This is a genomic window from Chitinophaga japonensis, assembly GCF_007830125.1.
Lineage (GTDB): Bacteria > Bacteroidota > Bacteroidia > Chitinophagales > Chitinophagaceae > Chitinophaga > Chitinophaga japonensis.
This window is the reverse complement of the sequence record NZ_VLLG01000002.1, coordinates 196,985-312,327: the sequence shown is the minus strand read 5'-3', so window position 1 is coordinate 312,327 and position 115,343 is coordinate 196,985. Positions and strand designations below refer to the sequence as shown.

The 115,343-nt window shown below is 52.8% G+C and carries 97 protein-coding genes (1 of these 97 cut by a window edge); 66 read left to right on the top strand and 31 right to left on the bottom strand.

Going from position 1 to position 115,343, the window contains the following annotated elements; translation table 11 throughout:
* On the top strand, positions 1-663 hold the end of the coding sequence (locus tag LX66_RS01195; RefSeq protein WP_145710066.1) for an elongation factor G. It extends 1,467 nt beyond the left edge of the window; only the last 663 of its 2,130 coding nucleotides appear in the window; its start codon lies beyond the left edge, outside the window; it ends in the stop codon at positions 661-663.
* Here LX66_RS01195 and LX66_RS01190 read toward each other — a convergent pair.
* From LX66_RS01190 to ubiE, 6 genes are all read right to left on the bottom strand, one after another.
* On the bottom strand, positions 660-2,201 hold the full coding sequence (locus LX66_RS01190) for a YifB family Mg chelatase-like AAA ATPase (RefSeq protein ID WP_145710065.1): 1,542 nt from the start codon (positions 2,199-2,201) through the stop codon (positions 660-662). The two genes, LX66_RS01195 and LX66_RS01190, sit on opposite strands and share 4 nt — an antisense overlap.
* Positions 2,202-2,257: 56 nt before the next feature.
* The gene (locus tag LX66_RS01185; RefSeq protein WP_145710064.1) at positions 2,258-3,241 is read right to left on the bottom strand and encodes a helix-turn-helix transcriptional regulator; all 984 of its coding nucleotides are present in this window, start codon (positions 3,239-3,241) and stop codon (positions 2,258-2,260) included.
* A gap of 190 nt (positions 3,242-3,431) precedes the next feature.
* Positions 3,432-4,760 carry a MutS-related protein gene (locus LX66_RS01180; protein WP_145710063.1) on the bottom strand — a complete coding sequence of 443 codons (1,329 nt, stop codon included), beginning with the start codon at positions 4,758-4,760 and terminating at the stop codon, positions 3,432-3,434.
* Positions 4,761-4,861: 101 nt separating this feature from the next.
* Complete coding sequence (locus LX66_RS01175) at positions 4,862-6,208, bottom strand: dihydroorotase (RefSeq protein ID WP_145710062.1); 1,347 nt, start codon at positions 6,206-6,208, stop codon at positions 4,862-4,864.
* A 30-nt stretch (positions 6,209-6,238) separates the two neighbouring features.
* Complete coding sequence (porT, locus tag LX66_RS01170) at positions 6,239-6,952, bottom strand: type IX secretion/gliding motility protein PorT/SprT (RefSeq protein WP_145710061.1); 714 nt, start codon at positions 6,950-6,952, stop codon at positions 6,239-6,241.
* A complete protein-coding gene (ubiE, locus tag LX66_RS01165) occupies positions 6,925-7,671 on the bottom strand; it encodes a bifunctional demethylmenaquinone methyltransferase/2-methoxy-6-polyprenyl-1,4-benzoquinol methylase UbiE (protein WP_145710060.1) in 747 nt (248 codons plus the stop codon). Before ubiE ends, porT begins: the two co-directional genes overlap by 28 nt.
* A 63-nt stretch (positions 7,672-7,734) precedes the next feature.
* On the opposite strand from ubiE, the gene yihA reads away from it, so the two are divergent.
* The gene (gene yihA / locus LX66_RS01160) at positions 7,735-8,343 is read left to right on the top strand and encodes a ribosome biogenesis GTP-binding protein YihA/YsxC (protein WP_145710059.1); all 609 of its coding nucleotides are present in this window, start codon (positions 7,735-7,737) and stop codon (positions 8,341-8,343) included.
* 17 nt (positions 8,344-8,360) lie between these two features.
* On the opposite strand, the gene LX66_RS01155 is transcribed toward yihA, so the two are convergent.
* From LX66_RS01155 to LX66_RS01110, 10 genes are all read right to left on the bottom strand, one after another.
* Positions 8,361-8,840, bottom strand: a complete 480-nt coding sequence (locus tag LX66_RS01155) for a hypothetical protein (protein ID WP_145710058.1) — start codon at positions 8,838-8,840, stop codon at positions 8,361-8,363.
* 30 nt (positions 8,841-8,870) lie between these two features.
* A complete protein-coding gene (locus tag LX66_RS01150) occupies positions 8,871-9,287 on the bottom strand; it encodes a hypothetical protein (RefSeq protein WP_145710057.1) in 417 nt (138 codons plus the stop codon).
* A 154-nt stretch (positions 9,288-9,441) separates the two neighbouring features.
* Entirely contained in the window at positions 9,442-9,918 is a 477-nt protein-coding gene (locus tag LX66_RS01145; protein WP_145710056.1) for a ribonuclease H-like YkuK family protein, read from the bottom strand.
* A 225-nt stretch (positions 9,919-10,143) separates the two neighbouring features.
* Entirely contained in the window at positions 10,144-10,527 is a 384-nt protein-coding gene (locus tag LX66_RS01140; RefSeq protein WP_145710055.1) for a CoA-binding protein, read from the bottom strand.
* Between the two features lie 75 nt (positions 10,528-10,602).
* Positions 10,603-11,544 carry a TIGR01777 family oxidoreductase gene (locus LX66_RS01135; RefSeq protein WP_145710054.1) on the bottom strand — a complete coding sequence of 314 codons (942 nt, stop codon included), beginning with the start codon at positions 11,542-11,544 and terminating at the stop codon, positions 10,603-10,605.
* A 55-nt stretch (positions 11,545-11,599) separates the two neighbouring features.
* Entirely contained in the window at positions 11,600-12,106 is a 507-nt protein-coding gene (locus LX66_RS01130; RefSeq protein ID WP_145710053.1) for a GbsR/MarR family transcriptional regulator, read from the bottom strand.
* A gap of 224 nt (positions 12,107-12,330) precedes the next feature.
* On the bottom strand, positions 12,331-12,717 hold the full coding sequence (locus tag LX66_RS01125; RefSeq protein WP_145710052.1) for a VOC family protein: 387 nt from the start codon (positions 12,715-12,717) through the stop codon (positions 12,331-12,333).
* Positions 12,718-12,988: 271 nt separating this feature from the next.
* Positions 12,989-14,638, bottom strand: a complete 1,650-nt coding sequence (locus LX66_RS01120; RefSeq protein ID WP_145710051.1) for a pyruvate dehydrogenase complex dihydrolipoamide acetyltransferase — start codon at positions 14,636-14,638, stop codon at positions 12,989-12,991.
* Between the two features lie 149 nt (positions 14,639-14,787).
* Entirely contained in the window at positions 14,788-16,671 is a 1,884-nt protein-coding gene (locus LX66_RS01115; protein WP_145710050.1) for a DNA polymerase III subunit gamma/tau, read from the bottom strand.
* A 49-nt stretch (positions 16,672-16,720) separates the two neighbouring features.
* Positions 16,721-18,865: a M48 family metallopeptidase gene (locus tag LX66_RS01110; protein WP_145710049.1), complete on the bottom strand. Its 2,145-nt coding sequence runs from the start codon at positions 18,863-18,865 to the stop codon at positions 16,721-16,723.
* A 254-nt stretch (positions 18,866-19,119) separates the two neighbouring features.
* Here LX66_RS01110 and LX66_RS01105 point away from each other — a divergent pair, with 254 nt between their 5' ends.
* Positions 19,120-21,285 (top strand): ATP-binding protein, encoded by a 2,166-nt coding sequence (locus LX66_RS01105; RefSeq protein WP_145710048.1) that lies wholly within the window; start codon positions 19,120-19,122, stop codon positions 21,283-21,285.
* Here the strand turns inward: LX66_RS01105 and LX66_RS01100 are convergent.
* A complete protein-coding gene (locus LX66_RS01100; RefSeq protein ID WP_145710047.1) occupies positions 21,282-22,442 on the bottom strand; it encodes a hypothetical protein in 1,161 nt (386 codons plus the stop codon). The two genes, LX66_RS01105 and LX66_RS01100, sit on opposite strands and share 4 nt — an antisense overlap.
* 201 nt (positions 22,443-22,643) lie before the next feature.
* Between LX66_RS01100 and LX66_RS01095 the strand changes: the two genes are divergently transcribed.
* A complete protein-coding gene (locus tag LX66_RS01095; RefSeq protein ID WP_145710046.1) occupies positions 22,644-23,246 on the top strand; it encodes a hypothetical protein in 603 nt (200 codons plus the stop codon).
* Between the two features lie 126 nt (positions 23,247-23,372).
* On the opposite strand, the gene LX66_RS01090 is transcribed toward LX66_RS01095, so the two are convergent.
* The gene (locus tag LX66_RS01090; protein WP_145710045.1) at positions 23,373-24,692 is read right to left on the bottom strand and encodes a DUF6600 domain-containing protein; all 1,320 of its coding nucleotides are present in this window, start codon (positions 24,690-24,692) and stop codon (positions 23,373-23,375) included.
* A 398-nt stretch (positions 24,693-25,090) separates the two neighbouring features.
* Between LX66_RS01090 and atpD the strand changes: the two genes are divergently transcribed.
* The 3 genes from atpD to LX66_RS01075 all read left to right on the top strand — a co-directional run bounded on the left by atpD (position 25,091) and on the right by LX66_RS01075 (position 28,001).
* Complete coding sequence (gene atpD / locus LX66_RS01085) at positions 25,091-26,593, top strand: F0F1 ATP synthase subunit beta (RefSeq protein WP_145710044.1); 1,503 nt, start codon at positions 25,091-25,093, stop codon at positions 26,591-26,593.
* Between the two features lie 23 nt (positions 26,594-26,616).
* A complete protein-coding gene (atpC, locus tag LX66_RS01080; protein WP_145710043.1) occupies positions 26,617-26,871 on the top strand; it encodes an ATP synthase F1 subunit epsilon in 255 nt (84 codons plus the stop codon).
* Positions 26,872-27,680: 809 nt separating this feature from the next.
* Positions 27,681-28,001, top strand: a complete 321-nt coding sequence (locus LX66_RS01075; RefSeq protein WP_145710042.1) for a helix-turn-helix domain-containing protein — start codon at positions 27,681-27,683, stop codon at positions 27,999-28,001.
* 133 nt (positions 28,002-28,134) lie between these two features.
* Here LX66_RS01075 and LX66_RS01070 read toward each other — a convergent pair whose 3' ends face one another.
* Positions 28,135-28,686 carry a YqgE/AlgH family protein gene (locus tag LX66_RS01070; RefSeq protein ID WP_145710041.1) on the bottom strand — a complete coding sequence of 184 codons (552 nt, stop codon included), beginning with the start codon at positions 28,684-28,686 and terminating at the stop codon, positions 28,135-28,137.
* 472 nt (positions 28,687-29,158) lie between these two features.
* On the opposite strand from LX66_RS01070, the gene LX66_RS01065 reads away from it, so the two are divergent.
* Positions 29,159-30,520 (top strand): sensor histidine kinase, encoded by a 1,362-nt coding sequence (locus LX66_RS01065; RefSeq protein WP_145710040.1) that lies wholly within the window; start codon positions 29,159-29,161, stop codon positions 30,518-30,520.
* A 20-nt stretch (positions 30,521-30,540) separates the two neighbouring features.
* The gene (locus LX66_RS01060; protein ID WP_145710039.1) at positions 30,541-31,353 is read left to right on the top strand and encodes a HesA/MoeB/ThiF family protein; all 813 of its coding nucleotides are present in this window, start codon (positions 30,541-30,543) and stop codon (positions 31,351-31,353) included.
* Here the strand turns inward: LX66_RS01060 and LX66_RS01055 are convergent.
* Positions 31,350-32,264: a S66 peptidase family protein gene (locus tag LX66_RS01055; protein ID WP_244620252.1), complete on the bottom strand. Its 915-nt coding sequence runs from the start codon at positions 32,262-32,264 to the stop codon at positions 31,350-31,352. The genes LX66_RS01060 and LX66_RS01055 overlap by 4 nt on opposite strands.
* A 109-nt stretch (positions 32,265-32,373) precedes the next feature.
* Here LX66_RS01055 and metG point away from each other — a divergent pair, with 109 nt between their 5' ends.
* From metG to lpxB, 9 genes are all read left to right on the top strand, one after another.
* A complete protein-coding gene (gene metG, locus LX66_RS01050; protein WP_145710038.1) occupies positions 32,374-34,464 on the top strand; it encodes a methionine--tRNA ligase in 2,091 nt (696 codons plus the stop codon).
* Between the two features lie 173 nt (positions 34,465-34,637).
* Positions 34,638-34,799 carry a hypothetical protein gene (locus tag LX66_RS28120; RefSeq protein ID WP_158642500.1) on the top strand — a complete coding sequence of 54 codons (162 nt, stop codon included), beginning with the start codon at positions 34,638-34,640 and terminating at the stop codon, positions 34,797-34,799.
* A gap of 87 nt (positions 34,800-34,886) precedes the next feature.
* Positions 34,887-35,087 carry a type II toxin-antitoxin system RelE/ParE family toxin gene (locus tag LX66_RS28590; RefSeq protein WP_145710037.1) on the top strand — a complete coding sequence of 67 codons (201 nt, stop codon included), beginning with the start codon at positions 34,887-34,889 and terminating at the stop codon, positions 35,085-35,087.
* Positions 35,088-35,295: 208 nt separating this feature from the next.
* Positions 35,296-37,695 (top strand): 3-hydroxyacyl-CoA dehydrogenase/enoyl-CoA hydratase family protein, encoded by a 2,400-nt coding sequence (locus LX66_RS01040; RefSeq protein ID WP_145710036.1) that lies wholly within the window; start codon positions 35,296-35,298, stop codon positions 37,693-37,695.
* Positions 37,696-37,783: 88 nt separating this feature from the next.
* Positions 37,784-38,671 (top strand): ABC transporter ATP-binding protein, encoded by an 888-nt coding sequence (locus LX66_RS01035; protein WP_244620251.1) that lies wholly within the window; start codon positions 37,784-37,786, stop codon positions 38,669-38,671.
* 5 nt (positions 38,672-38,676) lie between these two features.
* A complete protein-coding gene (locus LX66_RS01030; RefSeq protein WP_145710034.1) occupies positions 38,677-39,456 on the top strand; it encodes an ABC transporter permease in 780 nt (259 codons plus the stop codon).
* 185 nt (positions 39,457-39,641) lie between these two features.
* Positions 39,642-40,415: a 5'/3'-nucleotidase SurE gene (gene surE / locus LX66_RS01025; RefSeq protein WP_145710033.1), complete on the top strand. Its 774-nt coding sequence runs from the start codon at positions 39,642-39,644 to the stop codon at positions 40,413-40,415.
* 35 nt (positions 40,416-40,450) lie between these two features.
* A complete protein-coding gene (locus LX66_RS01020; protein WP_145710032.1) occupies positions 40,451-40,753 on the top strand; it encodes a hypothetical protein in 303 nt (100 codons plus the stop codon).
* A 103-nt stretch (positions 40,754-40,856) separates the two neighbouring features.
* On the top strand, positions 40,857-41,957 hold the full coding sequence (gene lpxB, locus LX66_RS01015; protein WP_145710031.1) for a lipid-A-disaccharide synthase: 1,101 nt from the start codon (positions 40,857-40,859) through the stop codon (positions 41,955-41,957).
* Here the strand turns inward: lpxB and LX66_RS28255 are convergent.
* Positions 41,954-42,118, bottom strand: a complete 165-nt coding sequence (locus LX66_RS28255) for a DUF6728 family protein (RefSeq protein ID WP_170232332.1) — start codon at positions 42,116-42,118, stop codon at positions 41,954-41,956. The two genes, lpxB and LX66_RS28255, sit on opposite strands and share 4 nt — an antisense overlap.
* 129 nt (positions 42,119-42,247) lie before the next feature.
* On the opposite strand from LX66_RS28255, the gene LX66_RS01010 reads away from it, so the two are divergent.
* The 12 genes from LX66_RS01010 (at position 42,248) to LX66_RS00960 (ending at position 59,137) form a co-directional block, all read left to right on the top strand.
* Positions 42,248-43,681, top strand: coding sequence for an alpha-L-fucosidase (locus LX66_RS01010; protein WP_145710030.1), 1,434 nt, complete (start codon positions 42,248-42,250; stop codon positions 43,679-43,681).
* Between the two features lie 308 nt (positions 43,682-43,989).
* On the top strand, positions 43,990-44,721 hold the full coding sequence (locus tag LX66_RS01005; RefSeq protein ID WP_145710029.1) for a response regulator transcription factor: 732 nt from the start codon (positions 43,990-43,992) through the stop codon (positions 44,719-44,721).
* Positions 44,722-44,771: 50 nt separating this feature from the next.
* Positions 44,772-45,494, top strand: a complete 723-nt coding sequence (locus LX66_RS01000) for a 2'-5' RNA ligase family protein (RefSeq protein ID WP_145710028.1) — start codon at positions 44,772-44,774, stop codon at positions 45,492-45,494.
* Positions 45,495-45,554: 60 nt separating this feature from the next.
* Positions 45,555-47,801 carry a RelA/SpoT family protein gene (locus tag LX66_RS00995; RefSeq protein WP_145710027.1) on the top strand — a complete coding sequence of 749 codons (2,247 nt, stop codon included), beginning with the start codon at positions 45,555-45,557 and terminating at the stop codon, positions 47,799-47,801.
* Between the two features lie 126 nt (positions 47,802-47,927).
* Positions 47,928-49,193, top strand: a complete 1,266-nt coding sequence (locus LX66_RS00990) for an adenylosuccinate synthase (protein ID WP_145710026.1) — start codon at positions 47,928-47,930, stop codon at positions 49,191-49,193.
* A gap of 172 nt (positions 49,194-49,365) precedes the next feature.
* The gene (locus LX66_RS28115) at positions 49,366-49,815 is read left to right on the top strand and encodes a hypothetical protein (protein WP_158642499.1); all 450 of its coding nucleotides are present in this window, start codon (positions 49,366-49,368) and stop codon (positions 49,813-49,815) included.
* 111 nt (positions 49,816-49,926) lie between these two features.
* A complete protein-coding gene (locus LX66_RS00985; RefSeq protein WP_244620250.1) occupies positions 49,927-51,150 on the top strand; it encodes an anthranilate synthase component I family protein in 1,224 nt (407 codons plus the stop codon).
* Positions 51,151-51,246: 96 nt separating this feature from the next.
* The gene (locus LX66_RS00980) at positions 51,247-51,870 is read left to right on the top strand and encodes an RNA polymerase sigma-70 factor (protein WP_145710024.1); all 624 of its coding nucleotides are present in this window, start codon (positions 51,247-51,249) and stop codon (positions 51,868-51,870) included.
* 91 nt (positions 51,871-51,961) lie between these two features.
* Positions 51,962-52,930, top strand: coding sequence for a FecR family protein (locus LX66_RS00975; RefSeq protein WP_145710023.1), 969 nt, complete (start codon positions 51,962-51,964; stop codon positions 52,928-52,930).
* A 44-nt stretch (positions 52,931-52,974) separates the two neighbouring features.
* The gene (locus LX66_RS00970) at positions 52,975-56,391 is read left to right on the top strand and encodes a SusC/RagA family TonB-linked outer membrane protein (protein ID WP_145710022.1); all 3,417 of its coding nucleotides are present in this window, start codon (positions 52,975-52,977) and stop codon (positions 56,389-56,391) included.
* A 22-nt stretch (positions 56,392-56,413) separates the two neighbouring features.
* Positions 56,414-57,874, top strand: a complete 1,461-nt coding sequence (locus tag LX66_RS00965; protein ID WP_145710021.1) for a SusD/RagB family nutrient-binding outer membrane lipoprotein — start codon at positions 56,414-56,416, stop codon at positions 57,872-57,874.
* A 24-nt stretch (positions 57,875-57,898) separates the two neighbouring features.
* Complete coding sequence (locus LX66_RS00960) at positions 57,899-59,137, top strand: alkaline phosphatase family protein (protein ID WP_145710020.1); 1,239 nt, start codon at positions 57,899-57,901, stop codon at positions 59,135-59,137.
* Here LX66_RS00960 and LX66_RS00955 read toward each other — a convergent pair.
* Positions 59,127-60,056, bottom strand: a complete 930-nt coding sequence (locus tag LX66_RS00955; RefSeq protein ID WP_145710019.1) for a TIGR01777 family oxidoreductase — start codon at positions 60,054-60,056, stop codon at positions 59,127-59,129. The genes LX66_RS00960 and LX66_RS00955 overlap by 11 nt on opposite strands.
* 179 nt (positions 60,057-60,235) lie before the next feature.
* Here LX66_RS00955 and LX66_RS00950 point away from each other — a divergent pair, with 179 nt between their 5' ends.
* The 5 genes from LX66_RS00950 (at position 60,236) to LX66_RS00930 (ending at position 66,300) form a co-directional block, all read left to right on the top strand.
* Positions 60,236-61,744, top strand: a complete 1,509-nt coding sequence (locus LX66_RS00950) for a hypothetical protein (RefSeq protein WP_145710018.1) — start codon at positions 60,236-60,238, stop codon at positions 61,742-61,744.
* Positions 61,745-61,759: 15 nt separating this feature from the next.
* Complete coding sequence (locus tag LX66_RS00945) at positions 61,760-62,737, top strand: hypothetical protein (RefSeq protein ID WP_145710017.1); 978 nt, start codon at positions 61,760-61,762, stop codon at positions 62,735-62,737.
* Positions 62,738-62,910: 173 nt separating this feature from the next.
* The gene (gene purQ / locus LX66_RS00940; protein WP_145710016.1) at positions 62,911-63,603 is read left to right on the top strand and encodes a phosphoribosylformylglycinamidine synthase I; all 693 of its coding nucleotides are present in this window, start codon (positions 62,911-62,913) and stop codon (positions 63,601-63,603) included.
* Between the two features lie 135 nt (positions 63,604-63,738).
* On the top strand, positions 63,739-64,194 hold the full coding sequence (locus tag LX66_RS00935) for a protein-disulfide reductase DsbD domain-containing protein (RefSeq protein WP_145710015.1): 456 nt from the start codon (positions 63,739-63,741) through the stop codon (positions 64,192-64,194).
* A gap of 108 nt (positions 64,195-64,302) precedes the next feature.
* Positions 64,303-66,300 carry a protein-disulfide reductase DsbD family protein gene (locus LX66_RS00930; protein ID WP_145710014.1) on the top strand — a complete coding sequence of 666 codons (1,998 nt, stop codon included), beginning with the start codon at positions 64,303-64,305 and terminating at the stop codon, positions 66,298-66,300.
* Between the two features lie 55 nt (positions 66,301-66,355).
* Here LX66_RS00930 and hisS read toward each other — a convergent pair whose 3' ends face one another.
* Together hisS and LX66_RS00920 are read right to left on the bottom strand one after the other, a co-directional pair.
* Positions 66,356-67,708: a histidine--tRNA ligase gene (gene hisS, locus LX66_RS00925; protein WP_145710013.1), complete on the bottom strand. Its 1,353-nt coding sequence runs from the start codon at positions 67,706-67,708 to the stop codon at positions 66,356-66,358.
* A 13-nt stretch (positions 67,709-67,721) separates the two neighbouring features.
* Positions 67,722-68,159, bottom strand: coding sequence for a low molecular weight protein-tyrosine-phosphatase (locus tag LX66_RS00920; protein WP_145710012.1), 438 nt, complete (start codon positions 68,157-68,159; stop codon positions 67,722-67,724).
* A 582-nt stretch (positions 68,160-68,741) separates the two neighbouring features.
* On the opposite strand from LX66_RS00920, the gene LX66_RS00915 reads away from it, so the two are divergent.
* The 23 genes from LX66_RS00915 to LX66_RS00805 all read left to right on the top strand — a co-directional run bounded on the left by LX66_RS00915 (position 68,742) and on the right by LX66_RS00805 (position 92,525).
* A complete protein-coding gene (locus tag LX66_RS00915) occupies positions 68,742-69,653 on the top strand; it encodes a substrate-binding domain-containing protein (protein WP_145710011.1) in 912 nt (303 codons plus the stop codon).
* Between the two features lie 46 nt (positions 69,654-69,699).
* A complete protein-coding gene (locus LX66_RS00910) occupies positions 69,700-71,427 on the top strand; it encodes a tetratricopeptide repeat protein (RefSeq protein ID WP_145710010.1) in 1,728 nt (575 codons plus the stop codon).
* Between the two features lie 156 nt (positions 71,428-71,583).
* A complete protein-coding gene (locus tag LX66_RS00905) occupies positions 71,584-73,320 on the top strand; it encodes a tetratricopeptide repeat protein (protein ID WP_145710009.1) in 1,737 nt (578 codons plus the stop codon).
* A 191-nt stretch (positions 73,321-73,511) separates the two neighbouring features.
* Positions 73,512-73,886: an NADH-quinone oxidoreductase subunit A gene (locus LX66_RS00900; RefSeq protein WP_244620249.1), complete on the top strand. Its 375-nt coding sequence runs from the start codon at positions 73,512-73,514 to the stop codon at positions 73,884-73,886.
* A gap of 18 nt (positions 73,887-73,904) precedes the next feature.
* The gene (locus LX66_RS00895) at positions 73,905-74,468 is read left to right on the top strand and encodes an NADH-quinone oxidoreductase subunit B (protein WP_145710007.1); all 564 of its coding nucleotides are present in this window, start codon (positions 73,905-73,907) and stop codon (positions 74,466-74,468) included.
* A gap of 41 nt (positions 74,469-74,509) precedes the next feature.
* The gene (locus LX66_RS00890; RefSeq protein ID WP_145710006.1) at positions 74,510-75,013 is read left to right on the top strand and encodes an NADH-quinone oxidoreductase subunit C; all 504 of its coding nucleotides are present in this window, start codon (positions 74,510-74,512) and stop codon (positions 75,011-75,013) included.
* 9 nt (positions 75,014-75,022) lie between these two features.
* Positions 75,023-76,237: an NADH-quinone oxidoreductase subunit D gene (locus tag LX66_RS00885; RefSeq protein WP_145710005.1), complete on the top strand. Its 1,215-nt coding sequence runs from the start codon at positions 75,023-75,025 to the stop codon at positions 76,235-76,237.
* Between the two features lie 122 nt (positions 76,238-76,359).
* A complete protein-coding gene (locus tag LX66_RS00880) occupies positions 76,360-76,845 on the top strand; it encodes an NADH-quinone oxidoreductase subunit NuoE family protein (protein ID WP_145710004.1) in 486 nt (161 codons plus the stop codon).
* A gap of 28 nt (positions 76,846-76,873) precedes the next feature.
* Entirely contained in the window at positions 76,874-78,235 is a 1,362-nt protein-coding gene (nuoF, locus tag LX66_RS00875; RefSeq protein WP_145710003.1) for an NADH-quinone oxidoreductase subunit NuoF, read from the top strand.
* 55 nt (positions 78,236-78,290) lie between these two features.
* Entirely contained in the window at positions 78,291-78,680 is a 390-nt protein-coding gene (locus LX66_RS00870; RefSeq protein ID WP_145710002.1) for a GxxExxY protein, read from the top strand.
* 66 nt (positions 78,681-78,746) lie between these two features.
* On the top strand, positions 78,747-79,832 hold the full coding sequence (locus LX66_RS00865) for a 2Fe-2S iron-sulfur cluster-binding protein (RefSeq protein WP_145710001.1): 1,086 nt from the start codon (positions 78,747-78,749) through the stop codon (positions 79,830-79,832).
* Between the two features lie 9 nt (positions 79,833-79,841).
* Positions 79,842-80,876, top strand: a complete 1,035-nt coding sequence (gene nuoH, locus LX66_RS00860; protein WP_211365919.1) for an NADH-quinone oxidoreductase subunit NuoH — start codon at positions 79,842-79,844, stop codon at positions 80,874-80,876.
* Between the two features lie 23 nt (positions 80,877-80,899).
* Positions 80,900-81,409, top strand: a complete 510-nt coding sequence (nuoI, locus tag LX66_RS00855) for an NADH-quinone oxidoreductase subunit NuoI (RefSeq protein ID WP_145710000.1) — start codon at positions 80,900-80,902, stop codon at positions 81,407-81,409.
* Positions 81,410-81,416: 7 nt separating this feature from the next.
* Complete coding sequence (locus LX66_RS00850; RefSeq protein ID WP_145709999.1) at positions 81,417-81,914, top strand: NADH-quinone oxidoreductase subunit J family protein; 498 nt, start codon at positions 81,417-81,419, stop codon at positions 81,912-81,914.
* Positions 81,915-81,973: 59 nt separating this feature from the next.
* Positions 81,974-82,291, top strand: a complete 318-nt coding sequence (gene nuoK, locus LX66_RS00845; protein ID WP_145709998.1) for an NADH-quinone oxidoreductase subunit NuoK — start codon at positions 81,974-81,976, stop codon at positions 82,289-82,291.
* Between the two features lie 102 nt (positions 82,292-82,393).
* The gene (gene nuoL / locus LX66_RS00840; protein WP_145709997.1) at positions 82,394-84,292 is read left to right on the top strand and encodes an NADH-quinone oxidoreductase subunit L; all 1,899 of its coding nucleotides are present in this window, start codon (positions 82,394-82,396) and stop codon (positions 84,290-84,292) included.
* Positions 84,293-84,313: 21 nt separating this feature from the next.
* Positions 84,314-85,750 carry a complex I subunit 4 family protein gene (locus LX66_RS00835; RefSeq protein ID WP_145709996.1) on the top strand — a complete coding sequence of 479 codons (1,437 nt, stop codon included), beginning with the start codon at positions 84,314-84,316 and terminating at the stop codon, positions 85,748-85,750.
* Positions 85,751-85,879: 129 nt separating this feature from the next.
* The gene (locus LX66_RS00830; RefSeq protein ID WP_145709995.1) at positions 85,880-87,253 is read left to right on the top strand and encodes an NADH-quinone oxidoreductase subunit N; all 1,374 of its coding nucleotides are present in this window, start codon (positions 85,880-85,882) and stop codon (positions 87,251-87,253) included.
* A gap of 49 nt (positions 87,254-87,302) precedes the next feature.
* Positions 87,303-88,574 (top strand): ABC transporter permease, encoded by a 1,272-nt coding sequence (locus LX66_RS00825; RefSeq protein WP_145709994.1) that lies wholly within the window; start codon positions 87,303-87,305, stop codon positions 88,572-88,574.
* A 157-nt stretch (positions 88,575-88,731) separates the two neighbouring features.
* Positions 88,732-89,214 carry a RidA family protein gene (locus LX66_RS00820; RefSeq protein ID WP_145709993.1) on the top strand — a complete coding sequence of 161 codons (483 nt, stop codon included), beginning with the start codon at positions 88,732-88,734 and terminating at the stop codon, positions 89,212-89,214.
* A gap of 91 nt (positions 89,215-89,305) precedes the next feature.
* A complete protein-coding gene (locus tag LX66_RS00815; protein ID WP_145709992.1) occupies positions 89,306-90,409 on the top strand; it encodes a D-TA family PLP-dependent enzyme in 1,104 nt (367 codons plus the stop codon).
* An 82-nt stretch (positions 90,410-90,491) separates the two neighbouring features.
* Entirely contained in the window at positions 90,492-91,568 is a 1,077-nt protein-coding gene (locus LX66_RS00810) for a dipeptidase (RefSeq protein ID WP_145709991.1), read from the top strand.
* Between the two features lie 51 nt (positions 91,569-91,619).
* Positions 91,620-92,525, top strand: coding sequence for an alpha/beta hydrolase (locus LX66_RS00805; RefSeq protein WP_145709990.1), 906 nt, complete (start codon positions 91,620-91,622; stop codon positions 92,523-92,525).
* Between the two features lie 58 nt (positions 92,526-92,583).
* Here the strand turns inward: LX66_RS00805 and rplI are convergent, their stop codons facing one another.
* The 4 genes from rplI to LX66_RS00785 form a co-directional block, all read right to left on the bottom strand.
* A complete protein-coding gene (gene rplI, locus LX66_RS00800; RefSeq protein ID WP_145709989.1) occupies positions 92,584-93,030 on the bottom strand; it encodes a 50S ribosomal protein L9 in 447 nt (148 codons plus the stop codon).
* Positions 93,031-93,038: 8 nt separating this feature from the next.
* A complete protein-coding gene (rpsR, locus tag LX66_RS00795) occupies positions 93,039-93,305 on the bottom strand; it encodes a 30S ribosomal protein S18 (protein WP_145709988.1) in 267 nt (88 codons plus the stop codon).
* Between the two features lie 4 nt (positions 93,306-93,309).
* Positions 93,310-93,663 (bottom strand): 30S ribosomal protein S6, encoded by a 354-nt coding sequence (gene rpsF, locus LX66_RS00790; RefSeq protein ID WP_145709987.1) that lies wholly within the window; start codon positions 93,661-93,663, stop codon positions 93,310-93,312.
* Between the two features lie 279 nt (positions 93,664-93,942).
* Positions 93,943-97,236, bottom strand: coding sequence for a choice-of-anchor J domain-containing protein (locus LX66_RS00785; RefSeq protein ID WP_145709986.1), 3,294 nt, complete (start codon positions 97,234-97,236; stop codon positions 93,943-93,945).
* 219 nt (positions 97,237-97,455) lie between these two features.
* Between LX66_RS00785 and htpG the strand changes: the two genes are divergently transcribed.
* Together htpG and LX66_RS00775 are read left to right on the top strand one after the other, a co-directional pair.
* On the top strand, positions 97,456-99,306 hold the full coding sequence (gene htpG, locus LX66_RS00780) for a molecular chaperone HtpG (RefSeq protein ID WP_145709985.1): 1,851 nt from the start codon (positions 97,456-97,458) through the stop codon (positions 99,304-99,306).
* 110 nt (positions 99,307-99,416) lie between these two features.
* Positions 99,417-100,241 carry a carboxylesterase family protein gene (locus tag LX66_RS00775; protein ID WP_145709984.1) on the top strand — a complete coding sequence of 275 codons (825 nt, stop codon included), beginning with the start codon at positions 99,417-99,419 and terminating at the stop codon, positions 100,239-100,241.
* Here the strand turns inward: LX66_RS00775 and recJ are convergent, their stop codons facing one another.
* Positions 100,242-101,954: a single-stranded-DNA-specific exonuclease RecJ gene (recJ, locus tag LX66_RS00770; protein ID WP_145709983.1), complete on the bottom strand. Its 1,713-nt coding sequence runs from the start codon at positions 101,952-101,954 to the stop codon at positions 100,242-100,244.
* Positions 101,955-102,002: 48 nt separating this feature from the next.
* The gene (locus tag LX66_RS00765; protein WP_145709982.1) at positions 102,003-102,968 is read right to left on the bottom strand and encodes a polyprenyl synthetase family protein; all 966 of its coding nucleotides are present in this window, start codon (positions 102,966-102,968) and stop codon (positions 102,003-102,005) included.
* Positions 102,969-103,492: 524 nt separating this feature from the next.
* Between LX66_RS00765 and LX66_RS00760 the strand changes: the two genes are divergently transcribed.
* The 5 genes from LX66_RS00760 to LX66_RS00740 all read left to right on the top strand — a co-directional run bounded on the left by LX66_RS00760 (position 103,493) and on the right by LX66_RS00740 (position 111,276).
* Positions 103,493-104,806, top strand: a complete 1,314-nt coding sequence (locus LX66_RS00760) for an OmpA family protein (RefSeq protein WP_158642498.1) — start codon at positions 103,493-103,495, stop codon at positions 104,804-104,806.
* 149 nt (positions 104,807-104,955) lie between these two features.
* A complete protein-coding gene (locus LX66_RS00755) occupies positions 104,956-106,911 on the top strand; it encodes a KUP/HAK/KT family potassium transporter (RefSeq protein ID WP_145709980.1) in 1,956 nt (651 codons plus the stop codon).
* Positions 106,912-107,018: 107 nt separating this feature from the next.
* Positions 107,019-109,466: a T9SS type A sorting domain-containing protein gene (locus LX66_RS00750; protein WP_145709979.1), complete on the top strand. Its 2,448-nt coding sequence runs from the start codon at positions 107,019-107,021 to the stop codon at positions 109,464-109,466.
* A gap of 12 nt (positions 109,467-109,478) precedes the next feature.
* Positions 109,479-110,066 (top strand): Crp/Fnr family transcriptional regulator, encoded by a 588-nt coding sequence (locus LX66_RS00745; protein WP_145709978.1) that lies wholly within the window; start codon positions 109,479-109,481, stop codon positions 110,064-110,066.
* A gap of 85 nt (positions 110,067-110,151) precedes the next feature.
* A complete protein-coding gene (locus LX66_RS00740) occupies positions 110,152-111,276 on the top strand; it encodes an oxidoreductase (RefSeq protein WP_145709977.1) in 1,125 nt (374 codons plus the stop codon).
* Here the strand turns inward: LX66_RS00740 and LX66_RS00735 are convergent.
* Positions 111,271-112,446: an acyltransferase family protein gene (locus LX66_RS00735; RefSeq protein WP_145709976.1), complete on the bottom strand. Its 1,176-nt coding sequence runs from the start codon at positions 112,444-112,446 to the stop codon at positions 111,271-111,273. The genes LX66_RS00740 and LX66_RS00735 overlap by 6 nt on opposite strands.
* 175 nt (positions 112,447-112,621) lie before the next feature.
* Here LX66_RS00735 and LX66_RS00730 point away from each other — a divergent pair, with 175 nt between their 5' ends.
* Complete coding sequence (locus tag LX66_RS00730) at positions 112,622-115,009, top strand: ABC transporter permease (protein ID WP_145709975.1); 2,388 nt, start codon at positions 112,622-112,624, stop codon at positions 115,007-115,009.
* Positions 115,010-115,343 lie beyond the last annotated feature (334 nt).

The following is a 115,343-nucleotide window of genomic DNA, read 5'->3' as shown; positions in this document are numbered from 1 at the left end:
AAACAATCCGGTGGCGCCGGCCAGTTCGGGGAGGTGTATATGAAAATAGAGCCTTATTATGAAGGTATGCCGCCCCTGAAGGATTTCCCCGTAAGGGATTCGGAAGAAATTGAGCTGAGCTGGGGCGGCAAGCTGGTATTCAATAACTGTATTGTAGGTGGCGCTATTGATGCCCGTTTCCTGCCTTCCATCCTGAAAGGCGTGATGGAGAAAATGCAGGAAGGGCCCCTCACCGGTTCTTACGTACGCGATGTACGGGTAAGCGTTTACGATGGGAAAATGCACCCGGTGGACAGCAACGATATCTCCTTTAAGATAGCGGGTATGATGGCTTTCCGCGAAGCCTTCCACCAGGCCGCTCCCCAGTTGCTGGAGCCGGTGTACGATATAGAGACCACCGCTCCCGATTACATGAGCGGCGATATTATGAGCGAGCTGCAGAGCCGGCGCAGCATTATAACGGGAATGGACACACTGAATGGTAACCAGGTGATCAAGGCGCGCACGCCCCAGGCTGAGCTGGACAAGCTGTATGCCGCCCTCCGGAACACTACCCAGGGCAAGGCCAAGATAAAGGCCCTTTTCGCGGAATATGCCCCCGTGCCCATGGATGTGCAACGGAAACTGAGTGAGGAATATAATAAAGTAGCCGTTAGCAGTTAGCTGCCCCAGCTTTCCCTGTCCAGGCTCCTGTACTGTATGGCTTCCGCCAGGTGGTTGACCTGTATCCCGGCGCTGCCTTCCAGGTCTGCAATGGTGCGGCTTACCTTCAGGATACGGTCATACGCGCGGGCCGACAGCTTTAGCTTGCTCATAGCGTTTTTGAGCAGGGTGCTCTCTTCCCGCCCCAGTTGGCAGATATCCTTCAGTTGCCTGCTGCTCATTTGCGCATTGCAGTAAATACCGTTCTCCGCTTCAAAACGCCGGGTTTGTATTTCCCTGGCCCGCAATACCCGTTCCCGTATATGCCGGCTGGGCTCCGCCTGCTCCTCCGCATGCAGGGCGGTAAAGGGCACCGGCGTTACCTGCAGATGCAGGTCTATACGGTCCAGCAGCGGCCCTGATATGCGGTTCAGGTACTTTTGCACCTGGCCCGGAGGACAGGTGCAGTCCCGGTCCGGGTGCCCGTAAAAGCCGCACTGGCACGGGTTGCATGCCGCCAGTAATATGTAGCTGGCCGGGTAGCTGACGGAGGTACGGGCCCTGGAAATGGTGATCTGTCTTTCTTCCAAAGGCTGCCGCATTACTTCCAGCACTTTGCGTTTGAACTCCGGCAGCTCGTCCAGGAACAGCACGCCGTTGTGCGCCAGGGATATTTCCCCCGGCTGGGGAACGGAGCCGCCGCCTACCAGGGCGGTATCGCTGATGGTATGATGCGGGGCCCGGAAGGGGCGGCGGGTGACCAGCGATGCATGTTCCGGCAGCTTGCCGGCCACGGAATGGATCTTGGTGGTTTCCAGCGCTTCGTTTAACGTCAGTGGCGGCAGGATGGTGGAAAGCCTTTTGGCCAGCATCGTTTTGCCTGATCCGGGCGGCCCTATCATCAGCGCATTGTGCCCGCCGGCGGCCGCAATTTCCAGCGCGCGTTTTACGCCGTACTGTCCTTTTACATCGCTGAAGTCCACATCAAAACCGGCCTGCGCCGCCAGGAATTCCTCCCGGGCGTCTGCCTGCACCGGCGCCAGTGACTGCGGGTGGTGCAGGAACTGTATCACTTCCCGGACATGCGATACGCCGTACACCTTCAAACCGCTTACCATGGCGGCTTCCCGTGCATTCTGCAACGGTACTATCAGCCCGCTGAAGCCCGCTTCCCTGGCCTGCAGGGCAATGGGCAATGCGCCTTTAATGGGCTGAATGGTGCCGTCCAGCGAAAGCTCGCCCATAATGGTGTACGTATGCAGGGTATCGGCCGGCATTTGCCCGGATGCGGCAATGATGCCCAGGGTGATGGGCAGGTCGTAGGCGGCGCCGGCTTTCCTGATGGCGGCAGGCGCCATGTTCACTACGGTGCGGAACCGTGGGAAACGGTAACCCAGGCTGATGATAGTGGATTCAATGCGTTTCTCGCTTTCTTTTACCGCGTTGTCCGGCAGGCCCACAATAAAGAATTTCGTACCTCTCGGGAAAACATTCACTTCTATGGTGATGGGAATGGCGGTAACGCCCTGTACCGCGCTGCCAAAGGTTTTAACAATCATTGGATGTGATATGGTTGGTGGAGGGCGAAAATAAGGGAAAACGCAGAAACGACCAATTACGGGTTAAATGCTCCCACGTAGCCCACACCGTTATGCCGGTGCGCCCGCGGCGGGTACCCGAAGAACTTCTTGAAATCCCGTGTAAAGTTCGTAGGCATGTACCCCAGCTCCGCTGCAATGTCCGCAATGCTTTTGCTGCTTTGCAGCAGCAGTTGCATGCTCTTTTCCATCCGCTGTTTGTGATGGTAGTGCCATACGGTGGTATTGTAATATTTCCTGAAGCCCTGCTTCAGCTTGGACTGGCTGATACAGAAATTGCGGGCCAGTTGCGCCAGGTCAGGGCGGGAGTGCAGGTGGTAGCACAGGTAGGAGCGGATGGTTTCAAACAGCCGGGTATTGGCATCCGGGAGTGGCGCACCGGCCGCATTGTCCAGGTCTTCCAGTACCATACCCTGTATCTCCAGTAGTTTGCCATATAGCTGTACTTCCGTTATCTTCCTGGTGGGGGCGCTGTGATTGATCTCGCTGATCAACTGGTAGAGCTGGTTCCAGATAATGCCGGACAGGGGGGCTGCGAGGCTGCCGCCTTTGGCGAGTAGCTTCTTTGCGGTGGGAGAATCCAGCGCCAGTTCCTCCAGCAGCGTATGGCAGCAGTCAATTTCCCAGGAGGCATACAGGCCGGGATTCAGGTATATTATGTGCGGGCCGCCGTGCAGTTGCAGCAGGTTATACTGGCCCTGGTATAAGCGGAATTTTTGCGATCCGGCTGCCCGGCAGTCTGCGCTGCCCTGCATCATACAATGCAGGGTAGGCCCCGTTTCATCGGGGGTCAGCAGTAGCTTGACAGGGCCTTTCACAAATATACAGTGGTGGGATACCATGCAGCCTTTGACCGGCATTTGCTGCTCCAGGATCACGGCCATAGGTGCAGTGGATAACAGGCTTTCCGCAAAAGGATATTGGTAATTTTTGTATTGCACCGGTATTTCGCGGGTTACACTTACCAAATGTGCCGGCACATCGGGAAACGAATATTTCATTGACAGGTTTTTTTGGTTAACATACAGTAACGGTATAGTGGTCGGGCATCAGGTTTTCGCAAGAAAGCATAATATGGTCTCATTTAATGGGTTACGAAAAAAAGCAAATGAGGCAGGCTAAAGATAGGGACTGCTACTGCGCCTGTATTGCAGTAGCAGAAAATTTCCAGGGGTAAAAAGTGGCGGCGCGTTACTTCATTTCCTTTAACAGGTCCAGCACCTTTTCGCGTTTTAATATGAGGTAGCCGATCTTTTCCCTGGCAATGCCGTCTTTCAGCAGGTAGGTAAAATGCAGGTTGTCCTCAATCACTTCGGACTCAAAGTATTTGAACAGGATGTTCGGCTCATCCTGCAGCGATTCCGCCAGTTCATATAAGTGGGTGGAGAGGATGAACAGGCAGTTGGTGCTGCGCAGCAGGCCCTGTATCACTGCCAGGGAACAGTTCTTGGCGTCTTCCACGTTGGTGCCTTTGAACATTTCATCTATCAGCACCAGCCAGTGCTTGCCGTTGCTGATCTTGATGATGGTATTCTTGATACGCTGCACTTCACTGTAGAAGTAGCTCTCGCCTTTAAAGATATTATCCTGCACCTGTATGTTGCTGAAGATACCATGGAAGAAGCTGAGCCGCATCTGCTGCGCGGGCACACCCATGCCTACATGCGCCAGGAACACGGCCACGCCTACTGCTTTAATGAAGGTGGTTTTGCCGGCCATGTTGGCGCCGGTAAGGAACAGGAAATGGCTGTGCGGGTCCAGCCCGATATCGTAGGACACCGGTTCATGCAGGATCATGTGATACAGTTGCTTTGCGGCAATGAACGGGTGCGGGGTGTCTTCAAACGTGGGAAACTGCAGTTTGTAGTGCCTTACCGCCTTGGCCATGGCATAAAAAGCGTCCAGCCTTTTGTAGAGGTCCAGCAGCTCCCACAGGTGTTTTTTCTGCCGGGAGCGTATCAGGTTGTCATATCGCAGTATCTGTATAAAAGATAGCTGCTCGCCGTTCCCGATATGCAGCAGCTCATTGAACTCCCGCTGCAGCAGGAGGTGATGCGCCCTGTCCAGCAGTTGTTTAAGGATCAGCGGCGTGTCATCGGTATTGAATGCCTGCACCAGCGAACGGAAACCTTTCACCAGGTTGAGCACCTGCATGAAGGAGAATTTGATGAAGCCGTAATCCGGCGCATAAATGGTTTTGGTGATCACGGCGTTCAGCAGCAGTCCCGGCCCGCCGGTGCTGGAAACCGTGGATATCTGGGCTTCCAGGTAATTTTCCACCACCACTATGGTGCCGTTGGTGATGATCTCCGGCCAGTAGCTTTCCTGTGCTAATATATACTGTAATACTTTTTGCCGCTGCTCGATGGCGTTAATGTTCTGCAGGGGAGCGCTGAACAACTGCCGCAGGTATTCCCGGCCGCCGGAGGTAGTGGTGAAGTCCAGCCGGTGAAACAAAGAAAATTCTTCCTCCCGGTTAAAAATAGAAAGATCATAGTAGGTAGTCTTGTCCAGCTCCATGCAGCCCGTATTTTTAGTGAATATACGTTTTAATGCAAAAAATTGCCAGTGTTTGTATATAGATGCATTGACCGGAAAAATCCATAGTTTTCAGCAGCCGGCTAGTGGCTGAACAGCAATCGTTGCCCCATTTTGCTTTCATTGAACAGCCCGTTCTGCCAGGCCAGGTGGCCGTTTACAAAGGTGTGGGTAATGGCTGCGGGAAAAGTATGCTCTTCAAAAGGGCTCCAGTTGCATTTGTAATAGACATTCTCCTTTGCCACAGTAGTGGCCTGCTGCAGGTCTGCGATCACGCAATCCGCGTAGTAGCCTTCGCGCAGGTAGCCCCTTTCCCTAATACGGAAACAAACAGCGGGCGCATGGCACATTTTCTCTACCATTTTTTCCAGGGTAAGGTTACCCTTGCTCACATGCTCCAGCATCATCAGCAGGCTATGCTGCACCAAAGGCACGCCGGCGGGCGCCTGCAGGTAGGGCTGCTGTTTTTCTTCCCAGGTGTGCGGGGCATGATCCGTGGCAATAATATCCAGGCGGTCGTCCAGCAGGCCCTGCCACAGCGCATGTTTGTTATGCTCCGCTTTAATGGCGGGATTGCACTTGATCAGGTTGCCGTAGCGTACATAATCATCTGCCGTAAAGTACAGGTGGTGCACGCATACTTCGGCGGTTATACGTTTTTCTGCCAGGGGCAGCATGTTGCTGAACAGTTGCAGCTCTTTTTCAGTGGAAATATGCAGGATATGCAGGCGGGAGCGATGCTTCTGAGCAAACTGCACGGCCACCAGCGAGGATTCAAAACAGGCTTCCTCGTTGCGGATCAGCGGGTGGTCCGCCGCGGTCAGGTGCGCTTCTCCCTTTTCTTCCAGGATGTGGGCCATGTTATTGCGGATGATCTTTTCATCTTCACAGTGCGTGGCGATGAGCAGCTCGCTTTCGGAAAACAGTTTTTCCAGGGTCAGGTAATTGTCTACCAGCATATTGCCGGTAGAGGAGCCCATGAATATCTTGATGCCGCATACACGGTCTTTTTTGGCGTTGGTCTGCAGTACTTCCTCCACGTTGTCATTGGCTACTCCCATAAAAAAGGAGTAATTAGCAAGCGAATGCTGCCGGCCGATATCGTATTTCTCTTCCAGCTTTTGCTGGGTAATGGCGGGCGGTTTGGTATTGGGCATTTCCATAAAGCTGGTCACGCCGCCAGCCACGGCCGCGCGCGCTTCCGTGTAAATGCTGGCCTTGTGGGTAAGGCCCGGTTCCCGGAAATGCACCTGGTCGTCGATCACGCCGGGCAGCAGGTGCTTGCCTTCGCCGTTTATCTCGGTATAATTACCATCAATACTGATCTGCGGCGCTATCTTTTCGATGCGCTCGTTCCTGATCCAAACGTCCTGTACAGTGGTTTGTCCTTCGTTTACAACGGTTATATTCCGGATGAGATAATGCTGCATGGGACAAAAATAGGAAATGCCTTCTACATCCTACCCCTCCAGATGTATGGAAAATACGATCATGCGGGAGTGCAGCTTCTCGATCACGTTGGAGTGGCGCAGGTTCGGATCTTTTACGTGCACGTTGCCGATGCCGTTGCTGATCTTGAATTCAGGCGAGAATATGAAGCTCTGGAAGTAAAATTCAAAACCGGCGCCCACTTCGTAACCGTAATCCGTGGTTTTCACCTTTACCAGGTCGTCATCGCGGCGGGCACGGGCATTGGCGGCCAGGTCATAGTCATATTTAAGGCCGGCAATGGTATATACCCGCATATTGCCGATGCGGTCCGATTTGAACTTGATCTGCAGCGGAAAGCTCAGCAGGATGGACTCGATCTTTTTTTCGGTATCGGTATCCGGCTTGGGATAGTTTTCGCGGTAATACAGGTTTTTGGAAGCAAATACCAGTTGCGGGTTGAAGCGGAGGTCAAAATACCGGCTCAGGCGCGCATTGGCCAGCAGGCCCAGGTTAAAGCCCATGGTCTTTAAGGGCTCCACTACCATGATAGAATCTTCCTGCAGGAACACCGGCGCCTGGTACAGGCGGAAATTGGACTGGTTGGCGGCCAGCGTGATACCAAAGTAATAAGGCTTGGCGTCATGTTCCTCCATGTTAATGATCTGCTGGGCGCAAACGGTGGCAGGCTTCCATAAGAATATGAATAGGGATAGGATCAGCGCGTAGCGCAGTAAATTGAACATATGCCGAATGTGAGCGTTTTGCATGTAACCGACTGGAAACCAGTATTAGTTAAAATATTGCACATCACTTGTCCCTGCGGAAAGGCTTTCACGGAGTCTGGCAGGTAGCTGTAGGCCGCCTGGCTTTTAGCGATCCATTTTCCCAGCAGGGGAGTGATATAACGAAAGTACAAATTATATAATTGTTTAATGGGAAAAACTGTCGGATTGGAAAATTCCAGGATCACCAGTTTCCCTCCCGGTTTCAGCACCCGCCGCATTTCAGACAGCCCTTTTTCCAGGTTCTCAAAGTTCCGGACGCCGAAGGCAACCGTTATGGCATCAAACGCTTGTTCGGGAAAACTTATTGTCTCACTGTCGCCTACCTGCAGGGTTATTTTGTGCTCCAGCCCCAGCCTGGCTATTTTTTTCCGCCCGATGGCCAGCATGCCTTCGGATATATCTATGCCTGTAATGCTTTCCGGCTCCAGCATCCGCTGCGCCATAATGGCAAAGTCGCCGGTGCCGGTGGCTACATCCAGCATCTTTTTGGGCTGCAGGGACCGCAGCATCCGTAATGCCTTTTTGCGCCAGATCACGTCTATTCCCAGCGACATAAAATGGTTCAGGAAGTCGTAGCGGAAGGCAATATCATTGAACATGGCCGCTATTTGCTCCTTCTTGCTTAATTTTGATCCCGCATAGGGAACTACCTTCTCAACATTAGCATTATCTGACATAAGGGGCAAAGTTAGCAAATGTGCGGATATGCAGGTGTCCGGATATGCAAATACAAAAGCGCTATGATCATTAAATCAGCAGAATACCTTATCAGTAACGTGGACTGGCAGAAATGCCCCAGGCCCAATTTGCCGGAATATGCTTTCATCGGGCGCTCCAATGTAGGCAAGTCATCCTTGATAAATATGCTGGCCAACAAGGAAAAGCTGGCCAAGACCTCCGGCACGCCGGGGAAAACCCAGTTGATCAACCATTTCCTGATCAACCAGGCCTGGTACCTGGTGGACCTGCCGGGCTACGGCTTTGCCAAAGTAAGCCAGTCCCAGCGCCGGCAATGGGAGCAGATGATAGAGAACTACCTCCGCAAACGGGAGAACCTGGTGAATGTATTTGTGCTGATAGACAGCCGGCATACCCCGCAGAAACTGGACCTGGAATTCATTAACCAACTGGGAGAGTGGCAGGTGCCTTTTAACCTGGTGTTTACCAAGGCGGATAAGAACACCCAGGTGGAAACCAGCCGTAATGTAAAAGCTTTCCTGAACAAACTGCGCGAGGAATGGGAGTTCCTGCCGGCTCATTTTATTACCTCCACCGTGAAGAAAACCGGCCGCGACGCCATACTGACTTTTATAGAGGAGCTGAACGCGCAGTTCAGGGCAATAGCCTGAACTGCGCTACAGGATTGTCATTCCATCGTCCTTGTTACCCGGTAGAGCGCTTCCAGGTAAGATTGCAGGTAAGCAGGAACAGCGCCGTAGTCTATGTGCCACTCCCGTAATGCTTCGCCCGGTGCTTTATAGCCCAGCAGCCAGGCCGGTCCGTCAGCACAACCGGGGCAACCAAACACCTTCACATTGCTGGCTTCCAGGGAATCTACCGGCAGGGTAAAAAGAAAGTTTTTCAGGCTGTCATGCTGCGCCGCGGTGAGCGGTGTAAAATCCAGGTCTTTTCCTTCAAAGGAACTGCCCTGGTCCATAGTGGCCCGGTAACTGCCTTCGGCGCTGATCTTATACACCGTTATGCGGAAATCGGATAGCATGGAGGTGGTATTGGGCGCTACCAGTAAATATTCGCCGGTGCCCGGTTGGTCATTATCCTTGCCGCAGGCCGTAAACAGGGTGGTGATGGCTGCCAGGGCCAGTAAAAGGAAGTGGTGACGTTGCATGGTAAAAAGGTTTGGTAGCTGTCGTTTATTTTATTGTAATAAAGTAGTTTCCGCTGTTGTAGCCCGCACATATGTGAAACTGTAGCCGCAGGCATAGTTGTTACCCGTCATGGAAAGCGTATCTCCCCGCCGGGTAATGATATCCTCAAAGGTGCTGTTCTCAAACCGGATGGCCGGCTTTTTCTTCTCTGACCACCATTCAGTCACGGTCATTAATGTATAAGTGCCGCGCGATGTAACCGTATCATGCCTGTAGCGGGTATAATGGCCGTTCTCAAAACGGATATAGCTTTTATCGCGTTCGGGGTCCCAGTTTTCCGAGCCTTCACCAGACCAGCGGATCTTTCTCCAGGTGCCTTCCAGGGATACAGACAGCTCTTCTTTTTTCTTACAACTGCCCAGTACTAATAACAATAAAACGGGTAACAGGTAAATGGTTTGTTTCATCACTCATAGGGGATTGATCTGCCTGTAAAAGGCAGCATGGGGGGGAATTGTTACAGGAACAGGAAAAATTAACAGTGGAAACAATAGGGGAGACAAACCTACCGGATGTGCTTACACATCCAAAAAAGGGGAAATAAGCAGTGGTGCCAGGGTTTTAATTCACCACCTTGTTGGCGCAGCTACTGCTGGCAAACGCTTCCGGTTTGGCCTTGAAGGCAAAGCCCATGCCCAGTATGTAGCCCATGGCCTCGCGCAGCGCCTGGTTGCTTTTGAACTGGGGGTTGGTGTTGATGTCTGCATGTACTTCCATGTCCACGTCGTACTCGGTGAACAGGTCGCAGAGCTCATAGGCGATCTCAATGCTCTTGGCTACTTCTATGAGCATGCGCTCCTTGATGGAATAGCAATCCCGCGTTTTTTCATTGTGAATGAACATGAAACCGCCATGTCCTTCGCGCAGGAAAACGATCACCGTGGCAAATTCCGTTTCTGCCCCTTTTACCTGTGAGTCCGTGCCAATGCAAACCTTCAGTTTAAAACCGCGCGCCGTTTCCCGGACAATAGCGTCACGTACCTCATCTTTGATGGGTAGCTGGATCGGGTCGCCGTTGAATCTTCTCCATTTTAGCATGTGTATATAATTAAGCGTGAATAGGCGTCCAAGTTATACGCTAACAACCTGTCGGAGAAAGCCAGTCTGTGTCTGTTGCCAGTCGGGTATTGGGGTGGATGACCGGGAAAAAATTTACCGAATATACGAAACGGCGGGCCAATCGCCTAATTTTTGTACGCAGGGGAAAGTATGAAGCAGGAAGGATGAAGTATGAAGCAGGAGCAAAGAGTGCAGGGAGGAAGCTTAGTATTGCCCGGTGCTCAGCATTACGAGCGTGCAGGCCTCGATAGGCTGTATCCCCTGCTGCAGCGCCAACTGCCGCAGTTCTTCATTTTCTGTGCCCGGGTTAAAGATCAGGCGCTTGGGGTGCAATTGCAGGATGTAGTCATAATATTCCCGCTGCCTTTGCGGGTTCAGGTACAGCGTTACCGTATCCACGTTGCTAAGTGCCGGGTGCTCTTTGACCACCGGCGTATCTGCGATCAGCGCTTCTCTTTTACCAATAGCTATTACCGGGTGCCCGTGCGCTTTCAGCCGGGACACGGCCAGGAAGCTGTAGCGCTGCGGGTTGGGGGAAGCGCCCAGCACGACCGTTAATTTTTTGTTACCATTCAGTGCCGTCTCCATACAGGATGAAGGTAGGCAATTTTTCAGTAGGAAGCTCGAAGCAGGAAATAGGAAGTAAGATGGGTTTCGTATTTCCTACCTCTCGCTTCTTACTTCCTGCCTCCTGCTTCTTATTTCCTCCAGGGCTTCCTGCAGGTGCGGATACCGGAAGGTAAAACCGGCCTGTGTAATGCGGGTGGGCAGCACCCAGCGGCTTTTTAGCAGCAGCTCGGTCTCCGTGCCGATGACACACGCGCCCAGGGCCAGCAGCCAGGCCGGCGCCGGCAGCCCGAATACATGGCCGCTTGCCTGCCGGAGTGTGCGCATAAAGGTGCGGTTGTTAACCGGGTGCGGTGCGCTGCAGTTAAAAACGCCTTCCAGTTGCGGTTGCTCGTACAGCCATGCTATCATACGGCACAGGTCGGTAATGTGCACCCAGCTAAACATCTGCCGCCCATGGCCCTGGCGCCCGCCCAGCCCGTATTTTACCAGGTTCAGGTAGGGGCCCATAACACCGCCGCGGGCGCCCAGGGTGACGGCTATACGTAGTATGACCTTGCGTGTATGCGGCAGGGTGATCGCGTTAAAGGTTTGTTCCCAGCGTTTGCATACCTGTACGGAAAAGTCGTTCTCTATTTCCCCATTGAATTCATCCATGGGCCGGTCTTCTGCATGCCGGTAAATGGTGGCGGATGCGGCATTTATCCACAGGCGGGGCGGGCGCGCCAGTGTAAGGATGGCCTGCCCCAGCACAGCGGTGGCGTTGGTGCGGCTGTCGAATATCTCCTTTTTATTCCGGTCATTGTACCGGCAGTTCACGCTTTTGCCGGCCAGGTTGATGAGGAGGTCTGCGCCTTCCAGGAGTGTTTCCCAGCCGTGCAGGGTTTCCGCATCCCAGTACACGTAGCGGGTACGGCCGCTGTTGCGCTGCGGATGGCGGGTAAGGATCACCAGGTCGTTCCGGCTGCCGAAGTGAGCGATCATTTCCTGGCCTATAAAACCTGTGCCCCCGGCGATAACAATTTTTTTGTGTTGCATAGGAATAATATTTCAGAACTTTCAATAAAAAATGAAATATAAGATCAAAAAAATATTACTTGAATATTTTCATCAGGGTGCCATAGAACCAGCTTTCTTCAGACCGGATGAAAGAGGTGATGGTCTTGTCAGTCTGGTGCGCAAACTTGTTGATGTTGTGGATGGAATCCCGGAATGCTTTTACGTGCTTGTCCTTCTGCTCGCCTTCCACTTCCTGCAACTGGTTGAGCACTTTCATAATGGGGTCCAGCTCACGCTTCTTTCTTTCCCGGGCGATGCAGGTAGCCACTTTCCAGATGTCCTTTTCCGCGGTAAAGAATTCCCGTCTTTCTCCCGGCACCAGCACCTTTTCCACCAGTCCCCAGTTGATCAGCTCCCGCACGTTCATATTGGTATTGCCCCGGGAAATGTTCAGCTCCTGCATGATCTCGTCTGCGCTCAGCGGATCGGGCATTACCAGCAGCAGCGCATGTATCTGCGCCATGGTGCGGTTTATGCCCCATTGTGCGCCCAGCGATCCCCAGGTCTGGATAAATTGTGCTTTTGCTTCTGCCAGTTTCATCTGCTAATATTTATTTCGCAGTCTTATGTCTTTTAATTGCCTCAATGGATCTCCTTCGTCGATCTGTCTTTTTATCGGTCAGATGGAACCTCGCGTTAACATGCCCCCTGTGTGGGTAGCGTTTATCATGCTCGGTTTCATGGGTCCTGATGTAAGTGCTTTTACTCTCCGAAGATAGGCATTGTTTTCGAACTTTCAAAATATAATGAAAGAATAAGTCGCTGCTACATGGCATGCAGCGCCACCCGGTTGCCTTCGGGATCGCGGATAATGGCGTAGAAGCCCAGCGCCTGCTCTTCGGAAACCGGGGTTTTCTCCTGCACAATATGGGCGCCGGCATCTGCTGCGCGTTCCAGCATCCCATCCAGGTCGTTGCCGGCATTCAGGTACACCAGGCAGCCCCGCTGGCTGGGGATGTAGTCCGGCCCATGAACAATGGCGCCGCCAATGCCGCCGGACTGCGGGTCATGGGGTAAAAAGCCCCTGCGGTTAGGACCGTTCAGGGTTTCCTGCATTTCGTAATCAAATAACCGGTTGTAGAATGATCGGGCCCTGTCAAAGTCATTCACCGGGATCTCAAACCAGTTGAGGGCGCTTGCGGGAAGTTTCATCTGTTAATGTTTATTTCGTGGGGGTCATATTTTTCATTTGCTTCAATGGATATTTTTCGTCGATCTGTCTTTTCATCTGCCGGATGGTACCTTTCTGCCGGTTGGGGGGATTGGTTTCATAGCGTGAAAATTATTGGGGAATAACTCAATTTAACGAATTTACCAGAACCGTGCAAAGGGTTTTCCGGGATACATATCTAGTAGTGTTGTAACAAAGAAAAAGGCTGCGCCGGTTTTACCGGCGCAGCCTTGCTTATGTCTTTTGCGTTATTTATACCAGCATCGTTACCGGGTTTTCCAGGAACCCTTTCAGGGTAGCCAGGAACCGGGCCCCTACGGCTCCGTCCACAATCCGGTGGTCGCAACTGAGGGTCAGTTTCATGATGTTGACTACTTTGAACTGACCTTTCTCGGACACCACGGTTTCCTTGATATTGCCAACGGCCAGTATCGCGGAATCGGGCGGGTTGATGATGGCGGTAAACTCGTCAATACCGAGCATACCCAGGTTGGATACACTGAAGGTATTGCCGCTGAACTCCTGCGGTTGCAGCTTTTTGTTCTTGGCCTTGTCATACAGCTCCTTGGCTTCGCCGGCTATCTGGCTCAGCGTTTTCTGGTCGGCAAAGCGGATTACCGGCACTATCAGCCCTTCCTCGATGGCCACGGCGGAGCCTACATGAATATGTTGGTGCTGGCGGATAAAATCGCCCATCCAGCTACTGTTCACATCCGGATGCTGGCGCAGGGCCATGGCGGCGGCTTTTATCACCATGTCATTGAATGAGACCTTTACGGGAGATACCTCGTTGATGGCTTTGCGCGCTTCTATGGCCTTGTCCATGTTCACATCTATCTTCAGGTAGAAGTGCGGTGCGGTAAACTTGCTTTCGCTGAGGCGGCGGGCTATCACCTTACGCATCTGGCTCAGCGGGGTATCAGTATAGCCTTCCTGTCCGGCAGGTACGAACGCCGGAGCCGCGGCCTTGGCAGCAGCCGGTGCAGCGGCGGGTTTGGCGCCGGGCACAAAGCTGTCAATATCTCTTTTTACGATCCTGCCGCCATCGCCGGTACCGGGTACCTGGCTGATGTCGATACCTTTTTCCTCTGCCAGCTTCTTGGCCAGGGGGGAGGCTTTTACGCGTCCGCCGTTGGCAGCGGCAGCAGGCGCTGCTTCAGGAGCAGCAGCGGGTGCGCTCCCGGCTGCAGGTTTTTGTTCGGCTGCGGGTGTTTCCGCTGCGGCGCCGCCGGATTGTTCCGCCGCCAGGATGGCGTCTATATTGGTGCCTTTCTTGCCTACAATGGCAATAATATCGTTCACTTTGGCCGCGTCTCCTTCTTTTACGCCTACATACAGCAGCTCGCCGTCTGCATAGCCGATCACTTCCATGGTGGCCTTGTCGGTTTCCACCTCTGCCAGCACATCGTCGCTCTTAACGGTATCGCCTACCTTTTTATTCCAGGCTACTATCTTGCCCTCGGTCATGGTATCGCTCAGCAGCGGCATGCGGATCACGGTTGCATCTTTCAGGGCGGCTTCCGCGGCGGCTTTTACCTCGCCATTGGCGGCTGCGGGTTGTGCCGGTGTGGCTGCCGGGGCTTTATCCTGTTTGGCAGGAGCGGTATCGGCCTGGCCATTGGCGGGAGCAGATCCGCCTTCCAGCAAGGGCTTGTAGTCTTCTCCGGGTTTACCCACAATGGCGATAATATCATTTACTTTGGCAGCTTTACCTTTTTCCACACCTACATATAATAGTGTGCCTTCTACGTATCCTATTACTTCCATGGTGGCCTTGTCGGTCTCCACTTCTGCAATTACATCATCTGATTTTACGGTATCGCCCACCTTTTTATGCCATTCCGCAATCACCCCTTCTGTCATCGTATCGCTTAGAAGGGGCATTCTGATAACTTCTGCCATGTGTTTACTCAAAATTTTGCCCAAACCTACAAAAGAAAGACGAAAAAATTAATAATGAATAATGAATAATTAATAATACCCGCTACACAGGAGTTCCCTGTAACACTGGTCACTTTATTATTAATTATTCATTGTTAATTCTTAATTGATTAAAAGTCCAATTCCATATTCAGTTTATCCTTCAGCTCTTTCACCAGGGGGTATTGCTCCACCATTAGCTGGAACTGTTCACGGCTGCTCAGGGGGGCCGGGCCTATGTCCTGGGACTGCTGGCTCTCGTCCAGTTGCAGGGTAAGGATAATGGAGGGGTTGTTGAACTTTCGCTTGAAGAAGTCCGAGATGGCCAGCTTTTCTTCTTCCATAAAACGGAACTGAACAATGTTCCGGCTTACGATGCCGATCTCTTCGGCTGCCAGCAGCACTACATTGGCCAGTTGCAGGTTGCTCACCACGGTCATTTTGTTGGCCTGCCGGAAGGTATCGATGAACTCTTCCCAGTACACAGCCAGCGCGCCCTGGGTAATGGCAATGCTTTCGCGGACGGTGGTCTGCTGCTGTTTGGCGGCCAGGGCTTCCTTCATGGCGGCCAGGCCGGTCAGCTTGCTACCGGCAGCAGCTTTGCCGGCTGGCTGGGTAGCGGCGGGCCGGGGCGCTGGTGGGACGGTACTGGCAGGCGCCGGTGGTGGAGGCGCCGGAGCAGGAGCTGCCACCGGTGCTGCCTGGGTGGCAGGCGGGGCAGTGGCTTTCGCTGCCGGTGGTGTTTCTATGGTAAGCCTGGCTTCCTGTTGCGCAATGCTTGCCGTGGTGGCTGGCTTGCCTCCGCTGCGGGGGGCCGTAGCCTGGGCAAAGGGCGCCCGTAACTGCTGCGGGGCCGCGCCGTCAGGCACTAACTTTTTTTTTACCACTTCACCGGACTGGTCATCGCCCGCCAGGGTAACCGCCTGCTGCAGGTAGCATAGCTTGATCAGCGCCATTTCTACGTGCAGGCGCTTGTTGCGGGCCATGCGGTAGTTGATCTCCGTATCATTCAGCAGGTGCAGGGCCGTGATGAGGTAGGCCGGGCTGATCCTGCCGGATAATTGCTTGTAACGGTCCTTCAGGTTGCCGGACACTTCCAGCAGGTGCATGACCTTTTCTTCCTTGCACATGAGCAGGTTGCGCAGGAACTCCGCCCATCCGCTCAGGAAGTTGTCGCCTTCAAATCCTTTTTGCAGGATCTCGTCAAATATCAGCAATGCGCCGGCTACGTCCTGTTGCAGCACGGCTTCCATTACCCGGAAAAAGTAATCGTAGTCCAGTATGTTCAGGTGCTCCAGCGTATTCTGGTAGGTAAGATGCCCACCGGTAAAGCTCACGATCTTGTCCAGCGTGCTCAGGGAGTCGCGCATGCAGCCGTCGGTTTTCTGTGCCACCAGGTGCAGGGCGTCCGGCTCTGCCTGTATCTGCTCTTTTGTGCAGATCTCCTGCAGGTGGTCTACGGTATCCTGTATGGTAATACGCTTGAAATCGAATATCTGGCAACGGCTCAGGATAGTAGGCAGTATTTTATGCTTCTCCGTGGTGGCCAGTATAAAGATGGCGTAGGAGGGCGGTTCTTCCAGCGTTTTCAGGAAAGCGTTGAACGCGGAGGAGCTGAGCATGTGCACCTCATCTATAATATAGATCTTGTACTTGCCGGCCTGGGGTGCAAAACGCACCTGTTCCACCAGGGTGCGGATATCGTCTACCGAGTTGTTGGACGCCGCATCCAGCTCATGTATGTTAAAGGAGCTGCCTTCGTTGAACGATTTGCAGGAATGACACTGGTTGCAGGCCTCTCCGTCGGGCTGTAGTTGCTCACAGTTAATGGTTTTGGCCAGTATACGGGCACAGGTGGTTTTTCCCACTCCCCGCGGGCCGCAGAACAGGAAGGCGTGTGCCAACTGGTTGTTACGGATCGCGTTTTTGAGGGTGGTGGTAATATGGGATTGTCCCACTACGGTAGAAAAGTTCTGAGGACGGTATTTACGGGCCGAAACGATAAAATTCTCCATAATACTACATTCGCAAAGGTCGAAAGTACATAAATTTTTCGCAAGTCCGTTACCTGCCCGGGGCTGCGCCATGCGCCGTGGTTTGAAGGCCCGGGACCTCCAGGGCCAGCGCTGCTGCCAGGTATTGCTGCTGCAGCCGGGTAATATAATGATGGTAGTGCTCGGGCACTGTCACGCATATTTCATGCAGCAGTTGGATGGCTGTCACCAGGGGGATGCCGCTGTCCAGGTAACTGGCGGGCTGCTGCAGGAAGCGCCCTGTTTTCTGCCGCAGCTCCGGCTCCCAGGCATTTGCCAGCTCCGGGTTTTGCCAGAGCTCCTGCAGCAACTGCCTGAACCGGGCGCTTTCTGCTTCCAGTATATCAAAGTAGGGGCGTGCCTGCTCCATGGTAATGCCGGTAGCGCCAAACAGGTCGCCGGTGCAGTGAATGATCCGGGATACCTGCGTTTCCAGCAGTTGCGCTTTTTCCTGGTGCTGCAGTACGCGCCGGTACTTTTGCAGCAGGTCCTCCGCCTGCCCCCGTCCCTGGTGCAGGGCGCGGGAATAATGCACCCGGAAGGCGAGGTGGTCCTGCGCCTCCAGCCAGGCTTCCTGCTGCGCGATGTCGGCCTGCAGGATATCCAGCAAGTGGCCGGCGCTGGCAGCAGGGTAGGGCTGCCCCCTGAATTCAAAAGCCCCTGCCCTTATCTCGCCGGCAGCGATGGCCTGCAGTGTGGCCGCATCCTGCCGGTTGCGGAACAGTTGCCGGATCTGCCGGGCGTAGGCGGGCGCATACAGGCTGGCCATGCTGTGGCGCGACAGCTCCGCCTCTGCCAGCGGTTGCTGGCAGGCGGCCGTGAGCGCCGTAAAGGGGCGGTTGTCATAATATTGATGAAATGCACCTGGAAAGGCCAGTTGCCGGTACTGCTGTTCCAGCTCCGTCAGCAGTTCCTGGGGCGTGTACCAGTGATAGCTTCCGTGAGCGGGCAGCCCCCGGTCATAGATCATGGCCGTCATGGTTTCCTGCAGGCCGGCCGGGTTATGGAACAGTTCCCAGGCGCTGCCGGTAGCGGTTTCCTGCACCACTGCGGCGGCCTGGCATCGCTGTTCCCTTTCCTCACGGTCCGGCTGGGCGGCGCCCTGCTGCCGGAACTGTACCTGGCTTTTGATAAATGACTCGAGGTAGGCATCAGTTACCACCGGCAGCCGGGCAGCGTCCAGCGCCAGCCCGTTTTGCAGGGCATAATGATGCAGGTAGGTACGGTGGGCTGCGTACAGGTTACGGAACCGCAATTGCTTTTCCGCCAGCAGGGGCAGTTTGTGCAGGCAGTGCTCAAAGCAGGCGCCGCCCACTTCGGCCCGGCGCAAAGCGGAAATGGCCGCCTCGCTGCCGGCGATGCTGCATCCGATGGCGTCTGCATGAAGCTCCATTTCCCGGCTTAGCGGGATATAGGCCTGGTGAATAAGCTGATACAGCTTTCGTAGCAGGAACTGCATACCGCCGGCTATACCGGTAGCGATGCGGCCCAGCGGGTGCAGCAACAGGTGTTGCATGGCCCGGGACACCAGGTGGTTATGCCAGGTACCGCTTTCATACAACATATAATAGATGCGTTGGTGCTGTGCGCCAATAAAGCTGCCCAACTGCACGCTGCGCTGTGAACAGTGCCCCAGCGTGCGGGCCAGCATCATCCGGAATTCGCCCCGGTTAAGGCTGTTCACCAGTCCCAGTCCTATTTCCAGCCGGGCGCCGGCCAGGCGCAGCAAGCTGCCAGGCGGAAGCAGGGTGGCCTGCATACCGGGTACGGCAAATATCTTTTCAGGACAGGTAGTGCGGGTAATGGCTGCCAACTGTGCCACGAATGCAAACAGTTGCGGGTGCTCCGAGCGTTGCAGTAAAGCCCGGTAGGCATAGGGCCGCTTTTTACGGCCAAACACGAACCTGGACGGAAAGGCCAGCAGCATGGCTCCCAGCAGCACCATGGGCAATGCTGTGATAATGGCCAGCACCCGGTGCATGGCAGTGGCCAGCATAATGCCGCCGGTAATAAAAGCGGCGCCCAGGCCCGCCATGCCTAGCAGCAGCAGGACATACACCAGGAAGAACAGCGCAATGAAACTGGTTACTTTTAACAGTTGCCGCTGCAACAGGGGCGCAGGGGATGGTAATACCGGATCCGCCGGCGTCGGGTTGGCCTGGTAGGAGTTGGACATAGTCTGTTCAGGTTAGCGCTTAGTTTGGTTGATGCAAGCAGGAATAAATTTAAATTAAAATGATGTAACTTAAAATTTCAATTATAAAATGCGGCATTTCTGTAAATTTCTTTAACTTCCCGCTGCAGATACCCTATTGTTAATTAAGAAGGTATCCCCCGTTTGTCAGTGAAAAAAGTTTTACCCAGGTTGAATAACCCTAGTTATCCAGTACACGACACAACCCTGTTATTTTAAACTACAATTATACCTGAATGAACCGGTCCCTCATTTTACGTATCGTTGTGCCGATACTGTTCGTACTGGCCGCAGTGCTCGGTATTAAAGCCTGTAACGAGCACCGTACCAGCTCACAGCGCCTGGCCAGGGCTGTGGATACCCTGAAAACAGGTCATCCCGGGTTACGGCTGATCGACTCCGCCCTGGTGATACTGAACGCGGCGGAAAGCAACTTCCGGCTGTATACCGTTGTGTATGAGCAGCAATACCTGCAAACCTTCAGTACCCAACTGGATACGGTATCCGTCCTGCTGGACTCCGTGGGCAAACCGGCTGCGGCCGGCGGCAACAGCGAGCAACTGCTCCACCTGATCCGCGAAAAGGAGCAGATGTCCGGCAAAATAGCCAGCATCAAGCGCTCCACCGATGAGCTGCTGAGCCGCTCCCTCAAGGATGAGATGATCGACAAAATGCTGAACGCTATTCCCCCTTATTCCGCCAGCAGGATCAAAAAGGAGGAGGTAACCATCGATACCGTGGGTAATGAACAGACCCAACTGGCGAAGAAAGGCTTGTTCAAACGCCTGGGCCAGGCCATCGCCAACAAGAACGATACCGTGAAGTCCAAACAAACTATTTTGATCAGGACCAAGGACGGTAAAGTAATGCCCAAGGAGGAATATGAAGCGGAGCGCATGCGCAAAATACTGGCGGATGTGAACGGCTATTACAAAAGCGTACTGCGCCAACAGTTGGAAGGCCGTACAAAGATAGACGTGGCGGAACACACCCTGGCTGTTACCAACCTCCATTTACTGGGCGACCTGAAAAAAGTGATCCAGACTTTAAAAGAACAGGCACTGCAGGATGCAGCAGCCCGAAAATTCCGCGCCGGTGCAGACAGCCATACAAGCATCCGCAGGATGACCGGCACCATGACCTGGATGCTGATCGTGCTGCTGCTGGCTATTGCGGGTGCAGTAGTGCTGTACCTGGACAACCGTCGCAAAGCCAGGCTGCTGGCCATTGAAAAGCAGAAAGCGCTGGATGAGGCCCGTTCCCGCTCCGTGTTCCTGGCCAATATGAGCCATGAGATACGCACCCCTTTAAATTCCATTGTAGGTTTTGCCGAACAACTGGGGCATACCCCCCTGAAAGAAGACCAGCGGGAGCTGCTGCACGCGGTGGAAGTCTCCGCCGACATGCTGATGGAGGTGGTGAATGATGTGCTGGACTTCTCCAAGCTGGACAGCGATTATATCTCCATCCGGAAGGAGCCTTTCACCTTATACCAGGCCGTGTCCGATGTGGTGAGCACCATGCGGGTACAGGCGGCGCGCAAACAACTGGACCTCTTGTTTTCATTTGAGGGCGGCCTACAGCAGCATGTGCAGGGCGATATGTTCCGCCTGAAGCAGATATTGATAAACCTGATCGGCAACGCCATCAAGTATACGGAGACAGGAAGCGTTACAGTTACCGGCAAGCTGGAAAACCAGGATGCACAGCATGCCCGGTTCACCCTTTCTGTGGCAGATACCGGCCCTGGTATGCCGCCGGAGGCCCTGCCCCAGATATTCGAGCGTTTCTACCAGGCCAGGTCGCCCCGGGTAGAAGTAAAAGGCACCGGCCTGGGGCTGGCCATTACCCAGCGCCTGGTGAAGCTGCATGGCGGCGACATTACGGTGGAAAGCGAGGTAGGAAAAGGATCTGAATTTACCTTCTTTATTCCTTATGAGCTGGCCAGCCCGCCCAGGACGGTAGTGGTGACGCAGGAGGACGTAGAGAAGCTGAACGGCAATCAACTGGAAGGGCTGTACGTACTGATCGCAGACGACCAGGAAATGAACCTGCTGCTGCTGAAAATGATCCTGACCCGCTGGAAATGCCGCTTTGATATGGCGAAGGACGGTGCCACCGCTTACGAGCTGTTTAAGACCAACCGATATGACCTGGTGCTGCTGGACCTGCAGATGCCGCAGATGAGCGGCGTGGACGTGGTGAGCCGCATCCGCACCGACGTGGATTCCCGCAAAGCCAAAGTGCCGGTGCTGGTGCTCACGGCAGACATTACCCGGCAGGACGAGGAGTCTTTCCGTAAAGCCGGTTTTAATGACTGGATGCTGAAACCCTTCAGGGAAAAGGATATCTATAAAGTGATCGTTAAAAACCTGTCGAAGGCCAGGGCGGAAGCGAATTAAACAACCGGGTGCCGTTTAAACTCCTGGTTCCTGTCAAACAGGTACCGGTAAGTGGTTAACTGGCGGCTGCGGTAAGTGCCCAGGCTTTCGGCAATGTTGATCATCTTGGGATTAAAGTCGCCTATCCACTGCATTTCATAATCATCATACAGGTGCTGGCCCTGTATGATCCTGGCCCCTTCCACGATCATGTAAGCGTCTGCTCCCTTTTGCTGGAATTCCGGTATAATGCCGAACACGATACCGGTAAACTTGCGGCAGCGGCCTGTGTACTTCAGCCAGAGGAACAGCAGCTTTTCCCATAGCCCGAAGCGGCCGTTCATATGTTTGAAGAACTGGTTCAGCTCCGGCAGGTTTAGCCAGCAGCCGATCGGCTCATTGTTGTAATAGATAAACCATACGATCCTTTCATCCATCACCGGCTTCATTTGCCTGAAGATGCGCAGCGCCTGCGCCTTGCTCAGCTCCTTGCCCCCGTCATGTCCTGCCCAGGCCTTGTTGTAGATAATGGAGAAATCTTCCGCAAATTTTTCCAGCTTGTTTTTTCGTAAATGCCTGGCCGTAAACCCGGGATCTTTTGCAAGCTGGTCATGGCGGGTGAAGAACTTTTCCTGCAGGGGGTCTTTCACCTTCAGCGCAAAGCATACCTGGTGAAAGAAAGGCTGGAAACCGTACTGCTCAAACAGGTCTTTATAGTAGGGGGGATTATGGTTCATACAATAGAGCGGCTCATGAAAGCCTTCGGTGAGCAGGCCCCACCAGCGGTCGCGCTCCCCGAAATTAATGGGCCCGTCCATGGCTTCCATGCCTCTTTCCTGCAGCCACTGTTTGGCCGTATCCAGCAGCAGGTTAGCCGCTGCCTGGTCATTGATGCAATCAAAAAAGCCGATGCCTCCCGTGCGCTGCGTATCACCTTTGGTCTTGTATTTTTTATTTACAAAAGCGGCAATACGCCCTATCCAGGTCCCGTCATCGCTGCGCAGCAGCCAGCGTACACACTCGCCGTGTTTAAAGGTCTTGTTCTTTTCCGGATCAAATACGGCAGCTATATCTTTGTCCAGTGGCCGCACCCACCCGGGGTTGTTTTTATTTAGATCTGCGTGTACTTGTATGAACAGCCGGGCTGTTTGTGCGTTATCTACTTTGACGAGCTCCATGGGGGGCAAAAATAGTGAAATAGGATGTATGAAGTATGAGGCATGATTTATGAAGTAGGAGATAGGATGTATGAAGTAGGATGTAGGATGATAGTTATATGTTATTAATACATTTTCTACGTCCTACTTCATACCTCCTACTTCATACTTCATATTTTACGAGCAGACAAAGGGACAGTTACCATTTATAAATTAATACGAATGAAGCGATCATCACCGATCTATACCATCATCTTTTTTTTCCTTGCCCTGATGCTGGGTATCGCCTATTTCCGCCAGCAGCAGCGGGTACGGAAGATACTGGTGCAGAATGAGCGCCTGCTGAACGAGAACCGGGACCTGCAGCAAAGCCTGCGGTCCGTAAGTGGTACGGCTCAGCAGATAGCGGAACGAAAGGAGCAGCAGCAGCGCCAGCAGGGCAAGTTTGTAGAGCGGCGCGCCTATTACCGCCGCAACTGGCAGCAGTTTATAGCCGTGAGCACCAATGATTACCGCACCGGTTTCCTGGGCGGTATCAAAAACCTGGAGCTGACCGTGCGTAACCAGACGGAATACCCGCTGGACAATGTAGTAGTGACCGTGCAATACCTCCGCAGCAACGGGGAGGTATTTAAAACGGAAAGATATACCATCAGTGAAGTGCCGGCCAAAGGCACCCGCAGCATAGAGGCGGCCGCCAGCCGCAAAGGCATGAAGGTGCAGTTGAAGCTGATCAGCATTACCAGCCAGGCCATGAACTTCTGCTGGGCTTACGATAAGCCCGTACCGGCAGGCGCCCCTGATCCGTATGAGTGTGTGAAGTAGGAGGTAGGAAGTAGGAGGTAGGATGTAAGAAGCAGGAGGTAAAAGAAAGAAGCGTTAAGATGAAAAATAAAGTAAAAAGGAAGCTGGCAACGAGCCAGCTTCCTTTTTCTTACTTCTTACCTCCTACTATCCCCGCTGTACGCGGCCGCTCCTGCCATTGTTGTTGTCATTACTGCGCTGGGGCGCGGGTTGCGGACGGGGAGCGGACTGCCGCTGTATGCGCGGTGACGGCGCCGGGGAGGAAGGCCTTGGGCTGACCCGTTGCTGCGGGGCCGGGTTACTCCTGGGCTGCGGTGCCGGTGCGGTTCTTTGCGGTGCAGGATTGCTCCTGGGTTGCGGCGCCCGGTTTATCCGCGGCTGCGGCGCGGGATTCACGTTGCGCGGCTGGGAGGGAGCCGGTGCAGGCCGGTTCTCATTCCGGTTGTCAAATACCCGCCTGGGAGGATTATTGTTCCTTTCAGGTGCCGGCGCCGGGCGCGTGTTGGGCGTTGTCCGGTTGGGCGCCGGTGTTACCCGGCGGTTATCGGGCGCATTGTTATTATTGTTGTCAAATACACGCCGGGGCGGTGTAGCCCGGTCGTTGTTATTGTTGTTGTCATTATCGGTACTGCGCCGGATGGTCCTGCCCGGGGCGCCCGGTGTGCTCACGTTATTGTTCCGGTTATCCCGGTTGATACGGGTGGGCCGGTTGTTGTCCGACAGGGGACGGCGCAGCTCATTCCCCTGGGGCCTGAATATCCGCAGCCGGTTATTGGCCAGGGACGAACCCGGACGGTCGCTGTTGACCACCCGTACCGGCCTTACCGGTGTGCGGGTGATACGGGATACGTCCCGCGCTTCCGGGCCGCGGTAGTAGCGGGTGTTCCGGTTTACCACCCTCGTATTGTTGATGATGGTGGTATTGTTAATAATGGTCACGTTACGCCTTCTGTCCACGTAATACCGGTGTATATACGGGCTGTTGATATAGCGGCAGGGCACGAAGGACCAATAAGTGACCGGTATATTGAAGTTTACGTTCACACCCACGCTCATGCCTGGTCCCAGCGGCGCCCAGCCATAATAGTCAGGGCTGTTTCTCCAGCTTACCCAGGCAGGGCCCCACTGGTCGCCCGGTATCCATATCCATCCATAATAATTGTCATATGTCCAGCGTCCGTAATGGAAGGGCGCCCATCCCCAGTCATAATCGGACACCCAGGTCCAGCCGTAATCGGTGTATACCCAGTGCCCGTTGGTATAATAAGGCCTGAAATCCCTCCCCGCATCCGGCACCCATACCTGCCCGTAGCTGCCATAGCTCATCCACTGTCCGTAGGGGCTCAGGGCATCATAAAACATGGAGAATGATACGCCTGCCTGCTGGGGCCTGGCTGTAGCGCAGCCAGTGGTAAGGGAAAGCCAGGTGATCAATACGCTCGCATAAAGGATTATCTTACTTTTCATAACACTTGCTTTTAAAGTATCAGGAAATCCACTCACTCATTTCCTTTGTTAATTTTTCATCATAAATATTGCTATTATCGTACCAGAGGTCTGTTGGATGCTGTCCTGTTAACGTTATTTAACGGTTGAGAGCGTTTTACCCCCTGTTTTTAACTGTTTTTAACATTTAATATGGATAAACACGCCGTTGAGCGATAAATATTGTGCAACCGGCGACAAAATGGCGTCTTGCAGCAATTGAAGCGTGAAGCAGGAAGTATGAGGTATGATATTGATGCGATTCAGGCTTCCTACTTCATATTTCATACTTCATATTTCATATTTCCCCCGGCAAACCTTACCTTTGCGGCAAATTTTACAAACCGCTCATTTTAAGTATTTATAAACTGCTATACAATATGCCTAACACAGGTAAGATCAAGCAAATTATCGGTCCCGTAGTGGACGTGCATTTTGAAGGAAAACTACCCGAAATCTACAACGCCCTGGAAATAACCCGTGAAAATGGTCAGAAAGTAGTGCTGGAAGTACAGCAGCACCTGGGAGAAGATAGCGTTCGTTGCGTGGCGATGGACTCTACCGACGGCTTTGTAAGGGGCATGGCTGTAGAAGATAAGGGTGCTCCCATTAAAATGCCTATTGGCGACCAGATAAAAGGACGCTTGTTCAACGTGGTAGGCGACGCTATTGACGGTCTGGGCAATATCGACAGCGCTAACGGTTATCCCATTCACCGCCAGCCGCCCCGCTTTGAAGACCTGGCTACAGATACCGAAGTACTGTACACCGGTATTAAGGTGATCGACCTGATCGAGCCTTATGCAAAAGGTGGTAAGATCGGCCTGTTTGGCGGTGCAGGGGTAGGTAAGACCGTATTGATCCAGGAGCTGATCAATAACATTGCGAAAGGCTACGAAGGCCTGTCCGTATTTGCCGGGGTGGGAGAGCGTACCCGTGAAGGGAACGACCTGATGCGTGAAATGATCGAAGCCGGTATCGTGAAATATGGCGAGAAATTTAAAGAATCCATGGAACATGGCGGCTGGGAGCTCAGCGCCGTGGATATGCAGGAGCTGAAACAGTCCCAGGCTACCTTCATCTTCGGCCAGATGAACGAGCCCCCCGGCGCCCGTGCGCGTGTGGCCCTGTCCGGTCTGACCATTGCCGAATACTTCCGTGACGGCGACGGCTCCGCTGCCGGCGGCCGCGACATCCTGTTCTTCGTGGACAATATCTTCCGTTTTACCCAGGCTGGCTCCGAGGTGTCCGCCCTGCTGGGACGTATGCCTTCTGCCGTGGGTTACCAGCCTACGCTGGCTACTGAAATGGGATTGATGCAGGAGCGTATCACCTCTACCAAGAACGGTTCCATCACCTCCGTACAGGCGGTGTACGTACCTGCGGATGACCTGACCGACCCTGCTCCGGCTACTACCTTTGCCCACCTGGATGCTACCACTGTACTGGACCGTAAGATCTCCGACCTGGGTATCTATCCTGCCGTGAGCCCGCTGGACTCTACTTCCCGTATCCTGACGCCCGCTATCGTAGGCGAGGCCCACTATAACTGCGCCCAAAGGGTGAAAATGATCCTGCAGCGTTACAAGGAGCTACAGGACATCATCGCCATCCTGGGTATGGATGAGCTGAGCGATGAGGACAAGCTGACCGTATCACGCGCCCGCCGCGTACAGCGCTTCCTGTCCCAGCCCTTCCACGTAGCAGAGCAGTTCACCGGCCTGAAAGGCGTGCTGGTGCCCATCGAAGAAACCATCCGTGGCTTTAACATGATCATGGACGGCGAAGTGGATGAATACCCGGAAGCGGCCTTTAACCTGGTAGGTACGATCGATGATGCGATAGAAAAAGGCAAGAAGCTGCTGGAAGCTGCGAAAAATTAACTATTAATTCTTAATTCCCAAGAATGCAATTAGAAGTATTGACACCTGAAAGAAAATTGTATGCCGGCGAAGTGTATGGCGTACAGTTGCCTGGCGTAGACGGCTCGTTTGAGGTGCTGGATAAGCACGCGCCTTTAATAGCAGCCCTGGGCAAAGGCAAAATGAAGGTGCTGAAAGATAAGGTGCAGGCGGAGTTTTACCAGATAGAAGGCGGCTTTGTGGAAGTATTGCGCAACAAGGCTACCGTACTGGTGGAAGGAGCGGCTGTAATCAAGTAAATAGCGTATTAAAATAATAGGCCGGGTATGAATACCCGGCCTTTTTTTTGTCCTAACTATTCCAATCTAAGAAGACCCCGTTGCATGCGCAGTAAGATTACTGGCCGGGTTATTCTACGAGCAGGTTATTGCCATTATGATAATGAAACATTATCATGCAGCAGGCATATAACCCTATTCCTATGAAAATGAATATATTTTAAGCGCCCCTGAATGGTGACCGCCGCTTCAGGAGAGCAAAGGGTGTTACAAATAAGTTTCAGGGTTTTAGCATTAAATGCCGGTTCATTATATCAGCTCAAAAGGAGCTTATTATATCGTTCTCATAGGTCTGGTCTTCATTTTGGTGTTGTCTCATTGCTCCTGCTCTCCACAAGTCGAAAATGGGTTAATACAAGGCACTCTTTATTGATCTCAGCGTTCCATTTTACATTAGCAAGATATTTAAATTGTTTCGAAAAACCTTACTCCGTTTAGTCATTTTTGTTAGGAAAAGTATATGGTGGCGCATTAGTCATTGGACTTCAAAGCATAGGGCAGAAAAAATTTTTTTGCACTTTTTGGCCCCTTTTTCTGTTAACAACTCATTAACATCTTATTAAGAATTCAGGGCTGCGGAAAGCACTAACTTGACCTGCGTAATCCCCGGGAACTGAATCATGTAAAGCCACATCCAGCTTAATGAATTCGCATGCCATGTCCACCAGACTATCCATACCCTGCCAAAGAGAAGCGGCCGCTTACCGGCTATGGGTGCGCCGCTGCAACACCTGGTCAAATCGTTGTTTACTGCAAATCGTTTTGTAATTATGGATCAGAAAACCGTCTCAGTTTCATATCATCACATATTGCGCGTAACGGAAAAGCTGCGGTCCCTGCGCCGGAAACAGGAATATTCCCAGGAATATATGGCCATTATGCTCAATATATCCCAGAATGCGTACAGCCGCCTGGAAAACGGGAAAACTCCGCTTACCATTAACCGCCTGTTCGAGATATGCGCCCTGCTGAAAGTGGATCCGGGAGAGCTGTTGCAGGCCGATACAGATGCGCTGGGTGAAGACAAGACAAAGACCGGGAACCCGGCCTTTGTCCATGCATCACTGAGTGGCAGAAATGGTGCCTTGTAATCGGATATTTTGGGGGAGGGAGCAATATTTTTCAGGCCCCATAAAATTGGCCCTTATTATCGCTTTTGCCTAACCACCAGGTGGATAAATTATTCGTGCAGGTTGTAAATGAGGAAGTGATGGAGTTGCTACCTTAGTTCAGGGAAGGGTCTATCGGGAAATTCGCCATTATGGCGAAATTGTTCCCCAGGTTCTTCAACGATTGCTGCCAGATGTTCTGCTCTTTTTCATCAAAGATCAGCGCGGCATCCGTGTCCGATAATATCCAGGATTTTTCATTGAACTCATTCTCCAATTGCCCGCTGCTCCAGCCGCTGTAGCCAATGAAGAACTTGATCTTGCCGAGGTCCAGCCTGCCTTCATTGATCAGCGTTACCACGCTTTCAAACCTGCCGCCCCAGTAAATTCCCGCGTTGATCTCGAAACCGCCTTCTATCAGGTCGGGCTGCTGGTGCACAAAATGGATGGTATCCATCTGTACCGGGCCGCCAAAAAACACGGGAATATTGTTCACCAGTATCTCCGGCACCAGTTCATCCAGGGACTGGTCAAACGGTTTGTTGATCACAAAACCGAAACTCCCTTTTTCCTGGTGTTCACAAAGCAGTACCACCGTGCGCGCAAAATTCGGGTCTTTCAGAAAAGGATCAGCAATAAGTAATATACCGGGAGCAAGGGAAACCATACGCAAACGTTTTGATCACGTAACCAAATTTAACCAATTTTGATTGTGATTTCCGGATTAAATGCCGGATTAAATGCAAAGCGGTTAAAAGAGCATAAAAAAAGGAGGCTAGACAGCCCCCTTACCATTTTATCAACCAAAATCTAAATCGCTTATGGAACGAAATCCACGTCGATGTATGTAGAAAGTTTAATTGCTTCGTCGTTAAGTACTGGTAGCTATCTATCAAAATTAGTACCAGTTTCTATAGCAAAGGTAAGTAAAGTAGCGATATAAAAATCAGCGCACCCCCGTTAAAATTACGTTAAAGTGATATTCTTTTGTTAAAATTAGGCTGGTAAAAGGTTTGCGCAGCCTAATTTTGTATCATTGTTGCTATAGCAAGAATCGAATTTGACAGTTTTTAAAGCACAGAATATTATCTTAGAAGGTTATAACCAGATGCCCGTTTTTTTTAAGATTTTTACAATACATGTTACCGCTAAAGAAAACATTCCCGATAATCGTTGTACTGATCACTTTATCCCTGTTGGGCATCATTGCCATCCAGGTGAGCTGGATACGTAATGCGGCCATCCTCCGGAAGGAGCAATTAGAGCAGAACTTTGTGAGCGTGGTAAATAACGTGCGCGATGAAATGGTACGCCGCCAGGCCCCTCCCATCCGCTTCAAAATGGGCGGCACCACTCTCAGCAAAGGTGCGGATAACAGTATTACCCTGGAAAGATATGAGCTGAACAATATTACCGTGGGCGTCAGCGACCGGTTTACCACAGACGAGGTGCAGCAGTTGATCGCCAATGCGCTGCGCAAGCAGAAGCTGGATACTTCTTACGAATTCGCTATTATCGGCAAAAGCGCCTTCAGCAACGATAATATGATCAAGATGCAGTCCCCGCGGTTTACCAACCTGCTGGAAACGGCCACAACGGACACGCTTGATTATTCCATACAGACCGCCCCGCTGGTAAGCAGCCTGGAGCTGATGAACGACCGTACCGAAGTGCTGTACATTATCCTGCCCAACAATAATTCCCTGCTGCTGCGCTGGCTGGGATGGGTGATTGCCGGCTGCGTGATGTTCACCATCATCATCGTTACCGCTTTTGCGCTGACCATCCGCACCTTGCTGAACCAGAAGAAACTGTCGGAGATAAAGTCGGACTTCATCAATAACATGACCCACGAGTTGAAAACGCCGCTGGCCACTATTTCCCTGGCCATTGACGCGATCGGCAACCAGAAGGTGATGGACAACCGGGAGAAGATCCGGTATTTTTCCGGCATCATCAAGGAGGAGAACAAGCGTATGAACAAGCAGGTGGAAAGCATCCTGCAGTCCGCCCTGCTGGAAAAGAATGAAATAGGGCTGAACCTCCAGGTGATAGATGTGCACCAGGTGATCCAGCATACGGTAGACAACCTGCAGTTGCAACTGGCCTCCCGCGACGGCCGCGTGGAGCTGCGCCTGGATGCCATTAATCCCATTATCAAAGCGGATGATGTGCATTTCTCCAACGTGGTCTTTAACCTGCTGGACAACGCCATCAAGTATTCCAAGCAGCACCTGGAAGTGATCATCACTACCTATAACACCCGCAAGAGCCTGGTCATTACTATTTCAGATAATGGCATCGGCATGAGCCGTGATACGATTTCCCGTATCTTTGAAAAATTCTACCGCGCCCATACCGGCAATGTACACAATGTAAAAGGGTTCGGCCTCGGCCTCAGCTATGTAAAGGCCATAGTGGAGGCGCATAAAGGCAGGATCAAGGTGGACAGCGCCCTGGGCAGGGGTAGTAAATTTACATTGGAGTTTCCGCAGGAATAAAAGCAGCAGCACATCAGATTATGGCATTAACGGAAAAAGAATTACAGCGCTTCCATCTTCCCATATCCGTACCCGGTATGGGAGTGGCTATGCAGGAAAAGCTCAGGGAAACAAGATTACTGGTAGTAGGCGCCGGCGGCCTGGGCTGCCCGGTGATACAATACCTCAGCGCCAGTGGCATCGGCGTGATCGCCATTGCCGACTACGGCGTGATATCGGATGAAGATATGCCCCGCCAGCCGCTTTACCAGATGCAGGACCTGCGCAAGCACAAGGCTAAAATGGCATCCAGCCGTTTGTGGGCCAGCAATCCTTTTACCAAACATTATCCCCTGCTGGTGCAGGTAAAACCGGAGAACATAGCGCAACTGATCGCGGAAATAGACCTGGTGATAGACTGTTCCCAGCACGGGCCCACGCACCTGGTGATCAACGATGCCTGCCTGGTGCATAACAAGCCCTTTGTAACAGGCGAGGTGCATAACTGGGTATCCTGGTGGGGCGGGTTCAATATGCCGCAGGCAGATGGGGCGGTATCCGCTTCCTACCGCTGCAGCGCCGCCCTGGCAGAAGAGTACCGCAATTTTGACGGCGGCGCCATGGGCGTTACGCACGGCGCTACCGGGCTGCTGATGGTGAACGAGATACTGAAATACCTGGCAGCGGTGCCCGACGGGCTGGTCAACAAATTTTACAGCATGGATTACCTGCATAACAAGTTCGAGGTGCATACCCTGAGCCCCGATCCTGCCGTGATCGCACAAACGAAAGCAGATGGCATACTGACGGCAGCCGACTACGGGCTGGAAATAGTGCCGGACGTAGAGGATTAATCCTTCTCCTCCGCCAGCATGCCCCCTTTGGGACCTATTTTCAGCTTGTGTTGTACGCCCAGCTTCAGCGCATAGTTCTCCACCTGGTGGCCCGAAGGGAAGTTATAGCATACCGGGTAGTCATAGTCCTTTACAATATTGGCAATGATCTCGTATTCATTTTGCCCGAAGGGGGTGGTGGTTTCCCGGCTGTCCACGAAGGCGCCTACCACCAGCCCGGCCAGTTTGTCCAGCCAGCCGGCGCGTTTCAGGTTGTACATCATGCGGTCCACGTTGTACCGGTATTCCCCGATATCTTCCAGCAGCAGTATTTTACCGCGGGTATCCGGCTGGGAGCGGGTGCCGGACAGGTTGGCCAGCAGGGAGAGGTTGCCGCCCACCAGTACGCCGCTGGCCTGTCCCGGCCGGTTCAGCGCATGGGGAGCAAATGCATAGCGGGAGGCTTTGCCCCGGAGCGCCTGCCGCAGGCTGTTCACATAGGCGTTGTCCGCCGTTTCCGGCGTAATGCCGCTACACATCAGCGAGTGCAGGGTGGCAATGCCCAGGCGTTGCTGTACGTGGGTGTGCAGGGTGGTCACATCGCTGTAACCGCATAGCCATTTAGGGTTTTTGCGGAAGCGGGAAAAATCGAGCTGGTCCAGCAGGCATACCATGCCGTAGCCGCCGCGGCCAAACACAATGGCCTTTATATCGGGATCGTCCAGCATGTCCTGCAGCTCTTCCAGCCGCAGCTCGTCGGGCGCCGAAAAGTTATGGAAGCTGGTGCCCACAGTAATGCCCATGTGCACGTGGTATCCCCAGGAGCTGAGCACCCCGGCCGCGTATTCGGCCGTGGCCAGTTCCATTTTGCTGCTGCTGCAGGTGATACCTACCAGGTCGCCTTTTTTCAGGTAGGGCGGAATTTTTATCATTCTAGTGCGCTTTATTTACCTTTGCGATCAGTTCATCGGTTTTAAAAATAAACCAATATACCCAGCAAACTAACAAACCCTTGAACATTTAAGTATTGTTTAAACGGATATGGCAAAATTTAATAGATATTTAATAACGGCTGCTTTACCCTACGCCAACGGGCCGGTGCATATCGGTCACCTGGCCGGCTGTTATTTACCGGCAGATATATACGTGCGTTACCTGCGCGCAAAAAAGGCGGATGTAAAGTTCATTGGCGGTACGGATGAGCATGGGGTGCCCATTACCATCAAGGCTATGCAGGAAAACATTTCCCCCCAGGATATCGTTGACAAGTACTATAACATTATCAACGAGAGCTTTGCGGAAATGGGCATATCGTTCGATATATTTTCCCGCACCTCCCGTCCCGTTCATCATGAAACCGCTGCGGATTTCTTCCTGAAAATGTATAACGACGGCCGCTTCGAGGAAAAGGAGAGCGAGCAGTACTTTGATGAAGTAAAGCAGGTGTTCCTGGCGGACCGCTACATTATCGGCACCTGTCCCAATTGCGGCAATGAAAAGGCCTACGGCGACCAGTGCGAGCGCTGCGGCAGCTCGCTCAGCCCCGAGGAGCTGATCAACCCGCGTTCCGCCCTCAGCGACGCGGTGCCGGTAAAGCGCAAGACCAAACACTGGTACATGCCCCTGCAGCAGTACGAGCCCTGGCTCCGTGAATGGCTGCTGGAAGGACACAAGGAGTGGAAGAACAACGTGTACGGGCAGTGCAAAAGCTGGCTGGACAACGGCCTGCAAAGCCGCGCCATGACACGCGACAGCAACTGGGGCGTAAAAGTGCCCCTGCCCAATGCGGAGGGTAAGGTGCTGTATGTATGGTTTGATGCGCCCATCGGCTACATATCCGCCACCAAGGAGTTGACGCCCGACTGGGCTGATTACTGGTGCCGGGAGGATACCAAGCTGGTGCACTTTATCGGGAAGGATAACATCGTGTTCCACTGCATCATCTTCCCCGCCATGCTGAAGGCGCACGGTGGCTTTGTGCTGCCGGAGAATGTGCCTGCCAACGAGTTCCTGAACATTGAAGGGGAGAAGGTATCCACCTCCCGCAACTGGGCCGTGTGGGTGCATGAATATGTAAAGGACTTCCCGGACCAGCAGGACGTGCTGCGCTACGTGCTGTGCAGCACCGCCCCGGAAACCAAGGACAATGACTTTACCTGGAAGGATTTCCAGGACCGGAATAATAACGAGCTGGTAGCTATTTTGGGCAACTTCGTGAACCGCACCATGGTGCTGATGCACAAGCTGTGCAAAGGCAAGGTGCCGCCTTTCCATACCGATGTAAAGGACGACAAGGATGATGCCGTGCTGGCCGTACTGCAAAACGCCAAACAGGAAATAGAAGATGCGCTGGAAAATTTCCGTTTCCGCGATGCGCTGCAGGCCATGATGAACGTAGCCCGCGAAGGCAACCGCTACCTGCAGGAAAAGCAGCCCTGGATACTGGCCAAAACGCCTGAGCTGCAGGAGCAGCACCAGGCGCTGATAGACAACTGCCTGCACCTGTGCCTGCAGTTGACCGCCAACCTGGCTATTTTCTGCAATCCCTTCCTGCCCTTTACCGCCAGGAAGATCTGCCACATGCTGAAGGTGGTGGACCGCATGCTGGAATGGGAGAACGCCGGTAGCCTGAAGCTGGTGAGCGTAGGCTATTCTCTGCGTCCGCCGGAGCTGCTGTTCAAAAAGATAGAGGATGAGCAGGTAGCTGCGCAGGTGGAAAAGCTGCGCGCCGGCCTGAAGCCGTCATCCACCGCGAATGCCGAACCCGCTGCGCCGGCCGCTGCATCGGCGCCGGCCGCACCGCAGAAACCGGAGATACAGTTTGATGACTTCGCCAAACTGGACCTGCGTGTAGGCACCATCCTGCAGGCGGAGAAGGTGGAAAAGGCGGACAAACTGCTCAAGCTGCTGGTGGACATCGGTACCGAAAAACGTACAGTCGTATCCGGTATAGCTATGCATTTCAGGCCCGAGGAGATCGTGGGCAAACAGGTGACCCTGGTAGCCAACCTGGCGCCCCGCAAAATGCGCGGTATTGAAAGCCAGGGCATGATCCTGATGGCAGAAGATAATGGTAAGCTGGTGTTTGTAAACCCGGCGGAAGCGGTAAGCCCGGGAAGCGGGGTGAGCTGAGTATGAGATAAGTGGAAGGGAATGCACAGTGCTGGTATGCTATGCGCTGTGCATTCGCTTTTTTAGTGTAAATTCGTACAAAGTGTTATACTATGGGCGCACCGTCATTGGATAGTGAATTTATGCAGTATTGGCTGCGATTGACAAGTGTTGAAAAAGAATCCCTCTTAAGCGTGGCCAAACATTATGTTGCATTAAAGGACGAAGTTGGCCGCATCAGCATAAAGCAATATAACCAGGAAATAGAAGCGGCCATGGAACGTATAGATGCCGGCGAATTTTATACGCATGAGCAGGTAGTGGAAATGTCAAAAAACTGGTTAAGTGGCAGGTAGAAAAGTTGCCTGGGGCAAAGTCGCCTTGCAACAGTTTAATACAGCCATTGAATATATAAGTGAGATTCTGTTCAAAATGCAGAAAAGGTGAGGGTTGAGATATTGGAAAAGATAGAGCCGTTAATGGATCATCCTGAAATATACCCTCCAGACAAATATAAATTGAACAATGATGGCAATTACAGGGCTTTTGAATGCCAACGCCTGAGAGTGGCCTATTATGTATCAGATGCTGCCATCAGGATATTGCGGGTACGTCATACCGGCCGCGAACCTTTAACCTACTGATATACCTGGCATATAATATAAAGTCCTCTCTCCAAACATAAAATCCCCTCCCTTTGTACGCCGAACCTCAAAAAGTCCTAAATTCATTGATCGAAAGACTGAAACAAAATTTTTATCGCTAAAGGCTACCAGCGCTATGAAACCGAGCAGCGATGCAAGGTTCCATCCGGCCGCCCGATCAATTGAAAACTTTATTAACGGATAACGGATGAAAAGACACATCAACAAAATAGCCGTCCTCGGCTCCGGGGTTATGGGCTCCCGCATCGCCTGCCACTTTGCAGGTATCGGCGTGCAGGTGTTACTGTTGGATATTGCCCCTAAAGAACTGAATGACGCGGAAAAAGCAAAGCAGCTATCTTTAGACAGCCCTGCTGTAAAGAATCGCATCGTTAATGATGCCCTGCAGGCAGCCCTCAAATCCAACCCCTCTCCCGTATTTACAAAAGATGTGGTCAAACGCATACAGACCGGCAACTTTACGGACGATATGCACCGTATTGCAGACTGCGACTGGATCATAGAGGTAGTGGTGGAGAACCTGGATATCAAGCGCTCCGTGTTTGACCAGGTGGAAAAATACCGCAGGCCCGGCAGCTTTATTACTTCCAATACTTCCGGCATCCCCATTCACCTGATGACGGAAGGCCGCAGCGACGACTTTAAAAAATATTTCTGCGGCACCCACTTCTTCAACCCGCCCCGTTACCTGCGCCTGCTGGAGATCATTCCTACCCCGCATACCGATCCGGAGGTGGTGGATTTCCTCATGCACTACGGCGACCTGTACCTGGGCAAAACCACCGTGCTGTGCAAGGATACGCCGGCCTTTATCGCCAACAGGATAGGCGTGTTCTCCATCATGGCCATCTTCCATATCATGCAGGAAATGGGGCTGAACATAGATGAAATAGACGCGCTCACGGGGCCTGTAATAGGCCGCCCGAAATCAGCCACCTTCCGTACCGCCGATGTAGTAGGGATTGATACGCTGGTGAAAGTGGCGAAGGGCGTGGCGGAGAACTGCCCGCAGGATGAGGCCCGCAACATATTTGAGATACCGCCCTTCCTGCAGAAAGTGGTGGAGAACAAGTGGCTGGGCGACAAGACCGGCAGCGGCTTTTACAAAAAGACCAAAGGAGAGGGCGGCAAGGAGATACTGACGCTGAACCTGCAGACCATGGAGTATGGTCCCCGGCAGAAGCCTAAATTTGCCAGCATAGACGCTGCCAAACAGGTGGAGGACCTGAAGCAGCGCATACGCATGCTGTCCGCAGCCGGCGATAAGGCCGGGCAGTTCTACCAGTTATTCCATGCCCACCTGTTTTCGTATATCTCTCACCGTATTCCCGAAATAGCGGACGACATTTATAAAGTGGACGACGCCATGAAAGCCGGTTTTGGCTGGGAAATAGGCGCCTTTGAAACCTGGGACCTGCTGGGTGTGGAAGCCACGGTAAAGGCGATGGAAGAGAAGGGCTTTAAAGCGGCCGCCTGGGTAAAGGATATGCTGGGCAAGGGCATCCAACAGTTCTATAAAGTAGAGAACGGGAAAAAGCATTACTATGATGTAGCCAGCGGCGGATACAAGCTGGTGCCCGGCGCAGATACTTTTATTATACTGGAGAATCTTAGCAATAATGTCGTCTGGAAGAACAGCGCCTGCAACCTCTACGACCTGGGCGACGGCGTAGTTTGCATAGACTGGAAAACCAAGATGAACACCATTGGCGGGGAAGTGCTGGAAGGGGTGAACAAAGCCATAGACCGCGCGGAGAAAGACTTCCGTGGGCTGGTGATCGGGAACGACGGCGCCAACTTTTCTGCCGGCGCCAACGTGGGCATGATCTTCATGCTGGCCGCGGAGCAGGAGTACGACGAGCTGGATATGGCCGTGCGCCTGTTCCAGAAAACCACTATGCGTCTCCGTTATTCCTCCATCCCGGTGGTGGTGGCGCCGCACGCGCTGACCCTGGGCGGCGGTTGCGAGATGTGCCTGCATGCGGATAAGGTACAGGCCGCAGCGGAAACCTACATCGGGCTGGTGGAGCTGGGCGTGGGGCTGATACCCGGCGGCGGCGGCACCAAGGAAATGACCGTGCGCGCCAGCGATGAGTTTAAGGAAGGCCGCATCGAGGAGGAGCCGCTGAAAGACCGGTTTATGACCGTAGCCATGGCCAAAGTAGCTACCTCCGGGCAGGAAGCCTATGACCTCGGCATTCTCCGCCCGGGCCACGATGAGATCACAATGAACCAAAGCCGCCTGATTGCCGATGCCAAGCGCAGCGTGATCATGATGGCGGACGAAGGATATACCCGCCCCGTGGAAAGAAGGGACGTTAAAGTGCTGGGCCGTACCGCCCTGGGCGCGCTCCTGGCGGGCATCAACAGCATGTTGTTTGGCCGTTACGTCTCCGGGCACGACGCCAAAATAGCCGGCAAGCTGGCCTATGTGATGTGCGGGGGCGACCTGAGCGAGGCTACGCTGGTAAGCGAGCAGTACCTGCTGGACCTGGAGCGGGAAGCTTTCCTGAGCCTTACCGGCGAGCGCAAAACGCTGGAACGCCTGCAAAGCGTGCTTAAAACCGGCAAACCGATAAGAAATTAGCAAATGTGCAGATGTGCGAATGTGCAAATGAATGGCTTCGCTCCATACATCAGCACATCAGCATATCCGCATATCAAAAAATCAATCTGTGTCCATTCTTTCCCTACACAACATTTCCAAGCGCTATGGCGCTATCCAGGCGCTTTCGGGCGTTAGCTTCGAGGTGCCGCCCGGCTCCGTTTTCGGTATACTGGGTCCTAATGGCAGCGGCAAAACCACGCTGCTGGGCATTGTAACCGATGTGCTGAAGGCCGATGAAGGTACTTACAGCCTTTTTGATGCCCCGCCTGCGGGCCGGCTCCGCCGGCAGATCGGCACCCTGCTGGAAACGCCCAACTTCTACCATTACCTTACCGCCTGCCAGAACCTGCAGGTAGCTGCCGCCATCAAGCAAAAGCCGGAGCAGGACATCAGCCGGGTGCTGGAAATAGCCGGGCTTACTGCCCGCCAGCACTCCCGCTTCAAGACCTACTCCCTGGGCATGAAGCAGCGCCTGGCCATCGCTTCTGCGCTGCTGGGCGATCCCGGTGTGCTGATCCTGGATGAGCCCACTAACGGGCTGGACCCCGCCGGCATTGCCGAAGTGCGGGAACTGGTGCTGCGGCTGGCGGAAACCGGCAAGACCATTATCCTGGCCAGCCACCTGCTGGACGAAGTGGAGAAGGTATGCAGCCATGTGGCCATCCTGCAGAAGGGGAAGTTGCTGCTGTCCGGGCCGGTGAACGAAGTGCTGGCGCGGGAAGATTACGTAGAGCTGTCCGGCCCCGACAACACCGTACTGGAAGCTGTGCTGGCCCGGCATCCCGCATTCAGCCACATCCTGAGTCGTAACGGGCACCTGCAGGTGGTATTCAGCCAGCCGGTGGACCTGGCCGCGCTGAACGCCTACTGTGCAGAGCAGGGCGTATGGCTTAACCACCTGCATATACGAAAACAAAGCCTGGAAAAAGCGTTCCTGCAATTAACCAACAACTGATACCTATGCTGCAGATCATACGGATAGAATGGCTGAAAGTAAAGTCCTACCGCACCTTTTGGATATTGCTGCTGCTGGCTGTGGCCATCATCCCGGCCGCCAATTACATCGGCGCGGAGATCAACAGCGAGATCAGGGACAAGGCCAAAGACCTGATCCCCCTGTCCACCTACGATTTCCCGCTCATCTGGCAAACCATGGCCAGCGTAAACAGTTATATGACCGCCCTGTTCGGCTTCCCGCTGCTGATACTGGTCACCAATGAATTTACCTACAAGACCCACCGGCAGAATGTTATTGACGGCTGGGAACGCCGGGAGTTTGTTCTCGCCAAGCTTTTCTGGTGGCTGGCCCTGGGCGTGCTGGCCCTGCTCATCTCCATGCTGTTTGCCGTGATACTGGGCCTGGCTTACGGTACGCACGCCTTCAGCCTGGAAGACTCCAGGTACATGTTCTATTATTTCCTGCAGGTGGAGGTATCCCTTGCCATTGCCCTGCTGATTGCCATGCTGGTAAGGCGGGCCGGCCTGGCCATTGTACTGTACCTGGCCTATACCATGATGATAGAGCAGGTGCTGGTGGTGACCATTAAACGGTATGTGGGCGAGGTAGGGGGGCTGCTGCCCCTGCAGGCCGGCGATGAGCTGCTGCCTTTCCCCATTGTTGGTAAGCTCATGAGCAGCGCGAACAGGTTCGATGATGGGGTGTATCTTCTCATGTTACTGGTATACATTGCGTTAATGATCTTCCTGGTGTTCCGCAGAATGCTGAAAACGGATTATTGATAAAATCCCAAATCCCAAGACCCAAATTCCAAAATACGACGACAGACGATCAATAATGGAAGCTATGACCGATTGTTAAGTGTTTGCTATCATTTTGGAATTTGGGGTTTGGAAACCGGAATTTTTGGATTTTGGGATTTGGATTTTGGAATTTTTATATTTGTAACAAGTAAAAGTGGAATGTGATGGCAGATGAAAGGACCATATTAGTTACCAATGACGACGGAATAACGGCGCCGGGTATACGATCCCTGATAGAGGCGGTGAGCCACCTGGGCAGGATAGTGGTGGTAGCCCCGGACAGTCCCCAGTCGGGCAAAGGGCATGCTATTACCATCGGCGTGCCCCTGCGGCTGGACCGGGTGGATATTTTCGGGGATATTGAGGCCTGGCAATGCTCCGGTACCCCCGTGGACTGCGTAAAGCTGGCCCGCGACAAGATACTCCACCGCAAACCGGATATCTGTGTCAGCGGTATCAATCATGGCGCCAATCACTCCATCAATATCATCTATTCCGGCACCATGTCTGCCGCCATGGAAGCGGCGATCGAAGGCATTCCCTCCATAGGCTTCTCTTACCTGGACTATAGCTTTGCAGCGGATTTCACCCTGCCCAAACAGGTGGCTGCGGAGGTAACGCAGAAAGTACTGGAGAGCGATCTGCCTCCGGGCACCCTGTTCAATGTAAACATTCCCCTGCTGGGCAGCAGGGATGATTTCCGGGGCATTAAGATATGCCGGCAGGCCAATGCCAAATGGGTGGAGGAATTTGATGAGCGCAGGGACCCCCGCGGCAAAAAGTATTTCTGGCTGACCGGCGAGTTCAAGAATATGGATCACGGGGAGGATACGGATGTATGGGCGCTGGAAAATGACTATGCTTCCCTGGTGCCGGTACAGTTTGACCTGACGCACTATAAGCTGAAAGAACGGCTGGAAGCAGAGTGGAAATTATAAATTAAATGTGCGCACATCCGCACATCCATACTATTATGTTCAAAAAAGACAATCTCCCCTTTGGTATCCTGCTGGGGCTGCTTACGCCTGTTGTTGGTTTCTTTTTATACTATTTGCTGGTATTTTTGCCGCGCCGGATAGGACTGGGCGAGTTCATGGATGTGCTGCTGTCCAACCGGCAGATGTTGCCCAAGGTGATCAGCATCTGCCTGGTGCTGAACGGCGTGGTCTTTTACCTGTACACCCAGAAAAGACGGGACATCACAGCCAAAGGCATTTTCCTCGTCACCATGCTGTATGCCATCACCATCTTACTGTTAAAACTCATACATGGATAGCAATTAATAATGAATAATTAGAATTAATAAACGTGGCGCAGGTGTTTCACAACAGCATGCATGTCCGTAATTATTAATTATTCATTCTTAATTATTAATTAAGATGAAATATTACCTTATAGCAGGAGAAGCGTCAGGAGACCTGCACGGCAGCAACCTGGTCCGGCAGTTGAAGCAACTGGATACCGCTGCGGACATCCGCTGCTGGGGCGGCGACCTGATGCAGCAGGCGGGCGGCCAGGTGGTGAAGCATTACCGCGACCTGGCTTTTATGGGATTTGCGGAAGTAGTGATGAACCTGCGCACCATCCTGCGCAACATGGAGTTTTGTAAACAGGATATCCTGGCCTACCGGCCGGATGTGCTGGTGCTGATAGACTATCCCGGCTTTAACCTGCGTATTGCAGAATGGGCGAAGGCACAGGGGCTTAAGATCGTGTACTATATTTCGCCGCAGGTTTGGGCCTGGAAAGAGAGCCGGGTAAAGAAAATAAAGGCCTGCGTGGACCGTATGGTGTGTATCCTGCCTTTTGAGGAGGATTTCTATAAAAAGTGGGAGTACCCGGTGGAGTACGTAGGCCATCCTTTGGTGGAGGTGATCCGCGCCGCAAAGGAAAGACCCGCCGATCCGCCCTTTTCAGACAAGCCCATCGTGGCGGTGTTGCCCGGTAGCCGGCGGCAGGAGGTAAGCGTAAAGCTGCCGATCATGCTTTCGATGGCCAGACATTTTCCTGGCTACCAGTTCATTGTGGCGCAGGCCCCCAGCCTGGACGATGCCTTTATGGAGGCGCTTACCGGCGCGCACCCCAATGTATCTACTGTAAAAGAGCAGACCTATGCCCTGCTGCGCCAGGCTACGGCAGCGCTGGTCACTTCGGGCACCGCTACCCTGGAGACCGCCCTGTTTGGCGTGCCGGAAGTGGTGTGCTACAAGGGCAGCGCCGTTTCTTATTTCTTTGCCAGGCGCCTGATCAAGGTAAAATATATTTCCCTTGTCAACCTGGTGATGGACAAACCGGTGGTAAAAGAGCTGATCCAGCATGAGCTGACGGAAGAGAACCTCCTGCGGGAGCTGACCCTCCTGCTGAAGGACGAAACTACCCGCCAGCGCATGAAAGCAGACTATGCGGCGCTCTGGAGCCGCCTCGGAGAACGGGATGCTTCCCGCCTGGCGGCGGAAATCATTTATAATTATGCGGGCTAACGCAGCAGCCTTATCAGCATGATGATCAACGCCACCAGGAACAGGATGATGGAGATCCGGTTCATGCCGTGCATCATATATACATAGCGGGTTTTGGGCGCATCAGGATCCTTCTTGCCTATATACAGGTACCGCAATATTTGCTGCCAGATACTTTTCATCCGTTAATATTTCTTACTGCAAAGATAGCACGGACGGTAATTTCCTACGCAAAACTGTTAAAGAACAATAAGCCCGGGAACGATAATATTTATTATTTTGACCATAACAAACTCATATAAACATTGAACATGCGAAAATTTTGGATGATGGCAGCCGCCTTACTGGCGCTGCATACCGCCTATGCCCAGGAAAAAGAGGAGCAGCCTTATGTGCCGGAAAAGGATCCGCAGGTGCTACAGCAACTCGATGAATGGCAGGACTGGAAGTTCGGGATGATCATCCACTGGGGGCCATACTCCCAGTGGGGCGTAGTGGAATCCTGGAGCATTTGCCCGGAAGATGAAGGCTGGACACAGCGCAAGCCTTATGGCATTCCCTACTATGAGTATCTTAAAAAATACGAAGCGCTGGGTAATACCTTTAATCCCGTGAAATTCGACCCCTCCAAATGGGCGAAAGCGGCAAAAGCTGCCGGTATGAAATACATGGTGTTCACTACCAAGCACCACGATGGCTTCTGTATGTTCGATACAAAGCAGACGGATTACCGGGTAACCGCCCCGCAATGCGCATTCAGCAAAGATCCCCGTGCCAACATCGCCAAGGAGGTGTTTGATGCTTTCCGTAATGAAGGCATACATGCCGGCGCCTATTTCTCAAAACCCGACTGGCATACGGAATATTACTGGTGGCCTTACTTCCCGCCTAAGGACCGGAATGTGAACTACGATGTGAAGAAGTATGCGGACCGCTGGCAAAAGTTCAGGCAATTCACCTATAACCAGATCGAAGAGCTGATGACCGGTTATGGCAAAATAGACATATTATGGCTGGACGGCGGATGGGTGCGTCCCCGGAAAACCCAGACCAAGGAATCCCTTTCCTGGAGCAAAACCCCGCCGCAGGACCAGGATATTGACATGGCCGGTATTACCGCCATGGCCCGCAGGCACCAGCCTGGCCTGATAGTGGTGGACCGCAGCGTGCACGGACCTTTCGAGAACTACCGTACCCCCGAGCAGCAGATACCCGACAAGCCGCTGAGCTATCCCTGGGAAACCTGCATGACCATGGGCGGTTCCTGGTCCTATGTACCGGATGATCAGTACAAGCCCGTGATAAAGATTGTCCACAACCTGGTAGACATTGTGGCGAAGGGCGGCAACTACCTGTTGAATGTAGGCCCCGGTCCGGATGGTCAGTTGCATGAAGCGGCCTATACCACCATGCATGAGATCGGCAACTGGATGCAGGTGAATGGCGACGCCATTTATGGCACGCGCGCCGTAGCGCCCTACAAGGATGGCAAAGTATGCTTTACCCGCAAAAAAGATGGCAGCGTATATGCTATATATTTACTGGACAAGGATGAGCAACTGCCTGCCACGATTTCCTTTAGCGGCATTACACCGGCAAAGGGCGCCCGTGTATCCCTGCTGGGCGCAAAGGAAAAACTGGGCTGGAAGAAAACGGATGGTGCAGTGGAAATAAAGATACCCGCCAGCCTGCAGCGTAAGCCCTGGCAATATGCAGTAGCGATTAAGATAGACAAGGTTTCATAATGAAGTAAAGAGTTAAAAAGTAAAAATTAAAAGCACGGGGAGATGATCACGTGCTTTTAATTTTTTACTTGCCAGGTAGTTAATCAGGATTAAACAGGCCCTAAAAAAAAGTTCCCAATAACGAATTATTAACTCGAAGAATACGATAATTTAGCAATATTGCATTAGTTACTGTTCCTGTATTATATCCTGTTGTTTTATTCGCTTTTCTGTCCGAGGGTTCCACGAAGCCTGTTAAAAAACAGATATTATTAACGTTACGCAAATGAAAAACCAACAGAAAGGATTTAACCATATCCATTGTTAAGATGAATCGTAAAACGAAAATATTACTGGTTGACGATGACTATTATTTCGGGGGGGTCGTTAAGAAGCAACTGGAAGCGAAAGGCTATGATGTAGTGCTTTGCTTTGACGGGGAAATTGCCTGGAAAAGATTCCAGAAAGAAGATTTTGATATTATCCTGCTGGATGTAATGATGCCGAAGAAAGACGGATTTACGCTGGCGCAGGAGATCCGCAGGAAGAACGGGCTGATACCTATCCTTTTTATTACTTCACGCAAACTGGACGAAGACCGGCTGGAAGGGTTCCGGCAGGGAGGAGACGATTACATTACCAAACCATTCAGCATGGCCGAGCTGGAAGCAAGGATCAGGGTGTTCCTGAAACGCACATTGCCCCGGCAGCATGATAATAAGAATGAATTTAAACTGGGTAAGCTGACCTTTAGTGCAGAATATCTCCATGTAAAAGACGCAAATGGTACGATCATTGGCGCCATTACCCCGAGAGAGGTACAACTGATACGGTACTTTAAGGATAATGCCAACCAGATATTGAAACGGGAGGAAATTCTGCTGAACGTCTGGGGCAAGGATGGTTTTTTCAGCGGCCGGAGCATGGACGTTTTCATTACCCGGATGCGTAAACACTTTAAAGCCGATCCCCAGATACAGTTGGAAACCCTGCATAACGTAGGTTTCCGTTTGAATATCCCTGAAGAGGCCGGTCCCGGAGAGGCGGCAGATACCGAATAATAGTTATACCTCATAAAAGTAGTGTTAAACCCATAGTTAATTACTTTGTCATGAACATTGAAAGACGAGAACAGCCCCACCGTCCCCGGGTGGGCAGCAACCGGCCCCCGGCGCCGGGCAGATATGCCGGTAACCAGGAAAACAGGAACAGGTTCAACCCCGGCAACCGGTCCCAGCCCGCAAAAAAAAGCAGGAAGCCCCCCAAACCGCCCCGGCGGGAAAACAAGATCTACTTTATTGCCCTGCTGCCTACCGCGGAAGCCGGCAAGGAGATCATCCGCCTGAAGCAGGAGTTTGCAGAACGTTATGGCGCCCGTTACGCCCTGAAGGTGCTCCCGCATATTACCCTGCAGGTGCCTTTCACGGCAGACCCCCTGCTGGAGCGGGCCATTACTGCGGAGCTGACGGAGTTTGCGGCCAGCCTGTCGCCTTTTGAGGTGAGCCTGAACGGCTTTGGCACCTATCCGTACAAGGAGCAGAAAATATTATATATCCAGGTGGAAAAAGAGCCGGCCATTATGGACACCCACCGCAAGCTCATGAGCTTCCTGCGAAAGGAGTTCGGCTTCAGCAACATGCTGGCCCGGGATATCTTTAATCCGCATATTACGGTCGCTTTCAGGGACCTGACCCCCGAGCAGTTTGAAGCCGCCTGGCCCGAGTACGAGCACCGGCCTTTCAGGATCTCCTTTAAGGTCAACAACCTCTATTTCCTCCGCCATAACGGTACCTCCTGGGAGGTATTGCACAAGTGCAGGCTGGGGGGGCAGTAGCCGCCGGCGCAGGCAGTACGGTGCTCCCTCGTATTGCATTAAATCGTAACTTTAGGGCCGATGGAAACAGTGGCAGTTCAAAAATATAATTTAGACGAAGAACAGGAGAAGAAGGAGATCGTTCGCCAATACCGCGCATTATTAAGGGCCCTGAAACCCCGTCTCAAAAAAGGAGACCGCGAGCTGGTACGTACTGCCTTTGAAATGGCCGCCGATGCGCACAAGGAAATGCGCCGCAAGTCGGGAGAGCCCTATATCCTGCATCCCCTTGCCGTAGCACAGATCTGTGTGGAGGAGATAGGGCTGGGCGTTCGCTCCGCCCTTTGCGCCCTGCTGCACGATACCGTGGAAGATACGGAAGTGACCCTGGAAGACGTGGAACGCGAATTTGGCAGCGAGATCGCCCACATCGTGGACGGCCTCACCAAAATATCCACCGTTATTGATTCCAGCACCAGCACCGCCCAGGCGGAAAACTTCAAGAAAATACTGCTTACCCTGGCCGATGACCCCCGGGTGATCCTGATAAAACTGGCCGACCGCCTGCACAATATGCGCACGCTGGACAGCATGAGCCGGGAAAAGCAGTTGAAAATAGCGTCGGAAACGGTGTTCATCTACGCCCCCCTGGCCCACCGCCTGGGCTTGTACAATATCAAGTCCGAGATGGAGGACCTGGCCATGAAGTACACCGAGCAGCAAACCTACCGGGATATCGCCAAAAAGCTCAAGGAAACCAAGCGGGAGCGTACCCGTTATATCAATGAGTTCATTAAGCCCATTAAGGAAGTGCTGCAGGAGGAGGGGTATAACTTCGAGATCTACGGCCGTCCCAAATCCATTCACTCTATCTATAATAAGATAAAGACCAAGGGCGTCACCTTTGAGGAGGTGTACGACCTGTTTGCCATCCGCATTATCCTGAACACCCCGCTGGAAAAGGAAAAGGCGGACTGCTGGAAGGTGTATTCCATTATCACGGACTTCTACCACCCCAGCCCGGAGCGTACCCGTGACTGGCTCAGCAACCCCAAGTCCAACGGCTATGAAGCCCTGCACGTTACCGTAATGGGCCCCCAGGGCAAATGGGTGGAGGTGCAGATACGCTCCAAGCGCATGAACGACTATGCCGAGAAAGGCCTGGCCGCCCACTGGCGCTACAAGGAAGGCAACCAGGTTTCCTCCAGCCAGGAGTCCAAGTTTGACCAGTGGTTTACCCAGATCCGGGAAATACTGAACAATCCTGATTCCAACACCCTGGACTTCCTGGCCGACTTCAAGAGCAACCTCTTTACCGAGGAGATCTATGTATATACTCCCAAAGGCGACCTGAAAATACTGCCCATCGGCTCCACGGCCCTGGATTTCGCGTATTCCATCCACAGCGCCATCGGCAACAAGTGTATCGGCGCCAAGGTGAACTATAAGCTGGTGCCCCTGAGCCATAAGCTCCGCAGCGGCGACCAGGTGGAGATCATTACCTCCAACAAGCAGAAACCTTCCGAGGACTGGCTCAATTTTGTGCTCACCGCCAAGGCCAAATCCAAGATCAAGGACGCCCTCAAGGAAGAGAAACGGAAGATAGCCATGGATGGAAAGGCCGCGCTGGAGCGCAAGCTGGACCACCTGAAGATATCCGCCAGCCAGCACAACATTAACGAGCTGGTGCAGTTTTACAAGCAGCCGTCCCCCCTGGACCTCTACTACCAGATCGCCATCCGGAACATTGATCTGAAAGAGCTGAAGCAGTTCAACGTACTGGGCGACAAGCTGGAGCCGCCCAAACCGGTAAAACAGCCGGAGCACGCGCCCGAAGACCACGGGAAGCACCACCAGTTGCCCAACAAGAAGGAGGCGGAGCTGATCATTTTCGGGGAAAGCTCGGACAAGATCGCCTACAAACTGGCCAACTGCTGCCGCCCCATTCCCGGCGACGACGTGTTTGGCTTCGTTACCGCCAGCGAAGGGCTGAAGATACACCGTACCAACTGTCCCAATGCCGCCCAGTTGCTGGCCAACTACGGCCACCGGGTGGTAAAGACCAAATGGGTGAAGAACCGGGAGATCTCCTTCCTCACGGGCCTCCGCATTGTCGGTATGGACGATGTGGGCGTTATTCACAAGATCACCAACATTATTTCAGGAGAGCTGAAGATCAATATCGCCGCCCTTACCATCGAATCCCGGGAGGGGCTGTTCGAAGGCCTCATCAAGGTGTATGTGCACGACAAGGAGGAGCTGGACGAGCTGGTGGAGCGCCTGAACAGGCTGGAGGGCATCCAGTCGGTCAACCGGCTGGAAGAATAAATAATAAATAAAAAAGTAAAAAGCAAAAGTTATTTTCGTGAATATCCATAGGGTAACGGGTTTTTTGCCTTTTTACTTTTTAGTTTTTACTTAATTTCGCCCTTCTTTTCTAAACTTACACAAATTATGGTAGATGTTTTGTTAGGCCTGCAATGGGGCGATGAGGGCAAGGGAAAGATCGTGGATTACTTTGCAGGTAAATATGACGTGATAGCCCGCTTCCAGGGTGGGCCTAACGCAGGGCACACTTTGTATATCAACGACCAGAAGGTGGTGCTGCATACCATTCCTTCCGGGGTGTTCCACAAAAATACGGTGAACCTCATCGGCAACGGTGTGGTGCTGGACCCCGTTACCTTCCGCCACGAGTGCGATGAGGTGACGGCCCTGGGAGTGGACCTGAAAAAGAACCTGTTCATTGCCGAAAGGACCCACATTATTGTGCCCACCCACCGCGCGCTGGACAAGGCATCTGAAATGGCCAAAGGCCATGAGAAGATCGGCTCCACCCTCAAAGGCATTGGTCCCGCTTATATGGACAAGACCGGCCGCAACGGCCTGCGTGTAGGCGATGTGCTGCAGCCGGACTTTAAGGAGAGGTATGAGAAGCTGAAACAGAAGCACCTGCATTTGCTGGCAGGCTACGATTTCCAGGAAGACATCAGCGAATGGGAGAGCGCCTTCTTCGCCGCCGTGGATTTCCTGCGGCAGATGAATATCGTGAACGGGGAGTATTTCCTGAACGAGAAGCTGAAAGCCGGTCAGCAGGTGCTGGCGGAAGGCGCGCAGGGCAGCATGCTGGATGTGGACTTCGGCACCTATCCCTTTGTTACTTCTTCCAGTACTATTTCCGCCGGCGTGTGCACAGGGCTGGGCATAGCGCCCAAATGGATACGGGAAGTGATAGGCGTTACCAAGGCATATTGCACCCGTGTAGGCAGCGGACCGTTCCCTACGGAGCTGCACGACGCCACCGGCGAAAAGCTGCGCGAAATAGGAAGGGAGTTTGGCGCCACCACCGGCCGGCCGCGCCGTTGTGGCTGGATAGACCTGGTAGCCCTGGATTACACCTGTATGCTCAGCGGCGTTACCCAGTTGGTAATGACCAAAAGCGACGTGCTGGACGCATTTGACGAAGTGTACGCCTGTACCGCCTACCAGGTGAACGGGCAGCAAACCCGGCAAATGCCCTTCCAGCTCACGAACGGAGATATAAAACCGGTATGGGAAAAGTACAAGGGCTGGAGCGATGAAGCAGCCGCCAAAAGCAAGCAATACAATGAGTTACCCGCAGAAATGAAAACATTTGTGACCGCCGTGGAAGCTTACCTGAACGTACCTGTGAAATACGTTTCCAACGGGCCTGGGAGAGATCAGATACTCGAAAAATAAACTCAAAAAATTACAAAAAAAAAGAGAGAAAAAAAATTTGGCGAATAAAAAAAACTGTTAAAACTTTACGCTCAAGAAACCGGGCACGCATAAGAGAACTATGCTATTGCGAGGTTCCCTGAGGCCCTTCAAAAAGGTCAAATATTTAACGAATGAAATAAGTGAACCTATTATGAAATCGAAATCTGATAAAGAAAAAGAGACAAAAAAAACTACTTCTCCAAAGTCAACCAAAGGCGCTACCCCCAAATCTGAAAGCAAGCCCAAAAAAGAAGTAGAAGAAGAGGATGAGGAAGATGATGAGGAGGAAACTCCCCGTAAATCTGGTGTTTCTAAAAAATCAGATAAATCAGCCTCAAAAAACAGCCGCAGGGGTGATGATGATGACGATGACCTGGATGATGACGATGACCTGGATGAGGAAGACGACGCCTGGGAGAAAGGGGAGGATGAAGATTACGATCCTGACTTTGAAGAATTTGATATGCCCAAGCCGAAAGCAAGGCGCGGCCGTCCCGGCAAGAAAGCTGCCGACGACGACGACGACCTGGGTTTTGATGATGAGTTCAAAGACATGGACCTGTTCAATGATAGGTTCGATGACGATGATGATGATTTCTAAGCTTTAAAACAAAGCATTATCAGGATATTTCACGATTTCCCAGTAACGGATCATAAAGTTTTTAAACAGCAAATGTTGAATTGGTCAAACCGGTTCAACATTTGTTGTTTTTTGGACAATAACGGCTATACTTCCCCTTATCACCGTTATGAAGCGTTGCTGGCCACGGAGGCGCTGGAGCACGTGGTATGCCCCGCCGGCGCTGCCTTTCCCGCGCTGCAGCAATTCCACAATGGCTGCCGGGACTGGCTGTTCGGCCACCTGGCTTATGACCTGTACCATGAAACTGCCGGGTTGCCGCAGGATGCACTTCCTTCTTCCCTTACAGACGGTATCGCCTTCCCGGACCTCTTTTTCTTCAGGCCGCGGGTAGTCATGCTGTTGCAGCAGCACCAGGTGAGCATAGGAGGCGAAGATTTCTCCCCGGAGCAGTCCCGTGCCGTATATGAAGCCTGCCGGCAGATGCCGGAACAGGTAGCGCAGCAGGGCGCCGGCGGCAGCCCGGTGAGCGCGCCGCTGGGCCGTATAGACCGCGCTGCTTACCTGGAAGCAGTGAAGGCGCTGCAGGAGCACATTCACCGCGGCGACTGCTATGAAGTGAATTTCTGCCGGGAAAATTATATCCCGGATATTCGCGTATATCCGTTAACGTTATTCGACAAGTTGAACCGGTTATCGCCGGCCCCCTTTGCCGCCTACTACCGGCTGGATGACAAATACCTGCTCTGCGCCAGCCCCGAGCGCTTTCTGCAGCAGCAGGGCCGTGCCGTGATCTCGCAGCCCATTAAAGGCACGGCCCGGCGCATGCGCAACGCCGCGCAGGATGAGCAGGCCCGTGCCGCGCTTTATGAAAGTGCCAAGGAGCGGGCGGAGAATGTAATGGTAGTGGACCTGGTACGGAACGATCTTTCGCATACCGCTGCTCCCGGCAGCGTGGAAGTGGCGGAGCTGTTCGGCATTTACTCCTTTGCGCAGGTGCATCACATGATATCCACTGTAAAGGCGGAGCGCGCGCCGGGGGCTTCTTTCACCGATGTGTTGCGGCATGCCTTTCCCATGGGGTCCATGACCGGCGCGCCCAAAATAAAAGTGATGCAACTGATCGCGCAGTACGAGCAAACCCGCCGCGGGCTGTTCTCCGGCGCCCTGGGCTATATTACCCCCGAAGGGGATGTTGATTTTAACGTAGTGATCAGGAGCATCCTGTACAATGCCGCCAGCCGCTATCTCTCTTTTCCCACCGGCTCGGCCATTACCTTTTACAGCGATCCCGAAAAAGAATGGGAGGAGTGCCTGCTGAAAGCGGAGGTCATGATGCAGGTGTTGCAAGCCTAATGCCACGGTATTTTGTATTTCACAGAACTTTACTTTAATTTAATACTTGTTTAATGATGGGGTAAGAATGATTCCTGACCTTCGCCTTTATAACTTATGGATCCACGTCTACAGGAATACATACCAAAAATCAGGGAAGGGAACGCCGCCGCTTTCAGGGATCTTTTTTATGCTGCAAAGGATCCGCTGTTCGGCTATGCCTGTAAACTATGCCGCTCCCGGGAGCTGGCGGAAGAGGTGGTGCAGGAAGTGTTCATGAAATTGTGGATCAACCGGCAGCACCTGGACGAAACCCTGTCTATTAAATCCTACCTGTATACCGCTACCAAACACTGTGTTTTTAACCTGCTGAAAAAGGCCGCCCTGGATGAAACGCTCCGGCAGGCCGTATTCCATCGCCAGCCCGTAGCCGTGAACACTACGGAGGAAGATATCTCTCTCGCAGAATTGCAGCAATGGAAGGCAAAAGTGCTGGAACAGCTACCTCCCCAGCGCCGGCTTATCTATTCCATGAGCCGTATTGAAGGGCTTTCACATGAAGAAATAGCCGCAAAATTAGGCCTGTCCAAAAATACGGTCAAAGACCAGATCGTAAAAGCCGGCCGCTTTCTCCGCACCCAGTTCCATACCCATTACGATGTGCACGATGTGATCATACCGCTGCTGATCTTTACCAGTTACCAACTGGCAGTGAGTGGTTGCCAGCCGGTATGCGGCTAAGCCGTCAACACCCACCTCCCTCAATTGCCCGGAAAAAAATTTTCCCTCCCGATCGTCCTGTTTGTTATCCGGATTGTATTAGTAGTATAAGATGGATGTCAGGCAATTATTTATCAAACACGCGCAAGGCGCCTGCACGGCTGAAGAAAAAGCCCTGCTGATCGCTTATTTGCAGCAGGGAGGCTCGCCCGGCGACCTGCCGGACCCGGAGGAGCTGGGCCAGGTGACACCCCCGGCCCCCATGGGCGCAGCCGCATCAGAACGGGTGCTGGAAAACGTGCTGGCCATACCGGATGCCCCTGAGCGGGGCCGGTACCGGAAACTGGTTATACAATGGACAGCGGCAGCGGCGGTTATAGCTGCAGTGATCCTGCTGGCTTTCCTTTGGCAGCGGGGGCATCGTCCCGCCTGGGTATCCCGGCATACCGGTTATGGAGAGATCAGCAAGATCACCTTGCCGGATGGCAGCATAATTACATTGAACGCCAATTCAATATTGAAATACGACAGCGCTATGCCGCGCCATGCCGCAAGGGAGGTATGGCTGCAGGGAGAGGCCTTTTTTGATGTAGCGCCGGATGCTTCCGGCAAATTTGCGGTACATGCCGGGGAGGCCTTGAAGATCGCGGTGCTGGGCACCCAGTTCAACGTGCGCAGCGGCGACAGCACTGTACAGGTCGTGCTGAACAGCGGCCGCGTGAAAATAAGTGCAGAGAACAGTGAACATACCGGTAATACCCTGCTGCTGCAGCCGGGTGAAATGGCGGTATACCACCGCTCCGGGCTGCTGAATAAGCAGGCGGCCGATACGGTAGCGCTGACCGGCTGGAAAGACAACCGCCTCACCTTTCACGGGACCAGCCTGGAGGAGATTGCCGCCCTGGTGCACCGGCAGTTTGGCGTAGAAGTGATGTTTGAAGAGGCGCAACTGCGCACCCTGCCGTTTACCGGCACGGCTCCGGCCAATGACCTGGAGCTGCTGCTATCCATTCTCGAAAGATCGCTTGATATCAGGATCGATAAATCAGGCGGGCAAATAGTGATCCGGCCGGCTCACTGATCTTATTTGCCTGTGCCATTATTCAACGGATTAAAAAAAAGTTTATGCACACAAAGCTACTTATCCAAAGAGTAGTAGGCATCCTTATTTTCTATGTAATAACAGGGCAATGTGCAGGCGCCGCCTATGCGCAGAACATGCTGGCAAAAGCCGCCACCGGCAATGTGTGGCACGCACGCCCCCTGGAAGAAGTGCTGTTGCAACTGGAAAGCATGCACCATGTAAAATTCAGCTACAACAGCAGCATCCTGCATGGCAAAACAGTGAACGAATCCACCGGCCGCAAAATAGAAAAGGCCAGCCTGCAGACGGAACTGCCGCAGCTACTGCAGCCCCTGGGCCTTACCTGCGAGCAGGTGTATGGCAATTATTATGTGATCCGCAACATAGCGCCGGCGGGAGCGCAGCAGCAGGTAACCGTCAGCGGTACTGTGACAGATGCCGCCAATGGTACGCCGCTGCCGGGTGTGACCGTAATGGTAAAAGGTAAAACAAAAGGCACTACTACCGATGCCACCGGGCATTTTATCCTGCGGGAACTGGCCCCGGCAGAGGTGCTTGTATTTTCACTCGTTGGCTATAAGCCCATGGAAATGGCAGTGACCGGCCAGACGACCATTAATGTGGCTTTGCAACTGGACGTATCAGGCCTGAATGAAGTGGTGGTGACGGCACTGGGCATCACCAAAGAGAAAAAATCACTGGGTTATGCCGTGCAGGAAGTAAAAGGCGGGGACCTCACCCAGGCGCGGGAGCCTAACCTTATAGGCTCGCTCACCGGCAGGGTAGCCGGCCTGACCATTAAAAGCTCCACCGATCTGTTCCAGGACGCGCAGATATCCCTGAGAGGACAAAAACCGCTCATTGTAATAGATGGGGTGCCGGACCAGCAGGCGGATATGTGGAAGATCAACCCGGACGATGTGGAAAGCATCAACGTGCTGAAAGGCCCCACCGCCTCCGCCCTGTATGGCTCCATCGGTCAGTATGGCGCTATCATGATCACCACCAAGCGTGGAAAAGGTAAGGAGCTGGCGGTGGAGTTCAATTCCTCTACCATGTTCCAGCCTTCTTTTATCCGGATACCCGAAGTACAGACCACTTACGGCAACGGCTATAAGGGTAAATACGCCTATGTGGACGGCTCCGGTGGCGGCACAGAAGGCTCCGGCTGGATCTGGGGCCCCAAACTGGACCAGCCCGACGCCTCCACGCCCAGCGGCTATTGGGAAACACCGCAATACAACAGCCCCATTGATCCCGCTACCGGGGAGCGGCTGCCGCTGCCCTGGATATCCCGCGGAAAGGATAACGTGCCCAACTTTTTCCGTACCGGCATTATCTCCACCAATAATATCAGCGTTACCAAAGGCAGCGATAAAGGCAATTTCCGCGCATCCGCCTCGCATATCTTCCAGCAGGGCGTGGTGCCCAATACAGGGCTGAACAACAGCTCCTTCAGCCTGGCCGGCAACTACAACCTCTCCGACCGGCTGAACGTGGATGCCCGCATTACCTACAACCGCCAGTATACGGACAATTATCCGGAGGTAGGCTATGGCCCGGCCAATTACCTCTATAACCTGGTGCTGTGGACCGGCGCGGATGTTGACATCCGTGACCTGCGCAACTACTGGCAGCCGGGGCAGGAAGGCCTGCAGCAAAAACACTATAACCAGTCCTGGTACAATAACCCCTACTTCCAGGCATATGAGCTGAAAACCGGTTACTATAAAGACAATACCTTTGGCTCCATGGCGCTGCAATACCAGTTCAACCAGGACTTCAGCGCCAAGTTCCGTACCGGTATCAACACCTACGGCCTTACCAAAAATACCCGGGAGCCGAAAAGCTACATCCGCTACAGCGATAAATCCCGGGGTAACTTTTATGTGAACAGCGAAAATTATTTTGACATCGTATCGGACCTGCTGCTGCGCTATGAGCATACCTTCACCAAGGATTTCTCCGTGCATGCGGAGTTGGGCGGCTCCAACTATTACCGCAATAACAGGTACCAGGCTTCCAATACAGACGGCCTTACCATTCCCGGTTTTTATAACCTGGGCAACTCTACCAACCCGGTACAGGGCACCAATGGACTGGAGGAAAGGCGCACCAGCAGTGTATACGGCTTCGTGGACATGGAGTTCCTGGGCGCGTTCTACCTGTCGCTTACCGGCCGTAACGACAAAATATCCACGCTGCCGGTCAGCAATAATTCCTTTTTCTATCCTTCAGTATCCGGCTCCGTGCTGGTGTCTGAGCTGGCCAGGATGCCGCAATGGTTGTCCTACCTGAAGTTGCGCGGCTCCTGGTCCAAAGTGTCCAGCGGGCTGCTGGATAATGATGATCCGTACACTTACAACTACCTGGCCGCCTACGACAGGGGCATTAAGTGGAACGGTACGCCTTCCCTCACATTTGGCGGCACGCTGCAAAACCCGGACCTGCAGCCCAGAACATCCAACTCCTGGGAAGCCGGCCTGGAGCTGCGCCTGTTCGGCAACCGGGTAGGTTTTGACGCTACCTATTACCGTATACGGGACTATAACAATATTGTGAATATATCGGTATCCGGCGCCAGCGGCTATACCTCCCGCAAGGAGAATGGCAATGAATACCTGCGCAAGGGGATGGAATTTGTACTTACGGCGTCGCCTGTACGTAACAGTAAGTTCAGTTGGGATGTGCTGGTCAACTTCAGTTCCTACCGCCGTTACCTGGAAGCCATCTTCAACAATGAGGACCGCCTGGGCAAGCTGAAAGCAGGCGATCGCATGGACCGGATATTTACATCCGTATATGAAAAGGACCCGGAGGGTAACATCGTATACCAGAGCAACGGTTTCCCAAAACCCGATCCTTTTTCCCGCTTTATAGGCAATGATGACCCGGACTGGGTGTACGGGGTGGAGAATACTTTCCGCTACGGCAACTTTTCCCTGCGCTTCCTGGTAGATGGCCGTATCGGCGGGCTGATCTACTCCACTACCAACCAGAAAATGTGGTGGGGCGGTACGCATCCCGGCACGGTCAACCAGTTCCGCGATGACGCCAATGCAGGCCAGGCCACTTATGTGGGCCAGGGAGTGATGGTGACCGGCGGCGATATCCAGTACGACGGGGAAGGCAACATTATTGCGGACAGCCGGAAGTTTGCGCCTAATACGCAGGCCGTGAATTATATAGATTACATGGTAAATACCAGCAACGCTGCTTATACCAACTATAACTACTATTCCGAAACTTTTCTGAAGCTGCGCGAGGTGAACCTTAGCTGGCAGTTACCGAAAAAATGGATGGAGCGCAGCTTTTTCCGTTCCGCGTCTGTAGCGCTGATAGGGCGTAACCTGCTGCTGTTTGCCAAACTGCCCAACGTGGACCCCGATCCCGGTGTGGACAACCTGCAAACGCCTTCCATGCGCAGCATGGGTGTGAACATGAACCTGAAATTCTGACCATCTACAAAGCCAAAAATGTATGCGAAAGATATTTGTAATAATAAGTGTGCTGGCGGTTGCCGGGCTGGCCGGCTGCAAGCGCTTCGAAGCTTTTCAGACAGACCCGAACAGGACCACGCAGGCTACGCCGGACCTGCTGCTCACCAATATAGCAGTAAAAGCCTTTAACGAAGTAAGCCTGTCATGCCCGCTGGCCTCCCGTCAACTGGTGTATACAGACGGTGTGAACAACAACCAGTATTACGGCTGGCAAAGGGCCGGCTACGGTGACTACGATAACCTGCGCCAGGTACTGCAGATGGAAGCGGAGGCGCAGCGGGTGGAAAAGCCCGTTTACCTGGCCCTGGCCAAATTCTTCAGGGCCTACTTCATCATGCGCTTAACGCTCACCTTCGGCGATGTGCCTTACAGCCAGGCCTTGCTGGGCAACGACAAGCAGTTTGCACCCGCATATGATACACAGGAAGACATTTTCCTGCAGGTACTAGACCAGTTGAAAGCGGCTAACAGTGAGCTGGACGCGAATGCCGGCACCATACAGGGCGATGTGATATATGACGGGAACATTACGCAATGGAAACAGTTGATCAACTCCTTCAGCCTGCGGGTGCTCATGAGCCTTTCACAGAAAGAGAACAACACGAAACTGGATATTAAACAGCGCTTCAGCGAGATCGTTAATAACCCGGCACAGTACCCGCTGTTTACCGGCAATGCAGATAATGCGGAGCTGCCGTTCTATGACCTGCAGGACAACCGTTATCCGTATTTTAATGATAACAACCTGCAGACCGCCTACTACATGGAGGAAACTTTTGTGAACCTGCTGAAGGGACTGCAGGACCCGCGCCTGTTCCGCATGGCAGATAAAGCGCCGCAGCATGCAGCGCTCCCGGATAATGATTTTAATGCCTATGGCGGTGTGATGGGCAGCGCTACCATTAACGAGAATTCTACAAGGGTAGCTTCCGGCGAAGCCTCCAAAATAGACGAACGTTATTACCATGACCCGGTAAATGAGCCCGGCATTGCATTGGGATATGCCGAACTGCAGTTCATACTGGCAGAGGGCGTGGTACGTGGCTGGACCAGCGGCAATGCAGACGAATATTATAAGAAAGGCATCCAGGCGTCTATGGAATTTTTTAAAGTGCCGCAGGCCGCTATTGATGCCTATCTTGCCCAACCGGCCGTGCAATTGCCCGCTGGGCAGGAGCTGGCGGCTATCATTACACAGAAGTATATTGCCAGCTTTATGAACTCCGGCTGGCAGCCTTTTTACGAGCAGCGCCGTACCGGCATCCCGGCCTTTGACGTATCCGGCGGCGGTGTGCTGAATAATGGCAAAATACCCAAACGCTGGATGTACCCGGAGAGTGAATTTGACCTGAACGGCCAGCATGTAACAGATGCCATCGGCCGCCAGTACCCCGGCGGGGATGATATCAACGGGGAAATGTGGTTATTGATAAAGGAGTAGTGAAATTTATTTCAAATTTGCATCATGAAACAACTGAAACGCTTTTTTTGCTTAACGCTATATATACTATTACACTTATCAACCTACGCCCAGCAGGGTGCGCGTAAAGCCGTGTTCATTATTGTGGATGGCATCCCTGCCGACGTAGTGGAGAAAGTAGCCACTCCTCACCTGGACAGTATTGCAGCAGTGGGGGGCTACACCCGCGCTTATGTAGGCGGGGAAAAAGGCGCGTACTCCCAAACCCCTACCATATCCGCAGTAGGGTATAACAGCCTGCTCACCGGCACCTGGGTAAACAAGCATAATGTATGGGACAATGATATTGCCGCGCAGAACTATCATTACTGGAGCCTGTTCCGTTACTTTAAACAGGCCCACCCGCAGAAAAAGACCGCCATCTTTTCTACCTGGCTGGACAACCGCACCAAGCTGGTGGGCCACGGCCTGCCGCAAACCGGTTACCTGCACATTGACCATCATGTGGACGGGCTGGAAAAGGATACCGCCCGCTACCCGCATGACCGGAATAGCTGGTACATCCATCTCATAGACGAAGAAGTGGTTAACCAGGCCGCTGCGTATATACGGGACAGTGCCCCGGACCTTTCCTGGGTGTACCTGGAATACACCGACGATATGGGGCACCGTTACGGTGACAGCGATAAAATGTACGGCGCCGTGAAAATGGCGGACGACCAGGTGGGCCGCATCTGGAATGCCGTGCAGCACCGCATGCGGCAATACGGGGAAGACTGGCAGATCTTCATTACCACAGATCACGGGCGGGACAGCAGTTCCGGCCGGCATCACGGCGGCCAGTCAGACCGGGAGCGCACTACCTGGATAGTGACCAATGCCCGGGACCTGAATGCCCGCTTTACAAAAGGGCAGCCCGGGGTAGTGGACATTATGCCCGGCATAGCCCGTTTCCTGCAGGTGCCCCTGCCCCTGGAAAATGCCCGGGAAGTGGATGGTGTGCCCCTTACAGGCCCGGTGTCATTGGCGGAGCCCGGTGCCCGGTATGAGAACGGTGAACTGCTGCTGCAATGGAAAGCCCTGTCAAAGCAGGGGATGGTGAGGGTGTGGATAGCGGATACCAATCATTTTAAAGCAGGGGGAACGGACCAGTACCGCCTGCTTACGGAAGTGCCGCTGCAGCAGGAACAGGCGGCTGTAAAGATCGCCCGGCCATCCTCCGGCTTTTACAAGGTGGTGCTGGAAGGGCCGGATAACATGGTGAACCGCTGGGTCACTTTTTAATGAACAACTGCTCCATGGCAGCATGGATGTTCGGATAGGAAAATAAAAAACCGGTATCCTGTATTTTCAGGGAGGATACCTGGCAGCTTTTGAGCACTTCGGTGCTCATTTCGCCCAGGGCCAGCTTTAAGGCAAAAGCCGGCACGTACGCAGGTATGAAGCTTTTGCCTTTGGCGGCCCTGGCCATAGCCAGCACCAGCTCTTTATGGTGCACCGGCTGCGGGGCTACGGCATTGAAAATGCCCTGTAGCTGCGGGTTCACGATCGCGTTAAAGTAAAGCCGTATCAGGTCCTGCAGGTGTATCCAGCTTACCCATTGTTCACCGTTGCCCAGTATGGTCGCAAACCCGAATTGCAGGGGCTTGTAAAATTCCTTCAGGGCCCCGCCCTTCCTGCTTAAGGCAATACCGGTACGGAAAATCACCACCTGTTTACCCAGGTCTTCCATTTGCAGCACGCTTTGCTCCCAGGCGGCGCAGGTGGCGCCCAGGAAATCCGTGGCCGGCGGGTTACTTTCTGTAAAAGGTGCCTGGTCAGGGCCATTCTCCCCGTAATAGCCCGTGGCAGAAGCACTGATCACCTTTTTTACTTTGTTGGGATGTGTTTGTAACGCATTGAATAACAGTTGACTGCTATGAGTGCGGCTCTCCAGTATCTCCTTTTTGTAGGCGGCCGTCCAGCGGTGGGCGCTTACGTTGGCCCCTGCCAGGTGCACAATATGGTCGGCGGCTGCTATCGCATCTGTATCGATCTGCTGACGGCGTATATCCCAATGCGCATAGGTAATCAGGCTTTTTTCGGAGGTCTTCCCATGTGGTTGCCGGCTAAGGATGATCACATGATAACCGTGGTCTGTAAGCAATTGGGTAAGGGCTTGTCCAATGAGCCCTGTGCCCCCGGTTATTAACACTGTTTCCATCTGGCTAAAAACGGTTCAGTAGAAAATTTTCTTAAAAGTACAGAATAAAAACCTAAACAGGACAGGGTCTTTAGAGACCCGGCGGGTTGATCTTTGTGAAAAGCAAATTTTCGTGTAGGTTTGGCTGTACAACAATATAGAACGAATTTACGTTACCACATTATTTAAAACATATACCGATGCTATACCGAATTTCTCTCCTGGCCTTCCTGCTGTTTTGTAGTGGAACCCTGCTGGCGCAAAAGGTGGTGTATTCTGAACCGGAACGGGATGATTATAAAAGCACTGAATTTGAGATCATTGGCCGGGTAGGCGGCAATATACTGGTATATAAAAGCGACCGCGGCGATAATGCCGTTTCCGTGTACGATAACGACATGCAGCTAAAACAGCGTGTAAAGCTGGATTTCCTGCCCCGGAAAGTGATCAGCGTAGACTTTGTGTCCTACCCCGATAAAGTTTTCATGCTCTACCAGTTCCAGCGGAAGGACGCCGTGTTCAGCGTATGCGCCATCATGAACCCGGAAGGGAAATTTGACCAGGCGCCCATCGTGATCGACTCTACCCGTATAGGCTTCTACTCCAAGGAGAACAAGGTGTATTCCGTGGAATATTCGGAGGACAAAGGCCGCATCCTGGTATACAAGATCAACCAGGACCGGGAGGATAACAACGTGTTCTATACCTTCCAGTACGACAGCGCCTTCAATTTTGTGAACAACAGCCGGCTTTCGCTTCCCATGGGGAAAAAGGCCTTTCTCAGCAATTTCAGCCTCACCAATACCGGCGACCTGGTATTCACCCGGCTGGAGCGCACCAGCAACCGGGACTACATTGTAAAAGCCGACCTGGTGATCAAACGCTCCGCGGTAGACTCTTTCGAGGTTACCCCGCTAAAGCTGCAGCAGCAACTGCTGGATGAGGTGAAGTTGAAGCTGGACAACAATACCAACCGGGCCCTGATCACCGCCTTTTATTACAAGCAGAAAAGGGGCAACGTGGAAGGCATGTATATCTGCAAATACGACTATGCGCAGAACCAGACCGTGTACGAAAGGATTACCCCCTTTACCAATGAGCTGAAGATGAATGCACGGGGAGAGTCCTCTACCAACGCTGCGTTCAATGACTACTTTATCCGCAGGATCATTACCACCGCGGATGGCGGCTTCCTGATCACGGCGGAATCGTTCTACACCACTTCCCGGTACCAGCCCTGGAACCGCTGGAATTATATGTACGGGCCTTATGGCATGTCCTACCCGTACTACTATTCTCCCTACTCCCCCTGGTATTACAATCCCTGGGGCTGGAACAATTCCCAGGGCACCCGGTACCATTATGACAACGTGGCCATTATTTCCTTTGACGATGCCGGGGAGCTGAACTGGAGCAACTTTGTGCGCAAAAGCCAGTTTGACGACGGCGCTGACCTTTACCTTTCCTACATGATGGTGAATATCGGCAGTGAGCTGCGCTTCCTGTACAATGAGTTGGACAGGAGAAGCTATATTATGACGGATAACAGCATTGAGCCGGATGGGAAGATCAGCCGCATGCCAACCCTCCGTAACCTGGACAAGGGCTTTACCTGGATGCCCCGCTACGGGAAGCAGATCAGCAGCCGTTCGGTATTAATTCCCTGCATTTACAGGAATTATATTTGCTTTGCAAAAGTTGACTTTTAATCACACCTTTGCACCGTGGTAAAATTTTTCCGCTCGGGCAATCCGCTAACGGTATTGCTGCTGTTATTATATACCTTACTGGTTAAGTTTTATTACCTGCTGCATCCGTCCACTTTTATAGCCGACGGGTCGGAAGGATTGTTATACGAGCTGCTGGTAAAGTGGCTGCAATTGCTGGTAGGCAACAGCCCTTTCTTTTTTACCGCCCTGGCCGTCCTGCTGCTGTTCCTGCAAACCCTGCTGCTGACCAGGATCGCCAATTATCACCGGCTGTTCCCCCGGGCTACCTACCTCCCGGCCATGAGCTACCTGCTGTTCACCTCCTTATGGCATGGCTGGAACGTTTTCTCCCCGGCCTTGCTGGTAAACCTGATCATGCTGTGGGTGTTTGCCAACATTACCGAACTATACACCCGTACCTCTGCCCGCGACATCGTGTTCAATATCGGTTTTGCGCTGGGCATTGCCGGGCTTTTTTACTTTCCGGCCATTGTATTCTGCCTGCTGCTGCTGTTAAGCCTGCTCATCATGCGGGCCTTCCGGCTGGCGGAGTGGATCATTGCGCTGCTGGGGCTCATATGCCCCCTGTACCTGCTGGGCACTTACCTGTTCCTCACAGACCAGTGGGAGCAGATCGTTAAAATACCGCGTATCAGCCTCAGCCTGCCCGTAATAGACCATTACAAGGTATGGGGCGCGCTGATTGCCAGTGTGTTCTTCTTTTTACTGGGCTGGCTGCTGTTACAGCGCCCGCTGAAGAAAATGCTGATACAGGTGCGCAAGACCTGGGCGGTGCTGATCGTGTACGTGATCGTAGCCATGGTGGTGCCTTTCTTCGGCACGCATTTTTCACCGGATTACTGGGCGGTGGCCATCCTGCCCATTTCCATGTTCGTGGCAAATGTGTACTGGACCGTAACGAACGAAACGGTGGCCAATATTATTCACCTGCTCACCCTCGGGTACGTGATCGTGATGCAGTACTTTAGCTAATGTGTTAAATAATTTATGTATAACTTATTTATAATCAATTATTAGCACATCGGCATGCCAGCCTGTTCCCACATTGGGATAAGCGGCGATGGAAATATGCGGCTGTCTCGGTAATTTTGCAGTTCACAAAGAACTATTGAAAAGTTTATATAGGACAAATAAAATATTGACGAATGAAATTTGGGGTTGTCACCTTTCCGGGCTCTAACTGTGATCATGATATGATCGATTCCCTGCGCTATGACCTGGGGCAGGAGGTAATTGAACTTTGGCATAAAGACAAGGATCTGAGCGCTTTCAGCACAGCAGATTGCATTATCCTGCCGGGCGGTTTCTCCTACGGGGATTACCTGCGCTGCGGCGCCATTGCCCGCTTCAGCCCCATGATGCAGAGCGTGATCGAATTTGCCAACAAAGGCGGACGGGTAATGGGCGTGTGTAACGGTTTCCAGATACTTTGCGAGGCCGGCCTGCTGCCGGGCATCCTGCTGCGCAACGAGCAGCAGCAGTTTGTGTGCAGGAATGTGTACCTGAAAAGTGAGAACACGGTGGCCGCGCTCACCAAAGGGTTAACCGGCAGTCCGCTGATGATACCGGTGGCCCACGGGGAAGGCCGCTACTACGCAGATGAGGCTACGCTGGACGGCCTGTTCAAAAATAACCAGGTGCTGTTCCGCTATTGCGATGAATTTGGCAACATTGTTGAATCTGCTAACCCGAACGGGGCCATCCGCAATATTGCCGGCATCTGCAATAAGGAAAAGAATGTTTTTGGCATGATGCCGCACCCGGAGCGCGCCACCAGCCAGGCTTTACGTAATACCGATGGTCAGCTCATATTCCAGAGCCTGATCACTAATAATTAATACCGGCACTAGCCGGAAAAACCAACCAACCATTTAAAAAAAAATTAATTGCGAATGAAACCGAGCATCACACTTCTTGTACAGGGACATTTAAAGCGAGGTTCCATGAGACCGCTAACAAAAAATCATCTGCGAATGAAAAAGCTGTTAACTGCACTGTTGTTATTTGCCCTGCCGGTACTGGCCAGCGCGCAGATAGAGAACCCGGTCAAATGGAGCTTTGCTTCCAAAAAGATCAATGACAAGACCTATGAACTGCATATCACCGCTACCATAGAGCCGGGCTGGCACCTGTATGCGCAGGACGCCGGTGAAGGGCCGGTGCCCACTTCCTTCAAGTTCAGCAAGAACCCCCTGGTGGCTACCACCGGCAGCCCCAAGGAAGACGGCAAGTTGCACAAGGCATTTGACAAGAACTTTGATTCCGAGCTGAAATATTACGAAAACAAGGTAAACTTCGTTCAGACCGTCACCGTTAGAGGAAAGGCGGCCACGAAAGTAAAAGGCTCCGTAGAATATATGGTATGCGATGACCATCAGTGCCTGCCGCCCAAAGAGGTGGAATTTTCCATCGGGGTGGGAGGAAAGTAGGTAACCCCGTGTACCATTACCGTATTCATTTGTAGTTGGCAGTTTGCAGTACACCCGTACTGTCAACTGCCAACTGCCGTTTCTGACCTAAAGCGTACTATTTACACTATGAAGCATTGGCTTACGTTTTTTATATCGGCTATACTCCTGGCAGCCACTACTGCCCGGGCACAGGAAACTACCGGGCAGGTAGTAAAATGGCAATACTCCGCAGAAAAGAAAAGTGATGGTGAATATGTGCTGCATTTCAAAGGTGACATTAATAAAGGCTGGCTGCTGTTCTCCTCTTCCATGAGCGAGGACGAGCCTAATACTCATATTACGCTGGATACCGCCGCTGCGGCCACCCTGGTGAGCGTACAGGAAAAGGAGGCGCCTGCCAGCCGGAAGGAGCCGCTGTTTGATAACCTGGAGATCCGGTACTTTGAAGGAACAGTAGAGCTGCTGGCTACCGTAAAGCTCCGGCCGGGCGCCGATAAGGTGACCGGTATCCTCAGTTACATGGCATTGAAAGGAGAGGAGGTAGCCGGCCCGGAAGAAGTGCCGTTCCGCTTCAATGTAGATGCCAGCGGCAACCTGGTAAGCGCTGCGGCCGGCCTGCAGGAATCCGCTGATGCGGCCCAGGCCCTGAAACGCAGTGATATTATACTGGACGATCCTGCCAGGAACTGCGGCGGCATCGGGCATGAAGGCAAGAAAAGCCTGTGGGGCATCTTTATTTTAGGTTTGCTGGGCGGGTTTATTGCCTTGTTGACCCCCTGCGTGTTCCCCATGATCCCGCTCACGGTTTCTTTCTTTACCAAGAAGTCGGGGGAAAGGAGCAAGGGGATCATGAACGCATCATTGTATGGGTTCTTTATTTTCCTGATCTACATATTGTTAAGCCTGCCTTTCCATTTTCTTACCTCGCTGAACCCGGAGATACTGAACAACATCTCCACCAACGTGTGGCTGAACCTGTTCTTCTTCGTGGTGTTCATCGTATTTGCCATTTCCTTCTTCGGTTATTTTGAGATCACCCTGCCCAGCGGGCTGGCCAGCAAGGTAGACGCCAAAACCGGTGTGGGTGGCATCGTGGGTATTTTCTTCATGGCCCTTACCCTGGCCCTGGTGTCTTTTTCCTGTACAGGTCCTATCCTGGGCTCTCTGCTGGCTGGCTCCCTTTCTACGGACGGGGGCGCCATGCAGCTCACCATGGGCATGGCCGGTTTTGGACTGGCACTGGCGCTGCCTTTCGCCATATTCGCCTTGTTCCCGGGCTGGCTGAATTCCCTGCCGCGGTCCGGCGGCTGGCTCACTACCGTGAAGGTAGTGCTGGGCTTCCTGGAAGTGGCCATGGCCATCAAGTTCCTGTCCAATGCGGACCTGGTGATGCACTGGGGCATCCTGAAGCGGGAGGTGTTCTTCGCCATCTGGATCATCATCGGTATCTGCATCGTGCTGTACCTGCTGGGAAAGATCCGTTTCCCGCATGATGCGCCGCTGAAAAAGGTCAGCGTGCCCCGCCTGGTGATCGCCCTTGTTTTCCTGGCCTTCACCCTGTACCTGGTGCCGGGTGTTACCAATACAAAGTACGCCAACCGTGCGCTGATCAGCGGCTTTCCGCCCCCGCTCACCTACAGCATTTACGGGGAGGAAGCGGCCAAAGGAAAAGGCGTGGAGCCGGATGTGCTGAACGATTACGAGAAAGCCCTGGCGCTGGCCAGGGAGCAGAACAAGCCCATACTGGTGGACTTTACCGGCTGGGCCTGTGTGAACTGCCGCAAGATGGAGGAGAATGTGTGGCCCAAACAGGAGGTGAAAACCCTGATCACGGAAGATTATATACTGGTATCGCTTTACGTGGATGACCGGCAGCAACTGCCGGAAGATGCCCAGTTCCTGTTCACCACTGCCAATGGTCGTAAAAAAGAGATCAAAACGATAGGCGACAAGTTTGCTACCATGCAAACCGAGAACTTCAGCAATAATTCCCAGCCTTTCTACGTGCTGTTAAGCCCGGACGAAAAGCTGCTGACCCGCCCCGTTGGCTACACGCCGGATGCAAAAGCATATGCCAACTGGCTGAAATGCGGGCTGGATGCGTTTGAGCAGTTAAAAAATTAAAAGTAAAGAATAAAAAAAGCGCGGATGCTCTCCGCGCTTTTTTATTTTTTACTTTTTATTTAAAATCGAAGCCTGCCAGCTCTTCCACTTTGATCTTCTGCTGCTGGCCGGTTTGCAGGTTTTTGATGCTAAGGCTGTTTTCCTGCAGCTCGTTCTCACCAATGATCACTACATACGGAATGCCCCGCTTGTCTGCATATTTCATCTGCTTATCCATTTTGGCCGGTTCATGGAACAGCTCTGCCGCAACGCCTTTTTCCCGCAACTGCATCAGGTATTGAAAGGCCGCGGGCAGGCTTTGCTCGCCCATGTGCAGGAACAGCACCCGGGTGCCTTGCTGGGCCGTTGCCGGGAACAGTTGCAGCTCTTCCAGCACATCGTAAATACGGTCTACCCCGAAGGAAATACCCACGCCGGAAAGGCCGGGCAGGCCAAACAGGCCGGTAAGGTCGTCATAGCGGCCGCCACCGCCAATGCTGCCCATTTTTACCGAGGGGGGCGCCTTGGCTTCCACGATCAGGCCGGTGTAGTAGTTCAGCCCCCGCGCCAGCGTTACGTCCAGGATGGGAGGCGACTGGAATTTGGCCAGCCCGCTGTTCAGCACAAATGATAATTCCGCAATGCCTTTTTGCGCGGTTGTTGACGACTGCAATAATACCTGCAACTGCTCCAGTTTTTCATCGTTGTTGCCGTCTATCCGGAGAAAGTTGTTGATGATGTCCACATCCTGCTGGCTAAGTCCCCTGTCCAGCAATTCTTTTTCCACGCCCTGGATACCGATTTTATCCAGTTTGTCGATCGCGATGGTAATATCCATGAGCTGCTCCGGCTTGCCGATCAGCTCTGCCAGGCCGCTGAGTATTTTGCGGTTATTGATGCGCACTTCATAACCCTGCATGCCCAGCCTGGAGAATACGCGATCATAGATCAGCAGCAGCTCCACTTCGTTCAGCAGGGAGTGGCTGCCCACCACATCCGCATCGCACTGGTAAAACTCGCGGTAGCGGCCTCTTTGCGGGTTATCTGCCCGCCATACCGGCTGCATCTGGTAGCGTTTGAAGGGGAGGGCCAGCTCATGTTGCCGCATCACCACGTACCGGGCAAATGGGATGGTCAGGTCGTAGCGCAGCGCCTTTTCACATAGCAGGGTGGCCAGTTCCCGGCTATCCTTCGCCATTTGTGCCTGTCCCAGTATGTCGCCGTTGTTGAGTATCTTGAAGATCAGTTTGTCGCCTTCTTCCCCGTATTTACCGGTCAGCGTGCTCAGGTTCTCCATGGCCGGCGTTTCCAGCGGCTGGAAACCGAACAGTTCGAAGGTTTCACGGATGGTCTGGAAAATGTAATGCCGTTTCCTGACCACTGCCGGCCCGAAATCGCGCGTACCTTTGGGAATGCTGGGTTTTATCATTAGTAGTTAATAATTAATAGTTATTAATTATAAGGCGCTCGCATGCTTTGTATATCATATTATATACCGGTTCAAACAGCGCATCGTCGTACCAGGGGTCCGGTACCTCGGTCTGTCCCTCCAGCAGGAGCTGTACTTTCAGCCGGTCGGCCTCGCTGCGGGCTTTTCGCAGCACATCCCGGTAATTGTCCAGGTCCATGACAAATATCCTGTCAAAATCACTGAAATCAGCCGTGGAGAACTGCCGGCCCCGCAGGTGGGAAATATCTATCCCATGGTGGCGGGCTACTTTCACAGAGCGGTGATCCGGCGGGTCGCCCACATGCCAGTTGCCGGTGCCGGCCGAATCAATTTCCCAGTGCAGGCCCTTTTCGGCTGCCAGGTGCCTTAGAATGCCTTCTGCCAGCGGAGAGCGGCAGATGTTGCCCAGGCACACCATTAGTACTTTCATTTTATAAGTGTCCTTTTTCCCGCGCAAACCTACAAGATTTTATGGGAAGTGCATATATGGAAAACCGGGGCGCCTGCATCTATATATACAAACGGCGTAAAGCGAAGCCGCTTCATTAACAGTACTTTAACAACTCCGCGTAACAATTGATAAAACGTATTATCAATAATTATTACGGTAGGTCCATGGCTGGAAATGCAGCAGCACAGGCCGTTTTCGCGAATTCCACGTCCGGATTTTAACATTTTCAGGGCGCCGGATATGCAAGATTAAAAAATATTTTTTTGTATACTTGTAGCTTACTAACAATGCCAATGCAACAGGAAAGGTCTAGTAAAAAGCGGATACAGGTAGCTTACCGGCCGCTGGGGGAATTGATAAGAGGAGTATTTTTTCTTCTCTTCGGCCTCTTTGCATTCTTTGCTGAAAAACTGGGATTGGGTAATTTTCGCCTGTCACCCACAGTGATGAATATTTTTGGCACTATACTGGTGTTGTACGGATTGTTTCGTATATATAGGGGCGTTAAACAACTTTTTTTTGACAAGGGAACAGAGCACTAACCGGAGAAGCAACACGACTATGTTTCTGAAACTCGTAAAATATAAAGCGCTGGGACTGGTGATGATCGCAGGATTGCTGTTTGCGTGCAACAGCGGGGGGAATCAGCCAACGGACACGCCTACTTCAGGCACCATCCGTATCAGCGTGGATCAAACCTATGAACCGCTGATGGAAGCGGAAATAAAGGTATTTGAATCCCTGTATCCCAAAGCCCATATTGTAGCGGAGTACAAACCGGAAGCAGAATGCTTTAAGGATCTGCTGAATGACAGCGTGCGCATGGTGATCGTAACGCGCGATTTCAACGAGCAGGAGAAACAGTACTTTAAAGAGCTGAAGATCTCCCCGCAAAGCATGCTGCTGGCCTGGGACGCATTGGCGCTGATCACCAATCCCGCCAATCCTGATTCCATCTTTACTATGGACCAGGTGCGCAGTATCATGGACGGGACCGACAAAGAACGTAACTGGCAACTGGTGTTCGACCACGAGAACTCCAGCACCGTACGGTATATACGTGATTCCATCAACAAGGGAAAGCCCCTGCCACCCAATACCATGGCGGCAAAAACCAACCCTGAAGTGGTAAATTACGTAAGTAAGAACAAGAACGCCCTTGGTGTGATTGGCGTGAACTGGATATCAGACCCGAATGATTCCACCACTATCGAATTTACCAACCAGGTAACGGTAGCAAAAGTACGTGCGGACTATGGGTCTGAATTTGTAAAGCCTTACCAGGCATATATAGCCACCGGTTCCTACCCGCTGAAACGGGGTTGCTTCTTTTGCCTCCGGGAACCCTACAGGGGCCTGGGTGCAGGATTTGCCTCCTTCCTGGGCAGCTACGAAGGCCAACTGATCATCAAGAATTTCCGGCTGTTCCCCGCCAGGATCAACGCCGTATTCAGGGAGGCGAAAATTCAGTAAGACAAAAAACAACACAACACATAACACAACTAAAACCAGATTGCACATGAACAGACGGAAAAGCTTAATTGTAGCATTGCTGTGCGTCGCGAATGGCGTTATGGCCCAATCTGTAGAGGATGGAGTAAAAGAGATTTACTACGGTAAGTATCAATCCGCCAAGCAAACACTAGAGAAAGTAGTGGCTGCCAAACCCGATGACAAAGCATACTATTACCTGGGCATGGCTGAGCTGGGCCTCGAAAATAAAGATGCTGCTGCCGCTGCCTGGCAGAAAGGTTTGCAGGCAGTGCCTAACTCTCCCCTGCTGCAGGTGGCCATGGGCCGTGTAGACCTGATGAACGGGAACGCGGCGGCTGCCAAGCAGAAATTCGAAGCCGCCAGCACCGCTACCGAAGGCCGTGACGGCGACGTGGCCCGCGCTATTGCCGATGCCAATACAGAAGTAAAGGGTGGTGACCGCGGATACGCGCTCAGCATCATGGAAAAACTGCTGAACAACGAAGGCCGTAAAAGAAAAGAGCAGTATACAGCCGTTGCAGCCGACTATATTGAAATGGGCGACGCTTACCGCGCACTGGGTGGCGAAAATGGCGGTAAAGCCATTACCACCTACGAAAAAGCCCTGGAGCTGGAGCCCAACAACGCGGAAGCAGTGATGAAGCAAGGCCTGGTGAACTACAACGCCAAGCTGTTGCAGGATGCCGTAAACGACTGGACCAAGGCTACCAACCTCGATCCTAAATACGGCCCCGCTTATTTCGAGCTGTTCCAGTTCTACATCACGCCGAAAAAGAACCAGCTCTCCTGGGACAATGCGGCGCAATACCTGCAGAAGTACATGGAAGTAGCCGATCCTGCAGACAAAATGAAGAATGAGTATTACCTGGCTGCCATCGCTTTCTACAAGAAAGACTACGATGCCGCCATCAATAAAGCTAAGAGCGTACTGCCGCAGGCCGACGAAACCAACAAAGGCAAATTCACCCGTTTGCTGGCAGATGCCTACCTGCAGAAAGGCGACTCGCTGTCTTCCAAACAAACCATGGACCAGTATGTAAGCGCCGTTGGCGAAAGCAAACTGGAGCCCAATGACTACAAACTGCTGAGCGAAATCTACGGCCGCCTGCGTACCCAGGATTCCCTGCAGTCTGTTATCAACGACTCCCTGGCTTCTACCTACCTGGAAAAGTATGCTATGGCAGACACTTCCAAGGACGTGGACCTGTACCGCGAAGTAGCAGAGAAATTCAAATCCCTGCGCGACTATGGGCGTTCTGCAGAGTGGTACGGTAAACTGACCACCGACTTCAGCGACGAAGAGAATACCAGCAAGATCCAGGACTACTTCTGGAAAGGCACCATGGAGATCTATGCCAACAAGCCTGAAGCCGCAGACTCCACTTTTGGCGCATTTATTGAAAAGTATCCTAACCAGCAGGTATTGGGCCTGTACTGGAGGGGACGTGCCAACATGTTGCGCGATACCGAGGCAAAAGAAGGCGTTGCAGTACCTTATTTCCAGAAGTTCTTTGAAGTAGGCGGCGAAGAAAAGATGAAGCCGAACCAGTTAATGTATCCATATCAATATATGATGATATATTACTATAACAAGGACGACAAGGCGAACCTGCAGACCTGGATGGACAAAGTGCTGGCCGTGAATCCGAATGATCCTGCCGCAAAGGCGATCCAGGAGAACCTGGCCGCCACCGCCAAGGCCGCCAAAGCAGCCGCCGCCAAGTCCGCAGGACAGGCAACGAACAAAAAATAGGTTCAACCGGAATAAATAATTACCTGTGAAGGGGAGTGCTCTTGCGGCGCTCCCCTTTTTAACGTTTTAATAGTTCCGGTTCAGCCTAATTTTCGGTATATTACAAATAGGGTCGAAGAAAGGAACCTATTGGGTTATTAAAAAAACAGGTAGCTCATGCGACAGAAATTAATGATTGCAGCATTGCTGTTAATGGTAAACAGCGTAATGGCACAGACCATCGAAGATGGCCTGAAGGATTTGTACTACAATAAATATCAGTCCGCCAAGCAAACATTCGAAAAGATCATTGCGTCCAAACCGCAGGACGACAAAGCCTACTATTACCTGGGCATCGCGCAACTGGGCATGGAAGATCAGCAGGCGGCTGCCGCTACCTTCCAGAAAGGATTGCAGGCCGTGCCTAATGCTCCCTTGCTGCAGGTGGGCATGGGCCGTATAGACCTGCTCAACGGTGATTCCACGGCTGCCCGGCAGAAATTTGAAGCCGCCAGCCAGGCAACGGAAGGCCGGGACGGGTATGTGGCCCGCGCTATCGCAGATGCCAACACGTCCATAAAGGGAGGCGATAAAGGATATGCGCTCAGCGTAATGGAGCGCCTCCTGAATAACGAGGACCGCAAGAAAAGAGACCAGTATACGCCCACGGCGGCGGATTATATTGAGCTGGGTGATGCCTACCGCGCATTGGGCGGTGAGCACGGCGGCCGCGCTATCACCACCTACGAAAAGGCGCTGGAGCTGGAGCCCAACCGGGCAGAAGCGGTCATGAAGCAGGGGATGGTGAACTATAACGCCAAGCTGCTGCAGGAGGCCGTAAATGACTGGACCAAGGCTACCACCATGGACCCCAATTACGGGCCTGCCTATTATGAGCTGTACCAGTTCTATATTACGCCTACCAAAAACCAGTTGTCGCTGGAGAATGCCGCCCAGTATCTGCAGAAATATATTGATGTGGTAGGGTCCGGCGCCAGCAAGCTGGAAAACGAGTATAACCTGGCCGCCATCTCGTTCTACAAAAAGGACTATGATGCCGCCATCAACAAGGCCAAAAGCATTTTGCCCGAGGCCAATGAAGCCTACAAGGGCAAATTTACCCGCCTGATAGCGGACGCCTACCTGCAGAAAGGCGATTCCATGAACGCCAGGCAAACCATGGATGCCTATATCGCCAGCGTGCCGGAGGACAAACGGGAAATCAACGACTACAAGCTGCTGAGCGCTATTTACAGCCGCCTGGAGTCCCCCGACTCTGCGCAGCAGGCCACCCTGAAACAGCAGGCGCTGAAGTACCTGGAGGAATATGCAGAAGCCGATACGACCAAAGACCCGGCCCGCTACGAAGAAGTGGCAAAGGCCTATGTAGAGGCAGGAGCCTACGAAAAGGCGGCCGACTGGTACAAGCGGCTGATTGCCCTGAAACTTGAAATGAAGGAAACACCTTCTGCACTGGACTACTACAATGTAGGGCAGGATTATTTCCGGGCAGCCGGTACTAAAACCCCCATGGATACTACGCTGCTCAATAAGGCAGACTCCGCGTTTGCCATATTGGCGGAAAAATACCCGGATATTACCACCGGCCACTACTGGCGGGGCTATGTGAATGCCGCCAAAGACGAAATGGCCGAGACCGGGGTGGCCGTGCCGTATTTTCAAAAATACCTGTCCATGGCGGAAGGAGACCCGCAGCGAAACAAGGTAGGCCTGATCCGGGCGTATACCTACATCATGGTTTACTACTACAACAAGGACGACAAGGCCAACCTGCAGACCTATATGAACAAACTGCTGGCGGTGGACCCGGATAATGAAACGGTGAAGCAGATCAAGGAGAACATGGCCAACAGCAACAAGCAGCCGGCCGGATCATCCTCTCCTCGACGATAAACAAATAAACGTATGGCCTTTTACAGGCGGAAAAACCCCGGTGTACTGCCGGGGTTTTTTCATTCCGCCGTTTGGTAAAAAAAGATAATATTTTAGCCATTCATAGATTTGTAATTTGCCGTTTGTTGCAGTATTTTTGCACATTCGGAGAACGTTTTATTGGGAAGCTTATGTTTTTAGACACTGAACTTTTGTCAGCAACCACCACCCCCTTTAGTTATTTTCCTATTGTATTGCAGTTGATTGCGGCTGTAGGATTTGTAGGCGTTACGATGGTAGCCACACATTACCTGGGGCCAAAACGCAAAACCAGCGACAAACTCGTTACCTTTGAAAGTGGGATAGAACAGATCGGGAATGCAAGGCAGCCGGTGGCCATCAAATATTTCCTGACTGCCATTCTGTTCGTATTATTCGACGTAGAGGTGATCTTCTTTTACCCGTACGCTGTTAATTTCAGGGAGCTGGGATGGGAAGGGTTCCTGGCTATGTTAATGTTCGTAACGTTCTTCATGGGTGGTTTCTTCTATATCATCAGAAAAGGCGCCCTTAAGTGGGAAGACTAACAAAATAAATAAAGAGTTATGGCACGTCCGGTTCAACATAATACAAAGGTGAAGATGGTGGAAATGCCGAAAGGCTATTCCGGTGAGGGGTTCTTTGCCACTTCTTTTGACAGGGTGATTGGTTTGGCGCGTAAAAACTCCATCTGGCCGTTGCCTTTTGCTACCTCCTGCTGCGGTATTGAGTTTATGGCTACCGCCGCTTCGCATTATGACCTGGCCAGGTTTGGTGCGGAACGTATGGCCTTTACGCCCCGCCAGTGCGACCTGCTGATGGTAATGGGCACCATTGCCAAAAAGATGGGCCCGGTGCTGCGCCAGGTATACCTGCAAATGGCCGAGCCCCGCTGGGTGATAGCCGTAGGCGCCTGCGCTTCCAGCGGAGGGGTGTTTGATACTTATTCCGTATTGCAGGGCATAGACCAGGTGATACCCGTGGATGTGTATGTGCCCGGATGCCCGCCCAGGCCGGAAGCCATCCTGGACGGCTTTATGAAGATACAGGAGCTGGTAGGCCAGGAAAGCCTCCGCCGCCGTCACTCCGAAAAGTACAAGGAGCTGCTGAACGGGTATGGGATACAGTAATTCGTAGGACGCTTGTAATTAAACCAGATAAATAAAATCGAATGTCTTTGACAAACGACTACATAAAGCAAAGATTGGTTGAAAAGTTTGGAGAGGCATTGACCAGTTTCGAAGAATCATTTGATGTACTGACCTTTACCGCACCGGCCGCCCTCAACCTGAAAGTGATGCAGTTCCTGTATGATGAAGAGGAACTGCAATTCCGTTTTTTAACAGACCTGACCGCCGTGCACTATCCGCACCTGCCTGACGCAGAGCTGGCAGTAGTATACCACCTTTATAACTTCCGCGAAAAAGTGCGGCTGCGCATGAAAGTATTTGTTCCCGTTGCAGCCCCGCAGGTATTTACAGCCACCAAGCTGTTTGAGTCCGCTAACTGGATGGAAAGGGAAACCTATGATTTCTTTGGCGTTGATTTCGTAGGGCATCCCAACCTGAAACGTATCCTGAATGTGGATGAAATGACCTACTTCCCGATGCGCAAGGAATTCCCGCTGGAAGACCAGAGCCGCATTGATAAGGACGATGAGATGTTTGGACGCTAAATAATGAACATGGAGCAGCAACATATAAAACTGCCGCAAGGCGCTATAGAAAAGCAAACCAACACGCTGAACCTGGGCCCTACGCACCCGGCTACGCATGGCGTATTCCAGAATATCCTGGAAATGGACGGGGAGCGGGTGGTGAACACAGAATCTACGGTAGGATATATTCACCGTGCTTTCGAGAAAATAGCCGAGCGCCGTCCCTACTACCAGGTCACGCCTTTAACAGACCGCCTGAACTATTGTTCTGCTCCCATCAATAACATGGGCTGGCACCTGACCGTAGAAAAGCTGCTGGGCATTCAAACGCCCAAGCGTGTAGACTACCTGCGCGTGATCATCATGGAGCTGGCCCGTATCACTGACCACCTGATCTGTAACGGTGTGGTGGGGGTAGATACCGGCGCTTTTACCGGCTTCCTGTACCTGATGCAGTACCGCGAGCTGGTGTACGAGATCTATGAAGAAGTGTGCGGTTCCCGCCTTACTACCAACATTGGCCGTATCGGCGGTTTTGAAAGGAACTTTACACCGGTCGCTTTCCAGAAAATAGAGAAATTCCTCGCAGAATATCCCAAGGCCCTGAAGGAGTTTGAAGCGCTGATGACCCGCAACCGCATTTTCGTGGAGCGTACCACCGGCGTAGGTCCTATCAGCGCCGAAAGGGCCATGAGCTATGGCTTTACCGGACCTAACCTGCGGGCCGCCGGCCTGGATTACGATGTAAGGGTGGCGCATCCCTACAGCTCCTACGAGGATTTTGATTTCAACATCCCGGTAGGCAGCACCGGCGATTGCTACGACCGTTTCCTGGTGCGCAACGCTGAAATGTGGGAAAGCCTTAGCATTATCCGCCAGGCTATGGACAAGCTGAAAGACCTGCCGGAGGATGTATACCATGCAGAGGTGCCCGCCTATTACCTGCCGGAAAAACAGGACGTATACACGAAAATGGAAGCCCTGATCTACCACTTCAAGATCATTATGGGTGAGTCTGATATATTGCCGGGTGAGCTGTACAACGCTGTGGAAGGCGCTAACGGCGAGCTGGGTTTCTACCTGATCAGCGACGGCGGGCGCAGCCCGTACCGCCTGCATTTCCGGCGGCCCTGCTTCATCTATTACCAGGCCTATCCCGAGCTGGTAAAAGGCGCCATGCTGAGCGACGCCATTATTTGCCTGAGTAGCCTGAACCTGATAGCAGGAGAGCTGGATGCTTAGACAGGGAATGTAAAATGTAAAATGCCAAATGTAAAATGTAAAAGGATGAAAACATTTTACAGGCGCACATCAGGTAACTTTTACATTTTACATTTAACATTTATGATTTTACATTTTATGCTATGTTTTCAGAAGAGAAGCTGAATAAAGTAAAAGAGATCATTGCACGCTACCCGGAGGGGAAACAGAAAAGCGCGCTGATACCGTTGCTGCACCTGGCCCAGGAGGAATTTGGCGGCTGGCTCAGCCCGGAAACAATGGACTACGTGGCCTCCCTGCTGCAGATCACGCCGATAGAAGTGTACGAGGTAGCCACCTTTTACAGCATGTTCAACCTGAAGCCGGTAGGCAAATACCTCTTTGAAGTATGCCAGACCGGTCCCTGCATGCTGAACGGCTCCGACAACATGATCGAATATATCAAGAACAAGCTGGGCATAGGTGTGGGAGAAACCACGGCCGACGGCCTCTTTACCCTTAAAACGGTAGAGTGCCTGGGCGCCTGCGGCTATGCGCCCATGATGCAGTTGGGCAAGCATTACCGCGAGCACCTCACCCCGCAGAAGGTGGACGAGATCATCGAGGAGTGCAGGGCTAAAGCAAACTAAGCAAAGAGAAAAACAGAGACCACAACAAATGGGACGCAAACTACTTTTAGACAAAGCACATATTGAAGGCATCCGGTATTACGATGTATACCGGAAGAACGGGGGCTATGCGGCGGCGGAGAAAGTGCTCAAAGGCATGAGCCCCGAGCAGGTGGTGGAAGAAGTGAAGAAGAGCGGTCTTCGCGGCCGTGGCGGCGCAGGCTTTCCTACCGGTTTGAAATGGAGCTTCCTGGCCAAGCCCGAAGGCGTGCCCCGCTATCTGGTATGCAACGCGGATGAATCCGAGCCCGGCACCTTTAAGGACCGGTACCTGATGGAGTTTATCCCGCACCTGCTGATTGAAGGACTGCTGATCTCCAGCTTTGCGCTGGGTTCCAACCGCACCTACATCTACATCCGCGGTGAATACGCCTGGATACCCGATATACTGGAACAGGCCATTGCCGAAGCTAAACAGAACGGCTGGCTGGGCAAGAACATCCAGGGCACCGGCTTTGACCTGGAAATATACGTGCAGCGCGGCGCCGGCGCTTATATCTGCGGGGAAGAGACCGCGTTGATAGAATCGCTGGAAGGCAAGCGCGGCAACCCGCGCATCAAGCCACCCTTCCCGGCGGTAAAGGGCCTCTGGCAAAGCCCCACGGTGGTGAACAACGTGGAAACGCTGGCCGCCGTAGTGCCCATCATCAACATCGGCGGGGAGGAATACGCTACCTACGGTATCGGCAAATCCACCGGTACCAAGCTGATCTCCGCCTGCGGCAATATCAACAAGCCCGGGGTGTATGAAATTGAAATGAACATTTCCGTAGAGGAATTTCTTTATTCTGACGAATATTGCGGGGGCATTGCCAACGGTAAAAGACTGAAGGCCTGCATACCCGGCGGCTCCTCCGTGCCCATCCTGCCGGCCAACCTGCTGCTGAAAACAGCCAAGGGAGAAGCCCGCATGATGACGTACGAAAGCCTGAACGACGGCGGCTTTGCCAGCGGCTCCATGATGGGTTCCGGCGGTTTCATCGTGCTGGATGAAGACCAGTGCGTGGTGCGGCATACGCTTACGCTGGCCCGCTTCTACCACCACGAAAGCTGCGGACAGTGCAGCCCCTGCCGCGAAGGCACCGGCTGGATGAAGCGCGTGCTGCTGAACATAGAGAACGGAAAAGGTAAGATGAGTGATATAGACCTGCTGTGGGATATACAACGCAAAATTGAAGGCAACACCATTTGCCCGCTGGGCGATGCTGCCGCATGGCCGGTAGCGGCCGCCATCCGTCACTTCCGTGACGAGTTTGAATGGCATGTGCTGAACCCGGAAGAATGTGTGAAACGTAACTATGGATTAGCCCATTATGCTGATCCTTTACCAGCTCCTGCTACTGCTGTATAATTGCTTAGCGACCTTTGCGCTTCTTAGCGCTCTTTGCGTCCTTAAAGCAAACTAAATGAGTGTTGTATTAACAGAAAATGATCTTTCAAATATTGTAATTCGTGAAGCAATCCATATTCATAAAACATTAGGGCCGGGCTTGCTGGGAAATGTTTACAAGGAATGTTTACATTACCGCCTGGTCAAAAGTGGTTTGCAGGTGCAAAAAGAACGGGTTATACCTGTTACATTTGAAGAAATAAGACTGGAATGCGGATATAGAGCGGATTTGATAGTGGAAGATAAACTGGTCATAGAAGTGAAGGCAATAGAGGCAATTGCAGATGTGCATATTGCACAAACATTGACATATTTAAAATTTGCCTGTTGCAAATTAGGACTATTGATAAATTTTAATGTGTCGCTATTAAAGAATGGAATAAGACGTGTGGTGAATCAATTGTAAGGCATTACTATTTTTTAGGACGCAAAGAGCGCGAAGAAGCGCTAAGGGCACAAAGTTTTTTAGAAAATGTCAGAAGAAAAAAAGTTATTCAAAGTCAAGATCGATAATATCTCCGTGGAAGTGGAGCCGGGCACTACTATCCTCAATGCTGCCCGCAGGATTGGAGGAGATATCGTGCCGCCGGCAATGTGCTATTACTCCAAGCTGGAAGGCAGCGGCGGCAAATGCCGTACCTGCCTGGTGAAAGTGACCAAAGGCTCAGATGCCGACCCGCGCCCTATACCCAAGCTGGTAGCCAGTTGCCGTACCAACGTAATGGACGGTATGGAAGTAGCCAACATCACTTCCCCGGAAGTGCAGGAGGCCCGCAAAGGCGTAGTGGAATTCCTGCTGCTGAACCATCCGCTGGACTGTCCCATTTGCGACCAGGCCGGCGAATGCCACCTGCAGGACCTGGGCTACGAGCACGGTGCAGATGGCACCCGCTACGAGTTCAAGCGCAGGACCTTTGAACAGGTAGACATCGGCGACAAGATAAAGCTGCACATGACGCGCTGCATACTCTGCTACCGTTGTGTGTTCACCGCCGACCAGCTCACCAACCGCCGCGAGCACGGGGTGCTGGGCCGTGGCGAAGCTGCGGAAATAGGTACCTACATCCACAAGGCGCTGGATAATGATTTTATCGGCAACGTGATAGATGTATGCCCCGTAGGCGCCCTCACGGATAAAACCTTCCGTTTCAAGAACCGCGTATGGTTCCTGAAACCGGTGGATGCCCACCGTAACTGCGACAAATGCTGCGGTAAGACCGTATTGTGGATGCGCGGTGATGAAGTGTTCCGCGTAACCGCCCGCAAGGACCAGTATGGCGAGGTAGAGGAGTTCATCTGCGACACCTGCCGTTTTGAGACCAAGGACGCCAAGGCATGGACCATTGAAGGCCCCCGCCGGATAGACCGCCACAGCGTAATATCCCAGAGCCACTATGTAGGCACGGTAAAACCGAAGGAAACGATCACGGACGTAATGGACGGCCGCTCGCCCCGCCTGCTGATGGACATTCACAGCGTGAGCCAGGTAAACCGCCCGGAAATAGACCTGTCCAAAATAGAAGGCCCGGCGCATTCGGATGATTTCAAAAAACAATAATCGGAGAACATGACTATAGACTGGTATTTCATACTGGAAAAACTGATCCTTATCTCAGGCGTGCTGGCCCTTTCCCTGATAGTGGCCATGTATTCCACCTGGGGAGAAAGAAAAGTGGCCGCCGTTATCCAGGACAGGCGCGGCCCTAACCGGGCAGGTCCGCTGGGGCTTTTACAACCCCTGGCAGACGGTGGCAAGCTGTTTTTCAAGGAAGAGATCATACCGGCCAGTTCTCACCGGTTCCTTTTTATTTTAGGCCCTTCGCTGGCTATGCTGGTGGCCTGTATGACCAGCGCCGTCATCCCCTGGGGCGATACCCTGGTCATTGCCGGCCAGGAAATTTCCCTGCAGGTAGCGGATATCAACATCGGTATCCTGTACATTTTCGGGGTGGTGAGCCTGGGCGTGTACGGCATTATGCTCGGTGGATGGGCATCCAACAATAAGTATTCACTGCTGGCCTCTGTACGCGCCGCTTCCCAGATCATTTCCTACGAGCTGGCCATGGGCCTGTCGCTGATAGCCCTGCTGATGCTCACCGGCTCCCTGAGCCTGAAGGATATCGTGGAGCAGCAGCGTCACGGCCTTTGGAACGTGGTATACCAGCCGCTGGGCTTCCTGATATTCCTGGTATGCGCCTTCGCGGAATGTAACCGTACCCCCTTTGATCTGCCGGAAGCGGAGAATGAGCTGAACGGCGGTTACCACCTGGAGTACTCTTCCATGAAGCTGGGCTTTTACCTGTTTGCGGAATACATCAACATGTTTGTAAGCTCCGCATTAATGGCCAGCCTGTATTTTGGCGGCTACAGCTTCCCCGGTATGGACAGCCTGGGACTGCCGCACAACGTGGTGACTATTTTAGGCTTCCTGGCCTTGTTCTTAAAGATATTGGTATTCTTGTTCTTATTTATGTGGGTACGCTGGACCATACCCAGATTTCGGTATGACCAGTTGATGCGCCTGGGATGGAATGTAATGATTCCCCTGGCACTGTTGAATATGTTGATAACAGGCGCAATCGTATTGTTTCGCCAGGGATAAGAGTATAACTAAAAAAGCTGATCATGCAAGCATTAACAGACAGAGTAAAACCGGTGGACCGCAGGCCGCTAACCTTTATGGAGAAGCTGTACCTGCCGGCCATTTGGAAGGGAATGGCAATTACGTTCAAGCATATATTCCAGAAAAAAGCTACGGTTAGCTATCCTGAAGAGAAACGTCCCTTCAGCCCCGTGTTCCGTGGCCTGCATATCCTGAACCGCGATGAGGAAGGCCGTGAACGATGCACCGCCTGCGGCCTGTGCGCCGTAGCCTGCCCGGCAGAAGCCATTACCATGGAAGCTGCGGAAAGAAAGCCCGGTGAGGAGCACCTGTACCGTGAGGAAAAATATGCCGCCAGCTACGAGATCAATATGCTGCGCTGCATTTTCTGCGGGTTCTGCGAAGAAGCGTGCCCTAAAGATGCCATCTATTTAACCGAAACATTCGCGCCGGCCAATTACCAGCGTAAAGGGTTTATCTATGGCAAAGAGGACCTGCTGATCCCTGATCCTAAAGAAAAGCAAACTGTTTAAATCGTTTATGAGTACGCAACAAATCATTTTCCTGGTACTTTCCGCAGTAGCGCTGCTGTCCGCGATGGGGGTTATACTGAGCAAGAACCCCGTTACCAGCGTGTTATGCCTGATACTGACCTTCTTTACCATAGCCGGCCATTATGTAATGCTCAATGCGCAGTTCCTGGCCGTGGTGCACATCATCGTATATGCCGGCGCCATTATGGTGCTGTTCCTCTTTGTGATCATGTTGATGAACCTGAATGCAGATATAGAGCCGCAAAAGCGCAACTGGCTGAAATATGCCGGCGCTATCAGCGGCGGTACCCTGCTGGTGATACTGGTGGCCGCCCTGCGCGACGCCAGCATGCCCACCCTGCAGCCGGGAGCTACGGATATAGGACTGATCGGCAACCTGGGCAAAACATTGTTCAACAAGTATGTAGTGCCGTTTGAAGTAAGCAGCGTGCTGTTCCTGAGCGCCATGGTAGGCGCCGTGGTCATAGGAAAGAAGGAAGATTAAAGTGCAAAAGATGGTAATCATACTTCATAATTCATAACTCGTAATTCATATTTCGAAATATGCCTGTTCAATACTACATATTCCTGAGCATTGCGTTGTTCTGTATAGGGGTGATGGGAGTGCTGATGCGCCGGAACGCCATCATTATCTTTATGTGCATTGAGCTGATGCTGAATGCCGTGAACCTCCTGCTGGTGGCATTCTCCAAGATGTGGGCCGATGCCGGTCGCGTAGATGCAGCCGCCGCGCAGATATTCGTGTTCTTCATTATGGTGGTGGCCGCGGCGGAAGTGGCGGTGGGCCTGGCAATCATTGTAATGGTGTACCGGAACACCCACTCCGTGGATATCAATATCCTGAACAGGCTGAAGAATTAATAATGAATAATTAATAATGAATCATTCCGGTAACATAGAATGTTCATTATTGAGAAGGCTGTTCTGATTATTAATTCTTAATTCTTAATTATTAATTGTAAAATGATCAATCTCGTTTGGCTGGTACCATTTTTACCATTATTAGGATTCCTGATTAATGGATTAGGAAGGCGATATTTATCCAAATCCCAGGTAAGCATTACAGGCAGCGGTGTGATACTGGCTGCTTTTGCAGTGAGTGTGCTGATATTCCTGGATGTAAGGCAGCCCGGCTTCCAGGCGCAGGAAGTGCCCCTGTTTGACTTCATTTCCGCCGGTACGCTGCAGATACCTTTTGCTTTCCGGGTAGACCAGTTGAGCGCCCTGTTCCTGTTGATCATTACCGGCGTAGGCTCGCTGATCCATATTTACTCTGCCACCTACATGCACGATGAAAGCAAGGAAGGCTTTGCCCGTTACTTTGCCTACCTCAACCTGTTCGTGTTCTCCATGCTGATACTGGTGCTGGGCGCCAACTACGTGATGATGTTCATCGGCTGGGAAGGTGTGGGCCTCTGCTCTTATTTACTGATAGGTTTCTGGTTTAAGAATACCGCTTTTAATAACGCCGCCAAAAAGGCCTTTATCATGAACCGCATTGGTGACCTGGGTTTCCTGCTGGGCATCTTCTTCATGATCATGCAGTTTGGCAGCGTCAGTTTCCCCGAAGTGTTTGAAAAGGCCGCCGCTCTGGGCCTGAACAACGGCACGGTGGCAGCCATCGCCCTGCTGCTGTTTGTAGGCGCCATGGGTAAATCCGCGCAGATCCCCCTGTATACCTGGTTGCCCGACGCCATGGCCGGCCCTACGCCGGTATCCGCACTGATACATGCTGCTACGATGGTAACCGCCGGTATCTACATGGTGGCCCGCAGCAACGTGTTATATACGCTGGTGCCGCACATCCAGTCCGTAGTAGCTATCATTGGCCTGGCCACCGCGCTGCTGGCCGCTTCCATTGCACTGAAGCAGAACGATATTAAAAAAGTGCTGGCCTACTCCACAGTAAGCCAGTTGGGTTATATGTTCCTGGCCCTGGGCGTAGGCGCTTATACGGCTGCAGTGTTCCATGTAATGACGCACGCCTTCTTTAAAGCCCTCCTGTTCCTGGGCTCCGGCTCCGTGATCCATGCTATGGGCGGCGAGCAGGATATCCGCAAAATGGGCGGCCTGAAAAAATACCTGCCCACCACCCACTGGACCTTCCTGGTGGGCTGCCTGGCCATATCCGGAATACCCGGCCTGTCCGGCTTCTTCTCCAAGGATGAGATACTGGCCCATACTTTTGCCCACAGCAAGGTGCTGTATGTACTGGGCCTGCTGGGCGCCCTGATGACCGCTTTCTACATGTTCCGTTTATACTACATCACTTTCTGCGGCAAGTTCCGCGGCACGCATGAGCAGGAGCATCACCTGCACGAAAGCTCGGCAGCCATGACCCTGCCGCTGGTGATACTGGCCATACTGTCCATCGTTGGCGGTTATATCGGCCTGCCCGAAGTGCTGGGCGCCCCGCACTGGCTGGCAGCATACCTGTCGCCGGTATTTGCGCCATCAGCGCCGTTTGCGGAAGCGCATCACCTGCAGCATAGCACGGAGTGGATGCTGATGGGCCTGAGCACCGTGCTGGTGATCGTATTTATTCTGCTGGCCCGCAGGCAGTACGTGCGCTATGAGGATAGCGGCCGGGAAAATACCGGGCTGGCCAAAGTGCTGGAGAACAAATGGTATGTGGACGAGCTGTATGACGCCGTGATCGTGAAGCCGCTGGGCATGCTGTCCCGCTTCTTCCAGGACGCGCTGGAGAAGGGCGGTATAGACCGGCTGGTGAACGGCATCGGCCGTGGCGTGCAATGGGGCAGCCAACAGGCGCGCCGCGTTCAGAGCGGGCAGGTAGGCTTCTACATCTTTGCCATGGTAATAGGTATCATCGTATTATTTGTGATAGGATTGTTGTTATAATAGACAAGCGAACGAAAAATTATGTTGACAGTTTTACTCATATTGATCCCTTTGGTAACCGGCCTGCTGACGTTTGGCGGGAAGGGATCGGGACCTAAAGTGCTGGGCCTTGTATCTTCCCTGGCATCTTTAGCGGTAGTAGCAGGTGCATTGTTCCAGTTTCAGTCCGCCCCTGAAGGGCTGCAGGTAACCGCCGCCTGGATACCGCAGCTCGGCAGCACGTTCAGCGTGGGGCTGGATGGTATGGGCCTGATGCTTTGCCTGCTTACAGCCATTGCTTTCCTGCTCGTCTTTATTACGATCTATAACCGCGATTATGAAAGACCTGGCAGCTTCTATGGCCTCATGCTGCTGTCGCAGGCCGGGCTGGTAGGGGTATTCACCGCCTACGACGCTTTACTGTTCTACGTTTTCTGGGAGCTGGCGCTGATACCTGTATATTTCCTCTGCTCCATGTGGGGCGGTGAGAAAAGGGTACCGGTTACCTTCAAGTTCTTCATATATACTTTTACGGGCTCGCTGTTGATGCTGGTAGGCATTATCTACCTGTACCTGCAGTCGCCGGACCGCTCTTTCAGCTACGCCTCCTTTACGAACCTCAACCTGCCCGCGCAGGAGCAGTCCTGGTTATTCTGGCTGCTGTTCGTAGCCTTTGCCATTAAAATGCCCATCTTTCCTTTTCATACCTGGCAGCCGGATACTTATGAGCAATCACCTACACCGGTGACCATGATCCTTTCCGGCGTGATGGTGAAAATGGGCCTGTTCGGCGTGCTGCGCTGGCTGCTGCCGGTGTTGCCGCAGGGCGCCTTTATGTGGGCGGATGTAGCCATTGTGCTTTCGGTGATCGGTATCGTATATGCTTCCTGCATCGCCATGGTGCAACAGGATTTCAAGCGGCTGATCGCGTATTCGTCCATTGCGCACATCGGCCTGATGAGCGCCGCCATCTTTGCCAACAATGAGCAAAGCCTGCAGGGCATACAGGTGCAGATGTTCAACCACGGCATCAATATTATCGGGCTGTGGATCGTGGTGGAAATTATCCAGCAAAGGCTGAAGGTAAAGAACATGGAGGAGCTGGGCGGCATTGCGCAGTACGCGCCCCGTATGGCCATCTTCCTGGTGATCATTGCCCTGGCCAATATCGCCCTGCCGCTGACCAATGGTTTTGTGGGAGAGTTCCTGATGTTCAGCGGCCTGTTCCAGTATAACATATGGGTAATGGCCGTTGCCGGCCTGGGTATTATACTGGCCGCCGTGTACACCCTGAACATGCTGCAGAAAGTGATATTCGGGGAGAGCAACAGCCTGACCGCCACTACTACCGACCTGCAGAACACCGAGCTGGTGGCCCTGAGCCTGATCGTGATCGTGATACTGGTGCTGGGCGTGTACCCCAGGCCCATGCTGGAGCTGGTGAGCAGCACAACGGAGCTGGTGAACAGTGTATTTTAAATGAAATTCCAAATTCCAAAATCCAAATTCCAAAATGGAGACAAGTCACCAAAAACAATACAGCATACTTCCTTATTTGGGATTTGGGATTTGGATTTTGGGATTTTTAATATGTTGTAACACAAAAATATGAACGCATTAATCTCTACTGCTTTATCGGGTGTTTTACTGATGTTTGTTGGTTTATTCGTACGTAATAGGCAGCACATTAAATATTTTGCCATAGCAGCCGTGCTGGTGGCATTTGTGGCCAACCTGGCGGAAGCCGCCACCCTGCAGGAAGGCAGCCGCGCCCTGTACGGCATGATAGAAGTAAGCAGGTTCAGCATCCTTTTTAATGCGGTAGCCCTGGGCGCCACCCTGTTATATTTCCTGCTGTCCGGCAGTGAGTTTGAAAAGGTAGGCGTGCATGTAGCGGATTATTTTGCGCTTGTGTTTTTCATCCTGTCCGGCATTACGCTGGCATCCAGCTTCAGCAACCTGCTCATGCTGTTCCTGGCCATTGAGATCATTTCCATCCCCCAGTACATACTGGCCGGCAGCGATAAAAGGAACCTGAAGAGCAACGAGGCGGCCCTGAAGTATTTCCTGATGGGCTCTTTTTCTACCGGCATCCTGTTGATGGGCATTGCGCTGATCTACGGCGCAGCCGGCACCTTTAACATCCGGGAGCTGGCCCTGGGCAGCGGCGCGCTGCATCCCCTGGTAGTCAGCGGTATCATGCTGTTGATATTTGCCCTTTCCTTTAAAGTATCTGCGGTGCCTTTTCACTTCTGGACACCGGATGTATATGACGGATCACCTACCGTATTCACCTCCTTTATGGCCACCGTGGTAAAGGCCGGCGGGTTCATTGCTTTCCTGCGCCTGTTCCACGAAAGCTTTACCAGCGGCGCCGCCAGTGAGCACTGGCTGCTGGTGCTGGCCATTATTGCCGCCGGCACCCTGGTGCTGGGTAACTTTACCGCTGTGTTCCAGCAGAGTGTAAAGCGCATGCTGGCCTACTCCAGTATTGCCCAGGCCGGTTTTATGCTGCTGGCCGTTATTGCGCTGAATGAAACGGCTACCCAGGGCATTATCCTGTATGCCGCGGCTTACAGCGTAGCTACCATTGGCATGTTTGCCGTGCTGATGAAGGTAAAGGACTATACCTTTGAAGGCTTTAACGGCCTGGCCCGCAAACAGCCTTTGCTGGCGCTGGCCGCTACTGTTTTCCTGTTCTCCCTGGCCGGCATTCCTTTGACCGCCGGTTTCTTCGCCAAATATTTTGTGCTGGCTGCAGCCGTACAGCAGGGGCAGCTCCTCTGGCTGGTGATCCTGGCCGTGATCTGCGCCGCCATCAGCGTATACTACTACTTCCGCGTGATCATTGCCATGTACTTTAAAGCCGGCGAGCCGGAAGTAATGCCTTTCTCCGCCGGGTTCAAAGCCATGCTGATAGTGGCCATTGCGATCGTGATCGCGCTGGGGGTATACCCTGGTTTGCTGCTGCAGTGGATGTAGGGAACGATACTTTTCAGCGCGGACTGCCAACTTTTTTTTATCTTTAATTATGCACTTCCGTGATATCTTTTCCCTGGCTTACCGTTCTGTCAGCGCCAACCGCCTGCGCACCGGTCTCACTGTAGCCATTATCGCTTTCGGTATTATGGCGCTGGTAGGTATCCTTACCGCTATTGATAGTATCAAGGGTAGCCTTTACAGCAGTTTTGCCAGCATGGGTGCTAACAGTTTTTCCATCCGTAACCGCGAGATGATGATCTTCGGCAATGGCGGCGGCGCTACCAAAGGCAATAAGAAGCAGAAAAAAGTAAAGACCTCCAACCGGAATAAGCGGATCACCTGGGAAGAAGCTACGGAGTTCAAACGCCGGTTCGCTTTCCCCGCTACCGTCAGCATCTCTTTCAATGCTACGGGTATTGCCACTGTTTACAAAGACGATAAGAAAACAAATCCCAATGTACAGGTTATCGGCGCCGATGAGAATTACCTCGAGCTGTCTAATTATGTGCTGGAGCAGGGGCGTAACTTCACGGACCTGGACCTGGAAACGGGTCAGAATGTGGCCCTGCTGGGGCACGATGTAGCGGTAAAGCTTTTTGGGCGCAACCTGAAGAATGTGATTAACAACACGGTACGGGTGGGCGATATACGCTACAAGGTGATCGGGTTACTGGGCGCCAAAGGCAGCAGCAATATTATGAGCGCGGACAATGTGGTGCTCACTACGGTAAACAATGTACGAAGAGTATTTAACCGCCCTACCGCTTCCTACCAGATAGGCGTATCCGTTAAAAGCGTGGAGCAAATGGATGCCGCGGTAGGAGAGGCTACCGGTCTTTTCCGCATTATCCGCAAGCTGCAGCTTACGGAAGGAGATAACTTCTATATCAGCAAGAGCGACAGCCTGGCGGAAATGCTGTTCAGCAGCCTGAGTACGGTGACGCTGGCTGCCGCAGTGATCGGGTTTATTACCCTGTTCGGCTCCGCCATCGGGCTGATGAATATCATGCTGGTATCTGTAGCCGAGCGCACCCGCGAAATAGGGGTAAACAAAGCCCTGGGCGCTACGGCTCCTACTATACGGAAACAGTTTATTTACGAAGCCATTCTGATCAGCGTCATGGGAGGTCTGCTGGGCGTATTCCTGGGAATGGTAGTCGGCAACCTGATGTCCCTGATATTAAAGACCAGCTTCGTGGTACCCTGGCTCTGGATAACCCTGGGCATCGGGCTATGCGCCACGGTAGGCCTCATATCCGGTATTTACCCGGCTATTAAAGCCTCCCGCCTCGATCCTATTGTAGCATTGCGCTACGAGTAAGCAATTAATAATTAATAGTGAATAATTAATAATCCTTGCACAGGTGTTACATGGTAGCACGTTCGGTCAATATTATTAATTGTTAATTATTCATTCTTAATTATCCTTCGCCTTCTTTATTATTAATTATTAATTCTTAACTATTAATTATACAGTGGTGAGTACAGCAACAGAGAATTTCAAAGCATTAGGTTTAAACCTGCCGCCGGCGCCCAAGCCGCTGGGCGTGTACAAGCCTTTCCTGGTAGATGGCAGGCATGTGTATGTATCCGGCCACGGACCGGTACAGGACGATAAGAGCCTGATCATAGGCCGCATAGGAGAAGAGCTGGATATAGAGCAGGGCAAGCTGGCCGCCCGCCAGGTAGGGTTGACCATTCTATCCACGCTCGTGGCCAACCTGGGCAGCCTGGATAAAATAAAGCGGGTAGTAAAGGTGCTGGGCATGGTAAACGCCACCCCGGATTTTGGCCGGCACCCTTACGTAATAAACGGCTGCAGCGAGCTGTTTGCCCAGGTATGGGGCGAAGATAACGGTATTGGCGTGCGCAGCGCTGTGGGCATGGGCACCTTGCCGGATAACATACCCGTGGAAATTGAAGCGCTGTTTGAGCTCTTTGAGCCAATTAACAATGAATAATGAATAATTAATAATATTCGTCACACAAGTGTCTCATTGAAACAACAGTGTTACGGGTATTATTAATTATTCATTCTTAATTATTAATTCAATGTGGTACACCATTCACAACGTTGACCTGATAGACTCACCCGCCCTGCTGGTATACCCGGACCGGGTGCGCGACAACATACAGCTATTGAAAAGCCGTATAGATGATGTGCATCGGTTAAGGCCACATGTAAAAACGGCCAAGATAGCGGAAGTGGTGCAGCTCATGCAGGAAGCCGGCATACAAAAGTTCAAATGCGCCACCATTGCCGAAGCAGAAATGTTAGGCCAGGTAAATGCAGCGGATGTGCTGCTGGCTTACCAGCCGGTAGGCCCTAAAATTACACGGCTGGCCGCCCTGGTGGAAGCCTACCCGCAAACTGCTTTTTCCTGCCTGGTAGATAATGAGCAGGCAGCCGCTGCCATTGCTGCGCACTTTGCTGTGCAGCAGCGGCCATTGCCGATTTGGCTGGACCTGAACATCGGGCAGAATCGCACCGGTATTATGCCTGGGCCCGCTGCGCTGGACCTGTATGCGGCATTGCATGACATGCGCGGCATCACACCGGCTGGGTTGCATGCCTATGACGGGCACCTGCATGACGAGGACCTGGAGGAGCGTACCCGCAAGAGCAATGCTGCTTTTGAAGCGGTTACTGCGCTGGCGGGCGCTATCGCGGACAAAGGGCTGCCGGCGCCGCGTATTATTGCGGGGGGCACTCCTACTTTCCCGGTGCATGCACGGCGCAAAGGCATTGAATGCAGCCCCGGCACCTTTGTTTTCTGGGATTGGGGGTACCAGCAGCACCTGCCGGATCAAACGTTCCACCATGCAGCCCTGGTGCTGGCCCGCGTGATCTCGCAGCCCGGCCCCGGGCTGCTTTGCCTGGACCTGGGTCATAAATCCGTAGCGGCAGAGAACCCGCTGCCCCGCAGGGTGCATTTCCTGAATGCGCCCGATGCAGAGCCGGTATCGCAAAGTGAAGAGCACCTGGTGCTCAGGGTGAAGGATACCGCTGATTTCCCCGTAGGGACCGTTCTGTACGGCGTCCCTTATCATATATGTCCTACCGTAGCCCTGTATGACAAAGCTTACACGATCACCGGTAATACCTGCACCGGTGAATGGAATGTAATAGCCAGAAAGAGAAACATAATAATTTAATGATGTGCAGCTATGCAAATGTGCGGCGTTTCATCTGCACATTTGCATAGCTGCATATCAGCACATCAAAAAACGATCGCCTGTGTTTATCATCGACGCACATCTTGACCTGAGCATGAATGCCATGGAATGGAACCGTGACTTACGGTTACCAATAAACGAAATAAGAGCAAGAGAGAACGGATTAACGGATAAACCGGACCGCGGCCGGGGCGTAGTGTCCCTGCCGGAGCTGCGGAAAGGCAATATCGGCCTGGTGGTAGCTACCCAGATAGCGCGCTTTGTAGCGCCGGACAACCCGCTGCCCGGCTGGCACTCGCCGGAGCAGGCCTGGGCGCAAACCCAGGGACAGCTCGCCTGGTACCAGGCCATGGAAGAAGCGGAGGAAATGGTGGCTATTTCAGACCTGTATTCGCTGGAACACCACCTGGCCATATGGAATGATGGCACGCCTAATGACAACAAGCCCGTAGGCTATATCCTGAGCCTGGAAGGAGCGGATTCCATTGTAGATACCTACTACCTGCAATGGGCCTACGAATACGGCCTGCGCGCCATCGGCCCGGCGCACTATGGCCCCGGCCGCTATGCACAAGGCACGGATGCTACCGGCATCATGACCCCGCAGGGGCACGCATTGCTGAAAGAAATGGAGCGCCTGAATATTATCCTGGATGCTACGCACCTTTGTGACGACAGCTTCTGGGACGCGCTGGATCATTTTAACGGGCATGTGTGGGCCAGCCACAACAACTGCCGCGCGCTGGTGGACCATAACCGCCAGTTCAGCGACGACCAGATAAAAGAGCTGATCGCCCGCGGCGCCGTAATAGGCGGTGCGCTGGACGCCTGGATGATGGTGCCGGGATGGGAGCGGGGCGTATCGGACCCTAAAGCCATGGAATGTTCTTTGGAGGTAATGGTGGATCACCTGGATCATATCTGCCAACTGGCCGGCAATGCGCTGCACATCGGCATCGGCTCCGACCTGGATGGCGCGTTCGGTAAGGAGCAGTGCCCTTATAACCTGGAGACCATCGCCGATCTGCAAACGGTGCCCGCCCTGCTGGAGAAGCGCGGATACTCCGCAGCAGATATTGAAAACGTGATGCACGGCAACTGGCTGCGCTTTTTGCGCAACGCCTGGAAAAGTGAGTAAGGAGCAGCGGCATATTATTTGTACCCACACTTTTCAAAAAGCGCCTGGGTTATGAAATATGCTGTTCCGTTCCGGAGAGCCGGGAGTCTTTGGTTATTATCAGGTATCGCCCTCATGGGCCTGCTCATGAACACCGGATGTTCAGAAAGTAATTCCGTTACAGACCTGGAGCCGCAGTTGCCGGCCGACTCAACAATAATCATAAAGGATGAAGCCTATGGCGACGATCCTGAACAGCGGATGGATATTTACCTGCCGGCCGGCAGAACAACTGCCGCTACCCGCAGCATCGTGTTCATCCATGGCGGCGCCTGGACAGGCGGCGACAAAGACGAGTTTTCCGGCATTATAGATTCCCTGATGCGGCAGGGTGCTGCCTACGCCTGCTTCAGTATTAATTACCGCCTGGCCGATATCGGGAAGAACCAGTACCCGGCCGCGGCAGAAGATGTGCAGCGTGCGCTGCAATACATACAGCAACAACAGCAACGCTTCCAGGTATCCCCGGCTATTGCATTGCTGGGCACCAGTGCCGGTGCGCACCTGGCAGCGTTGCAGGCTTACAAGCATAACGAAGGCGGTAACATTAAAGCGGTGGCCTGCCTCTACGGTGTGTATGACCTGGCCGCCCTGTTTACACAAACCACCCCTGCCATACAACTGATACTCACCAATTTTATGGGTGGCATACCGCTGCAGGAACCGGAAGCCTACCAGGAGGCCAGCCCCGTTAATTATGTTACAACGCAGGGAGCGCCTGCCTTTGTGATGTACGGTACGCAGGACTCCATCGCGCCGGTGGAGCAGCCGCAGCAGTTCCTGCAAAAGCTGGAGGCGGAGGGAGTGGTACATACATCTGTAAGCTATGAAAGCGGGCATGGCATACCGCCGGCCTTTGCAGCAGATGCCTGGTCCCGGACTTTTGCCTTCATAGATGCGCATCTCGGGGCAGAATAAAAAAATCCCGTTCACCGGAAGTGAACGGGATCTGTATGTCGTTTTACTTACAACCTGCTTATTCAGCCACTACTTCAAATTCCAGCTCGGCTTCGTTGCCTTTGCCAAAGTCGATCCTGGCTTTGTAGGTGCCCAGTTCTTTCACGTCATCCAGGATGTGGATGCGGCGGCGGTCAATTTCGTAACCCTTCTGCTCTTTAATAGCGCGTGCGATCTGCACACCGGTTACGCTACCGAATATTTTGCCGGAAGTGCCGGTTTTGGCGCCGATCTTCACAGGGCCTGCTTTCAGCACTTCTACTACCTGAGCGATCTCAGACAGCAGTTTTTCTTCTTTTGCCTTCTGCACTTTCAGGCGCTCCTGCAACTGTTTCATGTTGGAAGGGCTGGCTTCAACAGCAAACTTCTGCGGGATCAGGAAGTTCCTGGCATAACCGTTTCTCACGTCTACCAGTTCGTTCCGCTGGCCCAGGTTATCAACGTCTTGTATTAAGATTACTTGCATAATTTACTTTACTTTAAAAGGTCAGTAACATAAGGCAATAAAGCCATTTGACGGGCTTTTTTAATAGCCTGGGATACTTTACGCTGAAACTTCAGGGAGTTGCCTGTAATGCGGCGGGGCAACATTTTACCCTGGTCATTGAGGAACTTTTTCAGGAATTCCGCGTCTTTATAGTCTACGTACTTGATGCCCATTTTCTTGAAGCGGCAGTATTTCTTCTGGCGCTTCTCGGTCTTAATGGCGGTTAAGTACTTGATTTCTTGTTTTACTGCCATAATTTTAAGCTTCTACGGTTTTAGAATCAGCACTCACGCCATTTCTCTTTCTGCTGTTGTACTCAACAGCATACTTGTCCAGCGCAGTGACCATGTGGCGTAATACATTTTCATCGCGGTTGAGCTGAACTTTCAGCTTCTCATTGAAGTCGGATGGCGCCTTGTACTCCAGTACCACGTACAAACCCGTGGTTTTTTTCTGGATCGGGTACGCCAGTGATCTTAATCCCCAGGGATTTTCGTGCACGATTTCTCCGCCGTTCTCGGTAATGAGGTCAGCGAATTTTTTCTGGGCGGCTTTGAAGTCCTCCTCAGAAAGCACAGGGGTAAAGATCACCATCAATTCGTAATTGTTCATTTTCCCTGTTTTAAATTTTAAGATTTAAATATTAAGCACCCAACAAAATTGGGAGTGCAAAGATACAATACATATTTCAATTCCCAAGCGCCCAATAGCCCGCTTGGCGGGATTTACAGGGCTTTTTTCTACCCGTTTGCGGGGCCGGGCGTACAAAGGCGTGCAAAGATAGCATTTTTGCAAGTGTAACCGATTGATTTGTATGTATTAAACAGTGGGGAAAGCAAACGGCCGGCCCGGAGAGGGCCAGCCGTTCGAAGCCTGGTTTTCCAAAAAAGATCAGTGGTTAACAAATATCTTGCTCACCTGGGTCCCTTCCGCGGTTTGCACCCGCAGGAAGTAGATGCCGTCAGTTAACCTGCTGATATCTAATTCTTTGTAGTTTCTTCCTTTCATCAGGGGCATGGTGCCCTGGTACCGGATATGGCCCCGCAGGTCTATCAACTGCAGTACGGCGGGTCCGCCGGCCTTGTCCGCATCCACCCATACCTGCAGGCGGTTGCCCAGTATGCACCAGAGCAGGCGCCACAGGAGGTCTCTCAACTGTACGTTCACCGCCTGTACCTGGCTGTACTGGTAGGAGCCATCCAGGTGCAGCAGCTTCAGCCGGTAGTAGGACCTGCCCAACCAGGGCTTGTTGTCATAAGCCTGGTAAGTGTGGGGCAGGGTGGTGGTGCCATGCGCCGCCACCGTGTCGATGGCGTTAAAGTCACGCTGGTTGCGGGAGCGCTCTACCACAAATTTGTCCGCATTGGTCTCGTAAGGTGTGCGCCAGTTGAGCCTTACCCGCCCGCTGTCCACCACAGCCGTAAAGGCCTGTATAGGACTGGCGATGGCCAGCTTCCGCAGATCGTACCGGCTGATCACGGGATAGTGGTCCGTGGTGGTGCTGCTATAGCCGCTTACCAGTTGTGCCGCCTGGGTGTAGATCATGGCAGAGCCGGGCAGGTAGGCCTGGGCCATTTCATTGGAGGCGATCACGTTATCTATGACGGTGTTATAGGAAACGGTGGACCCTTCGCCGGCAAGGCTCAGCGGCAGGGTTACCGGCAGGTAGTCAGCGGTGTCGGTTACAAAATCTATGTAGGAAGTAGTGGTGTCCGGCGCCAGCTCGGTGGTGATGGTCTTGTCCAGTGCATCGTTAAAGTCGCCCAGCAGCAGGACGTTGCTGTAGGGGTATTGGGCGTCCAGGGAATCTTTCAGCTCCCTGGCGCCGTTTTTCCGGCGGTAATAGGATTCGATCTTCTCGGAAGTATTGCCGGTATTGGCTTTGGCGTGCAGCAGTACAAACTGGATGCGGGCGCTGTCGCCGTTCAGCCGGGCGGATGCTTCCATCAGGTAGGGGAAGCGGCCGGAGGACCAGTAGTAGTAAGCGCTGTCGCTGCCACCCTGGCGCAGTACGCCATAGGTGCGCAGGCTGCTGACCACATCCGTTTTGTACATAAAGGCCAGTTTCTGCGCACTGGGGTAATCCGGGTCGTTTACATTGTCTGCATAGGAGCCGAAGTCGGAAATGGTATAGCTGTAGCCGGGCAACTGGCTCACCATGTTCTTAAAGCGTGTGGTATCCACTACTTCCGACAGGGCAAAGATGTCCGCATTCAGCTTTTGCAGGATGGTGGCCACATTGGCCTGCTGCAGGCTGTCGTTGGCAGGGTTTTGCGTGGGGCTGCCAAACCATTCGATATTCCAGTTCACCACTTTCAGGGAGCGGAGGGAGGTGCCGCTCAGCGGGATAAGGGAAGTATCCAGGCCAGCGGTCTCAAACCGGATGCTGCCGCTGAAGTGCTGATCGGCGGCATCGGGCATAAACCGCACCCAGGCAGTGATGGGACCAGCGTTCGTAAGGGTGGTATCATATACCAGCCCGTCCGTGTAATACGGACCTGCGCTGTCCCGGGCAATGGCAAAGCCGGGTGAGGCGCCCAGGAAGAGGGTGTCTGTAAAGTTATAGGTCCAGAAAGTAAAGCTTTGCGGAGCCGATGTTTGTGATACCGGCACATAATCAAAGTCCAGCGCATCCGGGTGAATGCTGATACCCGGCTGAGGTGCTACGGTGCTGTTATACAGGCTGATGTCGTCCAGGGTCCAGCGGGCCGCGTTAATGGCAGGAGAAGAGGTGTATTTAAAAGCAATGTACACGCTGTCCTGCCGGAAGGCGGCCAGGTTAATGCTGTCAGACACCTGCCAGGTATCGCTGCCTTCGGCCGGGAAGCGCCCGTTCAGCAGGGTCCAGGTAGCGGTGTGGGGATCACTGTGGCCGTCGTAGTTGGTGCTGACCATTAGTTGCAGCACCGGGCCGGCAAAGGCGGTGCGGCTGGCAAACCGCAGCAGGGGATAATCAAAGCCGGAAAGATCGAAAGATGGCGAAATAAGCCAGTCTTCATTTTGCTGCGGGCCGCCGCTATAACCGTTGATCTGCACGCCATTGCTGCTGTTCTGCCCGAAGGTGGTGCAGCCCCAGCGCTGTGCTCCGCTCACGCTGTATTGCATAAATCCGCCGGAGAGCTGGGTGCTGCCGCTGGGTGTGCAGTCATTAAAGTTGAAGTCCAGCACCTGCTGCCCGGTAGCGAAGTACCAGGAGCTGTCCGCAATACCGGCAAAGGCATTGCCGGAAAGATCGGTCACAGCAGCGCTGTCCAGTGTAATATAATACGTTGCGAGGGGCTGCAATGTTGTGTTCAGGGTAAAGATATTCCCGGAAATAGCCACCATCCCCCCGGTAACCGCAAACGCCTGCTGGGTGCCGGCGCTTGCATTATGCAGGGTAATGCTGCCCGCTGCGGCCTGTATGTTTTCCGTAAACGTGATAGCGGGGCGGGTAGCGGGGCTTACCGCCGTATCGCCGCTGGCTGGCAGCAGGGTGCTGATGGCCGGCGCCGTGGTATCGCTGCCGCTGCCGGCGGCCAGTATGTTATCCACCGCAAAGCTGGGCCGGGAGCCGCTGCCGCTGATTTGCCGGTTCACCCAGCGCAATTGCACCAGCGGCTGGTTGTTACAGTCCGGTGGCAGGGTGATGGCCATGTTCACCAGGTTTTGCGGGGTGGTTACCCCGGAGCCGGTCTGGGTAACGGTATCATTCTGGTACAGGGTCCCGGCAATATTGGTAAAATCCCCGCTGCTGCCGATGCGGTATTGCAGCGTTACCTCGTTGATGCGGGTATTGCTGCTGCCGTTGTAGGGATTGCGGAGCGTCATCAGGTCGTAGCTCAGGGAAACATTGAGCTGTCCGCTGGTGTTGAGCGCCAGCACCAGGGAGTTGTCGGCGGAGCCGCTGTTGAGAAAGCCCAGCTTGCCGTTATAATTATAGGCGCCGTTGGCTGTGGAAGATGCGCTGCCATTGGGTGTCAGCGTTTTATCGCCGGCCGGCGGGGTGGTCTTAAAGCTGCCGGAAGGGGAGCCGCTCAGCAGCCAGCCCTGCCATCCGTCAGGATAGGTGGAGGAGCTGTGCGCCAGGGCGTCAAAGGTTTGCTGGTAGGGCAGCGCCTGTGGCGCGGGCTGTGTTTGCGCCCATGCGGGAAGGCCGGTGAAAATGGTGATGATCAGGAAAAAAGAGAGTAAAGTTTTATGCATACGCGTTCGGGATTTTCTCGGTTAGATGATCACATTCAAATGGATTGTGTTGGGGAAATAGGTTTTAGTACTGCAAAATACGGATTGTCGTGGTGGTTTAACACAAAAGTTTTATGATCTATTTGTTAAGTTAGGAGGCGGCTACGGACAACTTGTCAGCCCGCTCCCCGCTGGCACGTCCTTTGGGAACCGAAACAAAGTCTAAAATCTGAATTACCCATGCAGAAAGGTGCTATACGTGTTCAAACAGAGAACATTTTCCCCATTATCAAGAAATTTCTTTATTCCGATCACGAGATCTTTATCCGCGAGCTGGTGAGCAATGCCGTGGATGCCACGCAAAAGCTGAAAACCCTGGCCGGCGTGGGCGAGTTCAAAGATGAACTGGGAACCCTCGAAGTCACTGTCAAACTGGACAAAGAGAAAAAGACCCTTACCATTTCCGACAACGGCGTAGGCATGACCGCGGAAGAGGTGGACAAGTACATTAACCAGGTAGCGTTTTCCGGTGCGGAAGAGTTCCTGAAAAAGTACAAAGGCCAGAACGAAGGCGCCAACATCATCGGCCATTTTGGCCTGGGCTTTTACTCTTCCTTCATGGTGAGCGACCAAGTGGAGATCTTTACCCGCTCCTGGCGCCCCGATGCGCAGGCCGTGCGCTGGGAATGCGATGGCAGCCCGGAATACCAGTTGGAGGAGACTACGAAAGAAAAACGCGGAACCGATATCGTGCTGCACATCAACGAGGAGAGTGAAGAGTTCCTGGACGAAAACCGCATCCGCAACATCCTGGAAAAATTCTGCAAATTCCTGCCGGTACCCATCCAGTTTGAAGACAAGCAGATCAATGATACCAATCCCGCCTGGACCCGCAAGCCTACGGACCTGACACCCCAGGACTACCAGGATTTCTATAAAAAGCTGTACCCCTTCTCCGAGGCGCCGCTGTTCTGGATACACCTGAACGTGGACTACCCGTTCAACCTGACCGGTATCCTGTACTTTCCTAAGATCACCAAGTCCTACGAGATACAGAAAGACAAGATCAACCTGTACTCCAACCAGGTATATGTAACGGACGAAGTAAAGGATATCGTACCGGAATTCCTGATGCTGCTGCATGGCGTAATAGACAGCCCGGACATTCCGCTGAACGTGAGCCGCAGCTACCTGCAGGGCGACCCGAATGTAAAGAAGATCAATGCCCACATCACCAAAAAGGTCGCCGACAAGCTGGATGAGATGTTCCGTACAGACCGTAAAGGGTTTGAAGAAAAATGGGAATCCATCGGCCTGTTTGTGAAATACGGTATGATGACGGACGACAAATTCCTGGATAAGGCCAACAAGTTCCATGTAATGGAAGATGTGGCCGGGGGCACCTTCTATACCCTGGAAGAATACCGCCAGGAAACACAGGCGCTGCAAACCAACAAAGAGAGCAAACTGGTGATCCTGTACGCTACCAACCCGGTACAGCAGGACGCTTACATACAGGCCGCCCAGGCCAAAGGCTACAAGGTGGTGAAGCTGGAAACCATTGTGGATGCGGCTTTCATCAACAACATGGAAATGAAATGGGAGAACGTGCAGTTTACCCGCGTAGATGCCGATATTGCGGACAACCTGGTAGACAAGGACGAAAAGACGGAGCACGTGCTGACCCAGGACCAGGAGAACAAGCTGAAGGAATTGTTTGGCCTGCAGGTGCCGCAGCAAAACATTAAAGTGGAGCTGAAAGGATTGAGCGCGGAAGCCCAGCCGGTGATCGTGACCCGTGCGGAGTTCATGCGCCGCATGAAGGATATGGCGGCTGTTGGCGGCGGTGGTATGAACTGGTATGCCAATATGCCCGACGATATTACCATGACGGTGAACGCCAATCACCCCATATACCAGCAGATACTGCAGGAAACAGATGATGACAAGCAACAGAAGCTGGTGCGCAACCTGGCCGACCTGGCCCTGCTTTCCCAGAACCTGCTGACCGGCGCTGACCTGACGGCGTTTGTAAACCGCAGCGTGGAATTGCTGGGCGGCGAAAAGAAGAGCAAAATAATTTTACAATAAAACCGGCTCCTTTCCCGTTTGAGGAAGTGTTCATTAAAGCTGCCAATTTTTTTTATAATGGTCCCGTTTAGCTTCGGCTGAACGGGACCATTTTAGTGTAAAGAAGATATATGAGAAAAGGAGCAATTAAAAATTTTAGCCATGTTTTATTGTTGGGTGCGCTGATGCTGGGGGCGTGCTCCAAGGGCGGGGAAACCGTAAAACCTGTTACCCCGCCGCCGTCAACCGGTACGGATACAACCGCTACACCACCCCCAACAACGCCGCCACCCGGGGAAGACAGTTTTCCCACTGAAACATTGGGCCTCTCCACGGAAAAGGTGACGGGAGATGTTGGGAACATCAACCCGGAATATGTATTGTATGTGCCGGATACTTACAACAGCGACAAAACCAAAAAGTGGCCCCTGGTCATCTTCCTGCATGGTGTTGGTGAAATGGGCACCGATATTAATAAGGTAAAGAATGTTGGCTTATGCAAGGTGGTGAAGGGTAAACAATTTGTAATGGTGGCGCCGCAGTGTACCAGGTGGTGGTGGAACACCGATGCCCTGCAGCAATTCTTCAAACAGATCATCACCAAATACCATGTGGACCCCAGCCGGGTATATCTTACCGGCTTAAGCATGGGCGGTTTTCAGACCTGGGTATGGGGAGAGTATTATCCTGAGCAGTTTGCCGCCATTGCGCCTATTTGCGGCGGCGGAGAAGTGGATAAGGCCTGCAGCCTTAAGAATATGCCGGTATGGGCTTTCCATAATGCCGATGATCCTACCGTCAGCGTAAACAATTCCCGTGATATGGTGAATGCTATCAAAGCCTGTGGCAGCACTTTGCTCAAGTATACGGAATATCCTACCGGCGGGCATGACGCCTGGACAAAGACCTATGCCGATGCAGACTTGTATACCTGGCTGCTGCAGCAGCATAAATGATCATTGGCCGGCCGCTACCCGGACGTCTATCACCTTCAACTGCAGCATGCTTTTCCCGTTCCATTCGTTTTCATCAATGGTGAAAACCATGTCAAAAGGCTGACGGTTGCTGACCACGGGGAACTTATCGGCCAGGAAGAAGCCGATGCCGGAAAGCGCCGGGCCGTTGCGCTCCTGCCTGATGGAGAATTTGATATGCTCGTCTTTCACGATCCTGGAAAAGCCGGTATCCGTTACATTCCGGGCTAAGAATACCGGGCGCAGGTTTTCCGGGCCCAGGGGCTCGAACTGCTGCAGTATGCCGTAAAAGCGTTTGTTGATTTCGCTGAAGCCGATCTCCGTATCGATCACGATCTCCGGTATCAGCAGCTCGGGGTCTATGGTGGTGGATACTACTTCTTCAAATTTTTGCCGGAACGCCTCCACGTTCTCGGGTTTGAGCGTCATGCCGGCCGCATAAAAATGTCCGCCGTAATTTTCCAGCAGGTCTTTGCACTGGTGGATGGCCTCATATACATTAAACCCCGTAACGGAGCGCGCGGAGCCTGCCACCTGGTCGTTGCTCTGCGTAAGAATAATGGTAGGGCGGTAAAAATATTTATCGATCAGGCGGGAGGCTACAATACCTACCACGCCTTTGTGCCAGTCTGCCTTAAACAGTACGGTGCTTTTGCGCGTGGCCAGGGTCGCGTCGTTCTGGATCAGGGCCACTGCTTCCTTCGTGATGTTGCTGTCAATTTCTTTCCGGTCAAAATTATCCGCGTGCAGCACTGCCGCAATTTCCAGGGCTTTATCCAGGTCGTTCTCCACGAAGAGGTTCACTGCTTTGCGGGCGTCGTCCATCCTGCCGGCGGCATTTACACGGGGCGCGATCACGAACACCAGGTTGGAGATGGTCAGCTTTTCTTTCAGCCCGCTGAGCTGGATGAGCGCCTGTATGCCGGGCAGGGGATCTGCATTCACTTTTTCCAGGCCGTGAAAGGCCAGGGTCCTGTTCTCGCCGGTCATGGGCACAATATCCGCCGCTATGCTGGTGGCCACCAGGTCCAGGTAGCGGAGCGCCTGTTCATCCGGCGCGCCCAGCTTCTGTCCCAGTGCGGTAATCAGCTTGAAACCGATGCCGCATCCGCTAAGTTCCTTATAAGGGTAGGGGCAGTCGTATTGCTTGGGATTGAGAATGGCCACTGCCGGTGGCAGGGTGGCATCGGGCAGGTGGTGGTCGCAGATGATAAAGTCAATACCGTGGGTTTTGGCTTCAGTGATATGGGCAATGGATTTGATTCCGCAGTCGAGGGCTATTACCAGGCTGAAATCATTTTCAATAGCGTAGCTGATGCCTGCCCCGGAAATGCCGTACCCTTCGCGGTAGCGGTGCGGGATATAAAATTCCACGCGGGGATAGATCCGCTGCAGGAAGTCGAATACCGTAGCTACCGCTGTGGTGCCGTCCACGTCATAATCACCATATACCAGTATTTTTTCCTGGTGAAAGAACGCCTGTTCAATGCGGGTCACCGCTTTATCCATGTCCTTCATGCTCCAGGGATCGTGGAGATCACTGAGGGCGGGGCGAAAGAACTGCCTGGCCGTTTCATACGTATGGATGCCGCGCTGTACCAGCAGCCGGCATAGTAAAGGATGAATGCCCAGCGCCTGTCGCAGCAACGCTTCCTCTTTTGGTTGATATGATCTTACGGTCCAGCGTTTTTGCATCTTCTTGAGTGAATGGTCAAATAGTGAACAGTGAATGGTCACTTTCACTTAAAACGTTCTATCGGTAGTAAAACGTACCAATTGTTCCAGCCCGTTCCTGATATCGCTTTCCGGGAACTGGTGCAGGATAGCGAGGGCCTCGTCGCGGTAAAGGAACATTTTATCGCGTGTATAGTCGATCCCTCCGGAAGCTTTTACCAGCGCTATCACTTCTGCTACTTTTTCTTTATCGGTGTTATGGTTCCTGACAATATAAATGATACGGCGGCGGGTTTCCGGGCTGGCATGCTGCAGGGTATAAATAAGGGGGAGCGTCAGTTTCTTTTCCCGGATATCTATGCCGGTAGGTTTGCCAATCTTATCGGTCCCGTAATCGAACAGGTCGTCCTTGATCTGGAAGGCGATGCCTACTTTTTCGCCGAAGTGGCGCATCTGTTCGGCAGCATCTTCCTGGCCGCTGGTGCTCCAGGCCCCGGCTGCGCAGGCGGCCGCCAGGAGGGAGGCTGTTTTCCGGCGGATGATCTCAAAGTAAACATCTTCCTGTATGTTGAGCTTGCGGGTCTTCTCCATTTGCAGCAGCTCGCCTTCGCTCATTTCCTTTACCGCCTCTGTCAATATCTGTAAAGTTCTGTAATCATGGTTGTTAAGAGACAGCAGTAGTCCTTTGGACAATAAATAATCGCCCACCAGCACGGCTATTTTGTTTTTCCATAAAGCATTGATAGAGAAGAAGCCTCTTCTTTCGCTGGCATCGTCCACTACGTCGTCATGCACCAGGGTAGCGGTATGCAGCAGTTCTACCAGTGCGGCAGCCCGGTAGGTGCTTTCCTGTATGTCCTGGCTGAACAGCCGGGCGGAAAGCAGTACGAACATGGGCCTGATTTGCTTGCCTTTCCGTTTAACAATATAATGCATGATCCTGTCCAGCAGTGGCACATGGCTTTTTACCGCATCCGCGAATTTGCTCTCAAAGTCATGCAATTCCTTACTGATCAGGTGTTTAATTTCGTCCATGTATTAATTAAAAAAGATTGCTAAGCTAGGCTTAAAATATCAAAGTTTTAACAATTTGGCCCTTTATTTGTAGATATCGGTATAACATTACGTTAACAATACATTATTGTTACGATAACAAATAAGCAATTTAAGGTATAACAATTGTTTTACCTAAGCTTTGTTATTTAAGTAGTTATCAATGAAAATAATATTGTAAGAAAAATTTGTATATTCATTTATGATTTTTACCTTTGCTGGGTAAAAAACGGGTTATTAGTAAATCTTTAACAGTTTTTAAATAGAAAACAATTATGGCAAGCAAAAAGTACTTATTACTGGCAGGCGCTATGAGTTTACTAGCGGCGTCTACTGGTTTTGCACAAGTTCAGCCGAACTATGATGCCCTGGACTCTTCGAAAGTTCCGGCATCCAGAATGGCGCAGCACAATAACTTTATTAACCACCAGTACGATTATCCTGCGAAACCCCGCGATATGTGGGAATTAGGTTTCCATGGTGGTTATCACTTTATCAGGGGTGACATGGATGCCCGTCCTGGTTTCGGTGGCGGTCTGTCCCTGAGAAAATCCCTGGGCCACACTTTCTCTGTGCGGGCTGAATATATCGGTTCTTTTGACCGTGGTCTGGATTATCGTCTGCGCCCTGCAACTTACGCTAACAGCACTGCATGGTCTGCGACCGCTGCCCGGAACGGTGGCATGATTGTTCCCAACTACAAAACTGCTACCCACACTGCTTCCATCGACCTGATGGCTTCCCTGAGCAATATCCTGTTCTACAAATCTCAGCCTAAAGTTAACTGGTACGTATTCGGCGGTTACAGCCTGATGCTGGCTGATGTAGACGTGGACGCCCTGGATGCTTCCGGCAATGGTTATGACTATTCCGGCATCAACTTCAGCGGCAAGCGTAAAGACATTAAAGACGACCTGAAGAACCTGCTGGACGGTGAGTACGAGCAGAACGCTCCTTCCCAGGGAAACAGGGTACAGATCGGTCGTCGTGACGACAACCAACTGCTGCGTCACGCTATCGACTTCGGTACCGGTATCGCTTTCAAAGTATCCAAGCGTTTCAACATAGGCATTGAAGAAAAACTGATCATGCCGTTTGACGATTACCTGGACGGTTATAACTCAGGCGCTTATGACGCCAGCAAAGACTTCATGTCTTACACCAGCGTTCGCCTGAACTTCAACCTGGGTAATCCCAACAAGCGTGTAGAACCGCTGTGGTGGGTTAATCCCCTGGATCACGCCTACAACGAGCTGAGCTCTCCCCGTCATATGAAGCTGCCTACTCCGGTACTGCCGGATGCTGACGGCGACGGTGTAACTGACCAGTTCGACCGCGAGCCCAACACACCTGCAGGCGCTCCTGTAGATGTAAACGGTGTTGCTAAAGACACTGACGGCGACGGTGTTCCCGATTACAAAGACAAACAACTGATCACTCCGACCTATTGCCAGCCGGTAGATGCTGACGGTGTTGGTAAGTGCCCGGATCCTGAGTGCTGCAAGAACGTTAAGCCTGCATGCGCCAGCCTGGTATTCCCCAGCGTAGCATTCAAAGGCAGCTCTACCAAGGTATCTTCCGACAACGAAGCTATCCTGTCCAGCGTTGCTAACACCCTGCGCTCTAACCCTGAGTGTAATGTACTGGTTACCGGCCACGCTGGTGCCAAAGGCAAAAAAGGCGGTGTAGACCTGAGCAGCAGAAGAGTAGATGCTGTGATCGACTACCTGGCTGACCAGCAGGGTATCGACAGGGGCCGTTTCATCAAACAAAACACTCCTGGTGAATCCAGCACTGTAGACTTAGCTCCTGCTAACTAATACAGTAGTGTATCACACCTAGCTGATATTAAAGAAAGTCCCCCGTTACGGAAAGTTCCGTGATGGGGGACTTTCCTGTTTTCAGGAATTTTGGCATATCAAATAAATATTGCCGTAATTTAGGTGGCTTTTAACTAATCCGAACAAGCGTGAGAATAGACACTAACAGGACCACTGTAGCCGGGTTGATAGTAGCACTGGGCATTATATACGGTGACATCGGTACCTCTCCATTGTACGTTTTCAAAGCCATTGTGGGTACGAACCCGATCAGCGACCTGCTGGTGATTGGCGGTATTTCCTGCATCATATGGACGCTGACCCTGCAGACCACGATCAAATACGTCATACTGACCTTAAAGGCCGATAACAAGGGGGAAGGCGGTATTTTTTCCCTCTACGCCCTGGTAAGGCGGCATGCCAGGTGGGCGGTTATCTTTGGGATGATAGGAGGAGCTGCCCTGCTGGCTGACGGTATTATCACCCCTCCCATTACCGTTACCTCCGCCATTGAGGGCCTCCGTACCCTGGAGGTGTTCAAGGACCTGGACCAGTGGATGATCGTCAAGATCGTGCTGACCATCATTGCCGGGCTCTTTTTCATGCAGCAGTTTGGCACCGTGTCCATCGGCCGGCTGTTCGGGCCGATCATGATGGTGTGGTTTTCCATGCTGGGCGTACTGGGCCTGATGCATGTGTCTGACGACCTTTCCGTACTAAAAGCATTCAGTCCCCATTATGCCATAGAATTGCTGACCACCTACCCGCAGGGGTTCCTGATTCTGGGCGCGGTATTCCTTTGTACCACCGGGGCCGAAGCGCTTTATTCTGACCTGGGCCACTGCGGCCGAAGCAACATCCGTATTTCCTGGATATTTGTAAAGACCTGCCTGATACTCAACTACCTGGGGCAGGGCGCCTGGCTGCTGACCCAACAGGGGCAGCTACTGCCAAAAGATCAGAACCCCTTCTTTACCATCATGCCGGAGTGGTTTGTCATATTTGGTGTGCTGATCGCCACCCTGGCCTCCATCATTGCCAGCCAGGCCCTTATTTCAGGGTCCTTTACGCTGATATCGGAAGCCATGCGGCTGAACCTCTGGCCCAAGCTCAAGATCAACTACCCCACCGAGATGCGGGGACAGTTGTTCATTCCCGGTATTAACGTCATGCTGTTTGTGGGCTGTACCGCCATTGTGCTTATTTTCCAGGAATCCAGCGCTATGGAGGCGGCTTACGGGCTGGCCATTACCATTACCATGCTAATGACCTCCTGCCTGTTTGCCTTTTACCTGTATACCCGCCGGGTACGGGTATCGTGGGTATTGATGTACCTCGTGATATACCTGACCATTGAATTTTCATTCCTGTTTGCCAACCTCGTAAAATTTGTGCATGGCGGTTATGTGACCGTGATCGTGGCGGGCGGATTGTTTATTGTGATGCTGGTATGGTTCAAGTCCCGCAAGATCAAGAACCGCTACGTGGAGTTTGTGCGCCTGGAAGATTACCTGCCTATACTGCAGGAGCTGAGCAACGATACCTCTATTCCCAAGTATGCCACTCACCTGGTATACATGAGCAGTGCAGACAACCCGAAGGAGATAGAGCATAAGATCATTTATTCCATTCTCAATAAAAAGCCCAAGCGGGCGGATATTTACTGGTTTGTGCACGTGGATGTGGTCGACGAGCCCTACCTCAGCGAATATTCCGTACAGACCATTATTCCCAATGAGCTGATCCGCGTGGAGTTCCGACTGGGCTTCCGGGTGGAGCAACGTATTAACCTGATGTTCCGCATGGTGGTGGAAGATATGGTGCGCAACAAGGAGGTGAACATTACCAGCCGCTATGAGTCGCTGAGCAAAGCGAACGTAGTAGGCGATTTCCAGTTCATTGTAATGGAAAAATTCCTGTCGCACGATAACGACCTCCCCCTGTATGAAAGAATGGTGATGCGCATGTATTTCTTCCTGAAGAAGATCAGCCTGTCGGAGGAGCGGGGCTTTGGCCTGGACTCCAGCTATGTAACCATAGAAAAGTACCCGCTGGTGGTAGCGCCGGTCACCAACCTGCAGTTGCGGAGGATCATTCCTTCCTGATCCTGGTAAGGCCACTGATCATATAAGTTTTAACAGGTACTGATACAAGTATTTAATAATAGCCATCCGGTGGCTATTATTACCGTACCTGTTAAAACCATATCCTTATGCATCGATCTTTACTGTTGTTAACTTTCCTGCTTAGCCCCTTCTTTTCACGCGCGCAAGGCATTTCCTTTTATTTCCCCGGCACTACCATGCCGTCCCCTGACAGCACCTGGACGGATACCAGCATCCGTGTGAGCACCGTGGTGTATGCATCCGCCATGATCGATTCGGTAACGGCCACGGCCGGCGGCCGCCAGGTTGTGCTAAGCAGCCAGCCCAACTCCGGCAGCACCTACAACGGCACGCTGTCCTTACGGGGATTGCCGGGAGATACCCTCACGCTGGTCATCACCGCCACTGATACGCTGGGTAATGACGGTGATACAGCGATCCGTTTCATTTACCGGCCTTTAAACGATCCCGCGGTATCGCTGACGGTAGACGGCCAGGCGGATTCCGCTGCCGTAAAGGCAGTACTATCCCTGCAGGCCCGTTCTGCCGGTAACACCATTGAGGTGTATCATGCCAGGTCCGGTAATAATAATGTGCTGATCGCCAGTGCGGCAGACAGTCTTGCGTCGGTAGATCTTTCTGCTTACAACGGGCAGCGGATCACGCTGAAGGTGATCGCTACGGACAGCCTGGGGCGTACCGCGCGGGAGCAACTGACGGTCTTTGTGGAAAACAGCCCTTACCTGGCTGCATACCTGACGACGCCCGGAATCATACTGGACTTCCGGCACAATAAAGCACTGGTGGCCGACACGGGTACCGGCTACCCGTTGATCGTGGATGCCGCCACCGGGCAGCGCAGTGCCCCTTTGGTGAACAGCCCGGTAACAGCGCCTGCGGAGGCTTTTGTTACGCCGGAAGGCGCTATGTTCAAAGCGGGCGCTTACCTGTATGAATGGAAGGATGGGCAGGTGGCGCTGCAGGCGCTGGGGGAAGACCTGGAGGTAGCCGGCCAGTACGCTGCCTGGCGCAATATCAATAGCCTGGTGCGCCGCCACCTTGCCACTGGCTCAATGGACTCCGCCACAATACCGGATTATTACGGCGGCGACCTGGATATAGGGCCTAACGGGGCAGTGGTTTTTGATGTATCTCCCGCCCGTTACCTGCAGCAGGTTTACCAGTACAACAACGGGCAGGTAACATTGATCTCCAGCGGATCGATAGACCATGCGCCGGTAACAGATGGCATCAATACCATCTATTACAAGGAGGACTCCGGTGGCCCGCTGTATTTCTACAACGGGCAGTTCAGTGCTTTGCTGGGCGAACTGGGTATCGGGATACCGGTTCCCGGTGAGGATTACCAGTTGAACAACCGATATGCAGCTTTTGGAAGGCAAGGGCAGATAGTGGTGAGGGACACGGCTGGTAACATGCGGCAGGTAACGGATTTTAGCTATTGCCCAACCTGCGAGAACAGGCCCATCATCGACCTGCTGAACGGCCAGGGTGAGCTGATGGTGTCCCAACAGGACAGCGGGCGCTATTTCATTAACAGCAGCGGGCAGCGCCGGCGTATCACGACCATGCCGGTAAAGGCCGATCTTTACAGCGAAGTGCTGAGCTGCTCTTTTTACGATAATGGCGACTGGTATGTGCTGATCGGGAAAACGCTCTTCAAGGTGAACCTGAACAGCAGCGCCACCACCGTGCCGCAACCGGTAATTAGTGGCCTGCAAAGCAGCTACTGCAATGTAGCGGACAGCCAGCGCGTAAAGATCGCCAACCTGCCGGCGGCCGCTTCCGGTATAACAGTGAGCGTAACGCTGGACAGCACCATTCTCCTGCCGGTAGCAGCAGACAGCACCTTTACCCTCCATCCTGACTCGCTGAGCGCGGGCCGGCACGCCCTTGATGTAATCTTTACAAAAGATACCGTTGAAAAGCGCCTGTCGCTGTCATTTACCATACAGCCTGCCGTAACGCCCGTGGTAGATGTAACGGTAAATGTAAATCCCATCATCAATGACGCCACGCCGGTGATCATTACTGCTGTCAATGTATCCGGCGGGGGCAAGCTGCCGTTGTACACCTTTGCCTGGGACCGGGATTTCATGAACCAACTGCAGGTAGAAGGCAGCAACAATACCACTACACAATCCCCGGCAGCGTTCAAGTTGGGCGAGAACAAGGTATATGTGCGTATGCGCAGCAGTGAGCAATGCTATACCACGTCCACCGCCATTGACAGCATCACGATCAATAAATCGAACATTACGGCCATTGAGGATACCGATAACCCGGGACAGCCGGTAACCATTTACCCGAACCCTTTCCACGGGCAATTGAGCATCAGCGGATTGCAGGCGGTGAAAACATACATTATCTCCCTGTATGATATACAGGGCCGGCTGGTGCTGCGCAAACGCCTGGTGAACCAGACAAAAGCGGAGCTGACAGTACGGGTTGTTACCGGCGGCATGTACATCCTGCACCTGTATGATGAGAAAGGGAAAAAGCTACTGGGCACACAGCAATTAGCCGGGTATTAGTATTATTGCGGTATGGATTCCTTTCATCACCGCATCCTGACACACGTGTCCCGGCACATTTCCCTTACTGCGGCGGAGCAGGAGCTGTTCCTTTCCCTGCTGCGGGAAAAGCGCCTCCTGCGCCGGCAGTACCTGCTGCAGGCCGGCGATGTTTGCCGGTATGACAACTATGTGCTGGAAGGCTGGCTGCGGTCCTTTTATGTAGATGACAAGGGGGAGGAGCATACCCTGCACTTTGCGACGGCGGACTGGTGGATCACGGACCTGGAGAGCTTTTTACAGGAAACACCGGCGGAAGTGCATATTGCCGCCCTCACGCCGGTAACCGTCCTGCAACTGGACAAGCCCTCGCTGGAGCGGCTGTACGCGGAGATACCGGCCTTTGAGCGTTTCTTCCGTATCCTGCATCAAAATGCTTACCTGGCGCAGAACCGGCGCATCCTGAACAACATCAGCATGAACGGGGAGGCGCGTTACCTGGACCTGCTGCAGCGCTATCCCGCCCTGGTACAGAACGTTCCCCAGAAATACATTGCCTCCTACCTGGGCATTACGCCGGTGTTCCTGAGCCAGATAAGGGCCCGACAGGGAAATGATTAAACTATTTTAACGGCATTCATTCAATTACTTTAACAGCGCTTAGCCTGTGCTGCCGCAACTTTGCATGCATAAAACATTTCACTTTATGCATAGCAACGAGCAACATTTTCCCGGCATTTTTGAACCTTTTGAGTTGCGCGGCCACCGGCTGCAGAATCGGCTGGTAGTAACGCCGATGTCGCGGGTAAGCGCCACGCCGGAGGGCGTGCCTACCTCCCTGATGCAAACCTATTACGAAGCCTTTGCCAAAGGCGGCTTCAGCATGATCATCACCGAAGGCGTGTATACCGATTCCGTAGCGGCACAGGCTTACCCGCTGCAGCCTGGGCTGGTAACACCGGCGCAAACGCAGGGCTGGTGGCAGATCACGCAAAAAGTGAAACAGCATGGAACATTGTTCATTGCACAACTGATGCATGCCGGCGCCATCTCCCAGCATACGCAGCATACCCAGGCGCCTTCCGCTATACAGCCGCTGGGCCATAAAATGCCTGAATACGGTGGGGGCGACGGGCCTTTTCCCCTACCCAGGGCGATGACGCCGGAAGATATCGCTACGGCGCGGCAGGGCTTTATCAGCGCCGCCCAACAGGCGAAGGCTGCCGGCTTTGACGGGGTAGAGATCCATGCCGCCAACGGCTACCTGCCGGATCAGTTCCTGACGGACTACACCAATACCCGGCAGGATGCATACGGCGGCACGATGGCCAACCGCTTCCGCATTATTGCAGAGATCATTGCCGGCATCCGGGCAGTGGCGCCGGCCACGTTTATCATTGGCCTGCGCCTGTCAGAAGGAAAAGTAAACCACCTGCATTACCGCTGGCCAGGGGGAGCCGCCACGGCTAGGGCGCTGCTGGCGGAGGTAGCCCAAGCGCAGCCGGATTACGTGCATATTGCTGCGGAACTGGGGAACTGGCGGCGGGAATGCCTGTATGACGATGGTACGTCCTTTACCAGCCTGGCAAAGGAGATCGTGCAGGTACCGGTAATTGCCAACGGCGGGCTGCACCAGCCGGCGCTGGCCCGGGAGGTGCTGACCGGTGGCCATGCCGACCTGCTGGCATTGGGCAAGGCGGCCATTGCCAACCCTGACTGGCCGGCACGTATACAGCGGGGCGAAAGCACCCTACCCTTTCACCCGGGCATGATAAAGCCCAGCGCCGGCATTGCCCATACCTGGCAGGTAATGGCAGCGCAACCGTTATAAGTACTTTTTTACCAGCGGATGCCTGCGCAGCCCATCGCTAAGCAGCCAACTGCCTAACAGCGCTACTACGAACGTGATGAGAAATTTCAGGAAGGCCGGTATGCCGGCAGACAGCAGGGCATACTGGCACCACACCACGAAAATGTAATGCACCAGGTAAATGCTGTAAGCATTGGCCGACAGGGAGCTCCACCAGCTCCGCGGCGTATGGGCCAGCGCCCGGAAGCTGGCAAGAAATGCCAGGCAGCTACCCGTGCAGGACAATACGTAAATGGTATAGTAAATAAGCCAGGCGGGCAGCTCCGGCAGTGCGCCGGTTTTTACCATGCGGGTGAGGAAAGGCGGGATAACAGTAAGCAGGGCATACGCCAGCAGGCAGGCCGCTATCCACAGCGGCCAGCTTTTTATCCAGCGGGCGCCGGTGGAAAAGATACCGGCCTCCTGCTTTACATTACCCGCCAACACACCCAGGATAAAATAGCCCAAATACTGCAGCACGCGGCTCAACTGGAAATCAAAGGGCCCGATGCCTGTCCACGTACCGGCGCCTACCTTCAATGCCAGGGGCACATACAGCAGCCAGGTAAGCAGCCACCATATACCGGCCAGTGCCAGCGGCTTATCTTTCAACTGCGCCAGCAATGCGCTTAGCCTGGCGCAGGTAGTTTTCATGAAGGGATAGCACAGCGCAAATAGCAGGTTAAAGGCAAACAGCTCCCAGATGAACCAGGGCGGCCCTACCGGCCAGGCTTCCGTGGTGAAGTAATCAATGATATATCCTTTGACGTCATGCCGGCCATGCGCTACATAATAAGCAGGATAATAGGCCAGCAGCATCAGCACCGTAACGCCAAAGACAAAGGGAACGAACAAACGGTAAAACCGGTCGCGGATAAAAACGGCCATGCCCTTTTTATGCAGGGCCGGCAGCACGAAGAGACCGCTGATAAAGAACATCAGGGACATGAAGAACACATCGTTGAAGTTCTCGAAGATATCCAGTCCTACCCAGCGCCGGCTGTCCACTATGGGATGCGTGGAAAGGATATAGGCCTGCGCGTTAAAGCTGGCAAAGGTGGTGTAGGCCAGGGAAGCGTGGTGGGCCACTACTAAAACAGTAATGAAGGAGCGGAGATAATCTGTCCACAGGGTACGGGCGGGTGGCGGCATGCAGGGTTTTTTCAGGTAAGATACGTTTTTTGATTTGCAAAAGCGGACACCGGGATGTATCAAAAGCGGACATTTGAAAGGACGCGTGTAGCTGTAACGCACTGGTAATCAGCAGGGGTAAAAACTGGCATTGCTTTAGTCGTCCCGAAACGGACACTCCACTAAAAAACCTATCATGATCGGGAACTATTTGAAGACAGCTTTCAGAAGCCTGCGCCGCAATAAAAGCTATACGTTTATTAATATTGCCGGCCTCACCATTGGCATAGCCGTATGCCTGGTGATCTTTATCGTGATAAGGTATGAAAGCAGCTTTGATAATTTTCACCGGCATCATGACCGCATCTACCGGGTGATGACGAAAGGTGAAAAGGGCGGCGTTGCTTCCTGCGTACCCTTTCCTTTGCCTGCCGCTATGAAGAATGATTTTCCTTCCTGGCAAAGCACGGGTATGGCTATGCTCCGCAACCTGCAGGTGGCGGTGATGGAAAAGAACGCAGCGCCGAAACTGTTCAAGGAGCGAACAGGCGCTTTCCTGGTGGAGGCGGCTTTTTTCCGCATCTTTAATTTTCCCTGGCTGGCCGGCGAACCATCTACTGCGCTGCAGGACCCTAACAGCGCCGTATTGACCCGGTCAACAGCGGAAAGATACTTTGGCGACTGGAAGAACGCGATGGGAAAGACCATTAAGGTCAGTAATGACGACCTGCTCACCATTACCGGCATTCTGCAGGATGCGCCTTCCAATACGGATTTTCAGCTAAGCATCGTAATACCTTACCACCTCGCTAAATATTCGCAGAGTAAGGACTGGGTGTCCATTAGTAGCGATCATAAATGTTTTGTGCTGTTGCCGCCGCAGGTAACGGCAGCCGCCGCGGAGCGGCAACTGGTTGCATTCTCCGGGAAGTACCGGGCAGCGGACAACAAGGCCATACAGGTATTGCAGCCGCTGGGCCAGGTACATACGGATACTTCTACCGACAATTACCTGGGCAGGACCGTTGGCCCGGAGCGCATACGGATCCTGTGGTTGATTGCGCTGTTCATCCTTTGCATTGCCTGTGTAAACTTCATCAATCTGTCTACCGCGCAGGCGGTGAACCGGGCCCGGGAAATAGGCGTGCGGAAAGTGCTGGGCAGCGGGCGCTGGCAGATCAACCTGCAGTTCCTGCTGGAAACATGCCTGCAGGTGCTGGCCGGGGTAATGCTTGCCCTGCTGATAGTCGCGCTGATCATTCCCCCGGTAAACGATATCCTGGGCATTACCTTGTCCCTGCATTTGCTGAACAATACGGGCGTATTTATCTTTTTACTGATCACTACTATTGTGGTCACTATACTGGCGGGTTTTTATCCTGCGCTGGTATTATCCGGCTTTAACCCCATAGCCGCGCTGAAGAGCAGGATCACTGCGAAGAGTACCCGGGGCTTATCGCTACGCAGGGCGCTGGTGGTGTTCCAGTTCATTATCGCGCAGGCGCTGATCATAGGCACCTTGCTGCTGATCCGGCAGATCAACTACTTTGAGCAGACGCCGATGGGATTTAAGAAAGACGCGATCGTGGATGTGCCTTTTCCCAGCGACAGCGCCAGCCGCAGCCGGCTGAATTACCTGCGGGACAAGCTGATGGCTATAAAGGAAGTACAGCAGGTGAGCTTTAACTCCAACACGCCGGCGGATGATGATAACTGGTGGACGGAATTCAGGTTTGACCATGCTGCCAAAGAAACGGAGTTTGCCATGCTCAGCAAGTTTGTGGATCACCAGTACGTACCTACTTACCAGTTGCCGCTGGCCGCCGGCCGGAATATTACCGCTACCGACTCTGTCAACGAATTTTTAGTGAACGAAGCGGTGGTAAAAAAGCTGGGCTTTTCTGATCCTAATGATGTGCTGAACAAGGAAGTGGACCTCTGGGGCGGCGCAGCGAAAGGCCCGATAGTAGGGGTGCTGAAAAACTTTCATTCCAACTCCCTGAAGGAAGATATTGTGCCCCTGTTTATGGTAAATATGAAGCGGCTATACAGTACGGCGGGCATTCAGCTCAGCACCACGAATATACCTGCTGCGTTACGGCAGATTGAGCGCATCTGGAAGGAAACCTATCCCAATTATGTTTTTGAATACGAGTTCCTGGACGAGCGGATCGGTAATTTTTACCGGGAGGAAAGACAGCTCTCCCGGTTGTACAAGGTGTTTTCAGCGATTGCCATTTTTCTGAGCTGCCTGGGCTTGTACGGGCTGGCCTCCTTTATGGCGGTACAACGTATTAAAGAGGTAGGCATCCGCAAGGTGCTGGGCGCTACCACGGCCCACGTGGTATACCTGTTCTCCAAAGATTTTATGCTGCTGATAGCGATCGCCTTTGTAATTGCCTGTCCGCTGACCTGGTATTTCATGCACCAATGGCTGCAGCATTTTGTATACCATATTAACATCGGCTGGTGGACGTTTGTAGCCGGCGGACTGGGCGCGGTAGTGATAGCACTGGTGACGATCAGCTTCCAGGCGATAAAGGCAGGGATGGCGAACCCGGCGGAGAGTTTGAAGGTGGAGTAGGGGGTAGGACATTAAGTCAACGATAACTTGGTATCTCGGCGTAGGGCATATCTTTATGTTGTGATTTGCTTTCAAATTAATCTGTACCTTAGGTCAACAACAACGTAACAACACCAGAGCCGAATGTTGTTGGGTTGTGATTTGCTTTCAAATTAATCTGTACCTTAGGTCAACAACAACAAGTACCATGTACCCCCAACGTTCTGCACCGTTGTGATTTGCTTTCAAATTAATCTGTACCTTAGGTCAACAACAACTTCACCAACGCGCAATACCAACAGCTTTTGGTTGTGATTTGCTTTCAAATTAATCTGTACCTTAGGTCAACAACAAC

Bases quoted from the DNA above. Each gene is read 5' to 3' on its own strand.
- atpC (WP_145710043.1), top strand. From the start codon at position 26,617: ATGCAATTAGAAGTATTGACACCTGAAAGAAAATTGTATGCCGGCGAA.
- LX66_RS00950 (WP_145710018.1), top strand. From the start codon at position 60,236: ATGCTATACCGAATTTCTCTCCTGGCCTTCCTGCTGTTTTGTAGTGGA.
- LX66_RS00775 (WP_145709984.1), top strand. From the start codon at position 99,417: ATGAGAAAAGGAGCAATTAAAAATTTTAGCCATGTTTTATTGTTGGGT.
- htpG (WP_145709985.1), top strand. From the start codon at position 97,456: ATGCAGAAAGGTGCTATACGTGTTCAAACAGAGAACATTTTCCCCATT.
- LX66_RS01150 (WP_145710057.1), bottom strand. From the start codon at position 9,287: ATGAAACAAACCATTTACCTGTTACCCGTTTTATTGTTATTAGTACTG.
- LX66_RS00785 (WP_145709986.1), bottom strand. From the start codon at position 97,236: ATGCATAAAACTTTACTCTCTTTTTTCCTGATCATCACCATTTTCACC.
- LX66_RS01185 (WP_145710064.1), bottom strand. From the start codon at position 3,241: ATGAAATATTCGTTTCCCGATGTGCCGGCACATTTGGTAAGTGTAACC.
- LX66_RS00850 (WP_145709999.1), top strand. From the start codon at position 81,417: ATGAGTACGCAACAAATCATTTTCCTGGTACTTTCCGCAGTAGCGCTG.
- LX66_RS01055 (WP_244620252.1), bottom strand. From the start codon at position 32,264: ATGATAAAAATTCCGCCCTACCTGAAAAAAGGCGACCTGGTAGGTATC.
- LX66_RS01140 (WP_145710055.1), bottom strand. From the start codon at position 10,527: ATGGAGACGGCACTGAATGGTAACAAAAAATTAACGGTCGTGCTGGGC.
- LX66_RS01020 (WP_145710032.1), top strand. From the start codon at position 40,451: ATGTTCAAAAAAGACAATCTCCCCTTTGGTATCCTGCTGGGGCTGCTT.
- LX66_RS00745 (WP_145709978.1), top strand. From the start codon at position 109,479: ATGGATTCCTTTCATCACCGCATCCTGACACACGTGTCCCGGCACATT.
- LX66_RS01030 (WP_145710034.1), top strand. From the start codon at position 38,677: ATGCTGCAGATCATACGGATAGAATGGCTGAAAGTAAAGTCCTACCGC.
- LX66_RS00830 (WP_145709995.1), top strand. From the start codon at position 85,880: ATGAACGCATTAATCTCTACTGCTTTATCGGGTGTTTTACTGATGTTT.
- LX66_RS01120 (WP_145710051.1), bottom strand. From the start codon at position 14,638: ATGGCAGAAGTTATCAGAATGCCCCTTCTAAGCGATACGATGACAGAA.
- LX66_RS01000 (WP_145710028.1), top strand. From the start codon at position 44,772: ATGAACATTGAAAGACGAGAACAGCCCCACCGTCCCCGGGTGGGCAGC.
- LX66_RS01115 (WP_145710050.1), bottom strand. From the start codon at position 16,671: ATGGAGAATTTTATCGTTTCGGCCCGTAAATACCGTCCTCAGAACTTT.
- LX66_RS01100 (WP_145710047.1), bottom strand. From the start codon at position 22,442: ATGGAGCTCGTCAAAGTAGATAACGCACAAACAGCCCGGCTGTTCATA.
- porT (WP_145710061.1), bottom strand. From the start codon at position 6,952: ATGTTCAATTTACTGCGCTACGCGCTGATCCTATCCCTATTCATATTC.
- LX66_RS01190 (WP_145710065.1), bottom strand. From the start codon at position 2,201: ATGATTGTTAAAACCTTTGGCAGCGCGGTACAGGGCGTTACCGCCATT.
- rpsR (WP_145709988.1), bottom strand. From the start codon at position 93,305: ATGGCAGTAAAACAAGAAATCAAGTACTTAACCGCCATTAAGACCGAG.
- LX66_RS00915 (WP_145710011.1), top strand. From the start codon at position 68,742: ATGTTTCTGAAACTCGTAAAATATAAAGCGCTGGGACTGGTGATGATC.
- hisS (WP_145710013.1), bottom strand. From the start codon at position 67,708: ATGATAAAACCCAGCATTCCCAAAGGTACGCGCGATTTCGGGCCGGCA.
- purQ (WP_145710016.1), top strand. From the start codon at position 62,911: ATGAAATTTGGGGTTGTCACCTTTCCGGGCTCTAACTGTGATCATGAT.
- LX66_RS00990 (WP_145710026.1), top strand. From the start codon at position 47,928: ATGGTAGATGTTTTGTTAGGCCTGCAATGGGGCGATGAGGGCAAGGGA.
- LX66_RS01145 (WP_145710056.1), bottom strand. From the start codon at position 9,918: ATGCTAAAATGGAGAAGATTCAACGGCGACCCGATCCAGCTACCCATC.
- LX66_RS00825 (WP_145709994.1), top strand. From the start codon at position 87,303: ATGCACTTCCGTGATATCTTTTCCCTGGCTTACCGTTCTGTCAGCGCC.
- LX66_RS00885 (WP_145710005.1), top strand. From the start codon at position 75,023: ATGGAGCAGCAACATATAAAACTGCCGCAAGGCGCTATAGAAAAGCAA.
- LX66_RS00730 (WP_145709975.1), top strand. From the start codon at position 112,622: ATGATCGGGAACTATTTGAAGACAGCTTTCAGAAGCCTGCGCCGCAAT.
- LX66_RS01095 (WP_145710046.1), top strand. From the start codon at position 22,644: ATGAAGCGATCATCACCGATCTATACCATCATCTTTTTTTTCCTTGCC.
- LX66_RS00835 (WP_145709996.1), top strand. From the start codon at position 84,314: ATGTTGACAGTTTTACTCATATTGATCCCTTTGGTAACCGGCCTGCTG.
- LX66_RS01125 (WP_145710052.1), bottom strand. From the start codon at position 12,717: ATGAAACTTCCCGCAAGCGCCCTCAACTGGTTTGAGATCCCGGTGAAT.
- LX66_RS01075 (WP_145710042.1), top strand. From the start codon at position 27,681: ATGGATCAGAAAACCGTCTCAGTTTCATATCATCACATATTGCGCGTA.
- surE (WP_145710033.1), top strand. From the start codon at position 39,642: ATGGCAGATGAAAGGACCATATTAGTTACCAATGACGACGGAATAACG.
- LX66_RS01155 (WP_145710058.1), bottom strand. From the start codon at position 8,840: ATGCAACGTCACCACTTCCTTTTACTGGCCCTGGCAGCCATCACCACC.
- metG (WP_145710038.1), top strand. From the start codon at position 32,374: ATGGCAAAATTTAATAGATATTTAATAACGGCTGCTTTACCCTACGCC.
- LX66_RS00765 (WP_145709982.1), bottom strand. From the start codon at position 102,968: ATGGACGAAATTAAACACCTGATCAGTAAGGAATTGCATGACTTTGAG.
- nuoL (WP_145709997.1), top strand. From the start codon at position 82,394: ATGATCAATCTCGTTTGGCTGGTACCATTTTTACCATTATTAGGATTC.
- LX66_RS00955 (WP_145710019.1), bottom strand. From the start codon at position 60,056: ATGGAAACAGTGTTAATAACCGGGGGCACAGGGCTCATTGGACAAGCC.
- LX66_RS01135 (WP_145710054.1), bottom strand. From the start codon at position 11,544: ATGCAACACAAAAAAATTGTTATCGCCGGGGGCACAGGTTTTATAGGC.
- LX66_RS00735 (WP_145709976.1), bottom strand. From the start codon at position 112,446: ATGCCGCCACCCGCCCGTACCCTGTGGACAGATTATCTCCGCTCCTTC.
- nuoI (WP_145710000.1), top strand. From the start codon at position 80,900: ATGCAAGCATTAACAGACAGAGTAAAACCGGTGGACCGCAGGCCGCTA.
- LX66_RS01180 (WP_145710063.1), bottom strand. From the start codon at position 4,760: ATGGAGCTGGACAAGACTACCTACTATGATCTTTCTATTTTTAACCGG.
- LX66_RS00975 (WP_145710023.1), top strand. From the start codon at position 51,962: ATGGATGTCAGGCAATTATTTATCAAACACGCGCAAGGCGCCTGCACG.
- LX66_RS00905 (WP_145710009.1), top strand. From the start codon at position 71,584: ATGCGACAGAAATTAATGATTGCAGCATTGCTGTTAATGGTAAACAGC.
- LX66_RS00930 (WP_145710014.1), top strand. From the start codon at position 64,303: ATGAAGCATTGGCTTACGTTTTTTATATCGGCTATACTCCTGGCAGCC.
- LX66_RS01175 (WP_145710062.1), bottom strand. From the start codon at position 6,208: ATGCAGCATTATCTCATCCGGAATATAACCGTTGTAAACGAAGGACAA.
- nuoH (WP_211365919.1), top strand. From the start codon at position 79,842: ATGACTATAGACTGGTATTTCATACTGGAAAAACTGATCCTTATCTCA.
- LX66_RS01005 (WP_145710029.1), top strand. From the start codon at position 43,990: ATGAATCGTAAAACGAAAATATTACTGGTTGACGATGACTATTATTTC.
- LX66_RS01090 (WP_145710045.1), bottom strand. From the start codon at position 24,692: ATGAAAAGTAAGATAATCCTTTATGCGAGCGTATTGATCACCTGGCTT.
- rpsF (WP_145709987.1), bottom strand. From the start codon at position 93,663: ATGAACAATTACGAATTGATGGTGATCTTTACCCCTGTGCTTTCTGAG.
- atpD (WP_145710044.1), top strand. From the start codon at position 25,091: ATGCCTAACACAGGTAAGATCAAGCAAATTATCGGTCCCGTAGTGGAC.
- LX66_RS00965 (WP_145710021.1), top strand. From the start codon at position 56,414: ATGCGAAAGATATTTGTAATAATAAGTGTGCTGGCGGTTGCCGGGCTG.
- LX66_RS00980 (WP_145710024.1), top strand. From the start codon at position 51,247: ATGGATCCACGTCTACAGGAATACATACCAAAAATCAGGGAAGGGAAC.
- LX66_RS01065 (WP_145710040.1), top strand. From the start codon at position 29,159: ATGTTACCGCTAAAGAAAACATTCCCGATAATCGTTGTACTGATCACT.
- LX66_RS00895 (WP_145710007.1), top strand. From the start codon at position 73,905: ATGGCACGTCCGGTTCAACATAATACAAAGGTGAAGATGGTGGAAATG.
- nuoK (WP_145709998.1), top strand. From the start codon at position 81,974: ATGCCTGTTCAATACTACATATTCCTGAGCATTGCGTTGTTCTGTATA.
- LX66_RS01040 (WP_145710036.1), top strand. From the start codon at position 35,296: ATGAAAAGACACATCAACAAAATAGCCGTCCTCGGCTCCGGGGTTATG.
- ubiE (WP_145710060.1), bottom strand. From the start codon at position 7,671: ATGTCAGATAATGCTAATGTTGAGAAGGTAGTTCCCTATGCGGGATCA.
- LX66_RS00970 (WP_145710022.1), top strand. From the start codon at position 52,975: ATGCACACAAAGCTACTTATCCAAAGAGTAGTAGGCATCCTTATTTTC.
- LX66_RS00865 (WP_145710001.1), top strand. From the start codon at position 78,747: ATGTCAGAAGAAAAAAAGTTATTCAAAGTCAAGATCGATAATATCTCC.
- LX66_RS01060 (WP_145710039.1), top strand. From the start codon at position 30,541: ATGGCATTAACGGAAAAAGAATTACAGCGCTTCCATCTTCCCATATCC.
- LX66_RS28115 (WP_158642499.1), top strand. From the start codon at position 49,366: ATGAAATCGAAATCTGATAAAGAAAAAGAGACAAAAAAAACTACTTCT.
- rplI (WP_145709989.1), bottom strand. From the start codon at position 93,030: ATGCAAGTAATCTTAATACAAGACGTTGATAACCTGGGCCAGCGGAAC.
- LX66_RS00890 (WP_145710006.1), top strand. From the start codon at position 74,510: ATGTCTTTGACAAACGACTACATAAAGCAAAGATTGGTTGAAAAGTTT.
- LX66_RS00910 (WP_145710010.1), top strand. From the start codon at position 69,700: ATGAACAGACGGAAAAGCTTAATTGTAGCATTGCTGTGCGTCGCGAAT.
- LX66_RS01070 (WP_145710041.1), bottom strand. From the start codon at position 28,686: ATGGTTTCCCTTGCTCCCGGTATATTACTTATTGCTGATCCTTTTCTG.
- LX66_RS00920 (WP_145710012.1), bottom strand. From the start codon at position 68,159: ATGAAAGTACTAATGGTGTGCCTGGGCAACATCTGCCGCTCTCCGCTG.
- LX66_RS00740 (WP_145709977.1), top strand. From the start codon at position 110,152: ATGCATAGCAACGAGCAACATTTTCCCGGCATTTTTGAACCTTTTGAG.
- nuoF (WP_145710003.1), top strand. From the start codon at position 76,874: ATGGGACGCAAACTACTTTTAGACAAAGCACATATTGAAGGCATCCGG.
- LX66_RS01010 (WP_145710030.1), top strand. From the start codon at position 42,248: ATGCGAAAATTTTGGATGATGGCAGCCGCCTTACTGGCGCTGCATACC.
- lpxB (WP_145710031.1), top strand. From the start codon at position 40,857: ATGAAATATTACCTTATAGCAGGAGAAGCGTCAGGAGACCTGCACGGC.
- LX66_RS00995 (WP_145710027.1), top strand. From the start codon at position 45,555: ATGGAAACAGTGGCAGTTCAAAAATATAATTTAGACGAAGAACAGGAG.
- LX66_RS01130 (WP_145710053.1), bottom strand. From the start codon at position 12,106: ATGAAACTGGCAGAAGCAAAAGCACAATTTATCCAGACCTGGGGATCG.
- LX66_RS00960 (WP_145710020.1), top strand. From the start codon at position 57,899: ATGAAACAACTGAAACGCTTTTTTTGCTTAACGCTATATATACTATTA.
- LX66_RS00870 (WP_145710002.1), top strand. From the start codon at position 78,291: ATGAGTGTTGTATTAACAGAAAATGATCTTTCAAATATTGTAATTCGT.
- LX66_RS00935 (WP_145710015.1), top strand. From the start codon at position 63,739: ATGAAAAAGCTGTTAACTGCACTGTTGTTATTTGCCCTGCCGGTACTG.
- LX66_RS00760 (WP_158642498.1), top strand. From the start codon at position 103,493: ATGGATGCCCGTCCTGGTTTCGGTGGCGGTCTGTCCCTGAGAAAATCC.
- LX66_RS00805 (WP_145709990.1), top strand. From the start codon at position 91,620: ATGAAATATGCTGTTCCGTTCCGGAGAGCCGGGAGTCTTTGGTTATTA.
- LX66_RS01110 (WP_145710049.1), bottom strand. From the start codon at position 18,865: ATGTCCAACTCCTACCAGGCCAACCCGACGCCGGCGGATCCGGTATTA.
- LX66_RS01105 (WP_145710048.1), top strand. From the start codon at position 19,120: ATGAACCGGTCCCTCATTTTACGTATCGTTGTGCCGATACTGTTCGTA.
- recJ (WP_145709983.1), bottom strand. From the start codon at position 101,954: ATGCAAAAACGCTGGACCGTAAGATCATATCAACCAAAAGAGGAAGCG.
- LX66_RS00750 (WP_145709979.1), top strand. From the start codon at position 107,019: ATGCATCGATCTTTACTGTTGTTAACTTTCCTGCTTAGCCCCTTCTTT.
- LX66_RS00815 (WP_145709992.1), top strand. From the start codon at position 89,306: ATGTGGTACACCATTCACAACGTTGACCTGATAGACTCACCCGCCCTG.
- LX66_RS28255 (WP_170232332.1), bottom strand. From the start codon at position 42,118: ATGAAAAGTATCTGGCAGCAAATATTGCGGTACCTGTATATAGGCAAG.
- LX66_RS00880 (WP_145710004.1), top strand. From the start codon at position 76,360: ATGTTTTCAGAAGAGAAGCTGAATAAAGTAAAAGAGATCATTGCACGC.
- yihA (WP_145710059.1), top strand. From the start codon at position 7,735: ATGATCATTAAATCAGCAGAATACCTTATCAGTAACGTGGACTGGCAG.